General features: G+C 45.8%; 70 protein-coding genes and 1 pseudogene. 39 read left to right on the plus strand and 32 right to left on the minus strand.

Features of this window, described 5'->3' with window-relative positions; genetic code table 11:
• The 5 genes from gnd to pgm form a co-directional block, all read left to right on the plus strand.
• Positions 1-949: phosphogluconate dehydrogenase (NAD(+)-dependent, decarboxylating) (gene gnd / locus AAKU61_RS10540; protein WP_354332005.1), on the plus strand; the 949-nt coding region annotated here is incomplete at its 5' end.
• A gap of 85 nt (positions 950-1,034) precedes the next feature.
• On the plus strand, positions 1,035-1,730 hold the full coding sequence (locus tag AAKU61_RS10545) for an HAD family hydrolase (RefSeq protein ID WP_354332007.1): 696 nt from the start codon (positions 1,035-1,037) through the stop codon (positions 1,728-1,730).
• Positions 1,731-1,766: 36 nt separating this feature from the next.
• Positions 1,767-2,855: a transaldolase gene (gene tal / locus AAKU61_RS10550; RefSeq protein WP_354332009.1), complete on the plus strand. Its 1,089-nt coding sequence runs from the start codon at positions 1,767-1,769 to the stop codon at positions 2,853-2,855.
• Between the two features lie 110 nt (positions 2,856-2,965).
• Entirely contained in the window at positions 2,966-5,140 is a 2,175-nt protein-coding gene (gene tkt / locus AAKU61_RS10555) for a transketolase (RefSeq protein WP_354332011.1), read from the plus strand.
• 168 nt (positions 5,141-5,308) lie between these two features.
• On the plus strand, positions 5,309-6,973 hold the full coding sequence (gene pgm / locus AAKU61_RS10560; RefSeq protein ID WP_354332013.1) for a phosphoglucomutase (alpha-D-glucose-1,6-bisphosphate-dependent): 1,665 nt from the start codon (positions 5,309-5,311) through the stop codon (positions 6,971-6,973).
• Here pgm and AAKU61_RS10565 read toward each other — a convergent pair.
• Positions 6,945-7,484, minus strand: a complete 540-nt coding sequence (locus AAKU61_RS10565) for an ABC-type transport auxiliary lipoprotein family protein (RefSeq protein WP_354332015.1) — start codon at positions 7,482-7,484, stop codon at positions 6,945-6,947. The two genes, pgm and AAKU61_RS10565, sit on opposite strands and share 29 nt — an antisense overlap.
• Positions 7,485-7,503: 19 nt before the next feature.
• On the opposite strand from AAKU61_RS10565, the gene AAKU61_RS10570 reads away from it, so the two are divergent.
• Positions 7,504-7,704: a hypothetical protein gene (locus AAKU61_RS10570; protein ID WP_354332017.1), complete on the plus strand. Its 201-nt coding sequence runs from the start codon at positions 7,504-7,506 to the stop codon at positions 7,702-7,704.
• A gap of 40 nt (positions 7,705-7,744) precedes the next feature.
• Here AAKU61_RS10570 and AAKU61_RS10575 read toward each other — a convergent pair whose 3' ends face one another.
• From AAKU61_RS10575 to AAKU61_RS10610, 8 genes are all read right to left on the minus strand, one after another.
• On the minus strand, positions 7,745-8,755 hold the full coding sequence (locus AAKU61_RS10575) for an MlaD family protein (RefSeq protein WP_354332019.1): 1,011 nt from the start codon (positions 8,753-8,755) through the stop codon (positions 7,745-7,747).
• Positions 8,755-9,693: an ABC transporter ATP-binding protein gene (locus AAKU61_RS10580; protein ID WP_354332021.1), complete on the minus strand. Its 939-nt coding sequence runs from the start codon at positions 9,691-9,693 to the stop codon at positions 8,755-8,757. The genes AAKU61_RS10575 and AAKU61_RS10580 overlap by 1 nt, the downstream gene beginning before the upstream one ends.
• The gene (locus AAKU61_RS10585) at positions 9,693-10,862 is read right to left on the minus strand and encodes an ABC transporter permease (RefSeq protein ID WP_354332023.1); all 1,170 of its coding nucleotides are present in this window, start codon (positions 10,860-10,862) and stop codon (positions 9,693-9,695) included. The genes AAKU61_RS10580 and AAKU61_RS10585 overlap by 1 nt, the downstream gene beginning before the upstream one ends.
• Before the next feature lie 153 nt (positions 10,863-11,015).
• The gene (locus AAKU61_RS10590) at positions 11,016-11,603 is read right to left on the minus strand and encodes an NADPH-dependent F420 reductase (RefSeq protein WP_354332025.1); all 588 of its coding nucleotides are present in this window, start codon (positions 11,601-11,603) and stop codon (positions 11,016-11,018) included.
• 133 nt (positions 11,604-11,736) lie between these two features.
• Positions 11,737-12,108: a pirin-like C-terminal cupin domain-containing protein gene (locus AAKU61_RS10595; protein WP_354332027.1), complete on the minus strand. Its 372-nt coding sequence runs from the start codon at positions 12,106-12,108 to the stop codon at positions 11,737-11,739.
• A complete protein-coding gene (locus AAKU61_RS10600; RefSeq protein WP_354332029.1) occupies positions 12,050-12,409 on the minus strand; it encodes an NAD(P)-binding domain-containing protein in 360 nt (119 codons plus the stop codon). Before AAKU61_RS10600 ends, AAKU61_RS10595 begins: the two co-directional genes overlap by 59 nt.
• Positions 12,409-12,552 (minus strand): NAD(P)-binding domain-containing protein, encoded by a 144-nt coding sequence (locus tag AAKU61_RS10605; RefSeq protein ID WP_354332030.1) that lies wholly within the window; start codon positions 12,550-12,552, stop codon positions 12,409-12,411. The genes AAKU61_RS10600 and AAKU61_RS10605 overlap by 1 nt, the downstream gene beginning before the upstream one ends.
• A gap of 8 nt (positions 12,553-12,560) precedes the next feature.
• Entirely contained in the window at positions 12,561-13,172 is a 612-nt protein-coding gene (locus tag AAKU61_RS10610; RefSeq protein WP_354332032.1) for an FMN-dependent NADH-azoreductase, read from the minus strand.
• A 126-nt stretch (positions 13,173-13,298) separates the two neighbouring features.
• Between AAKU61_RS10610 and AAKU61_RS10615 the strand changes: the two genes are divergently transcribed.
• Complete coding sequence (locus AAKU61_RS10615) at positions 13,299-14,231, plus strand: LysR family transcriptional regulator (protein WP_354332034.1); 933 nt, start codon at positions 13,299-13,301, stop codon at positions 14,229-14,231.
• A 323-nt stretch (positions 14,232-14,554) separates the two neighbouring features.
• Here AAKU61_RS10615 and AAKU61_RS10620 read toward each other — a convergent pair whose 3' ends face one another.
• Both AAKU61_RS10620 and AAKU61_RS10625 read right to left on the minus strand, forming a co-directional pair.
• A complete protein-coding gene (locus tag AAKU61_RS10620) occupies positions 14,555-16,951 on the minus strand; it encodes a phosphoketolase family protein (protein ID WP_354332036.1) in 2,397 nt (798 codons plus the stop codon).
• Entirely contained in the window at positions 16,938-18,212 is a 1,275-nt protein-coding gene (locus tag AAKU61_RS10625; protein WP_354332038.1) for an acetate/propionate family kinase, read from the minus strand. The genes AAKU61_RS10620 and AAKU61_RS10625 overlap by 14 nt, the downstream gene beginning before the upstream one ends.
• A 209-nt stretch (positions 18,213-18,421) precedes the next feature.
• Here AAKU61_RS10625 and AAKU61_RS10630 point away from each other — a divergent pair, with 209 nt between their 5' ends.
• The 7 genes from AAKU61_RS10630 to egtB all read left to right on the plus strand — a co-directional run bounded on the left by AAKU61_RS10630 (position 18,422) and on the right by egtB (position 28,002).
• Positions 18,422-18,970 carry a sterol desaturase family protein gene (locus AAKU61_RS10630; RefSeq protein ID WP_354332040.1) on the plus strand — a complete coding sequence of 183 codons (549 nt, stop codon included), beginning with the start codon at positions 18,422-18,424 and terminating at the stop codon, positions 18,968-18,970.
• A gap of 400 nt (positions 18,971-19,370) precedes the next feature.
• Complete coding sequence (locus AAKU61_RS10635) at positions 19,371-20,102, plus strand: hypothetical protein (protein WP_354332042.1); 732 nt, start codon at positions 19,371-19,373, stop codon at positions 20,100-20,102.
• 660 nt (positions 20,103-20,762) lie between these two features.
• Complete coding sequence (locus AAKU61_RS10640; RefSeq protein ID WP_354332044.1) at positions 20,763-23,354, plus strand: cation-translocating P-type ATPase; 2,592 nt, start codon at positions 20,763-20,765, stop codon at positions 23,352-23,354.
• Between the two features lie 54 nt (positions 23,355-23,408).
• Positions 23,409-23,957 (plus strand): cytochrome b, encoded by a 549-nt coding sequence (locus AAKU61_RS10645; protein ID WP_354332046.1) that lies wholly within the window; start codon positions 23,409-23,411, stop codon positions 23,955-23,957.
• A 288-nt stretch (positions 23,958-24,245) separates the two neighbouring features.
• A complete protein-coding gene (gene gor, locus AAKU61_RS10650; RefSeq protein WP_354332048.1) occupies positions 24,246-25,628 on the plus strand; it encodes a glutathione-disulfide reductase in 1,383 nt (460 codons plus the stop codon).
• Between the two features lie 18 nt (positions 25,629-25,646).
• On the plus strand, positions 25,647-26,591 hold the full coding sequence (egtD, locus tag AAKU61_RS10655; protein WP_354332049.1) for an L-histidine N(alpha)-methyltransferase: 945 nt from the start codon (positions 25,647-25,649) through the stop codon (positions 26,589-26,591).
• A gap of 106 nt (positions 26,592-26,697) precedes the next feature.
• Positions 26,698-28,002, plus strand: coding sequence for an ergothioneine biosynthesis protein EgtB (egtB, locus tag AAKU61_RS10660; protein ID WP_354332051.1), 1,305 nt, complete (start codon positions 26,698-26,700; stop codon positions 28,000-28,002).
• Between the two features lie 17 nt (positions 28,003-28,019).
• On the opposite strand, the gene AAKU61_RS10665 is transcribed toward egtB, so the two are convergent.
• Positions 28,020-28,589: a BON domain-containing protein gene (locus AAKU61_RS10665; RefSeq protein ID WP_354332053.1), complete on the minus strand. Its 570-nt coding sequence runs from the start codon at positions 28,587-28,589 to the stop codon at positions 28,020-28,022.
• A 340-nt stretch (positions 28,590-28,929) separates the two neighbouring features.
• On the opposite strand from AAKU61_RS10665, the gene AAKU61_RS10670 reads away from it, so the two are divergent.
• The gene (locus AAKU61_RS10670) at positions 28,930-29,802 is read left to right on the plus strand and encodes a YihY/virulence factor BrkB family protein (protein WP_354332121.1); all 873 of its coding nucleotides are present in this window, start codon (positions 28,930-28,932) and stop codon (positions 29,800-29,802) included.
• 124 nt (positions 29,803-29,926) lie between these two features.
• On the opposite strand, the gene AAKU61_RS10675 is transcribed toward AAKU61_RS10670, so the two are convergent.
• Positions 29,927-30,979, minus strand: a complete 1,053-nt coding sequence (locus tag AAKU61_RS10675) for an OmpA family protein (protein ID WP_354332054.1) — start codon at positions 30,977-30,979, stop codon at positions 29,927-29,929.
• Positions 30,980-31,689: 710 nt separating this feature from the next.
• On the minus strand, positions 31,690-40,707 hold the full coding sequence (locus AAKU61_RS10680) for a glycoside hydrolase family 94 protein (protein WP_354332056.1): 9,018 nt from the start codon (positions 40,705-40,707) through the stop codon (positions 31,690-31,692).
• A 475-nt stretch (positions 40,708-41,182) separates the two neighbouring features.
• On the opposite strand from AAKU61_RS10680, the gene AAKU61_RS10685 reads away from it, so the two are divergent.
• The 4 genes from AAKU61_RS10685 to AAKU61_RS10700 all read left to right on the plus strand — a co-directional run bounded on the left by AAKU61_RS10685 (position 41,183) and on the right by AAKU61_RS10700 (position 43,726).
• Positions 41,183-41,365: a CsbD family protein gene (locus AAKU61_RS10685; protein WP_354332058.1), complete on the plus strand. Its 183-nt coding sequence runs from the start codon at positions 41,183-41,185 to the stop codon at positions 41,363-41,365.
• A gap of 498 nt (positions 41,366-41,863) precedes the next feature.
• Complete coding sequence (locus AAKU61_RS10690) at positions 41,864-42,139, plus strand: metal/formaldehyde-sensitive transcriptional repressor (protein WP_322118451.1); 276 nt, start codon at positions 41,864-41,866, stop codon at positions 42,137-42,139.
• A gap of 55 nt (positions 42,140-42,194) precedes the next feature.
• Positions 42,195-43,526: a CDF family Co(II)/Ni(II) efflux transporter DmeF gene (gene dmeF / locus AAKU61_RS10695; protein WP_354332061.1), complete on the plus strand. Its 1,332-nt coding sequence runs from the start codon at positions 42,195-42,197 to the stop codon at positions 43,524-43,526.
• Between the two features lie 26 nt (positions 43,527-43,552).
• Entirely contained in the window at positions 43,553-43,726 is a 174-nt protein-coding gene (locus tag AAKU61_RS10700; RefSeq protein ID WP_354332063.1) for a DUF1289 domain-containing protein, read from the plus strand.
• A gap of 78 nt (positions 43,727-43,804) precedes the next feature.
• Here AAKU61_RS10700 and AAKU61_RS10705 read toward each other — a convergent pair whose 3' ends face one another.
• Complete coding sequence (locus AAKU61_RS10705; RefSeq protein ID WP_354332064.1) at positions 43,805-44,548, minus strand: Crp/Fnr family transcriptional regulator; 744 nt, start codon at positions 44,546-44,548, stop codon at positions 43,805-43,807.
• A gap of 152 nt (positions 44,549-44,700) precedes the next feature.
• Entirely contained in the window at positions 44,701-46,833 is a 2,133-nt protein-coding gene (locus AAKU61_RS10710; RefSeq protein WP_354332066.1) for a GGDEF/EAL domain-containing response regulator, read from the minus strand.
• A 477-nt stretch (positions 46,834-47,310) separates the two neighbouring features.
• Here AAKU61_RS10710 and AAKU61_RS10715 point away from each other — a divergent pair, with 477 nt between their 5' ends.
• Positions 47,311-48,045, plus strand: coding sequence for a Crp/Fnr family transcriptional regulator (locus AAKU61_RS10715; RefSeq protein WP_354332068.1), 735 nt, complete (start codon positions 47,311-47,313; stop codon positions 48,043-48,045).
• Between the two features lie 582 nt (positions 48,046-48,627).
• Positions 48,628-49,437, plus strand: coding sequence for a Crp/Fnr family transcriptional regulator (locus tag AAKU61_RS10720; RefSeq protein ID WP_354332070.1), 810 nt, complete (start codon positions 48,628-48,630; stop codon positions 49,435-49,437).
• A gap of 43 nt (positions 49,438-49,480) precedes the next feature.
• On the opposite strand, the gene AAKU61_RS10725 is transcribed toward AAKU61_RS10720, so the two are convergent.
• Positions 49,481-50,518: a zinc-dependent alcohol dehydrogenase family protein gene (locus AAKU61_RS10725; RefSeq protein ID WP_354332072.1), complete on the minus strand. Its 1,038-nt coding sequence runs from the start codon at positions 50,516-50,518 to the stop codon at positions 49,481-49,483.
• 163 nt (positions 50,519-50,681) lie between these two features.
• Positions 50,682-52,067 (minus strand): class II fumarate hydratase, encoded by a 1,386-nt coding sequence (gene fumC / locus AAKU61_RS10730; protein WP_354332074.1) that lies wholly within the window; start codon positions 52,065-52,067, stop codon positions 50,682-50,684.
• 341 nt (positions 52,068-52,408) lie between these two features.
• Here fumC and AAKU61_RS10735 point away from each other — a divergent pair, with 341 nt between their 5' ends.
• Both AAKU61_RS10735 and AAKU61_RS10740 read left to right on the plus strand, forming a co-directional pair.
• Positions 52,409-54,103: a DUF1800 domain-containing protein gene (locus AAKU61_RS10735; RefSeq protein ID WP_354332076.1), complete on the plus strand. Its 1,695-nt coding sequence runs from the start codon at positions 52,409-52,411 to the stop codon at positions 54,101-54,103.
• A 436-nt stretch (positions 54,104-54,539) separates the two neighbouring features.
• Positions 54,540-55,787: a DUF1501 domain-containing protein gene (locus tag AAKU61_RS10740; protein WP_354332078.1), complete on the plus strand. Its 1,248-nt coding sequence runs from the start codon at positions 54,540-54,542 to the stop codon at positions 55,785-55,787.
• Positions 55,788-55,850: 63 nt separating this feature from the next.
• On the opposite strand, the gene AAKU61_RS10745 is transcribed toward AAKU61_RS10740, so the two are convergent.
• Complete coding sequence (locus AAKU61_RS10745) at positions 55,851-56,852, minus strand: YncE family protein (protein ID WP_354332079.1); 1,002 nt, start codon at positions 56,850-56,852, stop codon at positions 55,851-55,853.
• 353 nt (positions 56,853-57,205) lie between these two features.
• On the opposite strand from AAKU61_RS10745, the gene AAKU61_RS10750 reads away from it, so the two are divergent.
• From AAKU61_RS10750 to AAKU61_RS10760, 3 genes are all read left to right on the plus strand, one after another.
• A complete protein-coding gene (locus AAKU61_RS10750) occupies positions 57,206-57,586 on the plus strand; it encodes a YXWGXW repeat-containing protein (protein WP_322118438.1) in 381 nt (126 codons plus the stop codon).
• A gap of 229 nt (positions 57,587-57,815) precedes the next feature.
• On the plus strand, positions 57,816-59,966 hold the full coding sequence (locus AAKU61_RS10755; RefSeq protein WP_354332081.1) for a bifunctional 2',3'-cyclic-nucleotide 2'-phosphodiesterase/3'-nucleotidase: 2,151 nt from the start codon (positions 57,816-57,818) through the stop codon (positions 59,964-59,966).
• 218 nt (positions 59,967-60,184) lie between these two features.
• The gene (locus tag AAKU61_RS10760) at positions 60,185-60,976 is read left to right on the plus strand and encodes a tetratricopeptide repeat protein (protein ID WP_354332083.1); all 792 of its coding nucleotides are present in this window, start codon (positions 60,185-60,187) and stop codon (positions 60,974-60,976) included.
• A 75-nt stretch (positions 60,977-61,051) separates the two neighbouring features.
• On the opposite strand, the gene AAKU61_RS10765 is transcribed toward AAKU61_RS10760, so the two are convergent.
• Positions 61,052-61,294 carry a hypothetical protein gene (locus AAKU61_RS10765; RefSeq protein ID WP_322118435.1) on the minus strand — a complete coding sequence of 81 codons (243 nt, stop codon included), beginning with the start codon at positions 61,292-61,294 and terminating at the stop codon, positions 61,052-61,054.
• Between the two features lie 337 nt (positions 61,295-61,631).
• On the opposite strand from AAKU61_RS10765, the gene AAKU61_RS10770 reads away from it, so the two are divergent.
• On the plus strand, positions 61,632-63,743 hold the full coding sequence (locus AAKU61_RS10770; protein WP_354332085.1) for a methyl-accepting chemotaxis protein: 2,112 nt from the start codon (positions 61,632-61,634) through the stop codon (positions 63,741-63,743).
• Positions 63,744-64,029: 286 nt separating this feature from the next.
• Here AAKU61_RS10770 and AAKU61_RS10775 read toward each other — a convergent pair whose 3' ends face one another.
• Complete coding sequence (locus AAKU61_RS10775; protein WP_354332087.1) at positions 64,030-64,266, minus strand: hypothetical protein; 237 nt, start codon at positions 64,264-64,266, stop codon at positions 64,030-64,032.
• A 447-nt stretch (positions 64,267-64,713) separates the two neighbouring features.
• Between AAKU61_RS10775 and AAKU61_RS10780 the strand changes: the two genes are divergently transcribed.
• The gene (locus AAKU61_RS10780) at positions 64,714-66,333 is read left to right on the plus strand and encodes a sensor histidine kinase (protein WP_354332089.1); all 1,620 of its coding nucleotides are present in this window, start codon (positions 64,714-64,716) and stop codon (positions 66,331-66,333) included.
• A gap of 158 nt (positions 66,334-66,491) precedes the next feature.
• Here AAKU61_RS10780 and AAKU61_RS10785 read toward each other — a convergent pair whose 3' ends face one another.
• The 5 genes from AAKU61_RS10785 to AAKU61_RS10805 form a co-directional block, all read right to left on the minus strand.
• Positions 66,492-67,670: a hypothetical protein gene (locus tag AAKU61_RS10785; RefSeq protein ID WP_354332091.1), complete on the minus strand. Its 1,179-nt coding sequence runs from the start codon at positions 67,668-67,670 to the stop codon at positions 66,492-66,494.
• A gap of 37 nt (positions 67,671-67,707) precedes the next feature.
• Complete coding sequence (locus tag AAKU61_RS10790) at positions 67,708-68,130, minus strand: hypothetical protein (RefSeq protein WP_354332093.1); 423 nt, start codon at positions 68,128-68,130, stop codon at positions 67,708-67,710.
• A 274-nt stretch (positions 68,131-68,404) separates the two neighbouring features.
• Entirely contained in the window at positions 68,405-69,043 is a 639-nt protein-coding gene (locus tag AAKU61_RS10795) for a DUF938 domain-containing protein (RefSeq protein WP_354332094.1), read from the minus strand.
• A gap of 11 nt (positions 69,044-69,054) precedes the next feature.
• Positions 69,055-69,303, minus strand: a complete 249-nt coding sequence (locus tag AAKU61_RS10800; RefSeq protein ID WP_322118428.1) for a GIY-YIG nuclease family protein — start codon at positions 69,301-69,303, stop codon at positions 69,055-69,057.
• Positions 69,304-69,449: 146 nt separating this feature from the next.
• Positions 69,450-70,022, minus strand: coding sequence for a ProQ/FINO family protein (locus tag AAKU61_RS10805; protein ID WP_354332096.1), 573 nt, complete (start codon positions 70,020-70,022; stop codon positions 69,450-69,452).
• 236 nt (positions 70,023-70,258) lie between these two features.
• Between AAKU61_RS10805 and AAKU61_RS10810 the strand changes: the two genes are divergently transcribed.
• The 5 genes from AAKU61_RS10810 to bamE all read left to right on the plus strand — a co-directional run bounded on the left by AAKU61_RS10810 (position 70,259) and on the right by bamE (position 78,504).
• Positions 70,259-70,906, plus strand: a complete 648-nt coding sequence (locus AAKU61_RS10810) for a DsbA family oxidoreductase (protein ID WP_354332098.1) — start codon at positions 70,259-70,261, stop codon at positions 70,904-70,906.
• Between the two features lie 149 nt (positions 70,907-71,055).
• A complete protein-coding gene (gene chrA / locus AAKU61_RS10815; RefSeq protein ID WP_503012600.1) occupies positions 71,056-72,423 on the plus strand; it encodes a chromate efflux transporter in 1,368 nt (455 codons plus the stop codon).
• Positions 72,424-72,763: 340 nt separating this feature from the next.
• Complete coding sequence (locus AAKU61_RS10820) at positions 72,764-76,834, plus strand: Pls/PosA family non-ribosomal peptide synthetase (RefSeq protein ID WP_354332100.1); 4,071 nt, start codon at positions 72,764-72,766, stop codon at positions 76,832-76,834.
• Positions 76,835-76,838: 4 nt separating this feature from the next.
• Positions 76,839-77,516, plus strand: coding sequence for a 4'-phosphopantetheinyl transferase family protein (locus tag AAKU61_RS10825; RefSeq protein WP_354332102.1), 678 nt, complete (start codon positions 76,839-76,841; stop codon positions 77,514-77,516).
• 475 nt (positions 77,517-77,991) lie between these two features.
• Positions 77,992-78,504 carry an outer membrane protein assembly factor BamE domain-containing protein gene (gene bamE, locus AAKU61_RS10830; RefSeq protein WP_354332103.1) on the plus strand — a complete coding sequence of 171 codons (513 nt, stop codon included), beginning with the start codon at positions 77,992-77,994 and terminating at the stop codon, positions 78,502-78,504.
• 294 nt (positions 78,505-78,798) lie between these two features.
• On the opposite strand, the gene AAKU61_RS10835 is transcribed toward bamE, so the two are convergent.
• Positions 78,799-79,026, minus strand: coding sequence for a hypothetical protein (locus tag AAKU61_RS10835; RefSeq protein WP_322118420.1), 228 nt, complete (start codon positions 79,024-79,026; stop codon positions 78,799-78,801).
• A 340-nt stretch (positions 79,027-79,366) separates the two neighbouring features.
• Here AAKU61_RS10835 and imuA point away from each other — a divergent pair, with 340 nt between their 5' ends.
• From imuA to AAKU61_RS10855, 4 genes are all read left to right on the plus strand, one after another.
• On the plus strand, positions 79,367-80,119 hold the full coding sequence (gene imuA / locus AAKU61_RS10840; RefSeq protein ID WP_354332105.1) for a translesion DNA synthesis-associated protein ImuA: 753 nt from the start codon (positions 79,367-79,369) through the stop codon (positions 80,117-80,119).
• A complete protein-coding gene (locus AAKU61_RS10845; RefSeq protein ID WP_354332107.1) occupies positions 80,046-81,599 on the plus strand; it encodes a Y-family DNA polymerase in 1,554 nt (517 codons plus the stop codon). The genes imuA and AAKU61_RS10845 overlap by 74 nt, the downstream gene beginning before the upstream one ends.
• A 6-nt stretch (positions 81,600-81,605) precedes the next feature.
• Positions 81,606-84,893, plus strand: a complete 3,288-nt coding sequence (locus AAKU61_RS10850) for an error-prone DNA polymerase (RefSeq protein WP_354332108.1) — start codon at positions 81,606-81,608, stop codon at positions 84,891-84,893.
• A 352-nt stretch (positions 84,894-85,245) separates the two neighbouring features.
• Positions 85,246-86,598 (plus strand): DUF3422 family protein, encoded by a 1,353-nt coding sequence (locus AAKU61_RS10855; protein ID WP_354332110.1) that lies wholly within the window; start codon positions 85,246-85,248, stop codon positions 86,596-86,598.
• Positions 86,599-86,761: 163 nt separating this feature from the next.
• Here the strand turns inward: AAKU61_RS10855 and AAKU61_RS10860 are convergent, their stop codons facing one another.
• Genes AAKU61_RS10860 through AAKU61_RS10875 form a run of 4 tightly spaced genes read right to left on the minus strand, consistent with a single transcriptional unit; the run spans position 86,762 to position 89,847 of the window.
• Positions 86,762-87,298 (minus strand): hypothetical protein, encoded by a 537-nt coding sequence (locus tag AAKU61_RS10860; RefSeq protein WP_354332112.1) that lies wholly within the window; start codon positions 87,296-87,298, stop codon positions 86,762-86,764.
• Positions 87,282-87,896, minus strand: coding sequence for a hypothetical protein (locus tag AAKU61_RS10865; RefSeq protein WP_354332114.1), 615 nt, complete (start codon positions 87,894-87,896; stop codon positions 87,282-87,284). The genes AAKU61_RS10860 and AAKU61_RS10865 overlap by 17 nt, the downstream gene beginning before the upstream one ends.
• Entirely contained in the window at positions 87,893-88,807 is a 915-nt protein-coding gene (locus AAKU61_RS10870) for a hypothetical protein (protein WP_354332116.1), read from the minus strand. Before AAKU61_RS10870 ends, AAKU61_RS10865 begins: the two co-directional genes overlap by 4 nt.
• Positions 88,807-89,847, minus strand: coding sequence for a type VI secretion system Vgr family protein (locus AAKU61_RS10875; RefSeq protein WP_354332117.1), 1,041 nt, complete (start codon positions 89,845-89,847; stop codon positions 88,807-88,809). The genes AAKU61_RS10870 and AAKU61_RS10875 overlap by 1 nt, the downstream gene beginning before the upstream one ends.
• 3 nt (positions 89,848-89,850) lie before the next feature.
• Between AAKU61_RS10875 and AAKU61_RS10880 the strand changes: the two genes are divergently transcribed.
• A complete protein-coding gene (locus AAKU61_RS10880; protein WP_354332119.1) occupies positions 89,851-89,985 on the plus strand; it encodes a hypothetical protein in 135 nt (44 codons plus the stop codon).
• A 273-nt stretch (positions 89,986-90,258) separates the two neighbouring features.
• On the opposite strand, the pseudogene AAKU61_RS10885 reads toward AAKU61_RS10880, so the two are convergent.
• Positions 90,259-90,336, minus strand: a pseudogene (locus AAKU61_RS10885) (hypothetical protein); the annotation flags it as partial.
• Between the two features lie 125 nt (positions 90,337-90,461).
• On the opposite strand from AAKU61_RS10885, the gene tnpA reads away from it, so the two are divergent.
• Positions 90,462-90,617: IS66 family insertion sequence element accessory protein TnpA (gene tnpA / locus AAKU61_RS10890; protein ID WP_354332125.1), on the plus strand; the 156-nt coding region annotated here is incomplete at its 3' end.

Genomic DNA, 90,617 nt, shown 5'->3' on the forward strand with positions numbered 1-90,617 from the left:
CGCCGACTCGATTGCAACTCTGGTATCGCAATTAGAACAACCCAGAGTGATCTGGTTGATGCTGCCCGCTGGACTGGTTGATCAAGAGCTGGCGACTCTGACACCATTACTCGACATTGGCGACATTATCATTGATGGCGGCAATTCATATTACCGTGACGATATTCAACGCAGCACTGCCTTGAGTTCACGCGGCATTCATTATGTTGATGTAGGAACTAGTGGCGGTGTGTTTGGCCTAAAGCGTGGCTATTGTCTGATGATCGGAGGCCAGTCTGGCATCGTAAATTATCTCTCCCCTATTTTTGAGTCACTCGCGCCAGGCGCGGCATCACACGACACTGCGAATGACCGGACAAAAAGTGGGATGTCCGAAGAAGCAGCGATCAGTGATAAAAAAAACAAAAGTACAGCTCAATATGGCTACCTGCATTGTGGATCGCATGGCGCTGGCCACTTCGTAAAAATGGTGCACAACGGTATTGAATACGGTTTGATGGCGGCTTATGCAGAAGGCCTAAATATTCTACATAACGCCAATATAGGTGCAGTGAACAATACCTCTGGCGGTCACTCAAAAACTGCGACAGATGCGGAAACCACACCATTACGCAATCCAGAATTTTATCAATACCCATTTGATTTGGCTGAGATCACTGAGGTCTGGCGACGTGGCAGTGTCATTAGTTCCTGGCTCCTCGATTTAACTGCGAAGGCGCTACAAAAAGATCCCTCCTTAAGTACATTTGAAGGGCATGTGTCAGATTCTGGCGAAGGACGCTGGACGATGATTGCTGCAATTGATGAAGCTGTCCCCGCTCCTGTACTGAACGCAGCTCTATCTGAGCGTTTTAGCTCTCGGGGGAATGCTGGTTTCGCCAATCAATTATTGTCCGCGATGCGGCATCAATTTGGTGGACATGTTGAGAAATTGGATACAGATTCCTGATCAATATAGCTAATGATCTTTTTTACTATTTTGCGCTGACCTCGACTTTTTAGTGAACCTATTTTTGTTCGATGAAAGATGACTAATGGCAGAACCCGACGAGATTATTTTTCTATTGGACGTAGACAATACGTTGCTGGATAACGATCGCCTGCGTAGTGATCTGCGATGCCATCTTTCTCAAGAATTTGGCCCTGAAAATGAGGATCGCTACAACACTATTCTGGAAGAGCTGCGTGAAGAATTAGGCTATGTGGATTATTTGGGGGCATTACAGCGGTATCGAGTACAAGATATGAGTGATCCGCGGCTATTACTAATGTCGGCATATCTAATGGATTTCCCCTTCTCCGACTTGCTGTACCCCAACGTAAAAGCGGCGATTTCACATCTATCTTCTTGGGGAAAAACTGTAATTTTATCGGATGGTGATGTAGTTTTTCAGCCGAGAAAAATACAACGCTCTGGGCTGTGGAATGCGGTTGAAGGACGAGTACTGGTCTACGTCCACAAAGAAGACATGCTGGATGTAGTGGAGGCGCAGTACCCCGCGAAACATTATGTAATGGTCGACGATAAATTACGTATTTTGTCTACGATGAAAAGTCATTGGGGTGATCGACTGACGACAATCTTTGTTCGTCAAGGGCACTACGCACTTGATCCGGAAAATATCGCCAATTTTCCAGCTGCTGATATCACGATTGATCATATAGCAGATTTAATCCATGTTAATTTTCTTGAGGTCATCCATGCGCCGACATCATCTGATCCTCCATAACGACCACTCAACCCACCTCTTCTCATTCAGGCGATCATGAAACCAACAATACAACTACATCAGCTAGGACAAAGTCTCTGGTTAGATAACATCACAAGAGACCTGTTAAGCAGCGGTACCTTAGCAAAATATCTTGCAGAATTTTCTATCACGGGGCTGACATCCAATCCCACCATTTTTGAGCAGGCAATCCGAAACACCAATGCTTACGATGCAGATATCCATCAAAAATTGGAAGAAGGAAAATCTGCTGAGGCTGTATTTTTTGAATTGGCGATCAGCGATTTAACCCAAGCGGCAGCCTTGCTTCTTCCTATTTTCAAGGTTACAGACAGCTTAGATGGCTGGGTATCGCTCGAGGTGTCACCATTATTAGCGAATGACGCCGAGGGTACGATAGCAGAGGCAAAGCGGCTTTATCGTGCAGCAAATTGTCCTAATTTATTCATCAAAATCCCGGGAACGCCCGCAGGTCTGAAGGCGATCGAAGAATCAATTTTTGCCGGAGTGCCGGTGAATGTGACCTTATTATTTTCAAGCCAGCAGTATCTTGCAGCGGCAGAAGCTTATTTGTGCGGCATCGAGCGGCGCATCGCCGCCGGGTTGGATGCCAAAGTATTTTCTGTTGCATCGATTTTTGTCAGTCGTTGGGATACAGCAGTCAAACAGGAAATATCACCGGAGTACCACAATCGGCTTGGCATTTTGATGGCAATGCTGATTTATAAGACTTATCAAACATTGATGGTCTCCGCACGCTGGCAAAAAATTCTGCAGTCTGGTGCTTGTCCTCAGCGAATTTTATGGGCCAGCACAGGTACCAAAGATCCTCTTGCGTCAGATACCTTGTATGTGGATGCCTTAATCGCTCCTGGCAGTATTGATACCGTTCCTGAAAAGACCTTATTAGCTTTTGCAGATCACGGCAAGCCCGACGGCGTGTTACCTACCGATGGTGGCTTCGCCCCAGCGGTGCTGGAGGAATTCAGGCGCGAAGGCGTCGATGATGAGGCTTTGGCAGAAAGACTTCAAACTGAAGGCGTTGCATCGTTTGCAAAATCATGGGAAGCCCTGATCTTACTAATCGCTGAAAAGGGACGGCAACTTGCTCATGTCGATATGTAGGAAGAAATAGTTGACAGCAATCCCTTTGAATAAGGAAGCAATCCTTTGTAAAGATGGGTTGTCAAAATTGTCGCCAAATTATTGTATTGCGTTTTTAACCGGAGTCTTTTGTGAACGAGCCAGAACAATTTGCCGAGCTAGAAATCGATGAGCGATGTATTAACACCTTACGTACGCTGTCTATCGATGCTGTACAAAAAGCGCAATCAGGTCACCCCGGCACTCCGATGGGCGCGGCTCCAACCGCGTATTGCTTGTGGCAAGGCTTCTTGAGATACGATCCGGATAATCCCGAATGGATCAATCGTGACCGGTTTGTTTTGTCGGCTGGTCACGCCTGCGCTTTGCTTTATAGCCTGCTTTTTCTGACAGGCGTAAAAGCGAAATCGTCGAGCTATCCACCCGGCGATCGTCTGGCAGTGACTTTAGAGGATCTGAAAAATTTTAGGCAAGCAGGAAGTCGCTGCACCGGACATCCTGAATTTGGCTGGACGTCTGGAGTAGAAACGACAACCGGACCGTTAGGACAAGGACTGGCAAACAGCGTCGGCATGGCGATCTCAGAGCGCTGGCTGGCAGCGACCTATAACCGCCCTGGTTACGAGTTATTCAGCCATCATGTCTATGCTTTGTGCGGTGACGGCGACATGATGGAAGGCGTTAGCAGCGAGGCTGCATCGCTGGCAGGACATTTAAAACTAGCCAATCTATGCTGGATTTATGACGATAATCACATCAGTATTGAAGGTGCGACGTCAATCACTTTTACCGAAGATGTTGCAGCGCGTTTCCTCCCTTATGGTTGGCAGGTATTGAGGGTCAAGAATGCCAATAATCTGACAGCATTGACCAAGGCGTACCAGATTTTTGCCGATCTAGACGAGCGCGGTGACCGTCAGCAGCAAATGCATGATGCGAATGAGGATAGACCAACTCTCATTATCGTGGAAAGCCATATTGGTTATGGTGCGCCACACAAACAAGATACACGTGAAGCGCATGGCGAACCGCTCGGAGTCGAGGAAGTCCGTCTGACAAAACAATTCTATGGCTGCAATCCTGATCTACAGTTTGATGTACCAGATGGGGTTATTGATCATTTTAAGAGGCGATTTGGATTGCGTGGGGCAATTGCATATGCGACGTGGAACGCTTTATATCTGGCATATCGCAACGAATATCCAGATCAGGCTTCAGAGATTGACAAGATACAAGTACGTAATTTGCCTGAAAACTGGGAGACAGTCTTACCGGTTTTCGATCAGGATGAAAAAGGAATGGCAACGCGTGATTCCTCAGGTATCGTGTTAAATGCGCTGGCATTCAAAATACCTTGGCTAATGGGCGGTGCTGCGGATCTTTCGCCATCGACCAAAACGCAACTGAACTTATTGGGACCGAGTAATTTTCAAGCGATTGGACAAGCGGCGGAAGGCAATTATGCAGGCCGTAATTTTCATTTTGGCGTGCGTGAACATGCGATGTGCGCCATTGCAAATGGAATGAGTTTGTCTGGTCTGCGTCCGTTCGTGTCCAGTTTTTTAATCTTTACCGACTATTGTCGTGCCGCGCTCCGGCTGAGCGCCATGATGGAGTTGCCACTGATTTCTGTCTGGACGCATGATTCAATTGGCATGGGAGAAGATGGCCCCACCCATCAGCCGATAGAACAATTGGCATCACTACGCGCAATGCCCGGCATAGTGGTGTTGCGACCGGCAGATGCGAATGAGGTAGTAGAGGCCTGGCGAGTGATGATGCAATTTAAACAGACCCCAGTCTGCCTAGTGTTGACGCGACAAGCGGTACCAACTTTAGATCGATCGATTTATGCCAGCGCCAGCGGCCTTGCTTTTGGTGCTTACATCTTGGCCGAGACCACGGACAATCAAGTTGACGTCTTACTAATCGCTTCCGGCAGCGAAATGGGAATTTGCATCAAGGCATACGAGCAGCTGAAAACGGAGGGCATCCACGCCCGAGTCATCAGTATGCCCTCATGGGAAATATTTGAAAGTCAGACTCAAGCCTATAAAGACAAAATACTGCCACCTTCAATCAAGGCGCGTGTCGTGGTAGAGGCAGCCTCTACTTTTGGATGGGAACGCTATGCTGGTGTAGATGGCAGCATTTTAGGGATGCACACTTTTGGTATGTCGGCACCGATCAAAGTTCTACTAAGACAATTCGGATTTGAGCCCGAACATGTAGTGGCATCGGCTAAAGTACAAATGATCCTGCATCCGACACCACATCGCATTGAAGCCCCAGCACTGAAGGGGTAATGATAGGACAGATTTAATACTGAGCGGATGTATATATTAATTGTCCATACAATCATTGATCAATATAGAGCTTTTTTTAAATTATTTAGGGAGTATATAAGAATTCTCATTTCTACTCCTTTGTATGTTCCATTTTTTTCGTCAATTCAACTCAACACAACATAGCTTATGATAATCAGCCCTCTAGCTGGCAAACCAGCCCCCCCAGAATTACTCATCAATGTCGCTAAACTCGTGACGGCGTATTACACAGAAAGACCCGATGCATCTATCGCGTCGCAACGAGTGTTGTTTGGTACATCAGGTCATCGCGGTTCAGCATTTAATCGTAGTTTTAACGAGATGCACGTGCTGGCGATTAGTCAGGCAATTTGTCTCTATCGCAAGCAACAAGGTATTACCGGGCCATGTTTTATCGGAATTGATACCCACGCTTTGTCCGAACCCGCATTCGCCAGCGTATTAGAAGTCTTGGCTGCAAATGGGGTTGAGGTGATGATGGCAGCCAAAGGGGAATACACGCCGACACCGGCCGTATCGCATGCAATTTTGACGTATAACCGTGGACGGCAGCTTGGTCTGGCAGACGGCATCATCATCACACCTTCACACAATCCGCCAGAGCATGGCGGTATCAAGTACAACACCACCAACGGCGGACCAGCGGATACGATCATCACTGGCTGGATAGAAAAACAGGCAAACGATTTTTTGCAGAAAAGTACTCAAGGTGGTTTGGGTGATTCGCCCGGCATTTTACGCATGCCGTTTGAAAAAGCCCTGCGGGCGTCGACCACGCACTACTACGATTTTCTAAACGCCTACATCAACGATCTGGAGAATGTGATCGACATGACCTCCATTCGCGAGGCGAATATCCATATGGGTGTTGATCCACTCGGCGGTGCCGGTGTGCATTACTGGCCGGCGATTGCGGATCATTACAAACTCAATTTAAGCGTCGTGAATCCATTGGTAGACACTACATTCCGCTTTGTCACAGTTGACTGGGATGGGCAAATACGCATGGATCCGTCCTCGCCTTATGCCATGCATAACCTGACTGCCTTAAAGGATTGCTTTGATATTGCCTTTGCCTGTGACACCGATCACGACAGACATGGAATCGTCACGCCCAAAGTGGGACTATTGCCGACCAATCATTATTTATCGGTAGCTATCTATTACTTGTTTCAACACCGACCTCAGTGGAGTAAAAACTCTGCTGTAGGAAAAACAGTCGTCAGTAGCCAGATGATTGATCGTGTGTCAGCCAAACTGGGGCGACAATTAATTGAAGTGCCCGCTGGCTTTAAATGGTTTTCTGCAGGATTAGCCGATGGTAGTCTGGCTTTTGCGGGGGAAGAAAGCGCTGGCGCCAGCTTTGCCCGGCGTGATGGCAGCGCCTGGACGACGGATAAAGACGGTATGGTTTTAGCCTTGCTCGCAGCCGAAATCACTGCAAAAATGGGACATGATCTTGGCGATGTGTATAGCGATTTAACCCATGAGTTTGGTGAGCCTGTGGCTGACCGTAAGCAGGCGTATGCTAGCTTCGAGCAAAAAGCCAAGTTATCTAAACTGTCGCCAGAACAAGTGCAATCAACCAGCTTAGCCGGCGAAACCATACAGGCCATTTTGACCCGCGCACCTGGTAACGATGCCGCCATTGGCGGATTAAAAGTGATTACAGCAAATGGTTGGTTTGCTGCCCGCCCTTCAGGTACAGAAGATATTTATAAAATCTACGCCGAGAGTTTTCTCGGCGATGTGCATCTGCAAAAAATACTGGACGAGGCACAAGTTATCGTCGATCAGGCGCTGGCCGCTTAAAAGCTGATCCAGCAGCTGATTGTGTAGCTGGTACTGTCGCTGATTCAGCCGACGATTCGGATGAGTTTTTAAGCGTATCAGCACAAAAACTGGCAAGCTCAATCAGCGTCGTACGTATCGCCTGATTTGCGGCCACTACGCCACCATAGGAATTATCGCTCTCCGCATTGACGTTGGTATCAAACTCACGCCAGGCGATGATTTTATGGCTTGCGGTATCGGACAAATGCGCACGTAAAGTGAAGTGAACACGGCTTGGTTGGCTGAAAAATTCTTGCTGTAGCCGTACCACTTCTAAATCTAGCCGATACTGACTGACGATGGTGGTAGGCGATTGCATTACCGCACCAAATCGCCCGCTCTGCTCTATCGCATTGACCGCTAGTGGAAACAACATAGCAGCAGGCATATCTACCCATTGGCTTTCACGAAAATATTCCAGTAGATGCGGCTGGCGCATATACATCATTTGCTGCGTATCAAAACCGGCGGCCGCACGCGGGATACTCACAGTTAATGTTGGTCCACTTATGGCATTAGCAGATTTCGCTGGTAGCGACACTATTGGTTTGGTGTTTACATTCGTTTGTACCGCATCAAAAGAGTACAGCATCGGTGGTGGCACATTGGCTGGCAATAGGGAGGAACAGGCGCTCAATGTCACTATTGCCACTACAGCCAAACTTATGCTTAAGCCAATAGCCTTATGCGAAGCGGGTTTGCTGAATTGATATTGCAATGACGTACCTGTTTTTGGTTTAGCTAAATTGATCATGGTGTTTTCTTCTCTCCCGTTTTTTTGCCAAAACTCTCGCCAGAGCCATCTTTAGTACTGCCTAGTGATCTATCACCCAGTCCTTCACCTGGACCATAAGGAACTGGTTGGCGACCACGTATCAAGCTGCTTGGATTTTGTTTGGTCTGCTCACTTAAACTTTTTAGTGAGCTTGATAAGTCCCCTAATTCTGTCAGCAATCGATTTAACTCTGGGACCGTGTCATTGCTGATCTGGCGTACTGCAGAACCGGCATCGTCCACTGTTTTTTTAGTGCTGATACTGGCCGATGTCGCCTCTTTCGCCAATTTTTCTATTGCCTCTGCGCTGCTGGAAATACGTTGTAACAGCGGATCAAGCTGTGCCGATGCGCGTGCTGCATTGTCAGCCGTCTTAGACGCATTAGCGATACCACTGCTCATCGCATTTTTTTGCGCTGCCAAAGTACCGGTGACAGCTGATGTATCCGCCAGAATTTTGGTAAACGCAGCGCGATTCTCATCGTTTAACACCGCATTGATATTGGCGGCAGTACGATCAAGATTAGCCAGTACCGAGCTGAGCACATTTTCTAGTCGGGCACCCAATGACGGTTTAGTGCGGATCACCGGCAACTCATCTGGCCCGGTAGCGACCAAAACTGGCGCATTGGGCGAACCACCGCTTAACTCAACATAGGCGATACCCGTCAATCCTTGCGTCTTCAGTACCGCTAAGGTATCGATTTTGATCGGCGTGCCTTGCTCAATCGCAAATTGCAATAGTACTTGCTGCGGGTTGGCCGGATCAAGTTTGATATCTTTCACTTTTCCGATATCGACTCCCAGATATTTAACAGGGGCATCAACGTTCAGTCCGGCAACCGATTCATTCACAATCGCAAGATATTTTTCATAGTGTTTTTGCTTGCCTAAACCGACCGACAACCACAAAATACCCGCAATAAATGCCGCACCAAGCGCCAAGACAAATGTACCTACTGCTGCGTAATTGACTTTTGTTTCCATCATGTTTCCTTTTTACTTTCTTCAATTACGGTTTGCATTGTTTTTGATACTCGCTGCTGTTTTTTTTGCTCCTGGCCTGTCTGTTGCTGTGCCGCACGTCCACGTGCACCATCAAAGTATTGGCGAATAATCGGATGATCCATTTTGGACAATTCACTCATAGAGCCAACAGCAAGCACTCTGCCCTCACCCAATACAGCGACCCGGTCAGTGACTTGCCACAACAAATCCAGATCGTGCGTGATCATCACAATGGTTAAGTTATATAAAGCGTGTAAGTCTCGAACTAGGCTGTCAATACCCGCTGCACCAGCTGGGTCTAGCCCTGCGGTAGGTTCATCTAGGAACAGCAATTCAGGATCAAGCGCCAGAGCACGCGCAAGTGCCGCGCGCTTGAGCATACCGCCGCTTAATTCAGAGGGATACCGCGAGCCAGAGTCTGGCTCCAGCCCGCTAAGAGATAATTTCCACGCGGCGACTTCATCAATGATTTGATCGTCTAATACGGTGTGCTCACGTAAAGGCAGGCCAATATTTTCAATCACGTTGAGCGTGCTAAATAAGCCGCCTTTTTGGAACATAACACCCCAACGCTGGCGTAATAGATTGGCCTCTTCGTCCGATGTAGTGGCAAGGTCGGTTCCAAAAATTTTGATTGATCCGGAGTCTGGCTTATGCAACAAAATCATTTCGCGCAGCAAGGTTGATTTGCCCGATCCACTACCGCCGACAATTGCAAAAATCTCACCTCGCCGGATATCCAGATCAAGATCTGTGTGTACTGTCTTGTTGCCAAATCGGGTGCATACCTTGCGCATCTCGATGATGTTATCGGGCTTGGCGTTGTTATTGACGTTGTTATTGACGTTTGTGTCAGGCTTGCTATCAGCCTTATCCTCATTAGCGCTAAGAATTTTTGAGAAATTTTGTGCTTCCATCACAAATCCAATAAATTAAAAATGACGGAAAACAGCGCATCCAACACAATCACCACAAAAATCGCCTGCACTACACTACGTGTAGTCTGGCGGCCAACACTATCGGCATTGCCTTTTGTGCGGAAGCCCTGAAAACAGCCGATCACTGCAATCGCAATTGAAAACATAGCAGCTTTACCAACTCCAATTAATAAGGTCTTTAGCGGAATTTCTGTGCCAAATCGTTCTGCAAATTCATGAAAACCGACACCCAGCTGTAAGCTTGCCATTACCATGCCGCCCAAGACCCCAATCACATCGGCGAAAATGGTGAGCAAAGGTAGTGCGATTAATAAGGCAATCACTTTGGGTATGACCAGCAAATCAATCGGCACGATGCCGATGGTACGCATTGCGTCTACTTCTTCGGTCACAACCATAGTGCCGATTTGCGCGGCATAAGAAGAGCCTGAACGTCCGGCAATAATGATGGCCGTGATTAAAGGCGCAAATTCACGCAGCATGGAATAGCCGACCAGTTCGACCACAAAGATATTGGCACCGTAATGTTTGAGTTGGTCCGCGCCTTGATAAGCGACTACGATGCCCAATAAAAAAGAGGTAATGCCAACAATTGGCAATGCCTCAAATCCGGCAAGCTGAATATTGTGCAGCACCGGTCGCCAGCGCCAGCGTTGAGGGTGCGGCAATAGTCGTGCAAAGGTCATCGCGATTTCGCCGACAAAGCTGAGCAATGCCAAACTATCTTGCAATACGCTCTCGGCTTTTTCCCCAATATGTTCAACAAAAGAAGAATTTACCGAGACTGGTAGCGCAGCATGTTTTTGCTGGCTGACGATGTCCCACATTTTTTGATATTGCGGCGACCATCCTGATAACTGGATGACGCCCCCTTGATCACGGAAGCTTTGCAAGCGCCTCTGTAAGACCCAAATGCCGATGCTATCAATACTAATTAATTGCGAACCATCGATTTGAATTGTGGGCTGAGCAGCAGGCTTACCGGACGATTGATCCAATACGGCATCAGATAATAGCAAGGCCGCTAAATGCGGGTCGATATCGCCAATGGCGCGTGCGGTCCAACTACCAGAAAGAACAAGTTGGCCAGGCGCAGGCTGAGCAATTGCGGCAACGAGTGTCTCAGTAGTTGGCATAAAACGCGACATCTCTCAGGATTAAATAATTATCCTCAGATTGCCTTAAGGAAGACACCTCATCTGTTCGGCAGCGTACGTAGTTCACGAGACGATACTGCTATTGACGCTGATAAATCAATAGCAGCTAGCCATGTATCCGGTACGCATGTAGATTAACTAAGCTTAACCAAGCTTGATCAGATTTTGTAGCAGTAATGGTCCAGTCAATTGCAAAAGACGTCCACCTTCTGCCACCTTACCTAACAAAATTGGAGCAAAGCCAAGCTGTGCGGCAAGTCGTCCAACAGTCGCGCTAGCGTCATCGTCATTGCCCGATACAAATACAACCCGGCGACCCTCATGTTGAGATGGATTGCTTGCCAGAAGCGCCGCAGGCAATTGATTGAAAGCCTTAACTACCTTAGCACCTGGCAACGCCGCTGCCAACACATCAGAAGACGCAAGTCCGCCCAACTCCTCCATCGGCACGCCATAAGGATTCATCGTATCGATGACGATCTTACCGTCCCAGTCAGTCACTTCGCGTGCAATTTGGCGATGTGCCAGAAATGGAATCGCAAAAATAACGATGTCCGCTTTAAGCGCGTCTTGTACTGTTGCTGGCGTCACTTTTTCGCCAAGTTCTTTTGCTAATGACTGAAGTGTGTCTGGGCCACGGGTATTCGCGATAACGACGTCGATGCCAGTGCGGGCGAAGTGACGAGCAAGTGCGGTACCAACTTTGCCTGAACCGATGATGGAATAAGTCATGATAATTTCCTTGTAGTTTAAAAAAGATACTTAAATCGCAGAGCGCGAAACAAGCTGATGTAATCGTACTGCTCGCAAATAGATCTGAGAAGCCGGGATATTGCGATACAAACCATCTATTTTTGAGATATATCTAATTGCAAATCCGGTTGTAAAACAAGCTCAACACGCCCATTAGCGTGACGAGCGAATCTCTCTGCTCAGATCCGTGAACGGGAGCATTGCTTGGCCAGGGCCAACCACCAAACTGCGTACGGCGGTAGTCAGCGTAGGCCTGTCGGAGCTCTTCATCGGAATTCATCACAAAGAGGCCATGCTGCGCAACTGGCTCACCAATCGGAGTGCCTTGCAGCATTAATATTTCGCTTGGTTCTGAGCCGTTAATCAGCTCGACGGTGCTGGTACCGCGCACTTCAATCGCGGATTGTTGTGGAACGATCTGACCATCAATATTCAGACTCGCGCCCTTGAAGAAAAATAGTTTTCGGCGGGTGTTCGCATTCAATGCAGCGGGAAGCGACCAGATTGCGCCGAGCACTTGGTTGGAACGGGTCACTACCCAACAACGCAGCAGGAAGTTGATTGAAAGTTTTGACCACCTTTGCTCCCGGCAATGCCAGCGCAAGGATATCGCTGGATTCTCTCCCGCTTAACTCTTCCGGCGTAAGATCGCGCGCATTCATCGCATCGATCACAATCTTGCCGCTCCAGTCCACCATAACACTGGCAATTTTTCTATAGGCGCGAAAAGGGACAGCGAAGATCACAACCTCGGCCTTGAGTGCGTCTTGTAAGGTCGTTGGCATCACCTTTTCCCCAACTCATTTGTGAGGGCAGTAAGTGAGTCGGAGCCGCGCGCGTTTGCGATACAAACCTCAATATCGCTGCGCACAAACTGACGGGCAAGAGCAACGCCGACGTTGCCAGAGCCGATGATGGAATAGGTCATGGTCGTTCTTAGTCAGCAATAGCAGCAATATCTTTCAGAGCATGACTAATAGCAGCTTCTTTGGCTTCGGGACTAAATGCCAAGCCTTCAGCGCGAATGACCTTGAGATTAGTAATACCCAGGAAGGAAAGTAGTCCGGCCAGGTAACTGTCGTGATGTTCTAGGGCCGCGGCAGGACTGCCTGCAGCATAAACACTCCCGCGGGATGATGCGATAAACACTTTCTTATCTTTGGATAACAAGCCTTCTGGACCATTAGCGCCATAACGAAATGTTTTGCCTGCGACCGCTACCCTATCTATCCAGGCCTTCAGTTGGGTCGGGATAGAAAAGTTATACATCGGTGCGCCGATTACGATGATGTCTGCTTCGAGCAGTTCTTCTATATAAGCACTCCCTTTGGCTAAATCAGCGACAAGGGAAGCATCTTCGACCGCGCCGCCCTGCCAGACTGCCAGATGTGCTCCCGATAAATGCAAAGTGGGGTCCAAAGCAAGGTCGTGATAAATAACTTGGATATCTGGATGCAAAGCGACTTCGCGCGCGACGATGGCGGAAGACAACTGACGGCTAACTGAATATGCGCCGAGAATACTGGAATCAAGATGTAAGAGTTTCATGATTAAACCTTTAGTGTTTTTGGGGTTGATAGGACATGTTCCGCATCATCTGCTTTTTGTGAATAGCTGAGAAGATGATATATTGAGATGGATACCATCTATATTTGAGATACATTAGGAGGATATATGCTAGACGGCGTGTCGCTAGACCAACTCAGAACCTTTGTTGCCGCTGTCGATGAAGGCAGTTTTTCTGCTGCGGCGCGCAAGCTCAACCGGGTTCAATCCGCCGTCAGCGGCTGGGTAAATAGTCTGGAAGAGCAAATCGGCGTGGTTCTTTTTGATCGCTCGGGCAGATATCCCAAGCTCACAGCAGAAGGCATGCTGCTATTGGCCGACGCACGCAATATCGTCGCTGGTGTAGATACACTGAAAGCGCGCGCCAAGCTGATGGCATCTGGGCTAGAACCCGAACTATCGGTGGTAGTAGATGTTTTTTTTCCTACGGTGATGATCGCCGAGGTCGCTAAGGATTTCTCCAGGCAATTCCCTTATACCCCTTTGCGGCTGTATGTTGAGGGTCTGGGCGCTGCTTACCAGCCTGTTATGGACGAACGCTGTAGCTTAGGTATTTTGGCCTCCTTGCCTATCACTTTTCCGTCATTGACAAGCACACGTCTGGCGGAAATGTCTTTATTGATGGTCGCAGCGCCGACTCATCCCTTGGCCTTGTTGGGTAAAACAATGAGCGGACCTATTCCTAAGAAAGCGTTGGAAAAACATATCCAGCTGGTTCTGACCGATCGTTCCGATTTAATGGCTGGACATGATTATGGCGTGATATCTCCACAGACCTGGCGTTTGGCAGACCTGTCCGCCAAACATGCCTTTCTCCTCAACAGCGTTGGATGGGGCAGCATGCCGCTACATATGATTGAGCAGGATCTGGCATCTGGCGCTTTGCTTGTTTTGAATATGGAAGATACGCCGCAAGATGGCTTTAAGCTGCCGATGTCAGCGGTCTATCCGACTGCCGCACCACCGGGACCAGCGGGACAATGGTTTATTGAACGTTTAAAGCTTTGTATAGAGCAAAGAGAACTGCTTAAAGCAAAGTGAGCTATTTCACTCGCCTATTTTTTTAGGAATGAAGCAAAACCGCCTCAGTTGCGCTGCAATCTCTATTGGAACATCGGGTATTAAAGTATTGTTCTCCTATACGCCTTGCGGAGGCAATTCCACTCAAGTCCTATTCAATAAAAAACATATACTCCCCAATATTGTTTAAAAAATTGACCTATTACCCAGTGATTCTATGGACAACTTAAATATACTATTTAGGAGTATATATTTAGCTAAACTATGCTTAGCGTCGAAATGTAGCCTTTGGCACTACCGTTCGATACCGGATAACAAACGCGGTAGCAAACGCAAAAGCCTGTTTATGTACTGACCTCCATCCAGCGCCAATGTCTAATCTCGGGTAAGTCCTCACCGTGCACATCTATGTATTGCTTATGCGCGGTCAGTTTGTCACGCACAAACTGTTTGGCCCCGGCGATCTTTGAGGTCAGTTGTGGTAGCCGCATAATTGCCAGCTCAAATAAATGAAATCTATCCATCTCATTTAACACCACCATATCAAATGGCGTCGTGGTTGTGCCCTCCTCTTTGAAACCGCGTACATGCAAATTGTGATGATTAGTGCGGCGATAAGTCAGACGATGGATTAAGGTCGGATAGCCGTGATAAGCAAAAACAATCGGTTTATCCGACGTGAATAAGGCGTCAAAATCCTGATCGCTTAATCCATGTGGATGCTCGCTGTCTGGCTGTAACTTCATCAAGTCCACCACGTTGATGGTTCTGATTTTTATTTCTGGAAAAAATTCCCATAGCAATTTAACGGCAGCCAAGGTTTCTATAGTCGGTACATCCCCTGCGCAAGCCATGACCAAATCCGGCTCTTGATCGGTATGGTTGCTGGCCCAATCCCAAATGCCGATCCCTGCATTGCAATGCAAAATTGCAGCCTCCATCGTCAGCCATTGCGGTTCTGGCTGTTTGCCCGCAACGATCACATTCACATAATTACGGCTACGCAGACAGTGATCAGTAACGGACAACAAGGTATTGGCGTCTGGCGGCAAATAGACTCGGATCACTTCGGCTTTTTTATTCATTACATGGTCGATAAACCCCGGGTCTTGGTGACTACCGCCGTTATGATCTTGCCGCCATACGTGAGACGACAACAGGTAATTAAGTGATGCGATTGGTTTTCGCCAAGTGATATGATTTGCCGTTTTAAGCCATTTTGCATGTTGATTAAACATAGAATCAACGATGTGGATAAAGGCTTCATAACAAGAAAAAAATCCATGCCGCCCCGTCAGCAGATAGCCCTCCAACCACCCCTCACATTGATGTTCACTTAACATTTCCATCACCCGGCCATCGGCGGCGACATGATCGTCAATCGCAATGACCTCGGCGGTAGAGCAACGATTAGTCACATCAAATATGGCAGCCCAGCGATTAGAGGCAGTTTCGTCCGGGCTAAATACCCGGAAATTAGTCGGATTACTTTTGATAATATCGCGGATAAATTTGCCCTGTACCGCAGTAGACTCAACATCAATAGCACCGGGATAAAGTAGATCAACCGCATAGTCCCTAAAGTCTGGCATCTGCAAATCGCGTAAGAGTATGCCTCCATTCGCATGCAGATTGGCACTCATGCGCTGGTTACCGCTGGGCGCCAGCTGAGCTAAATCGGCGCGTAGTTTTCCACTTGCATCAAACAACTCTTCGGGTTGATAGCTCTGCATCCATTTTTCTAAAATCGCTACATGATCAGCATGACTCATATCGCCAATCGGTACTTGATGCGAGCGAAAAGTCCCTTCTACTTGTTTGCCGTCTACAAACTTAGGGCCAGTCCAACCTTTGGGGGAGCGCAAAATAATCATCGGCCAGCGCTGGCGCTGTGTAAAACCATTAGTACGCGCATCCAATTGAATTGCTTTGATGCTGGCGATTACCGTATCTAACGTGGCTGCCATCAATTGATGCATGGTTTCTGGATCATCGCCCTCGACAAAATACGGAGTGTAACCATAGCCTTGGAATAAGGCCTGCAACTCATCCTGCGGAATCCGTGCAAGTACCGTTGGCCCTGCAATTTTGTATCCATTTAAATGCAAGATCGGCAGCACGGCTCCATCACATACAGGATTTAAAAATTTATTCGAATGCCAGCTAGTTGCCAACGCACCAGTCTCTGCCTCGCCATCGCCGACCACACAAGTAACAATCAAATCAGGATTATCGAACGCAGCGCCATACGCATGTGAGAGTGAATAGCCCAACTCGCCTCCCTCATGAATCGACCCCGGTGTTTCTGGCGCGACATGGCTAGGTATACCGCCAGGAAAAGAGAATTGTTTAAAGAGCCGTTTTAAGCCATCTTCATCTTGTGTAATGACGGGATATACCTCGCTATACGTTCCCTCTAAATAGGCATTCGCAACTAAGCCCGGGCCTCCGTGCCCGGGACCGGTGACGTAAATCATATTCAAATCATCTTGTTTAATCACACGATTTAAATGCACATAAATAAAATTAAGTCCCGGCGTCGTACCCCAGTGCCCCAACAATCGCGGCTTAATATGTCCAAGCTCTAAAGGCAACTTGAGCAAAGGATTATCGTAGAGATAAATTTGTCCGACAGAGAGATAATTAGCCGCCGCCCAGTATTCCTGCATCTTTTTTAAAAGCACTGGCTCTAAGGGCTGATTTTTTGTACCTTGAACTTGTTCAGACTCAATTGGTTTCATTGTTATCTTTAGTAAAAGTAACTGGAGGGGCGCCGGTGGAAATGCTATGAGGAGTTTTAGCAGTATTTTGATGCTTATCTAACATTCGAAAAACAGTTTTGGCGATCATTAATTCTTCATCTGTTTTAATCACACGCACCGTGATTGCGCTACTCTCAGAAGAGATAACTTCGTTGTTGGCGGCATTTTTGATAGGATCAATTTCTATGCCTAAAAAGCCTAATCCGCTACAAATTCTGGCCCGGATTTCTGCTGAATTTTCACCAATACCGCCTGAAAAAACCAAAGTATCCAATCCTTCCAGTACACCGATTAAGCCGCAGAGTGTTTTTTTAGTTTGGTAGCAAAATAGGCCAATAGCCTCAGCGGCACGAACATCATTTAGTTCTTTAGAAATCAAAACCTGCATGTCGGAACTGATTTCTGATACACCCAGCAGACCTGATTCGTGCGTCACCATATGATAAAAATCTTTGATCGCCATTTTTTCTGTGCGCACTAGGTACCACACTAATGCAGGGTCAAGATCACCAGAACGTGTGCCCATCGGCAAACCAGAACTTGGTGTAAATCCCATGCTGGTATCGATACTTTTACCGCCTTGTACCGCAGTCACACTAGCGCCGTTACCAAGATGCGCTAGCACTATCCGGCCTTGTGCTGTGGCGTGGTCAGTAAGTCGTGCTAATTCCTCCATCAAAAAAGCACAAGATAATCCATGAAAGCCATAACGCTGCACACCTTTGTCCTGATACCGCCGCGGAATCGGCAACAGATGCGCCATACGTGGCATATCGTGATGGAACGCCGTATCAAAGCACGCGATCTGGGGCAATTGAGGGAAGCGACGATGGAAGGCCTCTGCCAGTAAAATTTCTTCTGGCAAATGTTCAGTATCAAACGGACTCATATGCAACAAGGTTTTAATCATCGTTAAGTTGATGATTTGTGGCTCCCAATAGTCAGATCCACCATGCACAATGCGATGCCCTACTGCGGTCAAACTTGCGGGATCAATCCGTTTTTGCGGCCACGCCATGAGTAAGCTAATTGCGTTGGTATAGTCAGGGAGATGGGCCGTATGAGTGAAGTTATCCTCGGGTGCCAGACCTTTGGATATAAAGCGGCCAGTTGCCTGCCCTATCCCTTCTAACTGTCCATAGAAAACTCTACGCAAATCTGATCCAGATTCAAATAAAGCGAACTTGATGCTGGAAGACCCGCCGTTAATCGTTAACACGCTTGACTTAGGTGGATTCATATCAAGAACCTTCCGCGATGGACTAAAAACCTGGAGTGGCAATGACTTGGCTGAAATATGCCAAAACGCTTTTGACCTAGCAGGATACAAAATAACAATTCAAGCTAAGCCTATACCTGATCTTGCTTATTGTATGTTCGACAACGTACAGACCCGTCGTATAATCGCGATCATTATTGATAACTATTTAGTCAATAATTAGGATCAACATGCAAATTTTTAGCCTGGAACAAAGCAAGCTAGCGTACCGCGTTGATTTTATTTTCTACAGCATTACATCTATCTTGATGGCGACTTTTCTGATTACATTAAGTCCATCAGAACAATTTTTAAAAACAATCACCTTTATACTCACTGGTTTACTAAGCTGGACTTTTATCGAATACGTATTGCATCGTTTTGTGCTGCATGGTTTACGCCCTTTTAGTACATGGCATCAAGAACACCATCAACGTCCGACAGCCTTAATTTGTACACCGACGATCTTGAGTGCCATGCTTATATTTGGATTGGTTTTTTTACCGACTTTAGTGATAGCTGATTTATGGCGAGCATCGTCTCTTACCTTTGGCCTGCTGACTGGCTATCTTTTATACACAATCACACATCATGCAACACACCATTGGCGAGCGAATTATGCTTGGTTACTTCGACGTAAACGTTGGCACGCAGTGCATCATCATCCATCAAAAAAAATCAGCCACTTTGGTGTAACAAACGCTTTCTGGGATAAGATTTTTGGAAGCGATTCAAATTAATTGAACTTGAACTCCCGATTGTCAGCGTTTAGTCCGACATCACTAAATGCTCCTGAAGAATTTTTTGAAAATCTGCTCCAAGTGGTGACGAAGATCGTTATGCTACAAAGCGAATTTCCAACACGAAGTGTTTGAAAGACTTCACAGATGTTTCAATAAAAAATTAAATCCAAACGGAATTTATCTTAAAACAGTACATTGTTACACTTACTTGAAAACGTAACTAAATCCCTACTTAGAGATACAAATCAATTGAAAAATCCCCCTTATTCTTCGATTTAAATCACCGTAAAAATCGATATACATACAAGATGCCCCAGGGTCTTCTTGGTGCTGTATTAAACGGCGTGCTTAGCGATGTATTTACTCACGTATAAATTATTGAATAAAGGAAAAGATCATGTCTATATCGTCAATTGGTGGAAACATATCGCCTCTTTCAGCTTTACAAACATCCAATGTCTCAGCAATCAACTCCGCAACGCCTACCGTCGATCGTGACGGAGACGGTGGACGAGTTCGCGGTGGTGGCGGTGGCAAATTTGCATCCGCCCTGACTCAAGCGCTAGCGCAGCTTGGCATCAGCGGTACCGCTACTACGGATAGCACAGGCACATCTGGTACATCAGCTACTTCGTCAACTTCTGGTAACTCTAGTACTTCTAGCACCTCGGACGCAACATCGGCACAAGATCCACAGCAGGCATTAGCTGCATTTGCACAGAGTTTATTTGCGGCGCTTCAATCACAATCTAGCTCAGGAAGCTCAAGCACATCGTCCTCAAGCTCGGACTCAGGCACAGATCCCAGCAGCGCAATATCAGGTTCTGGTAGCGGTGGACATCATCATCATGGCGGCGGCGGGATCAGCAAGCTTGAAGGCGGCATACAAAATCTGATACAACAACTATCCTCCTCAAGTACTGACACCTCGGACTCTACCAGCACAGGAACAAGCACATCAGGATCATCTAATTCTGCTATCGACGCACTTAAACAAAGCTTCACAAATTTACTGGCGGCAGATGGTCAATCAGGTAGCAGCGCAACTCTGAGCAGTTTTCTAACCAATATAGAAAAAAATCTGCAAGGTGTGACACCAACCGGCAATGTAGTTAGCACAAAAGTTTAAATCGCTGGTACTTCTAATTTAAAATTAGGAACTGTTAACATTGAAATAAAGATTATGTGTAACTTAAAACGGGTGTTTTGAAGTCAGTGTTAGCAGTGCCTACTACTGTGTAACTGAGTTTTAATTTTTTAAATTGACTTTATTGAATTGCGAAACAGATGAATGACACCGCGTATTTTGTCTAAATCATAGTTCGACCTATTCCAACATCACATTCGCCTTCCAAACACAATTCAGCCTTAGACTTTACCTTAGACCAATTGTCCTAGGATGCCAATTCCTAACACTAGGTTACTTGAGCTAGATCAAGCGTTACTCAGATTTTTTATGACACGATTATCTTCGCAATGAAGATTCATAATGCAGACTCATCAATCAAGCTTGTTCGGTACCGAGCAAACCAAAATATAGCCCAACACTATATTGAATCTGGATTTTCGGCTGGATCGCTATCGCCTCATAGAGTCCCTAAAAGCGTACGATGTTGAGAGCAATAACACCATCGTGATTTGCGTGCCGACGCTATAAAGACAATTGTAGATGTACTACTAGAAAATCTGGGTTCGAGCCGGTCTTACCTAAAGATGTGTTTTCATTCGCATTTTTTATATCAAGAATGCTCTCTCTTATGCGGTGCATCAATGTTAGGAAAGAAAACTCATGGCTATCGCAACCAATTCGACTAGCGGCCTAAGTACCGATGATGTAGTAAAAAAATTGCGCACAAATGGATGGAACGATTTACCGTCAGCTAAGCCGCGCTCGTTTCAAGCGATCGCGTGGACAATCGTTAGCGAGCCCATGTTTGTTTTATTGATTGCCTGTGGAGCTATCTATTTGGTCTTGGGTAATATAGAAGATGCCGCGATCTTGCTTGGATCCGTCTTCATCATTATAGGAATGAGCTTTTCTCAAGAGAAAAAAAGTGAACGTGCTCTTGAGGCGTTGCGAGATCTTTCTAGTCCACAGGCACTTGTTTTACGCAACTCTACACAACAGAGAGTTCCAGGACGAGATGTTGTTCCGGGAGACATCATCTTACTAGTTGAAGGTGACCGTATTCCGGCAGATGCCTTTCTTATCGAAAGTCAAGGTCTGACCGTTGATGAGTCTCTGTTAAGTGGCGAATCTATTCCCGTTAGAAAATTGGCGAGCGAGCCGTTCAGCGAAGACGTGCTGGCGCCTGGTGGCGATGATCACCCCTCTATCTACTCAGGAACTTTGGTGGTGCAGGGTACCGGCAAGGCACAAGTAGTGGCAACTGCTGGCAATACCGCGCTTGGACGTGTGGGCAATGCCTTATTTACATTGGAAACTGAGCCAAGTCGAATCCAAACTGAGACTCAGCACGCTGTCAAAGTCATCGCATTATCGAGCATCGCTCTGGTTCTCTTTTTGATGGCATGGTATGGCATCTCCCGCAACGACTGGATGACCGGAATTTTAGCGGGATTGACCTTAGCAATGTCATTATTGCCCGCAGAATTACCTTTGATTCTGACGATTTTTCTAGGGATCGGCTCTTGGCGTATCGCAAAGAAGCGTGTCTTAGCACGACGTATTTCTGCAATTGAGATGCTAGGTGCGACGACTGTTCTGTGCGTCGATAAAACTGGCACCTTGACTGAAAATCGCATGGCTTTGTCCCAGATCATTCTTCCTGCACAAGGGACTGACGAACAAGATCTAGTACAGCAATTTAATGACATACAGTCCTTGAAACCAGAACAGTTTCCAGAGAAGTTCCATGAAACTTTGGAATTTGCCATCCTATCGAGTCATAGAAATCCATTTGATCCGATGGAGAAAGCTATTAACGAAGCTGGAAAAATCGCTCTGCGTGGAACCGAACATCTACACGCAAATTGGAGCTTAATTGAGGACTATCCTCTGTCACCTGAATTGCTTGCAATGTCACGCGTGTGGCAATCCCCTGATCTTGTGGATTATGTGATCGCAGCAAAAGGTGCCCCTGAAGCAATCATTGATTTATGCCATCTATCGGAAAGCGCGACGCAACAGATTAACATTCAGGTTAATCAGGTTGCAAAGCAAGGACTACGCGTACTCGCCGTGGCCAAAGCAAGCTTCCGGCGTGGCGACCTGCCCGAAATTCAACATGATTTTAAATTTCAGCTAACCGGATTAATCGCTCTGGCTGATCCCCTGCGACCTAGCGTCAGGAAGGCTGTTACGGAATGTCATGCTGCTGACATTCGTGTGATTATGATTACCGGTGACTATCCAGCGACAGCACTTAGTATAGCAATGCAAAGTGGACTGGACGTTACGTCGGGCGCCATTACAGGATCAGAATTAGAGACGATGAGCGATATTGACTTAGAGCAGTGCTTACAAAGCGAATCATCGAATTCAATCAACGTGTTTTGTCGAATACAACCAGAACAAAAATTAAGGCTCGTCGTCGCATTAAAAAATATCGGAGAAATTGTAGCCATGACGGGTGATGGCGTGAACGATGCACCCGCGCTAAAGGCAGCTCATATCGGTATCGCCATGGGCGGACGAGGCACGGATGTCGCGCGAGAGGCATCCGCCTTGGTGTTACTCGATGACGATTTCAGTTCTATTGTGGCGGCGATTTCTTTAGGGCGCCGGATTTTTGATAATGTACGGAAAGCCGTCGTATTTGTCATTGCCGCACATATCCCGATAGCAGGCATGTCGATACTGGCCGTAATGATGGGATGGCCCTTGATCTGGTTGCCGGTACATATCGTTTTTTTTGAATTGATGATTAATCCAACCTGTTCGATTGTATTTGAGGCGGAGCAAGAGGAAGCGAATGTAATGAACCGCCCTCCACGCTCTACAAAGGCGAAAATATTCGATAGGCCGTTGTTCATGATGGGGCTACAGCAAGGCGTTTTTTTGTTACTTATCTTAGTAGCAGTTTATATGGGATCTACGCAATTAGGACTTCATACTGAGCAAGCCAGAGCTTTAACTTTTTCAGCAATGATTGTTGGTGACATTTGGTTGATCTTGATCAACCGATCCTCATCATTACCTTTTTTCGCCTCATTAAAGTTACCCAATCCTGCATTATGGTGGGTGATCGCCTCAGGAGTAACCATGCTGGGACTAGCCCTATTTGTACCCTTTATGAGTCAGTTATTCCATTTTTTGTCCCCACCATCCAGTGTTTTATTGCTGATGCTGATCAGTGTCAATATGCTGTTGACCTTGTTCGTCGTTGCAACCAAATTTCTCTCTCCCAGAGGAGTTTGATTCAAAAATCAAATTTATCTTTGAATATTTTTAACCTACTAAAAAAGAGTATGTATGAAATTACGCAATAACAATTCGAACTACGGTTCGCTGTCGATTGGACTGCACTGGTTTATGTTGATCTTGATTGTGGCCGTGTACGCCTGTATGGAACTGCGCGATATATTCCCGAAAGGAAGTCAAGAGCGGGACGCGATGAAGACCTGGCACTATATGCTAGGTATGTCGGTCTTGTTGTTTGCATTGGTGCGCGTCATAATTCAAGCGATTCAGACAGCACCGATAATTACTCCTGAGCCAGCCAATTGGCAAAAAATGCTCGCCAAATTAATGAAGATTGCGCTCTACGTCCTAATGATAGGCATGCCAATCGCAGGATGGCTGATACTCAGTGCGAAAGGGAAAACAGTCCCATTTTTCGGTTTGCAAATACCAATGTTAATTGGAGAAAATAAATCGACAGCAGGGTTAATCAAGGAAGTGCATGAAACAGCCGCAACAATAGGATATTTTTTGATTGGACTACATGCCTTAGCTGCCCTATTTCATCATTATATTATTAAGGATAATACTCTGATCAGGATGCTGCCACGCCGTGATTGATTGACGACAATCTATTCAACACTCCTCAAAAATATTCTCGATCTCTTCGAGAATATTCTCTTGTCATGTGACATTAATCTAAGCCGTTTATAATCATCCCGGAATAAGCATATGCAAATAAACGCTCACAGGTTGTTTGCTGGATGTGACGTGCGCATTTTCCGTTTTAAAAATAGACTTCCTTGTTATTGCCAAGATTTTCTCCTGACTGATCCAAGAATAATGGCTGATAGTGAAATCAACTACTGTATGGATCGTTCAAATCCGTTTTAAGACGAAAGGAATTCCATGAGCAATGTTGATTTTGACTTTGACTTTTTTGTGATTGGTGGCGGTTCCGGCGGTGTTCGGGCCGCACGTGTCGCAGCAAGTCATGGCGTGAAAGTCGCAATTGCAGAAAGCGACCGTTACGGTGGCACCTGCGTTATCCGAGGTTGCGTTCCCAAGAAACTCTTAGTTTATGCCTCACATTTCGCTGATGATTTCTCCGATGCAGAGGGCTACGGCTGGACAATTTCTAAGCCAACTTTTTCCTGGAAAAAATTAATTACCGCTAAGGACAAAGAAATTGATCGTCTTAGTCGGATTTATCAGGACTTGTTAAATAATTCTGGTGTGAGTGTGCTAAACGGTCGTGCGCATTTTGTTGACGATCATACTGTTGAGGTGAATGGTCAGCGTATCCGTGCAAAATATATTTTGATCGCAACTGGTGGCAGACCTTACCGTCCATCAATCCCTGGAATTGAATATGCCATTACCTCGGACGAAGCTTTTGAACTGGCCGAGCTACCAAAGAAAGTTTTAATTGTCGGCGGAGGTTATATCGCGGTCGAATTTGCAGGTATTTTTAACGCGCTTGGTGCAGAGGTGACTCTGTCTTATCGAGGCGAGCAGATACTACGTGGTTTTGATCCCGATCTTGGCTTACATCTGCAAGAGGAAATGCGTAAAAAGGGAATCACGATTGTACTTAATAGCACAGTAAGCGAATTGATTAAGCAAGACGATGGACTAATCAAGGTCAATATGGACAAAGGTGATCACGGCCATCTTATGTTCGATACTGTCATGTATGCGACTGGCCGAATTCCACAAATTGACAATCTGCATTTAGAGAAGATTGGTGTCGATGTCATAGCGGGCGGCGTGCGCGTTGATCATACGTCGCGTACCAGCGTCCCACATATTTTTGCAGTTGGCGACGTGACCAATGGCATTGCCCTTACTCCTGTGGCAATTCGCGAGGGCGCTGCGTTGGCGAACTCGTTGTTTGGCCCGACTCCAAGCTTACCCGATTTCAGTATTGTTCCTTCTGCCGTATTCAGTCAGCCTCCTGTGGGAACTGTTGGCCTAGGTGAATTAGACGCGCTCGATCAATATGAAGAAATCGATGTCTACAGTAGTAACTTCAAACCACTAAAAAATACCTTATCCGGTAATCATGAGCGAACATTGATGAAGCTTATTGTCGATACCAATACCCAAAAAATACTGGGCGCACACATGATCGGTCCCGATGCGCCAGAAATTATCCAGGGACTCGCAGTCGCAATCCGCATGGGAGCAACCAAAGCAGACTTTGATAAAACAATCGGCATTCACCCGACAGCGGCTGAAGAATTTATGACGATGCGTGAGAAAAAAACGAAGCTAAAATGTGGCTCTTAAAACAGGGTTCTAAAAAACATGAATCTTAAAACCGCCATGTCTGATATAGAAAATCTGCAACGTATCGAAATCATAGAGGGGCTAAGTCAGCCATCTGCACAGATTTCACCAAAATATTTTTATGACACAAAAGGCTGCGAACTGTTTGAAGCGATTACGCGTTTGCCTGAATATTATCTGACGAGAACAGAGCAATCCATCATGGCCAGCTGTAGCGAACAAATCGCACAAGCCGTTGGAAAAGACCGGACTATTATTGAATTAGGTGCCGGCAGTTGCGAAAAAGTTCGTCATTTGTTCCGATCTATTCATCCTGCCAGATTTATTGCCGTTGATATTGCATCCGATTTCTTGGTCGACTCAGTCCGTAATTTGCGACAAGAGTTCCCAGAAATTGATATCCGTCCAGTAGTAGCTGATCTTACCTCTGACGTAGCATTACCAGACGATTTACCTATGGGAAAACGCTTAGTATTTTATCCAGGATCGTCTATTGGCAATTTTGATCGACCAGACGCATTGGCTTTGCTAACCCGTATCCGAACATTGATTGATGTCGACGGCGCATTATTGATTGGTGTCGATTTAAGAAAAAATAGTGCAATTCTGGAAGCTGCCTATGACGATGCAGCAGGCATTACGGTGGCATTTAATCTCAATGTGTTAAATCATATCAATCGTCTTATCGCAAGTGATTTCAAGCTGAATCAATGGCGACATCTTGCACTTTTCAATATGGACGAGTCACGTATTGAAATGCATCTGGAGGCAATCGAGGACACTCAAGTATCGTGGCGTGGCGGTAACCGTCATTTTAAAACCGGTGAGAAAATCCATACAGAGAACAGCTACAAATATACACCCGAAGCATTTATAGATCTTTTGGCGCAAGGCGGATTTAAACATTCTCAGATGTGGACTGATGAGAATAATTTATTCGCCGTGATGCTGGCCAGACCTTAAAATTTTCATCAAAAATCACTGTAAAAAAATTTAAAATTTCTGCTAATTCGTCAATACAATTTATATTCCATCAATTCAATCAGTTCAACCACTAATCGTCCGGCCAATGATATCTACCAATTCACATCATAATTACACCTCAATCCGTAATCAAACGATGTCTCTGGCTGCACCACTCTCAGCAGAAGATTGTTGCGTGCAGCCTATGCCGGACGCTAGTCCAATTAAATGGCATCTGGCGCATACCACCTGGTTTTTTGAAACCTTTGTGTTAGAGCCTTGGGAGCTAAAATTTACGCCCTATCATCCAGCCTTTCGTGTTCTGTTTAATTCCTATTACAACGCCATCGGTGACAAGCATCCTCGTTCGCAACGCGGTATGCTAACTCGCCCCAGCTTGGATGAAGTCATCGATTATCGCGCTAATGTCGATCAACGGATTCAAGCATTATTAGTGTCCAATATCGATAACCAAGCCCTATTGCAAATGATAGAACTGGGACTGCATCATGAGCAACAACATCAAGAATTGATGCTAACCGATATTAAATATTTACTCTCACTCAACCCTTTATTCCCTGGTTATAAAAATACCTCCAAGTCAGCTGAACTACCGAATAAATTACCGACTAAATTGCCAAAAGCCACACAGGATTTAGTATGGTGTAATTTTGATGCTGGACTTGTTGAAATAGGTCGTAATAGCTCAGAAAATAAGTTAGAAAATACGGAATTTTTCTTTGATAACGAGACACCACGACATCAGGTTTATTTACAAGCGTATCAACTGGCTTCACGTTTAGTGACCAATAGCGAATACGCTCAATTTATTGCTGAGGGTGGTTATCAGCAAGCGCAATATTGGTTATCAGAAGGATGGGATTGGCTTAAAGCACAAGATCGCCATCACCCTTTATATTGGGTGCAAGAAAGTAATGCTTGGAATGAATTCACCTTGAACGGACTAGTTCCACTTAATCCTGATCAACCCGTCGTACATATATCTTATTTTGAAGCCGATGCGTATGCTCGTTGGGCAGACGCACGACTACCGACGGAGGCTGAATGGGAGAATGCCGCTGAGAACTTGCCGTTAAAAGGCTATTTTTCTGACAGCGGATTATTTCATCCTATGCCCGATCAGGATCTTCACAATCCGTTGTCTGCGCATGAGCTAAAGCAGATGTTTGGTGATGTATGGGAATGGACACAATCAAGTTATGCTCCCTACCCTGGCTTTCGCGCAAAAACAGATGCCGTTGGTGAGTACAACGGTAAATTTATGGTCAATCAATATGTATTGCGAGGTGGCTCATGTGCTACACCAATAAACCACCTCAGAGCTAGTTATCGTAATTTTTTCCCTGCGCATACTTGTTGGCAGTTCTCTGGCATCCGCCTGGCACGATAACTGATTACCTAATCAAATTACTTTTTTATACTCATCTGATTAGTTACTTTTTGTACGCCTTCAATCGTTTTGGCTACTTCGGTTGCACGCACAATTTGTGTATCGCTATCGACAAAACCACTGAGTTGAACGTCACCTTTGCTAGTGATCACGGCAATATCTAAACTTTTAATAGAGGCATCAGCGATCAAGGCAGATTTCACTTTTGCGGTGATAACGCCATCGTCAATTTTATTGCCGATGGTTCTTGATTCTTTCAGCATTAATTTATTATCGACAGACTTAACACCTTCTACATTTTTCGCAATCGCAACGCTGTGATCAATCTGACTTTGACTATCAACAAAGCCGCTTAACATTGTCTCGCCTTTACGAGTAGCTACTTTAATGTCATACGCTTTTACCTCATTGTCAGCTAATAAAGCAGAAGACACTTTGGCGCTGACAACAGTATCGTCAACTTGCGTACCGACAGAGATATCCGGTGCTGAACTACCGGCAACATCGGTTGGCTTATTGCACCCAGCCAGTAAGATTAACAGTGCGCCGGTTGCACCCCAATATAGTCCTGTGGATAATTTTTTCATGACATGTCCTTTGATTTTATGAGTACGTAAATCGATCAGCACAATGGAGCACTATCTATAAATGACGTCCATCCGTGCTTTAGAGAGGCTGGTCTTGTTAATGGTTTTGATCTTATTCAGATCATTAAAATTCAGCCCCACTGGTGACTTAATCATGCCTTTAGCCATGTTGATACTCTGTTCGCTAACGCACACAAATTTTTAATTTTTTTATGAAAATAAACATATTCCAACTAAATTAAAGCATCATCAAAAAATCCAAAAAATGAAACAATTTGAGAACATGTCCGAGCAAACTTATAATCAATTAGTAAATCCCAATTCCTCCTTGATCAAAAAAATGATTAAAGTCATTTTTCTTTCTATAAAAGAATGGATAAACCATAGAGCGGCAAGTAAAGGTGCCGCCTTGGCGTTTTACACCTTGTTTTCTATGGCGCCGATTTTGGTATTGGTGTTGGCAATTGCAGGCTTCTTTTATGGCAAACAAGCGGCTCAGGGCGAGATATTTAGTCAGCTGCAAGGCCTGGTAGGTCACAATAGTGCCGAGACGATTCAGATGCTGTTGGCTGGTGCACGTAACCCGGAGGATGGGCGTATGGCGACCATCATTGCCAGCGTATTGTTATTGATTGGTGCGACCAGCGTTTTTGCAGAATTGAAAGAAAGTCTGGACGAAATTTGGCAAGTACCAAAAACACGTCAATCTAGTATTTGGGTAGTGATACGTACGCGCTTATTATCGTTTGGTCTGATATTAGTGCTGGCATTTTTGATGCTGGTATCGCTGGTTGTCAGTGCGGTGCTGGTATTTTTAGAGCATTATTGGGATGCCTTGCAAATCGATGTTGCGGTAGTTTTAATGCCATTGTCCTCATTAATTGGGTTTGGTGTTATTGCCTCACTTTTTGCAGTGATTTTTAAAATGCTGCCGCAGGTAAAATTATCCTGGCGCGATGTCTGGATTGGTGCCGCTGGTACCGCAGGATTATTCACTATCGGCAAATATGGCATCGGTGTGTATATCGGGAACAGCGGCATAGCAAATAGTTTTGGTGCTGCCGGATCGATGATTGCATTATTGCTGTGGGTTTATTATTCAGCGCAAATATTTTTATTAGGTGCAGAATTTACCCGTCAGTATGCGCTGTGTTTTGGTAGCTTGCGTGACCTGAGTTTAGATACAGTCATAACTAAAATTACAAAACCATAAAAATTTTTACAAAGTAAAACGGCTAGAACAATGTTTTGTTCTAGCCGTTTTACCTATCTGAAATAAATCAGAAATAATCTAACTATATTCTCACCGCATATTTTATATATGGGCTAGCAAAACATTACTGAACGCGACGTTCAACAGTAATTTGCTCTACTTCTACGCGGCGATTTGGTTCCAGGCAAGTAATTAAAGCGGCCTTATTCTTTTCAGTACACTGCACGACTGGATTTGTTTCGCCCTTACCTTGCGCTGTTAAACGTGTAGCAGCAACACCTTTATCGATCAAATAGGCTTTGACGACATCTGCACGACGTTGTGACAATTTCAGATTGTATTTAGGCGAACCGATACGATCGCTATACCCGCTGACGACGACATCATTGATTTGCGTATTGTTGTTTAACACGTTAGCAATTTCATCTAATTTCGGTTGTGGCATACCTAGTTTTGCGCTGTCAAAACCGAATAATTCTGTTGCAGACAATGTGACTTTTTCAAAACGTGGTGGCGGTGGCGCAGGTGTTGGCGGCACTGGTGCTGGCATTGTTTCTGTAATTGGCATTGGCTCCGGAGCGGGCTCTACACGGGCAGCACGCTGCACTGGCTTGTCAAATGTATAGACCAGACCGACATTCAAATAATTATTATTCGAATGACTAAATCCTAAATCATCACCACGGATAAAACCATGTACACGACGGATATCAGCTTGCATTGCTAACTGGTCGGTAAAGCCATATTGAAAACCAGCACCTGCGTTGATGTAAGGAGAAGTCGCATCACGTTCGCCAAGTGGCGTGTTGATTTTGTCATATTGAGCGCCGCCGCCGATCAAGACAAATGGGCGGAAACTCTTACGCGAAAACATATACATCGCATCGACGCCTAATGTATTTTGTTGATAACGTGTACCGTTTTCACGCTTACGTCCGTAGCTAGTACCAAATTGCAAATCCCAATCTTGGGAGATCGCTTTACCAAAACGTATTGCAGCAGCTTGACCATGTCCTGTCACGCCATAGTGCGTATCTGCGTCTAATACACCCAAACTAGGTGCGACATACCAAGATGGATTGTAGTCATAATTTTCTGGCGCACGCTGTGCCATGCTGCTGGATACTACTCCGCACAATAAGCTGGCTGCGAGCGCGATTTTATTAAATTTATGCATATAAGACCCTGAGTATAAAGTAGTTAGAAAACGAATTAGAAAACATTGAAAAAATAAAGATATTGATGACGGAGAAATTTAAAAATTCTTCCTATAAACAACCAGAGAAAATTTCACGGCAACGCATGAGAACGGAGCTTACGGAGTTGTACATATGGCTTCTGTGCGCTAACCAACATAGAAATTAAAAAATTAAATTTTTTAAAAATACGCAATACCGCATGCATATACAGCGCGTACATGAGGTAGCGCGCACTGACTTGCTAAAGGTAATTTGTGGGGAGGTTAAAACGGAGTTAATGCAGCCAAGACCTCTGAAAAATTGAAGTCGACACCGAATTTATTGAGAAATATTTTGAATAATTTTTATTTATCTATGTCGTCCGCTACAGAAAAAATCTGTACATGAGCAATCAGACCAATAGGGAATTATGTTTTTATAGAATAAATTAAAATGATTTCTAACTGTTAGTCGTTTTACCTATACTCCCCATCTATTTTATTAAAAATACCATACTGGCCAGATAATTCATGGACGACTAATAAATACTCGTTATCAGTATATAAAAAAGCCAGAGTAAAAATCCTAACGACGTTGTACACAATGGCGTAAAAAATGCGGTATTTTATGCATCTTCTACGCATTAAGTATCGGATATTTTCTCTGCTTACTATATTACGTTGCGTGTTGCTTTACCTGAGTCATCCACTTAAGTTTCAACACCACCATCAGCCAACGCAAGCGGTTTCAGGTTGACTAACATAATCTCGACAATATGCTCTTGCTGATCATTGATCAGCGGTATAAATGCGGAGTCTTGCATGACGCCATCCACTGAAATTCCTTTACTGACTTCGCTACCGAGTTGTTGTGTCACGTTGATCTTGTAGCTGGTTTCTTTGTATCGATAGCGTAATTTAAATTCTGTCCAATCGACAGGCATACAAGGTGTGCAATATAGTTTTTCTCCATCGAGTGTCAAACCTAATAATGACTCCGTGATAAAGCGGTACATCCATCCAGATGATCCTGTATACCAGGTCCAGCCACCGCGTCCGATATGTGGTGATACTGCGTAGACATCGGCTGCGATCACATACGGTTCTACTTTGTAAGTGGTAACTGCTGCGGGAGTGAGTGCATGATTAATTGGATTAATCATAGTCATTAATTCCCAGGCTTTTTCGCTATCACCTAGTTTGGCAAATGCCATCGCAGTCCAGATTGCAGCATGAGTATATTGCCCTCCGTTTTCACGTACACCAGGTAGATATCCTCTGATATAGCCAGGATTTTGATCAGATTTATCAAATGGCGGATCGAGTAATTGGACTAAATCGTGGTCACGACGAACCAGATGTTGATTGACTGCTTGCATAGCAGTATGGGCACGGACAGGATCGCCAGCCTCCGACAAAATAGACCAGCTTTGTGAGATTGAATCAATCTGGCACTCAGCGTTGCTGGCAGAACCTAAAGGTGTGCCGTCATCAAAATAAGCACGACGATACCAACCTCCATCCCAAGCGTGCTGCTCGATATTAGTTTGTAATTTTTGAGCCTCTAGCTGGCATCGGTAAGAGAAACTTTGATCACCTCGTTGCTGTGCGATAGCAGAAAATTGCATCAAGACTTCGTACAAGAAAAATCCTAGCCAGACACTTTCGCCCTTGCCTGCGGCGCCGACTTTATCCATGCCATCATTCCAATCGCATGAACCTATCAACGGTAATCCATGTGCGCCAAATCGTAAGCCATGTAAGATCGAGCGAACACAATGGTCGTACAGCGAGGCGGATTGATTAGATTGTCCAGGTAAGTCGTAATAAGAATCTTCATCTGCATTCAACTGACGACCCTCAATAAAAATAACCGACTCATCTAGTATCCGATGATCATGGGTACTTGTCAGGTAACGGCAAGTCGCTAGCGGCAGCCACAAATAATCATCAGAGCAATGGGTGCGTACCCCGCGATTCATAGGCGGATGCCACCAATGCTGTACGTCACCCTCAATAAATTGATGCGCGGCGCAGACCAAAATATGTTCGCGAGCCATTTCCGGACGGGTATGCATGATCGCCATCACATCTTGCAACTGATCGCGGTAACCGAATGCGCCACCGGACTGATAGAAGCCACTCCGTGCCCATAAGCGACAAGCGATGGTCTGGTACATCAACCATCCGTTGGTCAACATATTGAGGGCAATGTCTGGCGTCTCTACTTGCACTGCGCCCAAAGTATGTTGCCAATAATTTTTGACTTTAGTGAGTGTCTCCTGGGTCGCTAATTTACTGCGGAAGCGTTGTATTAAATTGCTGACGTCCGCACTACGTTGTCCCGCAACACCGAGCATAAAAATAATCTCATGCTGTTCACCGTCACCTAACTCAAATGGCACTTGTATCGCGGCACAAGGGTCAAGACCGGCACCTAATTTTCCTGATAACCGAGATCGGCTCATTGCGGCAGGATTTTGTAGACTACCGTTGCGTCCAATAAATTCTGTCCGGTCGCCACTCATCGTCAATTTCATCGCATCGACATAGAAGAAACTGGTGCGATCACAAAATTCTGAGTTATAGAAGTTTCGGGCAAATATGGCGCCTGTGGCAGGATCGGCTTCAGTCACGATATGCATGACGGATTTTTGGCGAACATCACCCAAGACCCATTCTACATAACCGGTTGCGGATAAGCGTCTTGTCTCACCAGTATCATTGCGTATTTTAAGTACCGAAAATTTAACCGCATCATCCGGCGCAACAAAGACCGACAATTCGGATGTAATACCTGCCTCAGTATGTTCAAACACGCTATAGCCAAAACCGTGGCGCGTTACATAGTCGCCTTGACCACGGCGTGGTAAGGGGCTTGGCGACCAGAAGTGTCCGGTATCTTCATCACGCAAATAAAATGCCTCGCCTCCATTGTCAGAAACTGGATCATTAGACCAAGGTGTCAGTCGGAATTCATGCGCGTTCTCACCCCAGGTATAAGACTGGCCACTCTCTGAAATGACGGTTCCAAAATGTGGATTGGCTAATACATTGACCCACGGTGCGGGAGTCAGATTGGACTCATTGGTACGGATAATATACTCACGACCATCTTTACTAAAACCACCTAAGCCGTTCGGCAAAATCAAGTCTGCCAGATCAGTCAGTCTGCTAGAAACCGGTGAATGAATAGTGTTTGACGATACTGAAGTTGCTTGCCAAGCTGCAGGTAACTGTCGGGTCACTGTCAGTTGTGGCGGACGTACTTCCACTTGTCCACGTCGGTTGATTTGCTCTGCCAGAGTACCGCGACTATCAGACAAAATAGCGCGTGCAACAGATTGCAATAAGATCCTGTCATCATTTGGTATCTGATCAGCAAGACGTACAAAAATACCGCCCGGACGCTCCATCGCATGCGCCTCAATACCTGAGGCAACTAAACCCATGATTTGCTCTTGTAATATCTGGCGATAACCAGCACGATCTTCATTCCAGATCACTAAATCGACGGCTAAACCTTTCATACGCCAATAGGCATGTGCCTGCACCATCTGGCGTACTAATTCAATATTTTCTGCATCACCGATATGTACTAAAACAATAGGTAAATCACCGGAGATTGCATAACTCCACAGACCAGATTGACCACGACGGTTTTTTACTAAAATACTGGCATCGGCACGTAACAAAGCATTAGGATAAATGATCGAACTGGCTAGCCGCTCATATAATTGAGCATCAGCTTCGCTAGCATTAAGCTGGCGCAATACCACCTGACTATGCGTCCAGGCCAATTCAAATACACGGTCAGCCAAATGCATATCTTGATATTTTTCAATCATGCTGAGGACTACGTCACGTGTCTCTGCAACGCCGGTCACAATATCAATAATCGCAGTTTGTTCTGGCGCTAAGGTGATCTGATGACGAATCGCCACAATCGGATCAAGCACTGATCCCTGGCTGCCAGATAATGTCTTTGTCGTCATTGCAACAGGCGCTGCGACGGTATTGCCGCGTCCGATAAATGCCATGCGATCTGTCTCGTAAGAGACCGCATCACTGGTCGCGCCATGCACCACCATCTGATGGAACATGGTAGGCGTAAAGTCATTCTCAGAACGCGGACGACGTACACACAAAATCGCCTGCTGCTGAGACAGGATTTCTGTTTGTACAAACAGATTACTAAAAGCAGGATGCATCGTATCTGCGGCAGCAGGTGCCAACACCACTTCTGCATAACTGGTCAGGTCAATTGTTTTTGTGAACCGGGTCCGGTTGGTGATACGGGTGCGGCGCAATTCGATATCGTCCTCCGGCGACACGACGATTTCGGTATGCATGTCAAAGCCATTATCGTGACGTCGAATTTCTGCCCGACCTTCTGAAAAAATCACTTCATACGTTTTAGGTAATTTTAAAGTCGGGTGATATGAGGTGGACCAATAACTAGAGTCGGACTGATCGCGCACATAGCAGAACGTGCCCCAATTATCGCAAGTACTATCTTCACGCCAGCGTGTAATCGCCAAATCACGCCAGCGACTGTAGCTGCCGCCGGTATTGGTGACCATGACGTTATATCTGCCGTTGGACAATAATTGAATTTCAGGCAAACGCGTATCGACTCTATTGATAATGCGCATAGGCATTTGCTGCTCGCTGGCAGTAGAGCGGATATCCGCCAGTTCTGTGGTGTTTGAATAGTGACTACTTGGTTTTGGAATCCGCTCTTTCAGCAATAACAGCGTTGCCTGGAACAGAGGATCAGATTCAAAACGTTTTTGCATAGGCCGATCCAGCAGCACATACGCAAGCGATAACAAACTCATGCCTTGGTGATGTGCCATATATGACCGGATCAATGCTTGCGTTTGTCCGCGCGGCAGACGGGATGGTGTGTAATCGATCGCCTCAAACATACCCAAACGTCCTTCGGCACCCTCCTCCACTAATCGCTGGAGGTTGGTGCAGGCCTGATCTGGCGCCACCATAAGTGCCATTGCAGAGGCATAAGGTGCAACCACAAGGTCATCACCCAAGCCCCGCTTCAATCCCAGGCCAGGTACGCCAAACGCGCGATATTGATAATTAAGACTGGCATCAAAAGCGTGATAACCCGATTCAGAAATACCCCAAGGCACGGCGCGCTGCGCACCGTATTCAATTTGTCGCTCTACAACAGATTTATAAGTTTGATCGAGTAAAGTATTCTGATAATTTGGCATCACCAATAATGGCATCAAATACTCAAACATCGATCCGCTCCACGACAAGAGAATCGGTTCGCCACCGGCAATCGTTAACTGTCGCCCTAGCGCAAACCAGGTTTCTTGCGGCAACTGGCCTTGCGCCACAGCGACAAAACTACATAGCCTTGCTTCTGATGCCAATAAATCATAAGACCCGGTATCACGCCTACGTTCTGTCACGTTATAACCAATCGCTAACAGATGGGTCGCTGCGTCATATAAAAAGCCGTACTCCATACGCGCAAACTCTGTGGCCTGTAAAGCTAAGCGTGTAATTGTGCCCATACGCTCAGTTGCGCGCCGACTGCCTTCTGCTACGAAATCCATCACATTATTCCAATGCGTTTGCTGATCCAAAGCTAACGCTGATGATGACTCTTCTATGCTAGAGACCAATGTCTGTATTTGTGCCCGCATTTTTGCGTCTAGTCTTGCCAGATCACTCAGATTTAAAAGACTATTTAATTCGGGCAAATACTGAATTAAATTTCCTACATTCGGCATCGCGAGCCAAGGTGCTAACAATAATAAATCCTGCTGCGCCTCATGGGATTGCTTTATCAAAGCATTTGCCCACCAGAGCATCTCGGCTTTTTTATCATTACTGAGACCGGGGTCAGACGCGATCGCAGCAGTTAAATCACTGGCCTTACTCAGGAATATTGCTAGCAATTCATATGCTTCAGATAAGGTCGCTGGTGGCGTCGCTGATGTCGTGGCTAATTGCTTCTTGAACTCAAGCATGCTATCGCTAACAGCAGCGGCAATATAATTAATATTAGTCGCAGAAGCGTCTGTTTTATTTTGCTTTGCCAAGTCGAGTAACACGCTAAATGTGTGGCCCAAGCCAGTGAATATGCTTGGTGACAAAATACTTTGGTCCGGCAGCAATAATAATCCGGCACGCATTGTTAACAAGTGTCCCGCCAGGTTGCCACTATCAACGGTCGATACGTAGACAGGATTTAAAGGCTTTAGACTTAGTGTGTCATACCAATTATAGAAATGACCTTGATAACGTTCTAACTGCCCCATGCTGCGCATCGTATTCTCAGTACGTATCAGCAGTTGCCCCATGTCGATATAGGCAAAGTCGTAGGCAGAAAAATTCGCCAGCAGCGCCAATCCAATATTCGTGGGCGAGGTCCGGTGAGCGACGACGGCAACTGGGTGTTCTTGCATATTATCAGGCGGAAGCCAGTTGTCCTCAGGCCCGACATAGGTTTCAAAAAATGCCCAGGTTTTACGTGACAGACGATGCAAAAACACTAGCTGATTCGCCTCTAAAGCAGAGTGCCGTTCAGGAATAGGCAAACTAATGCGCCAAGCAATCACAGGCGAAATCATCCACAACAACAAGAATGGCAATGCAAGGGATAAGGCGCCTGGACGTAAGCTAATAATTGCCACTAAAACCAGAATGGCAAATACGGGTGCGCTCCACATAGTGCGGATTGATGCAAACAGCGTTGTACCGGCTTTTTGATTTGATTCGCTAGAGGGATTCCACTCCAGCAAGCGGCGATGTGAAATCCATTTTCGCCATACCGTTCTGAATATCGCATCCAAACTATAAAAAGCTTCATAAGGAAGGAAGGCGAGGTTTAATAGTGCATTCGTCGTGTGTTGCTCCATAGACCGGAAGCTGGCGACCAGATGCTGACGGACTAATACTTCACGCGGTTTTCTGAGTAACTCCAATACAGATGCTGCCAACGAAGGTAAAAATAAAACGGCAAGAACAGAAACACTCCACAACCACGACGATGGTAATTTTATCCAGCCCAGTACCAATAGTGTTAGCAAGACCGGCGACGTCAAACTACGTCGTAAATTATCTAAAATTTTCCAGCGTGACAAGGTAGATAGCGGATTTGGTTTGCGGATGATGTTACTTATTTTAACTGGCGCAATTGAGGAGCTAGCTTCAAACTTCGCATTTTGATCAACGATAGATCCACTTTGAGCAGCGGACGATTTCTTAGAAGTTGATGCAGCACCCAAGCCATCAGGACTACTTAATACTACAGGGACTTTTGGCATGAGCCAAGATATTAGTTGCCAGTCACCACGAATCCACCGATGGCGGCGACTGACATCTGCGCTATAGCGTGACGGATATTCTTCATGTAATTGCAGATCACTGATTAACCCGGCGCGGGCATAGCAACCTTCTAGCAGATCATGACTGAGAATACGATTTTCTGGCAATTGCTGATGCAATGCCTGCTCGAACGCATCCACATCATAAATACCTTTACCAATGAATGATCCCTCTTGGAATAAATCCTGATACACATCAGACACCGAGCGCGTGTAGGGATCAATCCCGGCCTCCCCACCACATAATTTTTCATATATTGAGGCGTTGGCACTAGGCAGACTAGCCACCACGCGCGGTTGTAATATGCCGTAGCCTTCCACCACACGTTGCTTAACTTCGTCATAACGTGCCTGGTTTAGTGGATGCGCCATCGTTGCAATAAACTGGCGTGCTGAATCGCGTGGTAATTGTGTATCGGAATCTAAGGTAATGACATACTTAACGCTGGTCAAAGCGAGTACATCGCCGACAATACGCTCAAACAAAGCATCCCGTTGCTCACATCCTTCGCCAGTTAATATATCGCAAGAGCCATTGCGTAAAAACGCATTTAAGTTAGATAATTTGCCGCGTTTGCGCTCATATCCCATCCACATTTTTTCTTGAGGATTCCAGCGACGAGCCCTGTGTAACAATAGAAATGGACTACTCTTGTTTGAGGCGGTGATTGTAGTGTAGCGTTCATTTAATGCGGTAATTAATGCCACTGCTTGCTCTACCAAAGCCTCATCGGCTGGCGTCGTTTCAGTCTTGGCATCCGGCAAATCTGTCAATAAGCAAAATCGTAGATTGTCGTCCCGATTAGCGAGATAACGCACCTCTAAGGCTTCGCATAAAAACTCAATATTCTGTACATGAAACAACATCGTCGGCACCACTACTAAAGTACGTGCCGAAGGCGGAATACTTTTAGAAAAATCCATCCGCGGCAAAGCCTGCGGAGTTGCCAATACAGTGACCAGCCAATTGATTAAAGCGATCGCTAACTGACTGCTGGCGATAACGACAATCACGCCCAGCAATACGAGCATGCCGTCACGTACACCATCGTCGTAAGAATGATTCAGCAGAATAGATGTGAAAATGATTGTCAGTAAAGCGATGGAACCGAGATAAAGGTGTAAAGGAATTTTTTTACACTTTTGTGCCACGTTCTGGAATAAACCATACCGGACATTAATGCGTTTTTCTAACGCCGATAGGCCATTTCCAATCAGGTAATAACCGATGTGTGCAGTACGAATATCAACACTTTCCTCATCACCATTAAGTTTAGCGGCCAGCTCAGACAATAACAGGGCTTGCTGTGCGACTTCGACTTCCGTCAATGATGAACGTTTCGCAAGATTTTCTATCACATGTCGATAAGAATCGCGGGTAGAAAAATCCATCTTGTTATAGATGTCTGCATGATCAAGGCTAAGCACATACTCAACATGGCTCATGGTTTCTACAAACTCACGCCAGTCCATCATTCCCAAAAAGCGCAAACTGCAAATGCTATTACTGATGGATACTTGGTCCGCCGCCTGCCGCTGGCTCTCTAATTGAACCAAATGCTCTATCGTGGTACCGGATTCCGCTAAGCGCTGCGATATCCAGGTCAAGGGCAGCGTCAACGCAGGACTTTGTCCTTGCAGACGACGCGCCACCTCGGCGACAAATGCACTGTTCAAAGTCGGTTCTGAGCGCGCCATATCGGCGACTAATAAAATTAATTTACTCGGATCTTTTTCTGCAGCCTCGATCATCTGATCGGCCCAACTACCAGCCAAATTTCTATCGACCCGACTAGATGCAATACGGGTCGCTACACGACGTAAATTTTCAATCAACGCTAAGCGCAGCATGATGGGAATAGCCCATAGCTCACCTAATTTGAGCACAGTCACTTGTTGATATGCGGCGACAAATCGACTTAAGCCTTCAGGATCTATCCTGCCGTCACCATGTGAAATAGTCTCTAGCGCAATGTCGTATACCCTTGGGCGATTGCTATATGTGCCTTTAATCAAGCGAGGTAACTCTTTGCTGTACCCTTTTGGAAGATGCTGCTTTGCCGTGCGAATCTGCTCTTCAATCAAATAAAAATTATCCAATAACCATTCAGCTGCAGGCGTAATTTGACGATTATCTTTTAATGCGGAAGTCAGTGCGGCACAGGCATTGATCAATGCTTCTTCATTATCAGCCAGGCGAGATAAAAGCTGATCTGGCTTTTTGTCATGATGTACTTTATGGGATTTTGCCAGGACGCCACCATGATGTTCCATCTGAGCGGCACTAAACAACTCTGACTTTAGTGGCGGCAATGAGTTTTCTTCGTCTGAGTCAAGGCTTAAAACAGTAATTTCTTTTAACATGGGAGTCGGACTTTACGATGATGGTTCCTGCACTCGAGGTGTCTAGATTATTAAAACAAGACATACAAGTTATGCAGAATTGACCATGAGTGAATGCAACGCATAAGTAAATAAATTACAAATAGATAGTGCTTTCTTATAGGCTTTAACTTTTAAAAACTCGGTACGCCAACGTACATAGCGACAATCTTGATCAAAACGAGCTACTACGTTGATTTGCAGAAATATCCTTAAATATGTCAGCGTCGCGCTCAAGTAAGAGCAAAGTTTGAGGAGATTTTTAAAGCAACTGTGCGTTATCGTACAGATCATTTAATCAACATTCTTTAATCTGTAATTACTGAATTTGAGAGAGCTTTAAAAATAGTCTGTGCAAACACTTTTAACGTTTCGCACACGAGCTCCCCCCATCAGTTGTTTAATTCATTGCGAAGTAAGTTGATGGAATTGTCCATTATTTAAAGGAGAAACAATCATGAATAAAGACCAAGTCAAAGGCGTAGCAAAAGAAATTTCTGGCAAAGCACAAGAAGGTGCCGGCAAATTAGTTGGTAGTAAAGAACAACAAGCTAAAGGTTTGTTGAAGCAGGCTGAAGGCAAAGCTGAGAAAAATATTGGCAACGCCAAAGAAGCAATTAAAGATTCACTCAAAAAGTAATTTGGATAAAACGAGTGACGTAATAAGCTAAGAAGCCAAGTTACGTTGAAGGGGGCATTGATTGAATGATCGATGCCCCTTAATTTTTTTCGTCTGGTTTTATCGAGAAACTACATATAAATCCACGTATACAACTCGCTGCAAAAAAATATAAGTAATTAGATCTTAAAGATGAAGTCGACATCTACTTAATATTGATCAGATACATATACTCCCCTCTATTTATAATAAATATCAACGATAGACCATAAAATATATGGACAATATAAATATACACACCACCAGTATATACATTAGTAACATAGAGAATAACGCTGAGGCCAAGTAAAACCCAGTGTAAAAATATAAGAACCTCAAACTATTTCTGTGTTTTTTTATCTTCAACGCGAGGCATCTTCACTCAGTTCCTCTTCATTTTTTACTCCAAATAAATTCTGCTGACTTAAGGCTTTATTCAAACTATAATATAGTCCCCTACCCTATATTTAGAGATCAAACATGGGTCATACTGTCCGCAATAAACAGAAGCTTCTTAACCGTGTACGCCGTATCCGTGGACAAATCGATGCGATTGAGCGTACTTTGCTTGAAGAAAGTAGCTGTATCACCGTACTGCAGCAGCTCACGAGTTGCAGAGGCGCGATGAACGGCTTGCTTGCTGTTGTATTGGAAGATCACATCCGCACTCATCTGGTCGATGCTGAGCCGCATGATGGCGAAGAGAGTGACGGCAAAGAACAATTGGTAGAAATCATTCACAGCTATTTTAAGTAGGCTGAAGCTTAGAGATTATTAAAAATTAGTAGAAATAATTATTAAAGGTAACGCTATGAGCAGTTTGTACGAAACACCCTTCTCGCTTGGTCATGACCATGTTTTTCTGGGTGAAAGTCACGACAAAAATGGCCGTAAAACCTGGGCTGTAATTGTGCTGTGCAGCGCCATGATGATTGCAGAGATCATCGGTGGTAGCTTATTTGGCTCTTTGGCGCTGGTAGCAGATGGCATGCACATGTCAACCCATGCAGGTGCGATGTTAATTGCGGCGCTTGCTTATACCTATGCCCGCAAACACGCGAACAATCCACGCTTTGTCTTTGGTACAGGCAAGTTAGGTGATCTGGCAGGTTTTACCAGTGCGATTATCTTAGCGATGATTGCACTATTGATTGGATATGAGGCGATTTCTCGCCTGCTGTCGCCGGTGCCAATTCATTTTGATGAGGCAATTCCCATCGCTGTCGTGGGCTTATTGGTCAATATTGTCAGTGCCTGGTTATTAAGTGGCGATCACCACGGACATAGCCATGGGCACTCTCATGGCCATACTCATGCGCAGCATGAAAAACACGAAGACAATCACGATCATGCCGAAGAAGTCCAGCAGATTAAGACCTCCGCTGGTGTTATTGCACTCTCGATTTTTGAAGATGGTATCCCACCGGTATTTCGTATCGCCTTACACAATTTAAAAGTCGCATTATTACCGCAGGATGTAACGGTAACGACGATCCGTCCTGATGGCACACGCCAAGTTTTTGGGTTTACTCAAAAATCTGATTATCTTGAATCAACGGTAGCAATTCCTGAGCCGCACGAATTTAAAGTACTTCTTGCGCTACCTAATGACGAATATAGCGCTACGTTTGAAGAACATGCGCATGGTGACGAAGATAACCACGGACATGCAGAACACGACGATCATGGTGTCGATACGCGCGACCATAATATGCGAGCAGCTTACGTACACGTCATCGCGGACGCTGCCGTATCCGTGCTAGCTATCATCGGCTTAGTTTTAGCGAAAATATATGGCTGGTTATGGATGGACCCATTGGCAGGTATTATCGGCGCTCTCGTCATCGCCAACTGGTCTTATGGCCTGATCCGTGACACTGGCGCAATTTTGATGGATGTTAGCCCAAGTGATGCGCTTGCAAATAAAGTGCGCATCGCGGTAGAAACTGCTGGTGATAAATTAGTCGATCTACATGTATGGCGTCTTGGCCCCGGGCACTTTGGTGCAGTAGTATCAGTCGTCACTAAAGTCGCAGAGCGCAACCCAGCTTTTTATCATACCGAATTAAAGCAAGTAAAAGGACTGTCACACATTACGGTTGAAGTCCATTCCGAAGCGCTTGTTGGACCAACGGCAATTTAAAATCCCAGCAGATAAAAATATAGCCGATGAGTGCCAAATCACCTTGTATTGAGGTCTGTAAGTTTGATGGTAAGACCGGATATTGCGTCGCGTGTCTGAGGACACGAGACGAATGTAAAGATTGGAAAAAAATGAAAGATAATCGACGCCATCAGATACTGCAAGACCGTCCAAGACGCGAAATTAAATTGCAAAAATAAGGTGGCTCAAACACCTTAAAAATATTTAAACTTCCATTTCAATCAACCTTAATTGATCTGAACTAATCTGAACTGATCTCAATGTATGTCATTAATATCCTTGATGATCTGATAGCACTCACAAGATACCGAGGCTAAGCCTGCTTCATCAAGAATTTTTATTTGTCCTCTGCTATAACCAATTAGATTGCGTCTTTGCAGCGCACTTGCTGCTTTGGTGACGCCGACTCTTCTTACACCGAGTGAATGAGCGATAAATTCATGGGTTAAATGAAATTCTGACGATTGTAAATGGTCCTTGGTCGTCAACAGCGATCGCGCCAGACGAGCTTCTAGCATATGGAATGTACTACAGACAGCAATTTGAGTTGTCTGCGCTAAAAACCGGTTAACGTAGTTAAATAAAATCAATTGCAATTGAGGATTTTTTTTACATTCAACGATCAGATTTTCCGAAGAAATTTTAATCGCTCTGCCCGCTTTTTGGACAACGGCCCTGGTTTGCACTTTGAAAGTCACCACCCTATTTTCAGCATTTTCTGTGCTGTCTTGAGGAGCTGGCGTAATCAAATTCGGTGACATCCCAACGACACCCTCATTACCGACCAATCCTACCTCAAGGCTGGTTCGCATATTTAATATGCCAAGAAGAGAAATCAGACAATCCTCTGGAAAATAAACGTCCTCAATCTGCTGCCCAGGTTCAAATAATACCTGTCCATATTCCAGATGAACGACATCGCAATGCTTACCCAAGTGCTCTTGTTCGTCGCTGGATAAACCAGCGAGCAAACGATTGGCCAGAGGAGTGTAAAACTTCATCTATTAGTCCTCAGTAGTGTTCGACAATTGACGGTCGGAGTATGTTTTGTAGAATACATAAGCCATCTGATACCGTATGTACGTTAACGAACAGAACAGAGAATCTATCTTAGGATTGTTATCCAGGGTCTGTTTTGAAGAGCAAATTTTTCTTACTCTGCATTGAGATTAATATTAGTATTAGCAGCTTTTAATATGGGTAGTCCATTAGCAAGCAAGGTAGCAAAAGCCTGTGCTGGAAGTGGTCGGCTAAAAAAATAACCCTGACCTTCTTCACACAAATTTTCTTTTAAAAAGTTCAGTTGAATTTGTTCCTCAACACCTTCAGCAACCACTTTTTGTTTGAGACTATTACCCATTGCAATCACCGCATTCACAATAAAACCATTATTTTTTGTGTTGTCGATATCTTGCACAAATGAGCGATCAATTTTAAGTACATCTATCGGAAAACGGTTCAGATAACTTAAGCTCGAATACCCCGTACCAAAGTCATCTACTGCCAGCTGTATCCCCATTTTTTTTAATTCTTGCAAAATACTGGTGCTGCATTCCGCATCACGCATCAAGACACTTTCAGTGATTTCCAGTTGCAGATAACGCGCCTCTAAGCCAGTATCTTTTAGAATCGCAGCGACACCCTCGACGAAATCGTGGAATCGAAATTCTACTGCAGAGATATTGACTGCAATTGAGTCAAGTTTTAGTCCTTCCTTTTGCCATTTTTTCAGTTGAGAGCAGGCTTCCTGCAACACCCAGCGACCGATCGGTACGATTAGGCCACACTCCTCAGCTATCGCGACAAAACGCCCTGGAGACACCAAGCCCCATACTGGATGCATCCAACGCAGTAACGCCTCAGCACCCGTAATTTCGTCAGTAGCCAGATTGATTTTTACCTGGTAATAAAGCAAAAATTCTTGTCTCTCAATCGCGTGCCGTAAGTTGGTTTCGATCAATTGCCTTTCAACTGCACGGATATTCATTTCGTTTTTAAAAAACTGAAAATTATTCCGGCCTTTTTCTTTGGCTTGGTACATTGCAGTGTCGGCATTTTTAATCAGCGTCTCTGCATCTTGCCCATCCGCAGGATAAACACTAATGCCAATGCTTGTTGTCACATGCAACTCATTTTTAGTAATGGCATGAGATTCTGCCATTGCAACTAATATTTTTTCAGCGGTGATAGAAGCATATTCCGCACCCTGGTCTTCCGATACCAAAATAACGAATTCATCACCGCCCTGTCGGCTCACTGTATCCGAGCCTCTTACACATGCGGACAAACGACCTGCAACCGACTGCAATAGTTTGTCGCCTGTGGAGTGACCCAAAGAATCGTTGATATGCTTAAAATTATCCAGATCCAAAAACAAGATCGCCAGATGGGTACCGCGCCGCTTTGCTAAATTAATCGCTTGGGCAATACGATCGTTAAGCAATACGCGGTTAGGCAAATTAGTAAGAAAATCATGTTGCGCCAGATGCGCCATCTTCATCGCCATCGCTCGCGCTGCCGTAATATCGTGAAACACGATCACAGCTCCTGCAATTTTCCTATTGGAATCATGGATCGGCGAGGTCGAATCCTCAATCGCAATCTCGACACCGTCGCGTCGGATCAATACAGTGTCAGGCGTCAGTACGGTGGCTTTATCTTCATGCAAAACCAGAGTCACCGGATTAGGTTTAGGCTCACGCGTTTGCCCATTGATGATGGGCATAATATCGCTGATAGGGTGACCACGTGCCTCCTCTCTGGACCAGAGCGTCATATGTTCAGCAGCGATATTCAGATAATCGACGTTACCTAACATATCTGTACCGATCACCGCATCACTAATCGAATTAAGTGTAATTTCTGCGCGCGCTTTTTCAAGATAAATATTTTCTTCTACGGCTTTACGCTGAATAATATTCCGTAAGGATTGAGGCACCAGATAACTACCAAAATGACCTTTTGTCAGGTAGCCTTGAGCGCCTTTTTGCACCGCTTCAGCCGCCATTGCCTCACAATCCTCATCGCCGTCATCACATAAGGTCAAAATGGGAATATGAGGTACAAGCGCAAACAGACGATCAAACGTAGCGATGCCATCGCAGTCGGGCAAACTTAAATCAACCAAAATCGCGTCTGTTTTATCTTCTTTAAGATGGTCCAGTGCATCACAAAGCTGTGTGACAGTTTTTATCTCAAAGGGTCCATCACTAGCTCGCGACAAAACATCATTAAGTATTTGGGCATCGGCACGATCATTTGTGATCACTAAAATTCGATTCCCCATATCAGTCAGCTCCAACTATAAAAGGGGACGTATTAAACCAATTGAACTTATAGAGAGCATACTGATTCAAATGCATATTCATGATTGTTTTCCAGGCTCGTAGATGGTAGGAATCTTTGGTCGCCGCCGTAAAGGATGGATACCCAATTTGGTCTTAGTTTAGTTTTCTATTGCCTGTATGGGAGACATTAAACCTGCATACATTTAGTCAACTATCCTCATCTATTAGAACCTACGCATCGCCCAAACGCACGTCTGTACGATAGCGAACATAGTTAAAAATGTTGTCGTCAAAGTCGGTCTAAACTGGCCGCAAGTACAACAAATAAACCATTAAATTCGATTTTTTTAAAATCATTTATTCATGTGTGCTGTACCGCGCATAATTTTTTTATCGTTCGTGATAGCCTTTAAAAAATTTCTAATTAGAATTTTATTTCCGTATTCAGCAAGACCAAAAAATTTCACAAATCGTTAATGCAAATTTCTTACAGTCCAACCCAAAATCATCTGCTTGCAGCATTGTCTGTTGCCGAATTTGAGCGTCTGTCCGCTCACTTAGAGTTAGTCTCTTTTGAGCAGGGAGAAGCCCTGTATGAATCGGGAGTACAGCTACAATATGTGTACTTCCCTGTCTCATGTATCGTATCGCTGCTCTATGTCCTGGAAAATGGCGAGTCAGCCGAAGTTGCCGTGGTCGGCAAAGAAGGCATCGTTGGAATATCGTTATTCATGGGTGGGGACACGACACCGGATCGGGCTACGGCACAAAGCAGTGGTTTTGCCTATCGCTTAAAAGGTCAAATACTGAAGGAAGAATTTGATCGTGCCGGGCCGTTATTGAGACTGCTTTTGCGCTACACCCAGGCACTGATTATACAAATGACACAGACATCGGTATGCCACCGGCATCACTCTGTGGAGCAGCAGTTATGTCGCTGGTTACTGCTCAGTCTGGACAGGACATCAACCAACCAACTCACCATGACCCAGCAAATGATAGCGAATATGCTCGGTCTGCGAAGAGAAAGAGTCGCCGAGGCAGCCGGCAATCTGCAACGTAATGGCATCATTCAATACAGCCGTGGCAGTATTGACGTACTAAACCGCCCTGCTTTGGAGGGAGCAGCTTGTGAATGTTATTCCGTAATTACACAAGAATTTGATCGTCTGATGACCGATATACCGCGCTTAGATCCAGTTGCAGCCTAAGTCATTTGCGACTGATTATCTGTTTGAAATCGTAAGAGCAGGACTTAAGCAAAATTGTCCCAGCGGTGTAGTATCAACTAGTCGTATTAAAGTACCGCCTTCGTTGCTACTTCTTGCCGGGACAATTCTGCCTAAGTTCTGAAAAAATAATATCAGCGATTTTTCGTCGTCGCTGTTCAGCGTTGTTTGCTCGCCGTGCTCCAAATCTAAACCTGCGTCCAGTTAATTAAGCCGTAACCTTAACCAGGTATCAAATCTCTGATCACCGACCTTCAGTGTCTTTTAGCAAGCGTTGAATAAAAAGCGGGTAGAGTTGATTATCTTTTTAGTTCGACTTTTACCCCATTACAGAATAAATCATTCATAGTCTGGCTGAGGCTAAGAATTGGGGAAATATGCTCGCATCATCGGCTCTAAATTTTCACCTTTTTGTCTAAAATTTCTTCCAAAGCAGCTACTATTTGACATATGTTTGATAACGCACATACAAAGCGTCACCTAATTGGTATTCTGCAAATAGATAATCCAGTCTAAATAATCCATGTGATCTTGAAACGATGATTGCAGCACTCTACTTATCCCATGTCAACATCCGATAGTCCAATGCAAAATCTTCTGCTCGCAGCTTTACCTCGAGCCGAATTTGACCGTTTGTCTGTGCATTTAGAATTAGTCAAAATGTCTTTGGGCGAAGTACTGTACGAGGCAGGTGGATTACTCAAGTATGTCTATTTTCCGACCACCTCTATCATTTCTATGTTGTACGTTTTAGAAAATGGCGCATCGGCAGAGATAGCAATTGTCGGCAACGAAGGCATACTAGGCATTTCTCTCTTCATGGGTGGTGAGACGACCCCCAGTCGCGCTGTGGTACAAAGCCAAGGCTATAGTTACCGGCTTAAATCAGAACATCTGAAGGATGAGTTTAATCGTGCCGGTCCAGTGCTGCGCCTATTACTGCGTTATACCCAGGCATTGATCACACAAATGACACAAACAGCGGTATGCAACCGCCATCATTCTATTGAGCAGCAATTGTGTCGGTGGTTATTGTTAAGTCTGGATCGCTTACCATCAGATAATTTAAAAATGACGCAAGAACTAATCGCTAATATGCTGGGTGTAAGACGTGAAGGCGTAACCGAGGCCGCGGGTAAACTACAAAAAATGGGATTAATCAAATACACTCGTGGCAACATCGAAGTTATTGATCGTCCTCGCTTAGAAAAAACCGTTTGCGAATGTTATGCCGTCGTTAAAGCAGAATTTGACAGGTTACTCAAAAATATTCCACAAGGTGATCCTAAGCATATATTGGGAGCCTCCGACAGAAGGAGTAATCCTAAACGGTCCGATAAAGTAGATACCAACAACCGGCAAAACGACAACTAAAACTACAAGCAAAACCCGCAAGCAGATTAAATTAGTTAAGTAACTACATGGTAATAATCACCTTCAACGCCTGAGTCTCTGCCGCATGCTGAAAAGTATCATAGGCTTTCATGATGTCGTTGAGTTTGAACCGATGGGTAATCAATAATTTGGGGTCGATCTTTTTTGACTGCACTACGTTCATCAACATTGGCGTACTAACCGTATCAACCAGTCGCGTGGTGATGGTGATGTTCCGATCCCAGAGATTTTCCAGAAATAAATCCACCTTAGTGCCATGCACGCCCACATTGGCGATGGTGCCACCTGCTGCGATTATTTTTTCGCATAGTTCAAATGTGGCAGGAATACCGACGGCTTCTATCGCGGTATCCGCCCCGCGCTGATCGGTTATCTGCATCAGGGATTCGACCGCTTTGCCATTCTTGCTGTTAATCGTATCGGTCGCACCAAACCGTTTTGCCACTTCCAGACGATGATCGTCCAGATCAATCATGATGATTTTTGCGGGAGAATAAAATTGTGCTGTCAGCAAAGCAGCTAGCCCGATGGGACCAGAGCCGACAATCGCGACGATTGATCCGGGGGCGACTTTGCCATTGAGGACGCCGCATTCAAACCCGGTTGGCAAAATATCGCTGAGCATCACTAAAGCTTCTTCATCTGCGCCAGCCGGTATTGGGTAGAGACTGGTGTCTGCATGCGGAATACGCACATATTCTGCCTGCGTTCCATCGATCTTATTCCCTAAAATCCAGCCGCCTGTTGTGCAATGCGAATACATACCACGACGGCAGTATTCACATTTACCACAAGAGGATATACATGAAATCAAGACATGATCGCCAACCCGAAAAGCGGTAACACCTGCGCCGACACTATCGATTACGCCTACGCCCTCGTGCCCCAGAATGCGTCCTGGTGTGCAGCTTGCTACATCGCCTTTGAGAATATGTAAATCAGTACCGCAGATAGTTGTCTTTAGCATCCTGACGATGGCATCACCAGCCACTTGTATGACCGGTCTAGGCCGCTCTTCAAGCGCCTTCAGTCCTGAACCACGGTATACAAATGCTTTCATCATCGTCTCCTATTGTTCTTACAATCTGTTCTGCAATGGAGGCGACAATGCGCTGTTGGTATCTGGTGTGTCTGTTCGGTGTCTAACTTATGGAATCGGTTGATTTATGTGTCTTTTCTTAAGTATCTTTTTAAAAAGCAGTTAGCTGTGAAGGAAAATAATTTCACACCATATTTTCTGGTCGTACCCACTCGTCAAATTGTTCTGGCGTCACATAAGCCAGTGCCAATGCCGCCTCCCTTAAAGAGCTACCGTTTGCATGGGCGTGCTTGGCAATTTCTGCAGAGCGGTCGTAGCCTATGTGAGGATTTAGCGCCGTTACCAGCATCAAGGAGTTGCCCAGCAGTTCGGCGATGCGTATGCGGTCTGGCTCCATGCCGCGTGCGCAATGCAGATCAAGACTCATCATGGCATCGGTCAGCAAGCGTACGCTTTGTAAAAAGTTGTGCGCGATCATGGGTTTAAATACATTCAACTCAAAATTACCCGATGCGCCACCAATACTTAAGGCGACATCATTGCCCATCACCTGACAACAGACCATCGTCACGGCTTCGCATTGGGTTGGATTGACTTTGCCTGGCATGATAGAGCTGCCTGGCTCATTTTCCGGGATATGTAGTTCGCCCAAACCACAACGCGGGCCAGATGCTAACCAGCGAATATCATTGGCGATTTTCATCAAAGCGACCGCCAGAGTTTTGAGTGCACCATGCGCGCTGACCAAGGCATCATGGGATGCGAGCGCGGCAAAGCGATTGTTGGCACAACGGAATCCCTGCCCGGTTTCGGCCCCCAATTCTGTCGCAACGCGATCGCCAAATTCTGGATGGGTATTCAAACCAGTGCCCACCGCTGTACCGCCAACCGCTAGATCAACCAGCGAACTTAAACTGTTGGTAATCACTTGATCGGCGTGATCTAACTGCGCCACCCAGCCCGACATTTCTTGCCCTAAAGTCAGCGGCGTTGCGTCTTGCAAATGGGTGCGGCCGATTTTGACGATATCTACAAATGCCACCGCCTTGTTATGTAAAGTGGTACGCAAATTACCCAGCACAGGTAGTAAATCATGAACAATGCTCAGGCTCGCCGCCACATGCATGGCTGTCGGAAAAATATCATTCGATGATTGTCCCAGGTTGACATGGTCGTTAGGGTGAACCAGACGCGCGGTACCACGGCTGCCGCCCAAGATTTCAGAAGCGCGATTGGCCAGTACTTCATTCATATTCATATTGGTTTGGGTACCCGATCCGGTCTGCCATATCGATAAGGGAAAAGCCTCAGGATGCATGCCTGCCAGCACCTCGTCCGCTGCCCGGATAATCGCCGACGCCAAGCTGGCATCTAGCAAACCCAAATCGTCATTGACCACCGCGCAGCTACGCTTAACACGCGCCAAAGCCATTAGTAAGGCAGTCGGCATACGCTCGGTAGAAATCGCAAAGTGATGCAGCGAGCGCTGTGTCTGTGCGCCCCACAAAGCATCAGCAGGGACTTCAATGTCGCCGAATGAATCGTGTTCTATTCTTATTTCTTCGTTCATGGTCTTGTCCTTTTTTATCTACTCTTGATCTGCTTGCCTCTGGTATCCAGAGTCTAGTATAGGCAATTACATCAATATTTCTATCGGCATTCAATCAGCAGTCATGTGGATAGTTTTTCGGCGGCGGATTGAGCATATCCTCTCTTACACTCGTAACACTCTTTTACGACTTTTTATTGGCATTTTTTTGCGCCAACTTCCATGATGCAACTATGTAGCAATGATCAGGTAATGCATCAGCCAATACATCAGCTAACACCGGTCTGAAAAAAAGCAAATTGCCTTAGCTAATCAAGTAACTATAATAATTATTCGTCCTCACCCTTTATTTGGAGTCCTCTATGTACTTTGCGAGCTGGTCAACTAAATTAGTACGACAGTTGCTAACGACCAGTTTAAGCCTGGCCTTCAGTATTCCTGCCGCTGCGGCTACAGCTAGCTCAGTGACGACCGATATGCTGCCCACCAAGAGCGACGTCGGTGTCATCCCCAATACCGAGGACGCCGCACTGCATGTGCTTAACCGTCTAGGCTACGGACCCAAACCAGGCGACATCAATAAAGTCCTGCAAACGGGGGTAAAAAATTACATTCAAACCCAGCTTCATCCAGAAACGATTCCCCTGCCTGACACATTGGTCAGACGACTAGACTCCTTAAGCACAGAAGAAAGCACTACCGGCCAAATGCTGGGCGACTACCTGATGGCACGTAAAGAAGTAAAGGAAGCTAAGAGCGACAAAGACGGCAAGGAAAGTGCGGACAACAATAAAGATGACAAGCAAAAAGGCCGTGAAATCCTGGTCCGTATGGCAGAAAATACCGCAGAATCCCGATTGGCACGCGCTACAGAAAGCCCGCGGCAATTAGAAGAAGTGATGGTCGACTTTTGGTTTAATCACTTCAATATTTTCGCTGGCAAGGGTTTAGATCGCGCCCTCATCCTCAGCTATGAGCGCGATGCAATTCGCCCCAACGTATTTGGTAATTTCCGCACTTTATTAGGTGCAACTGCTAAGCATCCGGCGATGTTATTTTACTTAGACAACTGGATGTCAACCTCGGCTGACTACCAGCCTCGCCGTGGCCGAGGTGGCAAATTCGGCCAGCTTAGTCCGGCTAAAAATAAGCCCACAGGTTTGAATGAAAACTATGCTCGCGAGTTAATGGAGCTACATACTTTGGGTGTGGACGGCGGGTATAGCCAGAAAGATGTAACAGAATTAGCGCGCATGCTCACTGGATGGACTTTTAACCAACGTGATTTAGTCCGCAGCGGGGTCCAGTTCACCTTTAACCCTGATGCGCACGACAATGGCCACAAAGTATGGATGGGGAAAGACATCAACCCACGCGGTCAGCAAGAAGGCGAATTCGCGCTCGACACCCTGGCGATGCACCCGAATACCGCGCATCACATCGCGTTTGAACTGGCACAATATTTTGTCAGCGACAATCCGCCAGAGGCCTTAGTCAACAGAATGGCACAACGCTATTTAGACACCAGAGGAGAAATTCGCCCTGTGCTGGAAGTCTTATTTTATAGCCCAGAGTTTTTCGATAAAACTGCCATCGGCAATAAGTTTAAAACACCGTACCAGTTTGTCTTGTCCTCCGCCCGTGCCAGCGCATTGCCGATCAATAATATCCGTCCTCTGTTAGGCGTTTTATCGCAATTAGGGATGCCTTTATATGGCAGCGTAACACCCGATGGCTATAAAAATACTGAGGCAGCTTGGCTCAATCCCGATGCCATTACCCGCAGAATTAATTTTGCGACAGCCTTAGCATCTGGACGTTTACCGCTGGATAAAAAGCTGGATGAGACTAGTCAGACGATGGGCAAAAAGCAATTAGAGAAACAAGCCGACGGCAATCAGAAAAATCGTCCCGACCTGCAAGCCTTGGATGCAAACGCTTTATTGGCGACCTTAGGCAGTTCAATCTCGGCACCGACGCGTGAGCTGATTAATGGCAACAAAGAGCAATTACGAGGTGCGTTGGTGTTGGGTAGCCCTGATTTTATGCATCATTAATTTAGATCATCTGTTTGGATAAGCCAATTAAAAATCAGCGAGACTGTTTCAAGTACAGCATAAGTTTAGTGAGTCATTGAAATTATCTTTAATCGACCACCCTCACCCTGACCTCTCTCGAAAGCGGGAGAGGAGTTTGTTGTACGGTATGCGCGCTGTACGACATTAAGGAGATACTGGATTGCAGCCTGCGCTGGAATGACAACCGATAATTTTTGTAGTGATTATCTGGATGATTAAACATACTCCCAACATGTATATTTTAATTGTCCATACGATATCTGGACAATACGGCAATTTAAGTAAAAATAATGGGGAGTATATACTTATATTGACGTGCGTTCATCTATCAACGTATCTCCCTACCCATTTAATCCGTACTGAATCTGTACCGAAGCACCACTGACCCGTTTGCGAAAAAACTGAAGGAAATTCCATGTTACGTCGACACTTTTTAAAAACACTGGCGCTATCGTCAGGCATTATGTTGCCGCTGTCACGTAGCGCTTTTGCGCTGCAATCTTCGGACGGTGATGTCGCCCAGAAAAAGCTGATTGTGATTATGTTGCGCGGTGCAGTGGATGGTTTAAACGTGGTGGCGCCAGTGGGTGATGCCAACTACCGCCGCTTACGCCCAAGTATAGGATTGGCTAAACCGGGAACAGAATTTGGCGCGATCAATCTGGACGGTTATTTTGGACTGAATCCCGCCTTGGCAGATTTGACGGATTTATGGAATGAGAAAAAACTCGCCTTCGTCCATTCCAGCGGATCACCGGACACGACGCGTTCGCACTTTGATGCGCAAGACTATTTAGAGACGGGCACACCTGGCAGAAAAAGCACACAAGATGGCTGGATGAATCGCCTCTTGTCTACTTTGCCTGGTGACAAATACCCTACCCGCTCGCTCGCCATTGGTCCGGTAATGCCGCGGATTTTAAGCGGCAATGCCGTAGTCACCAATATCGCCAACGGTGCCGCAGGCAGCAAAGCGACCTTGCTGGACAATCCGGCTATCGGCAACGCGTTTGACAAAATGTACCAAGGCAAAGCGGCCTATTCGCAGCAATATCAGGACGCCAAATCCGCGCATAAAGACATAATGACGGCATCGATGGATAAAATGGACAAAGTAGAGATGGCGGCCAGCAATGGCGCCCCGCTACCGAATGGATTCCCCGGTGACGCCTCGCGCCTCGCTACATTAATGAAGAATGATCCAAAAATCCAGATGGCATTCTTTGCCTTAGGTGGCTGGGATACGCACGTCAATCAAGGGTCCGATAAAGGCAAACTGGCAAACTTGCTGAGTCCTTTAGGAAAAGGATTAGCTACGCTATCCAAACAACTGGGCCCTTTATTTGACGACACTACGATCGTAGTGATGTCAGAATTTGGCCGCACCGCGCATGAAAATGGCACCGGCGGTACAGATCACGGGCATGGCAATGTGATGTGGGTATTAGGCGGCAAAGTCGCTGGAGGCAAAGTCCACGGACGCTGGAGCGGCTTAGATGAAAACAGTTTGTACGAAGGCCGCGATCTGGCAATTACAACGGACTTCCGCAGTGTGTTGTCGCAAGTTGCAGAACGCCATCTGCAACTCAGCGACAAACAACTCGCTACGGTCTTCCCCTTAATGCCACGTGTTGATGGAGGTTTGGCCTTGTTTACCTCCTAAGTTGTACCGTAAGTTGTAGTCTAAGTTAAAGCGTAAATTAAAACGTAAACCAAGCTCGCACACTTATTTTTTGCTGACGACCAATACCGTAAACATATTATTCATTATCGTTGGCAAATAAATCGTATTGGACGAATGGTCCATCGCCATGGTTCTGGCACCTTTGTTGGTCGGTACGTTGGCTACTACGGAATAGTGATTTGCGTCATCCTGATGGATCACCGTTAGCGTTCCGGTTCCGCCGCCATTGGATGTAAATATGGTCGCTGTTTCTGCATCAAAGATCGCGGCGTCCGGGTGTTCTCCAATCGCTACATCGGCTACGCGCTTACCTGTCTTGGCATCGGTCACTGCCATGATTTTATTTTGGCAGGTTGAGAATAAACGTGCATTCACAGTATCAATCGCCATGCCAGTCGGCTCTTCACAACCGCTTAATGGCCATTTAGAGACTAGCGTATTAGACGCCACATCAATCACATTAATGCCCGCGTTATCTTCAATATTAAGATAAATTTTTCCTGCGCCATCACTCACTGCAAACTCTGGCTTGCCCGTGACTTTGATGCTGGCAATCTCTGTCAGCTTGATTGCATCAATCACGCTAACGTCTTTACTCTTTCCGTTAAAGGTAAATAATTTATGTGACGCAGGTTCGTAAAAAATAGCATCTGGATTGATGCCCGATAACTTAATTTCTGCTTTTGTCTGCATGGTGTCCAGATCAAACACGGTAACGCTATTGCTCGCACCATTACTCGTAAACCCCAACTTCAAGTCTTGCGCAAATGCGATGCCGTGGACACCTTTGGTATTGGCAATATTAGCGACTTGCTGTCCAGAGGGAAGATCAAGTACCTGCACATGATCACCACGGCTAAGGTACAGCCGATGTCGCACGCTATCGATATCGGCATAGTCCCATTTAGTCGGAGCACCCAAAGAAAACTGCTGTTGCAGAACGTAGCTAGACAATCCAGCTGGCGCAGCTATTGCAGAGTTAAGTGTTAGTGCGGCAGCAGAACTGAAGATAGTTACAGCGACTAAGGCAGTTTTAGTGATCATGATTTTAAGAGGTGAGTTTGAGAGGTGAGTTTGAGGTTAAAGAAGGGAACGAAGAACCTGATAAACAAATCGCTGGTAACAATAGCAGATTTTTAAATTCGATATTTTTTAGTGCGTATTAGAAACCTATTAGAAACGTATTAGAAACGCATTAACACGTATCTGGCACATCGCTACCGCCAAAGAAACAATTGCTTACTTCCGAAACAATTTGAATGTAATACAGTTTAGGCTCAATAACGTTGAGTAATCAGTGAGGCAAAATTCACTTATTTTCAAATCAAAATGATTGCACGATGATTGAAATAGCCGAGTTGATAATTGAATTAAGAAATAAGGAGCAAGGACAAAAAATGAATAACAAACTGAATAAAATTTTATTCGCGCTGGCCGTAGTTTCATTGGCTGGTTGTGCCACTACAGTCAGAGAACGTGTCGTCGTCAGAGAGCAGCCACCACAAGTCATCGTCAGGCAAATGCCAGCGCCGATTACCGAAGTGATCGATGTGCAGCCAGGTCCTGGTTATGCATGGGTGCAAGGACATTGGGCCTGGCATGGCAATGCATGGGTATGGCAACGTGGCCACTGGTACCAAGGTGCGGTTCGTCCTATGCCAGCGTTGATTGTCGAACAAATGTATGCAGCACCTAGCCCTCGTCATTATTGGGTACCAGGTCATTGGCACTGGCGCGGTAATGACTGGGCTTGGGAAAAAGGCCGTTGGGTAGAGTGATTTGATGAAGGTTTGAGCTGTAGTCGAGCTGTAGTCGACTCAAACTCAATTCAAACTCAAGTAACATTTAGGTACCATAGCGAATTACTATAGATAATCTATTTTTCGCTATGGCATCTCAGGGGCTTAATAAAACCAGTTAGCGAGTTAGCACGCTAATGTTGGTCACATGCTTGTAATGAATACCCCGTAGAGTTCGCCATTCTTAATTATTGATGTTGAGGATGTGATGACTTTTAAATTTGCAACGAACTTAACTTTGAATGTAACGCCGAAGTTAACTCGCTTAACTCCCGTCGCTGCAGCGATTGCTACACTGACGATCGGTCTGGCTGGTTGTGGTAGCACTACCCCATCCTTACCAAGCGTTGCAGAAGGTACGACCTTGCAAATTGGTTTGCTGGAAACGACCGATATTCATTCTAACGTTCTCAGCTATAACTATTATTCCTTAGCCGCTGATACCAGCCTTGGCTTAGAGCGCACATCCACTTTAATTCAATCTGCTCGTGCAGAAAATCCAAACAATGTTTTATTGGATGACGGCGATGTTATTCAAGGCACCTTGTTAGGCGACTATCAAGCAGTAGCCGCACCGATCACTTGCAGCTCTACGCTGGCCGTACATAAAGTCATGAATGGCTTACAGTTTGACGGTGGCGGTATGGGCAATCATGAGTTTAATTATGGTCTAGGCTTCTTAAGTCAAATCACGAATACTGATTTTGGAGTGACCGGCGTGTCTAAACCTGCTGGCACTTGCGGCGCACCCAACTTCCCGGTTGTTCTGACTAACGTGAATAGCGTCTCCAGCCAAAAACCGATTTTTCAACCGTACGCGGTATTGCCGAAGCAATTCACCGCGACAGCGCCGGATGGCAGTAAAGTCAGCGTCAAACTTAACATCGGCATCATGAGTTTTGTCCCGCCACAAATTATGGATTGGGATCAAAAAAATCTGGCTGGAAAAGTCTATGTCAATGGCGTACAAGAATCCGCCAAACAATACGTGCCTGAATTGCGTAGTAAAGGTGCTGATTTAGTCGTTGCACTCTCGCACGGTGGCTTAGACGCTACTGCCTACAGTCCAAAAATGGAAAACGGTAGTCTGTACTTAGCCAATACCGGGATTGATGCATTGATGATAGGTCATGCTCACTTAATCTTCCCAAAAGGGAAAGAAATTGGAGCCGCAGCGCTCGATCCTTCTTTTGCTGCATTCCCTGCCAGCGCCAACGTGGATGCAGTCAATGGTTTCGTCAATGGCGTACCAACGGTGATGGCGCAAAGCTGGGGCCGTCGCTTAGGCATCATCAAAATGACCTTGATTTACCAAAGTGGTAAATGGGTAGTTCAGCCAGCTAAAACAACCGTTGAATCACGTGGCTTTAAATATCTCGACGGTACTAACATCGTTGCTGCTGACGCTAAGATTGCACCATTGGTCGCTACCGAACACGCAGCTACCATTGCCTATGCCAAACAACCGCTCGGCGTAAGCACTGATTTTGAAATGTCGTCTTATTTCTCTCTCGTAGGTGACGTCAGTGCAATTCAACTGGTAAATCAGGCGCAGCTAGACTATGTGAAAAACTTTATCGCCAGCAGCACTGATGCAACTCTGGCTAGCTACAAAAATATCCCGGTGATTTCTTGCAGTGCACCGTTTAAAGCAGGACGCAACGGACCAACCGACTTTACTGACGTAGCGCCGGGTGCAGCGCCTGCTTCAACATTTGCTTTGCAAGTGCGTAATCCTGGTGATCTGTATTTGTATAGCAATAATAATTTGCAGGCAGTCAAAATCAAGGGTGCTGATCTTAAAAATTGGCTAGAAACGTCGGCTAAACAATTTGCGCAAATTGACATCACAAAAACTGCAGAACAAGATCTGGTTCCGTCCTACTCTACGATTTATAACTATGACGTGTTCTATGCTGAGAACAATGCACTGCAATATCAAATTGATGTCACTAAGCCCGTCGGAAGCCGCATTGCTAATTTAACTTATCTGGGTAAAACAGTCGCAGACACCGATGATTTTATCGTCGCAACCAACGATTACCGTGCAGGTGGCGGTGGTAATTTCCCTGGCATTGACGGCAGTAAAACGATCATTAAATCGCCAGATGCCAATCAAACTGTGGTCAGCAATTATTTACAAAAGCTGGGCGCACAAACGGGCAAAGTCAGTTTGGTCAGCAATGGTAGTGCGAAAAGTTGGAGCTTCGTCAAAACCGCTACTGTGGGTCCAGTGATACTGCGCTCCTCACCAGGACATTTGGCATTGGCAAAAAATGCCGGTCTCAATCTGGTGACCGTTGAAGGTGGATTGGATGCCAGTGGTTTTAGTAAATATGCGATTGATCTGAGTAAGTAAGTTCAACTACGTAAATTTAACTACCTAAGTTTAAATACATGAGTTTAAATCCCGTTTAAAGACTTTTAAACACAGACGCGTCAAAACAGGAGGAAATCAAGGAAAGCTCATTTTAGTTTAATAGCTTTCTCTTGATTTTCTCTGCGTCTTTGTAGCGGAGTCTTTTACAATTTACGTCTTACGATTCAAACTCGCTTCACCCTTATTTCTACGTCTTTATGCCCTCACCTATTCACCACTTCCGGCTCGCATCGTCGCTTTTAGTTTTAGCTACGGGCTTTAGCTTATCTGCCTGCCAGATCGAGTCGAATAATCCCTTCAATAATCAGGCTAACACGCAAATAAGCAAGCAAGTCAATTCGGCAGAGATAGAATCGACCGGTATGCTAGCCATGCATGGCAGACAAGCCAAAGCAGAAACGCAGTTACGGCTTTGGGCAGAAGCAGGTATGCCTGTCGCCCAACGAGAATTAGCTTTGCTGTATATGACACGCCCCGCACAACGCTCAGCAGCAATGGCATTATTTGAGCAAGCGGCAAATGGTGGTGATGCCGAGGCGGCATTTCAGTTAGGTGAGTTATATCGCCTGCCGCATGTAGATCATCCCAGCGATTTTTCTAAGGCATGGTCCTGGTACCAAAAAGCAGCAGAAAGTAACAGCCCCAACGCCGCGCTGATGCTGGCACGTATGGCAAAAAATGGTGAAGGCGTTGTACGCGATGATGTCTTAGCCGTAAAGTGGCTGACGATTGCGAGCGATCTTGGCAGTCCGCAAGCGATGTTTTTATTATCGAATGCCTACCTCGCAGGTCAAGGCGTCAAAGCCAATCCAGGCAAAGCCCGCGAGCTATTAGAAATGTCGGCAAAACTGGATTACCCGGTTGCGATTCACGCCCTAGCGATGGCCTTACAAGGCGGCGACATGCAAATCCCCAAGGATGATATTCGTGCTGGTCACTTACTCAAAGAAGCGAATGAAGAAAGACATAACAACTGGAATAATCTTTAAAGAATTACTCCCTCCTATTAATATCAATCCACCATCGCTCTCCATTTAAGCGCTTGTTTGGTACGCATGCCAAAGTCAGTCATAAAAATATAAGGCAGCACATAAAGCTATGCCAACGATATAGAGCAACCAGGTGTCTGATACCGCATAGGGATACAGCATTAAACCAACGGCGATCCATTTAGTTTTTGTGCGAGAAGTTTTTTTGCCGTATCGGTATGCGGCAATCCCGATGATACTGAACAGTATCATGCCGATGAGATAAGCCGGTGTGGGAAGAGTTAAGCCCAAACTGCTCAGGGTGTTTAGATCATCCATTTTGTATAAAAATCTGCTGCGCAAATTTGTTGTTCAATATCGAAAAGAGCTTAGCCTAGATTATCGTTCCCGATCAGGCGATTCTGTAACAGATTGTCTTTTTCAATATTAGTGTCCAGCACCGCATGCGATGTGACACCACCCTGCTCGCAATAATTAAATGCATACCGGCTCAGCGCCCCGCTTTGTTCCGCCGCATATAAAACAAGTTCATCCTCACGTCATAATTCTAGCGCATCATCTCCGCAGTGCAACAAATAACTTATTACAAGTTATTTGCCGTGATTTGTTTGCAGTCTTCTATTTGCAATCCTGTTCTGAAGTGTGGAGGCCTTATATGGATTTTTTTCTAAAACCGTCAATTGCACTAATGCAGCGATTACGTCTATTCCCTAAATTTGTCTTGGTGGCCGTGTTATTTGCTGTTCCAGTTATCCTCGTCACCGGATTGCTGATCAATGAATTAGATAGATCCATTTCGTTCACCGAGCAAGAGCGCTTGGGCTTGCAGCAAATACGAAAAATTCATGAACTAAGCAAACTAGCCCAACAACATCGTGCGCTACGCCGTCTGGCGCTCGCAGGCAATGCGGCAGCTAGTGATAATGCCTCTAAAATCCAAAATGCGTTGAGCGCAAAGTTAAACACTAATTTAGAACCAATAAGCATATCGCAACTGACAAGTGGGCAACTGAAAACCACAGCGTCTGAATCAGAAAATACTGTTAGCAAAATTAAACAATCATGGCTTGATATAGTGCGCAAGCTGACGTCCTCAAAGGCTAGCGAGAGTTATGCTGACCATACCGTATTGATTGATCAGTTAAATAAGTTATCGACCACGATTGCCAATCACTCCAAACTGAGCCTGGATCCAGAGGTCGATACTTATTATTTAATTGGATTATTTGCCAAAACCTTCCCTGAGTTAGCTGAAGGAATTTTTGACATTGCTAGCAGAGGTGCACCATATATTGATACTGGTTTATTAGAAGCGAATGAGGATGTTTTACTCAATGCCGACGTGATGCTAGCTAAGCGTGATATCGCTCGCATCCCTGCGCAATTTGAGGCGATGTTCCAGGAAAATCCTACTTTTAAAACACAGTTAAAAAATCCACAAGAGCTACTGGCAAATAATCTTGCGTTTTTGGAGCGTGCAAAAAATGAAATTTTAAATACGCTAAATCAAACTTCTGGCACCGAGTTTTTAGCTGCGGGAAGCAAAAGTGCAGAAGGCTTGTATGACTATGCTGACGCGGCGGCAGATTTGTTAGATGTGACGCTGACGGCACGTATTGACCGAGCCATTTTTCATCGCAATATATTGTTGGGGCTAAGCCTCATTGGATTATTAGTATCTGCCTATTTATTGGCGGGATTCTATGCCTCGTTCTCGCAAGAAGTCAGAAAACTCAGCGCCTCAGTCGCCAGTGTTGCAGGTGGTGACTTGACGACCTCGATTGATTCCCAAGGCAAGGACGAAGTCGCGCAATTACTGCACGCATTTGATCTGATGCGCATCAATTTAGCGACACTAGTTAACAATATCCGGCATGGCACTGAAGCAATCGCCAGCGCCTCCAGCGAGATTGCACTTGGCAATGCCGATCTCTCTACGCGTACCGAGCAGCAAGCCGGATCATTGGAAGAAACTTCAGCCTCAATGGAAGAATTAACCAATGCCGTTAAACAAAACGCCGCCAGTGCAGAACATGCAAACCAAAACGCAGTCACGGCAAGCGCTGTCGCTAAAGATGGCGGAATAGCGGTAGCAGAAGTCATCAATACGATGGCAGCAATTCAGCAATCATCCAAACGTATTAACGACATCATCGGGGTAATTGACGGTATCGCTTTTCAAACTAATATTTTGGCTTTAAATGCCGCAGTCGAAGCAGCACGTGCCGGAGAACAAGGGCGCGGATTTGCGGTAGTCGCAAGCGAGGTGCGCAACCTGGCACAACGCTCTGCCAGTGCAGCTAAAGAAATCAAGGTGTTGATCACGACGTCGGTAGAACAAGTCGGGGTCGGTAGTCGACAAGTGACAGCGGCAGAACATACGATGGCGCATATCGTAACTGCTATCCACAGCATGGCCGATAACATGAGCGAGATCACTACCGCCAGTGTGGAGCAGCGTTCAGGCATTGAACAAGTTAATCAGGCGCTAGGGCAAATGGACGATATTACCCAGCAAAATGCAGCCTTGGTCGAGCAAGCCGCAGCGGCGGCACAAAGCATGCACGACCAAGCTTTGCATCTAGCCAAAGCCGTCTCTGCATTTAAAACTGCAGATATGATGGAGAAAGAATCTCATGATGATTTTGCAAAAACTGACCAACACCCACACACCGCCAATAGCCCGGTGAGACTACGTCAAAAAAATATTTCCGCACCAAGCTCAATGTCAATTAGGGTAAGTGCAAGAGATCAAAAAACAGCCTAGACGAAAAATATTATGAAATACAAAGAATCACTTATTTGAATTTTATTGAGATTTTGCCAGAAGCTAGCAAGAAAAATCAGCTTAAAAAGATACCCAATCACCGTCTTTGCCATCACAAAAAGCCATATAAATTTTATGCCAATGAGAATTACTCGTAGTGAGTATATTTTAACCGTCCAGGTAATCACTGGAGAATAAGGCATTTATGATGAAAAATAGGGGGAGTATATTAAAATCCATGGACATTGCCTGATGAATGTCTGGATTGACTACTCAAACTCAGTAATCAGGATCGCAAACGCCGTTGCGCCGGCTGTGACAATACGCGCTGAGTCACGCTACCTGGTACGCCTTCTGATTTCATGTATTCAATCGCACACAAAGTACCTAGAGAACTTTGTAGCGAGATACCGCTGTCTACCGTTTTTTCGGTAATAAAATCGCGACGCTGAGCGTGGCCAATGCTGTTTGAATTGTTCGAATCGGTATTAACTTGCTTGAGGTTGTGCTGTAAGCCTGGCATGAAAATCTCCTTGATAAACAAAGATACAAGTGATTCAACTGAGGATGCGATTAAGGATATGAAAGAAGATAAAAATGAGACGAATAACAACGTAGAGCGAATAAATTACTGGGACAATTCAGCGACAATAAAACGATAATTAACACAGCGCAATATATTCAGTTAAGATCAAATTGTGCATGAATTATGAACGGTTGATGAACAATTTGTGCACGTATAGTAGCCATAATTATAGGCAAAAGCGAGAGCTAAGAATTCATTGAATCTACAGAATTAATAGCTAGTTTGATGTTGTAAATATCAAATCGACACATGTCTTTTTAGTAAAAATACGTATTAAATGACTACGCAAATTAATCCCTGAACGATCAATAAAAAATCTTGCTAGTGCAGTGATTAGCGCTGGTGTAGTTACTACGTTACTACAGAAAATGTACGAGGCCTGCCATGAAAGCCAGTTTGAAAAGCCTCACTTCTTCAATTATTGGTCAATTCACTTTGGCGACCATTATGTCGTCCTGTCTTTTACTCGGTGGTGTTTTATACGATAGTAGTCGCACCTTGAAAGTCGCCGTACTTGAAAACGTCAAATCCAGTATTGATCAGACATCCCAAATTCTTAACCTCACCGTATCGACTTACGCGAGTGCAAATGATTTAGAAACAGTACGCATTTTTTTCCATGAAATGCTAGATCAAAACTCACAAAATGGATTGACCTATCTGATTGTTGGCAATGCAGAAGGCCGGGTTTTACTCACCACCTCAGAGTCCATCGATACCATCCCCACACCCGACACCATAAGTAATTTAGATGTAGCAGCACTGCGCGGATTTATTCATATACGAAGCCCGCTACTATTACCTGGCAGAGAAGTCGGCTTTTTACAATATGGTCTGTCCACCAAAAATCTAGTTGATGCAACGACCAAAGAAAAAACCAATTCGCTCCTCCGAACAGGTTTGGTCATGTTCAGCACAATGATTGTGATTTTGTTGCTAGGGCGACGTATCGCTAAACGCTTAAATGATTTGATACGAGCCAGTAAAGAAATCGTATCGGGAGGTTATGAACGCAATGTCAAAGTATCCGGTACCGATGAGCTGGCGATCATGGCAAATAACTTCAATCTTATGGCCGAGGCAGTACAAACAAAAATTCGGGAGATCACAGAATTAAACCGGACATTAGAAAGTCGCGTCTCACAACGGACTAAAGAACTGGAGGAAGCCAATCGTCTGCTGGGGAAGAATTTTGATCAACTGAAAGAGGCTCAGACTCAGTTGATCAAATCAGAAAAATTAGCCAGCCTCGGTGCTCTGGTGGCGGGTGTATCACATGAGCTAAATACTCCGATTGGTAACGCTTTAACAGTCTCAACAACCTTGCTACATAAAACCGGAGAGGTAAAACAAGTTTATCGACATGGGCAAATAAAAAAATCAACCTTAGATGAATTTTTAATGGCAGCCGAAGAAGCTGGGGATTTATTAAGCAAAAATTTACTCCGCGCATCGGAATTAATCATCAGTTTTAAAACAGTAGCAGTCGATCAGACGAGCGAACAGCGCAGGCGATTCAATTTGCTGCAAACGATGAGCGAACTCGCCGTTACCCTAAGACCAACACTGAAAAAAACTAAACTGATTTATGAGATTCAGATTAGTGAGGATATTTTATTGGATAGCTATCCTGGGCCTTTAATTCAGGTGATTACCAACCTGTTTAATAATGCGATTGTCCATGCGTTTGAAGGAAGAGACATTGGCATGATGAGCTTAAGCGGCAGACAAGATCCGACCGATCCCTCATTTGTAGTGTTAACTTTTAAAGACGATGGAATCGGTATCCAGCAAAATAATCTGGAGAAGATTTTTGACCCGTTTTATACCACCAAATTAGGACAGGGAGGATCGGGGCTTGGTTTAAATATTTGCTATAACATTGTTGAGGGTTTGTTGGGCGGACATATTTCAGTAAGCTCAGAAATGGGTATTGGAACGCAGTTCAAAATTCGTATACCGACCAGCGCACCGTATAAAACAATCATTGCTGAACTGAGCTAATCAGAGCTTACACAAATCTTTTTCTTCCTTATTCATCTTTTCGATTCTTATCAGACAATCTGAGACGATCTAACATAAAAATAAAGCGACCTGATCAGTCGCTTTATTTTTTCACTCACAAAATCAGGCTGAGAGCTGATTTGTTTTATAAGCCAAGCTTAAAAAGTACCCTGCAATGACACTGACAGTAACTTAGAATCGCCAAAGAACGGATAAGCATAATTCGACTTATCTTTACTAATGTCGTATTGCACTTTAAGCGCCATATTTTTGCGAAAATCCCAACGCAGTGAAACATTTTGAGTATCCCGTCCCTCAATCGGTTCTGTGATCGTGCGATACCGTGACACGGTGTACATCGGTAGCCATGCGCCGTATTGATACCCTACTCCCACCAAGGCATATTTATAGACATTATTCAGCCCCTTAGAAGCATCAATCTGTTCGTAACGATCAACCTCCGCTTTGACCAGCCAATTTTTATAATCCATATTGGCAGAGACGCCCATAATGCGCGTGGCCTGACTATCAATAAAAGTATTTCTGGTGCCATCAGGATTGTCTTCCCAGAGCGAATCCTTGTACCACATCATCATCCCGCGTACATCAAAGATGCCATTATTTGCCGTTACCGATGCACCATAAATATTTTTCCAGGACTCATGCGTTGGCGTTGTGTAATAGATTTTAGTATCGTAGGCATCATTTTTTTGAGTGTAACTACCGGTCCACGCAAGCACCGTGGCAGCCCAATCCGACGCGCCCAGTTGGGTGCGATAACTGACATTGGCACCGTTGTAGGAATAGATGGGCCAGCCATAGACATCTGGCGCTGGTCTTACCCAAGGATAGGCGTAACCTATGTACAGAAAATCGCTGTAGTAATACAGAGGAATACGGAATTTCCCCGCCTGAAATGTCCAGCTAGAATCTGCCGATGGTTGCCAGGTCAAATATGCCCAATCAATCGTCGGACGTGATCCGTCGTTGGGATTAAGCGCACGACTGACTAATTGTGCCGTAGCGGAAAGGGTTTGTGAAAAATCCTTTTTGATTTGAAAACCAATCAATGACTCTTGATCGAACTGAAAACCTTTATCTTTTTCATACACCGCACCGTATTCCCAACCTTGGATAGTGCAAGGACATTTCCATTGCTGATACGTCCATGGCGCACTGCTGCCTAAAGCAGATCCACTCAACACTTTAGCGCCGGTCAGGCTATAGAAACCTGTTAATCTGAGTGAGCCGTCTTCAGTCAAATCAATCGCTGAAGCACTGCCAGCAAACAGTAACGGAACGAGTGGTACAAGTGATGCAAGGAATATTTTTTTCATCAAGCAATCTCCTTAAAACGAAGAAAAGAGGACGGCATTAGGGAACTATGGCGATGACCTTTACGGTGTCATCAACCGCCGATTTTTCTATATAGCCGATTACATTGACATTCTCACTTACTGCTTTTTTTACTTGATCGCTGGACTTATATTCTTTGGGCGGCTTACCTTTGCCAGTAAACACAATTCGTGACCAAATTGCTTGTACTTGTGCAGGTTCTTTTTCCAGCACTTTTTTATAAAACTCAGCACGAATAGGAGAGTTTTCAGCTTGATCTACCGGAGTAAATAAGACTGAACCTCCAAGGAAAAACTGGGCGGCTTGCGCCGGGAACATTTTGGTCGCCGGGTTTTGAGGATTGACCACAATGACGAGCTCTGCGAAGGTAGGTGAAGCGATTCCCAACAACAGTAAGACTTGGGCAGTCAGGAAAAATCGCAGGAAAATTTTTCGTTTCATCTGAATTCCTATAATCCAAATAGACGCCGTCATATAACGGACGTCCTTCGTTAAGAACTATTGAGGTAAAGCTACCAGGTTCTGTTAAAAAACCTTATGCAACCAAAAATCAGAAAACGGTTTTACTGTTGCTGTATTTATTGTTGTGTTTATTGTTTTGTATTTAAAATGTGATTTTAACTAATCACTTTGATGATTGAGATTACCTGCTGCCATTTGTGTTTGTCACTGATTTTTTGCAGGTCTGTCGCATTAAATGCACATTGGTAATTAGCTATCGTTTTAAATTTATCTTTTGCAAAACTAAAAGGCGATTATTGGCTGGCATTGCAAAATCTTCTTGCAGTTGTAGCTGGTGTTGATTTGCCAGCGCGACGATATCTTCGATCGCGCGGATGCCCATATGCGGGGCTTGTGATTTTAACGAAGCATCAAATTGCGCATTGCTGGCGCTGGTGAATTGTCCGTCATAATTAAACGGACCGTAGATGAAAAAATAGCCCCGCTCCACCAAGATAGATGCCACACCTTCAAACATGATTTGCACCTCTTGCCATGACAAGATATGGCAAGTATTAGAGGTATAAACTGCATCAAATTTGTTCTCTGGCCAAGCTGAATGGCCGATGTCTAAACATAATGGTGCTAACACGTTAGAGAGTTTTGCCTCTTCTTGCCAGGCGCTGATGCTGGGATGGTTTTGTATCCGGTCACTGCATTGCCACGTGATATGCGGCAAACGCGCTCCAAAATAGACTGCATGCTGACCTGTGCCACTACCGATCTCAAACACCGTTTTGCTGTTATTTAAAAACGGAGTAATCGCTAGTAAGATTGGATCAGCATTACGCTCACAGGCGGCAGAAAACAACTTATTCATCATGTTGGTAGTCATATCAATGATGGATTTCAAACCGATGGTTTTCAAATTAATGAGTTTGACAACGCGCGCTTCTGTTGGGCGCTCAGTTTTTTGGTAGCGTGTTCTGCTTTTGATGCGGATGACCGGTCATCGTATTCAAAGACAGCAAGTATTTTTTGTGGCGGGTGTGAGCGGGTATAACGTGCGCCTTTACCGCTGACATGGGTGGCGTATCGTTTCTCTACATTGGTCGTAATGCCAGTGTAGATACTGCCATCATTACATTCCAACAGATAGAGAAACCATGACATCGTTAAATAGGAGTTTCAGCTAATGTGGCTGGAAATATAGTTTTAATGATGGAGAAGCAAGAAGACTTGCTGTTCACAAAATAAAACGTCATTTCGTTATATCTATCCATGAACAGCATTAAAACAAAGACTGGGCTATACAGTAATTAAGTACGGGCAAATTTAGCCGCCAGTTGATTTAGCTTATCCTGACGTTGGCGTTCTGCCTCGGCTTCTTGCTTTTGTATTCTCTCTGCATTGGCTTTGAGTTTGCGTGCATCTGCATTTTTCTTGGAACGCTCGCGCAGAATACCTGACGCATGAGTGCGATGCTCTTCTGTGATGGCATCAACTTCTTTGCCTTCCAGATCCACACGTTTTTGTGCTTTGGCAGCATTAAACAAATAGCGTACAGAATTAGTATGAATGCCCAGGGCGATTCGCAGCACTTTGCGATCCAGCTCTGGCATTTTTTTCTGTAACTGTTTATCAATACCAATTGCCAAAGGCAGATGTTCATCAAACACGGAGAACTCGGTTTGCAGTTTTTTCAACAATTTACGAGCAAGCTGGTTTGGCGTAGCAGTTGGCGCGGTCGACGTTGTTGCTGGTTGATCTGACGTTGCAACTGCTGTTGTCGTTGCTACCGCAACTACGTCTGCTACTTCCGTTGCTGTATGTGCTGGGTTAACTGCGTCTGACGCGGTTACTTCTGTTACTGCTGATGTCGATGTGGTCATGAAAATAATCTGATATGGTTACTATTGCAGGACGCAGAATATCATGCGTTAGAGTCAAAGGGTATTTTGGCTGCTGTAAATCAACATACATCGTTGTTTGAGCAACGTTTTAGTCCTACCGGAGCTATCAATTAAGGCCAATAAAGTGGAGATAGCACAAGTATAGAATACGAATTTTGCATAGAGCTTCGCTCTTGGCGACCTGTATTTAATAACCAACTTATTTTATTAAAACCATGAAAAATCACATCAAAATTGACTTTGTTTCTGACGTATCTTGTCCTTGGTGCATCATCGGACTGAAATCATTAGAGACCGCAATTGCAACTTTGGGTAGCGAGGTCACGACTGATATCCACTTTCAGCCGTTTGAATTAAATCCGCGCATGGCGGCGGAAGGTCAAGACATCAATGAACATCTGGCGGAAAAATATGGCGCCACACCAGAACAATCCGCCAGTAACCGGGAGGCTATCCGTGCCCGCGGTGCGGCGGAAGGATTTGTTTTTGGGATGGATAAAAGAAGCCGTATCTACAACACCTTTGATGCGCATCGCTTGCTGCACTGGGCCGAGATTGAGGGCAAGCAACTGGCGTTGAAACATGCCTTATTTGCTGCCTACTTTACGGATGGCGACAATCCTAGCGATCACGAAACCTTGATCCGTATCGCAGAAAGTGTCGGATTAGATAAGATCGCAGCGCGTGCGATTTTAACCTCTGAATTGTATGCTGATGATGTCAGAGCGTTAGAGAAATTATATTTAAGCCGTGGCATTAACTCGGTTCCGGCAGTCATCATCAATGATAAACATTTGATTTCGGGCGGACAAACCTCCGATGTATTTGAGCGCGCGTTAAAACAAATTGTAGCGATGGCCTAATAGCGACAATTATTAATTTGATTTAACCGTATTTTAGGGCTCAGGCAAAATCATCCCAGCAAGTCGCAGCGATGAAGACAGTGCTTTAGCTTGTCGATTTAACGTAGCTGGGGCAGTTTTGGGTAGGTCCTATATTTATCAAAACACTTATGCCACCGGTCAATCCCATTCTCCGCACCGATACTCCTCCAATGTCGGTGAGTTTTTGGGTGGCTTTCCGGTTTTGGTTAAAACTGGGCTTCATCAGTTTTGGCGGCCCGGCAGGCCAGATCGCGATCATGCATCAGGAACTGGTAGAAAACCGGCGATGGATTAGCGAGAAGCGGTTTTTGCATGCACTCAATTTCTGCATGGTGCTACCTGGTCCGGAGGCACAGCAGCTCGCCACGTATATCGGCTGGTTGATGCATCGTACTTGGGGCGGCGTGATCGCCGGCGTGTTGTTTGTGTTGCCATCGCTATTTATTCTGATTTTTTTATCCTGGATTTATATCGCTTTTGGCAGCATGCCGCTGGTGGCTGGTTTGTTTTATGGGATTAAACCTGCTGTAACTGCCATCGTCGTACAGGCTGCGCATCGCATTGGCTCGCGTGCCTTAAAAAATCCTGTGTTGTGGGCAATCGCCGCAGCGTCTTTCGTCGCCATTTTTGCGCTTGATATGCCCTTCCCTTTGATTGTATTGATTGCCGCTGTTATTGGCTTTCTAGGCGGACGCTTTATGCCGCAGTATTTTCAAACCGGTGGCGGTCATGGCGCAGCGCAAAAACATGTTGGTGCTGCATTGATTGACGACGATACTGCGACACCTGCGCATGCTTTATTCAGCTGGAGGAGTTTGTGTAAAGTTGCTGTCTCAGGTTTGGTGCTGTGGAGTGTGCCAATGGCCTTATTGTGGACGCTGTTCGGTTGGGAGCATCCCTATACCCAGATGGCATGGTTTTTTACTAAAGCGGCTTTGCTCACTTTTGGTGGTGCTTATGCGGTGCTGCCTTATGTGTACCAGGGTGCGGTCGGGCATTATGGCTGGCTGAGTGCGTCACAAATGGTCGACGGGCTGGCGCTGGGAGAAACTACGCCGGGACCCTTGATCATGGTGGTAGCCTTTGTGGCCTTTGTCGGTGGATATGTGAGAGCTCTGTTAGGAACTGAGCATCTGTTTCTCGCAGGTGCAGTGGCAGCGAGTCTGGTGACCTGGTTCACTTTTTTGCCATCATTTATCTTTATTCTGGCAGGTGGCCCTTTTATTGAATCAAGCCACAATCAATTGAAGCTGACGGCACCGTTGACGGCCATTACCGCCGCAGTGGTTGGTGTGATTATCAATCTGGCGTTGTTCTTTGCTTACCATGTGCTGTGGCCTGATGGGTTCAGTGGCAAATTAGATATGATATCGGCGCTGATCGGGCTTGGGGCTGCAATTGCCTTACTGAGATTTAAACGTAATGTGATTCACGTGATTATCGGTTGTGCGTTGCTTGGCTTGGCGCTGCAATATATTCCAACGCTCATAAAATAAAAATTCATAAATTATGGGGGTATATGCCAAAATACCCATTGATGTCCATACATTCATTGGACATTTAAATATACTACCACCAAGTATAAATTATTACTTATAGATAGATTGAGCCATGTAAGCCTTCGGTTGAGTCAATTATGTTGAGACATTGCTCACCCTAGATCTGATTAAGTGGCGTGATCTGTCAATGTTTTTTTAAGGCGACAGCACATCATTCTTTATATTATTTTTTTGCATCGCTCTGCATCGTGGGTGATAAACTTCGCATAGAAGAAGTTAGTCTAATTTTAACTTCGCATTTACCTATTTTGCATTGCGATTTATGTCTCAACACCGTATGTCTGACGTGCCAGCGATTGATAACACCTCCCCTATTCTTTACGGTGCTTTTGCACCAGAACTGATACGCCAAGAAACATTGGCAGACCTGCTAGAAGCCACCGCTCTCGCCCACCCCGATAAGACTGCTCTGATTTTTGCGAAGGTGGCACTGAGTTATCGCGCTTTAAACGAGCGAGCCGATCTGGTTGCGTCGCACCTGATCACGGCAGGCGTCCGGCCGGGACACATTCTTGGCTTATGGCTACCACGCGGCATTGATTTATTAGTCATGCAAGCAGGCATCGCCAAAGCCGGAGCTGCCTGGCTGCCATTTGATGCCGATGTGCCAGTCGACAGGATTGCTGTTTGTCTGGATGACGCGCAGGCATTTGGAATACTGACGACAGATGCTCTCGCATCTCAGCTACGTTCGACTACCTCAACTACCTCAACTACCTCAACTACATCAACAGCACACCAGCTACCACCTGCTTGCCATATCTGGACTGCAACGCAGTTGATGACGGCCATCGACGTACCTCTTCTGCGACGCCAAGCGACTGCTCCAACCGATCCGGCCTATGTGATCTACACTTCGGGTTCTACAGGTAAGCCAAAAGGGATTGCGATTACCCAAGGCAGCATTTGTCATTTCTTACGGAGTGAAAATCAAGTTTTGGGTATTACCAGCGCAGACAAGGTGTATCAAGGATTTTCAGTCGCGTTTGATATGTCATTTGAAGAAATCTGGATCAGCTATCTGGTCGGTGCGACTTTATGGATAGCCCCGAAAGAAATCGCAGTCGATCCGGATACACTACCAATGGCCTTGATCGCAAATCAGGTCACTGTTTTGCATGCAGTACCGACTTTGCTGGCACTGTTTAATGAGGATGTGCCTAGCCTACGTCTGATCAATCTGGGTGGTGAAATGTGTCCGGAAAGCCTGGTTGCCAAGTGGAGCAAGCCCGGCCGCCAGATGTTTAACACCTATGGCCCGACAGAAGCAACGGTATCCGCCAGTCTGGCAGTATTACAGCCAGATATGCCAGTGACGATTGGTCACCCGCTACCCAATTACGGTCTGCTGGTGATTGATGCGGATGTGGAAAAAGGCTTGCGGCTATTAGCCCGAGGCGAAACCGGGGAGCTGTGTATTTTTGGCCCGGGCGTATCTGATGGTTATCTGGGGCGACCTGATTTGACGGCAGAAAAATTCATCGCCAATCCTTGGTCTGCTCCATCGAACAGTCTCAATGATCAGCGGCTATACCGAACGGGGGATCTGGCACGTATTGCGGAAGATGGCTCGATCCAATGTCTGGGACGTGCCGATGATCAGGTCAAAATTCGTGGTTTTCGGGTTGAGTTGGGTGAGATAGAAGCCGTACTGGCGCAGCAAGCGGGTGTTGGTACCGTCGCGGTTATTTTGCGATCAGAGCAAGGCGTTGATCAGCTGATCGCTTTTATTGTGAGCGAATCTTCCCATGTCATCAAACCAAGCGACTTACGACAAGCCCTGTTGACAAGTTTACCTGCTTATATGGTGCCAAGCCGCTATGAATTTTTGAGCGAAATGCCAAGGCTCACTTCAGGCAAGATCGACAGAAAGACACTGAAAGCACAGGCGCTTTCAGAAACGGTGAGCACGGAAGAATCCGATCTTCCAGAAACTCCGGCGGAAGAAATTTTATTTGCGGCCTTAAACAAACTTTTGCCCGGACAAGCAATCCGCAGAAGCGCCGATTTTTTCTCCGATCTGGGTGGTCACTCCTTGCTGGCAGCACGTCTGGTGTCGATGCTGCGAGCAGACGCCCGATATGCCTATTTCAAAATCAGTGACATCTATCAATCACGGCTGGTCGGGACAATTGCTGGCGTCATGACTGCCGGCGCGATTACCTCAGAAAGTATTCACACAACGTGGGAGCAGCCACCTGACGTCAAGCGTTGGATATGTGGTGCTGCTCAGGCGGTCATGATTCCCTTTTTGGTGGCCATGCGCATGATGCAGTGGTTAGCGCCTTTCTTCGCTTATCACTTTTTTACTGGCGATCCCGACGACTCAATTATTCGTGCAACCTTTTTATCGGTTGGTGTTTTTTTATTGCTGACCCTGTTTGAGTTTGTAATCGCGATCGCAGGCAAATGGCTGATCGTGGGGCGACTTAAAGCAGGCAATTATCCGTTGTGGGGTGTGACATATTATCGCTGGTGGCTCGCAGATAGGCTGGTAGAAGCAGCACCGACCTATATGCTGAGTGGATCGTCGATGTATGCCTGGTGGTTGCGGGCCTTAGGTGCAAAGATCGGTAAGGATGTGAACATCGGCTCGATCACCTTACGCTCACCTGATTTATTGGAGATTGGCGATGGCGCTAGTATTGGCAATGCCTGTAATTTTGAAAATGCCCGTGTTGAACGCGGCCTGCTGCGCTTAGGTAAGATCACGCTGGGCAACGAAGCCTATGTCGGCTCATATTCGGTTCTGGAAGGCGGTACTGCGCTTGGCAATTTCGCCCATCTGGAAGGTCAGTCTGCACTGAGCGAAGGTCAATCTATTCCAGATGACAGAATCTGGCGCGGATCGCCTGCATCCGATGTAGGCGTATTTGATCCTGCATCGCGTCCGGCACGACCAGTTGTATCTGAATTACGATTTTTTACCGAGGCGGTATTTTTTATCTTTGGTAGCTTGTTGATTACCGCGCTCTTTTTCTTACCGGTGTTCCCTAGCTTTATTACGATCGACTGGTTTGACAATCTGGATAGTTTGCCTTGGTTGCAAAGTAATAATATGTTTTTCCAGCTGACCAAGTATTTCATCCTCGCCTTCCCCGCTACGGCGATCTTGATTGTCTGTACCGCGCTGTTATCGGCAGGCATACGCTGGAGTATTTTGCCGAAATTAAAAGCGGGTAGCTACCAGGTGCATGGCAATACCTATTGCGGCAAATGGCTGGTCAATCAGATTCAGGAATCAAGTCTGAATGTTTTGCACGGCGTATATGCTACGGTGTATGCACCTTACTGGTACCGGCTATTGGGCGCAAAAGTGGGACGTGGCGCAGAGATTTCAACCGCCTTAGGCGTAGTCCCGGATATGCTGACACTGGGGGACGACACCTTTATTGCTGATGCAGTTTTATTAGGTGATGAAGAAATTGATGGCGGCTGGATGAGCATGCAGCCAACAGTAATTTCCCGCCGCAGCTTTGTCGGTAATGGTGCGTATATTCCTGATGGCACGATCTTGCCTGAAAACGTTCTGATCGGTGTCCACACCAGCGCGCCGCGCAATGATCAAATGCATGAGGGTGATACCTGGTTAGGTTCGCCGCCGATGCATTTGCCGGCGCGGGAAGAAGTCAAAGGGTTTCCCGAAGAACTCACCTTCCGCCCATCAGCAATGCGTCGTCTTGGTCGCGGTCTGATTGAAGCATTCCGGATTATTTCGCCTCATGCCATGGTGATTTCTGTTGGCTACACCATTGTGCTCAATCTGATGCCATTGGCCGGTGATGACCGCTGGGGCGATGTCGCCTATTATTTATCGATTGCCGGACTTTGGTATGGCGTAGGCAGTTTTGCCTTTGTCATGGCCTTGAAATGGCTGTTCATTTTCCGCTACAAAAAAAGCAGTATGCCAATGTGGACCTCGTTTGTCTGGCTGTCAGAAGGCATTACCAATTTGTACGAGGGGATTGCTGTCCCCAACTTCATGCGCTATTTGCGCGGCACGCCTTGGTTGCCACTGGCGTTTAATTTGTTGGGTGCCAGAATTGGTCGAGGCGTATATCTGGATACGACGGATATTACCGAGTTTGATTGCGTCAGCATCGGTGCATATAGCGAGATTAATGCACTGGCCTGCCCACAAACTCATTTGTTTGAAGACCGTGTGATGAAGATTGATGAAGTCATCATCGGTGAACGCGTCTACATGGGTGCCCGCAGCTCGGTGTTATATAGCGCCGTCGTGGGTGACGAAGCAAAACTCGGCGCGCTGACTCTGGTAATGAAGGGCGAATTTATCCCCGCCAAATCCAGCTGGCGCGGTTGCCCAGCAGCGATTGCGCAATCCTGACGAGATGAGGGCTGACGCAGACTCGGCCAATCTGATGCCGACGGCATTGGTAACTGTTGCTACAGCATCCAAGTTCGCTGTATATTCCTGGCCTGATTTATTGCCAGAAGCGGTAGAAGCATTCCATCAACACAAAAGCGTAGTTATTTCTGTAGTTACAGAGATAACTACGCTGCGTAATCAAGCCAGACTGCAAATACGCCACGCCTTGCGGGATCTGCTCTCGCAAGCCTTCTCTATCCCACAGGAACAAGTGCAAATTGCAGGATCGGCAGGACAAGCTTTAAGTATCCGTATTAATTCCAGCGACACAGACAAATATGCCCATGAACAAGAGATCGCGCTAGGCGTGTCGATCAGTCATGAGCCGGGTTTATCTATTGCGGCGATCAGTTTTCAAAAAAATATCGGCATTGATCTGATGCGGGTCGATTTGTCCCTGGATTGGCGGGATGTAACACAACTTTATTTAGGCAATGAGGTCTATAAGAAAATTGCAGGACAAACAGCTCAGCATCATCTGCTGATGTTTGCACAAGAATGGACTATGCAAGAGGCTAGACTGAAGTCCCAAGGATTGGCTTTATCAGAATGGCATCCTGATCTGGCAGCACGTTTAAAAAAATGCAGAACGATATTATTAGATTTGCCATCCGGCTATGTGGGTGCCATCGCCTTTTAAAAACGGTAAAAATAGTTAAACCCAGATTTTCCATTAGACCGCTACCACTTCGCAAAAAACGCGGACGGCGTGCGGTCTTCAGAGGGATAGCACCACCGCGATTCGAGTGGGAACGCTACAGCGACAATTGCACCTTTGGCGAACTGCCTGGCGTTGTTCCAATGGAAAATCTGGGTTAAAGCCTGAAATCGTTCAGACGCACATCAGAACTTAAAAATGGCTACAACTTATTGACCAGATATCGTCTGGATAAGAACTGGAATTTATTGGGTAAGAGATCTAAGCTTAACGCTAAGTGACCTATGCAGCATCAAAACACATGTTGCAATATGAATGGCTTGGCAGAATTAATATACTCCCCTATTAATTCTTTAAAATATAGCTTAACGTCCAATAATTTATTGGACGTTAAAAACATACTCACCATCAGTATAAATAATAGCTTGGCTTGATAAAAGCCAGAATGGAGATCATGATGATAGCCCCACGCTTATTAAAGATGCTTGGCCTACTACTCGCCGTACTCAGTTTATCTTCCTGTGTAAGCTGGGGCGTTGGAACAATTAAGACCGGTCAAACCGAGGCAGAAGTCATCGCACAATTGGGTCAGCCAACACATATCTACCAGGATGGTGATCAGCATTTACTGGAATACATGCGCGGTAGGATGGCACAGGCAACACACATGGCGCGTATCGGCTCTGATGGTAAGCTGATCTCTTATGAGCAGGTATTAAGTCTGCAAAAATTTGCTCAAATCAAAGTAGGACAATCCGACAAAGCCAGCGTACTAAAAATCATCGGAGCACCGAGCGAAACTGGCTTTTTCCCACGAGTACAACTAGAAACCTGGTCATATCCCTACAAAGAAAGCGGTGTGTGGGATTCGCTAATGTCTGTGTATTTTGATCAAGCCGGGATTGTGAGCAAGTTGGAAAACGGACCCGATCCCTTGCGCGACCCTAGCGAACGTCGATCCCGCCATTAACCTGGAAACGGTCGTTGACCGCTTGTCAGTATAAATAAGTAGTTGATTCAATTGACTCATGTCAGTGTTTTCACCGTCACCGTTCTGATAAGAGCGCTACCAATCTGATTGCATACTTTTTCGGCTTCCCAACTGCATTGCTCCTAGTTGAAACATGAAGGTTGCGTCTCGCCTTGCTGGGAAAAACCGAAAAAAATGCACACTCAGACTCGCCCAACTGCCGTTTCTAGGTTTAATCCAACGATCAGAAGCAAGGGCAGAAACATACACCCGTGACTTGTGATCACCTGCCGACTACCATCTTGCTTTAGAGAAGATGATCAACCACTTGCGGAACAACAATAGTTCCAGATGTCCCGCCTCTATCCCTGTCGAAAAATCCATCAACGGATTGACGTGGTAATAACGTTTGCGGAAATCACGACAGACAAAAATTTCACGGCTACCCAATCGCATCAAAAATGATGTTGGGGCGAGTTGCAAGCTAAATTGTCCGTCAAAGGAATTATCAAGGTGTGCCATATTGAACCGTCTCCAAATCAGTAAATGAATAAAAAGTGGTAATAAGTTTGTTGAATAAAAAAAGCGATAGAGCTAAAGCGATACGACAAAACATACTTTAGCACAAAATACTGTATATGCAATCAGTATTTTATTTATTTCCTTATTTCGCTAAGTGATTGAAAAATAGATGATTTAAATATTATACTGAATATACGTACAGTATTTATTTGGACTTATAAAAAATTATCCCGGCAAGACGCAGCGACGAAAGCAGTACTTTAAGTACGCTTAAGCGCGGCAACACAACTGAGGCAGTTTTGCGTAAGTCCTATCTATTAAAGTGTTTATTTCAATATCTATGTCTTCCCTCACCCCAGATCAAATTCATCCCTCTTTGTGGCGTGCATCGCAGTTGGCGCGTAGCCATGTCGCTTGTGTAGAAAGCAGTTTTCCAGCGCTGTCGGCAGAATTACCCGGTGGTGGATGGCCGCGAAGTTGTTTGATTGAGTTACTGCTCCAGCATCACGGTAGTGCTGAATTGAGCTTATTGCATCCTGTTTTGTCCAGACTTGCCAGACAAGATGGAGGCTCGATTGTATTCATACAGCCGCCTTATGCGCCGCAATTGTTAGCCTTAAATGCATTTGGCATACCGCTTTCACAATGTGTATGGATACGGAGTAAAAAACAAGCCGATGCTCTGTGGGCGGCAGAACAGGTTTTACGTAGTGGCAGTTGCGCTGCCTTGTTATTGTGGCAAACGCAGATCCGTTCAGAAGCCTTACGTCGTCTGCATCTTGCGGCTCAAGGTGGGGAAACAGTTTTTTTCATGATGCGACCAAGCACTTGTGCCGACTCACCCTCACCTGCGCCATTACGCCTGCAAGTCGCCCCTACCTTAGAAGGCGTACAAATTCAATTGATCAAAAGACGCGGCATCCGGCGAGAACAGCCGTTGTTTCTGACGATGCCTTCATTTTTATTGCCTAACTTAGCAAGCCCCTCTCATTCACCTGTTTTGTCTACCGGATTGATCAATGACACGCCTTTGGATCGCCCTGCACTTGCCACTGTTGCAGCTAGAAATTTTTCGTCCGAACTGGTTAACTGAGCAGGCTACAGTCGTGCTGGAGCAAAACCGGATCACCTGCGCATCCGCTCTGGCACGCCAGTCCGGTGCACAGATTGGCATGCGTAAAGCAGGTTTGCAAATGTTGCTGCCATCCGCGTTGTTCTATCAGCGCCAGCCAGCACTGGAAACACGCACCCTACAACAAGTGGCGATGGCATTATTAAACTACACGCCGCAAGTAGCTTATGCCGGACATGATTGTTTGTTGATGGATATCGGAGCGAGCTTGCGGCTGTTTGGTGGCATCCGCGCCTTATGTCGCCGGATTAAAGAAACCATGCGCGTGATGGGAATGACCATCACACTCAGTTGCGCACCAACCGCGATGGGTGCATGGCTGCTTGCACGTAATGCTGCTAGCACTGCCGACAAGCTCAACAAGCATTCCAGTAAAAGTAGACGGCAACGACCTCCGGCAACAAGAATTTTAAAATTGAACAAGCTAGTGCAAAGTCTGGATAGTCTGCCTGTGCATCTGCTCCCCGCTGCGACTCCTTGGCTGGACTGGCTGCGCGGCATTGCCTGTGATCACTTGGGGACGCTACAAAAACTGCCGCGCGCCGGATTGAAACGTCGTTGCGGCAAACAGATTCTCGATGTACTAGACCAAGCCTATGGTGAACAAGTCGAGCTATTCGAGTGGATCGCAATTCCGCCTCAGTTCAAAGTCCGTATTGACATGCCCGACCGGATAGAACATGCAGAAATGGTCCTGGCTTTTATTCGTAGTCTGCTAACACAATTGATGGGATGGCTGACGGCAAAGCAACTCGCAGTATCGCAAGTCGATTTACAACTAGAACATGAACGTGGCCGGCAAGCTATTGCGCCCACTCTGTTAAGTATTCTGTTAGCCGAACCAGTCTGGCGCGAAGATCACCTGGTACGCTTACTCAAAGAACGTCTGGCACAAGTGAAGCTTGAGGCGCCCGTCATCGCCGTCAGCTTGGATGCCAGCCAGGTTCAAGCAATGCATGTCCCCAATGCGACACTGTTCCCGGAACCCAAAGCCTACGCCGAAAATCACCATCGCTTACTGGAATTGCTGGTAGCACGTTTGGGTGACAATCAGGTTTTGCAGGCCGCACCACAAGCCGATCACCGGCCTGAAATAGCAAATCACTGGACATCGGTGATTCACCAGCAGGCAACAGAAAAGCAATGTCAACAACAGCAACCACCCCTACAGGCATCCCGCCCTATGTGGCTATTAGAAAAAGCGATCGCTATCGAAATACGGCAACACAGACCTTATTACCAGGCGCCACTCAAACTACTGACAAGTGCAGAAAGAATAGAAGCTGGCTGGTGGAATGGGCAGTTAGTAACACGTGATTACTTCGTAGCAGAAAATCCAGCGCATGTACGCTATTGGATTTATCGAGAACGGCTGGGTGAACGGCAAAATGAGCAAACTGATACCAATGCCAGCTGGTTTGTACATGGTGTCTTTGGCTGATCCATCATGACAAATCCACCCTTATTGCCGCCAACATCACCTCCAGTGTCTACGCAATTATCACTGCCTTATGCACTACCGGAATATGCCGAGCTGTTTTGTCAGTCCAACTTCAGTTTTCTACAGGGTGCTTCCCATGCAGAAGAGTTGGCAACACGCGCTGCACAACTCAATTATTCCGCTTTAGCAGTCACGGATGAATGCTCATTAGCCGGTGTTGTACGCGCACATGTCGCGGCGAAAAAAACCACGCTGCCTCTGATTGTCGGTAGTTATTTCAAACTCTCTGGCACGGTTGAGCTTCCTGATTTTTTGATGAAAAGCGCTGCTAACAATCCTACGACGATTCAGGCTGAGTTCCAAACGGACACTCAAACGCACAAGCAGGAATCTATGCCACCGCCTTCCCTGATAGCTCTGGCAAAAAATCGGCAAGGTTATGGCAATTTATCTGAACTCATCACACTGGCAAGAACGCGTACTACCAAGGGCAGTTATCTGATAACCCCAGAGGATTTTAGTCATCCTCCGATCGACTATGCACATCTGAAAGGTCTCCCCGATTGTCTGCTGATTCTGGTTCCAGACTATCCCGCCGACTCAGCTATTCTGACAAAACAACTGCTCTGGATGAAGACACATTTCCCTCAACGCGCCTGGATTAGTCTGACTTTGCTCTATCATGCGATGGACGAGCAACATCGTAAAACAATCGTCGCTCTCGCCAATCAATATGGCGTCCCTGTAGTAGCAACTGGCAATATCTGTATGCATGTGCGCTCACGTAAGCCACTGCAAGATGTGCTAACCGCGATCCGGCTTAAACGCTCGGTTGCAGAATGTGGTTATGATCTGGCGCCCAACGCAGAACAGCATTTACGTTCACGACTACGTCTGGCAAATATTTATCCAGCAACGGCATTAGCAGAAACGATCCAAATCGCCTCACTCTGCCAATTCTCCTTAGATGAATTGCGTTATGAATATCCCGATGAATTAGTCCCCAAAGGCTACACACCTGCGGCCTATCTAAAACAAGAAGTAGCGTATGGAGCAGCACAGCGCTTTCCCAACGGGATCTCAAAAAAGGTCGCAGATCGTATCGACTATGAGCTTCATCTGATTAACGACCTCGCCTATGAGCCTTATTTTTTAACTGTCTACGATATCGTTAAATATGCGCGCTCAATTGGCATCTTATGCCAGGGTCGTGGTTCAGCAGCAAATTCTGTCGTCTGCTATTGCCTGCATATTACGGAAGTCGATCCTGAAAGCAGCACCATGTTGTTTGAGCGTTTTCTTTCAAAGGAAAGAAATGAACCGCCTGATATTGATGTCGATTTTGAGCATCAGCGACGTGAAGAGGTGATCCAATACATCTATAACAAATATGGTAGAAACCGCGCCGCTTTAGCTGCAGCAGTACATACATTTCGATCCCGTGGTGCACTGCGCGATGTTGGTAAGGCTTTAGGAGTAGATTTGGAGCTAGTAGATACCGTCGCCAAATCACATCGCTGGTTTGATAGCAAACAGGATCTGCTCTTACGTTTTGCTGAAAGCGGACTTGATCCTGAAGGCGCACTGGCACAGCAATGGGCAAGCCTGGCCAGCCAACTACGTGGCTTTCCACGCCATCTATCGCAGCATACCGGTGGCTTCGTCATTGCACGTGACAAATTATCGCGGCTAGTTCCTATAGAAAACGCCTCCATGAAAGACCGTTGCGTGATTGAATGGGATAAAGATGATTTGGAATCTTTAGGTCTGCTCAAAGTGGATGTATTAGCTTTAGGCATGCTCTCTGCATTAAAAAGAGCGTTGGCTTTAATGGCGACATTACCCGGCAGACCATCACGCTTGCAGGATATTCCACGTGAAGATCCGCTCACATATCAAATGATTTGTAAGGCCGATACGATAGGCGTATTCCAAATTGAGTCGCGGGCACAAATGAGCATGCTGCCGCGTCTGCGGCCCAAAGAATTTTACGATCTTGTGGTGCAAGTCGCGATTGTGCGACCCGGTCCGATTCAAGGCGGCATGGTACATCCCTATTTGCAACGCCGACAAAATAAAGAAGCAGTCACTTATCCCAATGAAGAAATCCGAGAGGCATTAGGACGTACTTTAGGCATCCCGATTTTTCAGGAACAAGTCATGCAAATCGCCGTGATCGCGGCTGAATTTTCTCCAGGTGAGGCTGATGAATTACGCCGTGCCATGGCAGCATGGAAGCGTAAAGGGGGGTTGGATCATTATCACGATCGTATCGTCAACACGATGATCAGGCGCGGTTATAAAGCGGAGTTTGCGGAGGGTATTTTTCAACAAATGTTGGGTTTTGGTGAATACGGCTTTCCAGAAAGTCACTCCACAAGCTTCGCCTTATTAGCCTATGCCAGTAGCTGGATAAAGTGTCATGAGCCAGCGGTATTTTTATGCGCCTTGTTAAACTCCCAGCCTATGGGATTTTATTCTCCATCACAATTAATCCAGGATGCTAAGCGACATCAAGTCGTCGTGTTGAACATCGATATTCGCTTCAGCGAATGGAACTCCAGCTTAGAAAAAAATGATGGCAAGCATCCAGCAGTAAGGCTGGGTATGTCACTACTATCGGGCTTATCGGAGCAAACAGCAGAGCGCATTACACAAGCACGTAAGCAACTCGCTTTTAGTGATATTAACGACCTGGCACGCCGCGCTCAATTATCTCGCCATGATCTGCAAGTCCTGGCAGCAGGCAATACCTTAGTTGCCTTGGCAGGCCACAGACGTCAGGCGCTATGGCAAGCCATAGGTGCCGTAGCGGATAAAGATTTACTTCGTGTCGTCAGCGTACAAGAACAAATACCTATCCTGACAACGCCAACAGAAGGACAAGAAATCGCCAGTGATTATCACGCCATGGGTTTGACATTACAACGCCATCCAGTTGCCCTCATCCGCCCACAATTACTAGCCAAACGATTTTTGCCAGCAGAGATGCTTAATACATTTCAGCAAGGTCAATTTGCCCGTGGTTGCGGTATCGTCACAGTACGTCAACGTCCCGGCACTGCCAATGGCGTGTTATTTATCACGATAGAAGATGAGACCGGCCCAGTGAATGTCATCATCTGGCCAAGTCTGGTAGAGCAACAGCGGCAAGAAGTCTTAAATGCGCCATTACTTGGCGTGTATGGCATCTGGCAATGCGAAGGTGATGTACGTCATCTGATCGCAAAACGTTTGGTGGATATGTCGTATCTATTAGGTACTTTACAAACTGGCAGCAGAGATTTTTGTTAAAGAGCTTACGCAAAAATACCCCAGCTATGTTGCTGCGCCTAGCCGTACTAGAGTACTGTCGTCGTCGCTACACCCTGCTTGAACATTTTTGCGTAAGTCCTTGTTTATTATCACGATGATAAAAATACCAACACCGGCATTATTCATCAAGTACATGATGTTCATACATTTTATTTATTGGAGTTATGTGTAGCGACACCTATACTGCACTGCAGCATATTCTTACCTGTACGTCATCCTAAACATGCTTTTATGCGTACGTCTACTCGTATAAATTAGTTTTAAGTTCCATCCCAGAGTTCCATCAGATCAAAGTAACTGGAGGTCGTATGCCTGACACTTACCTCACATGGTGGACTACTCCAAACTCAACCATCCTTTGCGCGTTCCACTTTCAGCAGAAATCCATTCCCGCCCTTTTCTGCAATTAGAAACACCAGAAAACTTAACGCATTTTGCTCTCTACATCGAACCTGCACATGCGACCAATCTCAACCCTCGCGCACAGCAACATCGAATCTTGCAAGAGCTTTGTCTGCACTACGGCGTGCCCGGTCCCCATTCACAAGCGAGGTATTTCTTTCATGACTTCGGACGCTTTCGATTGAAATGGGAATTTCATACCGAATTTGCCACTTATACCTTTGTCGAACGACGAACCGACCGGATTGATTGGCAACAAGCGTTTCAACATTTACCACTGCGGCATGTGCCGCAAGAATGGCTGGCCGGACTACAAGGAAAAATCATCGTCGCAGCGCATGTCGTCCTGAATAAAAGCTTACTGCGTGCCGCAACAGAAATAAGCGATATGCGCTATGTCTTTGAAGGTGATATGTTAGTCGGCAGCCACGCAGGCAACGGCGGCGTAGTCTGGACAGATTTTCTGATTCAACCAGATGGCTTCAGTCGTTTTGTCGTCCACGATATTGACCTGAAAGAATTTCAGGCCGGACGCTTAATCGGACGTTTACTGGAAATTGAAACCTATCGCACTATGGCACTGCTGGCACTGCCACAAGCAGAAGCCACACAACCCCAACTCACCGCGATAGAAAAAGATCTAGCTACACTCATCGTCGCTATGGAACAAAGTGATCAGGATATAAACAGTAACCGATCACCAGACGACAATGGCTATGCAGAAGAAAATCTCTTACGCAGAATAACCGGCATCGCCGCACGAATAGAAAAGTTATCCGTCAATAATGGCTACCGCTTTTCTGCCTCACAAGCGTATTTCAACCTGGTGCAATCACGCATACAAGAGCTACGGGAGGGACGCATAGAAGGCATCCCTATGCTCGCCGAATTTATGGGAAGGCGCCTGACCCCAGCGATGAATACCTGCACCTCAGTCACCCAACGCCAGGAAACCTTAGCAACACGCATTGCACGCAGTAACGACCTGCTACGCACCCGCGTCAGCATAGAACAAGAAAGACAAAACTCGCAAATCCTGAACTCACTCAATGCCCGCTCAGCTCAACAATTACGAGTACAACAAGCGGTAGAAGGATTATCAGTCGTCGCCCTCAGCTATTATCTTATCGGCTTAATCGGCTACATCAGCAAAGCACTCAAAGCCGCCAATCTACCAATCAACCCCGACATCCTCAACGGCGTCATGGCACCAGTAGTCGCCTTCGGCGTCTGGCACGGCATCAGTAAGCTTCACAAAAAATTAAAGTCATCTAATAACTAATCGTCGACTCCATTCAACTTTGTATTTTTACGGAACCTTAGTTCTTTGGGGAGAAGTTATTATTTTTAAATTGATTGAAGTCAAGTCTTGTCTATTGTGTTCAATCTAAAGCGATACATATGGAAAAAGAGGAACTTTCAGCTAATCAAATGACAACACTAATTTAGTCGGAAAAATCTTGTTTTTCCAATAGAAATGTCGCTAGTAGTTTAAGCTCTTCTTTGCTCCAAAGATAATAAAACTTACCTTCCTTTTTATCATTTTTACTACCAGTGATAACAAATAGTCGGCTATTTTCTTTGTATTCCAAACGCTCTTCATCATTACCCATCACTCCAGCAACATACTCAACCCCAGGTAAAGTATAGGTTTTTCCTGTGAGCTTATTAATGATCGCAAAACCTCTGCAATCAGTACCACAACCCCAAGTAACAACACGATAATACCCTGCAAAGTTAACAGGCTGCTCCATCGCTGTTGTAATAGCAGTCTTGTATTGTTTTGCAAGTCTCGTAGATAGGATCGGCTTTTTAACTACGCTAACTTGTTCAACACTAACGGGATAATCTTCAAATCTAAATACTTGCTTGGTACCTGAGATAGCCGTCTCAGTTTCCTGAGCGACCGCTAGGGTATTTATATCTATGATCGGCAAAATAATTAATATCAAGGCAGTCAGGAATTTATTCATCTTTTTCATACATTTTCTTTCCTTCATCTGATAACCAAAATCTAGTCAATCCAATTGTTTTTCCATGCGACCCTTTACCCCCTCGAAAATTATCGTAAATATATTCAGAATTAGGGCCGGATGAAATAAATTGTTTTACGGCTTGAATAGCCTCGGCTAAATCGGCACATTCTGGTTTTTTTAAATTAGGATAAGTCGCTGTCTCTGATCCGGAAAATTTGTTAGAAGATGCATATACAGATTCAAATTGGTTGGGTGCTTTACAAACTTCAGTAAACGTTTTTGCTTTTATTCTATTGGGATAACCTGCTCTATTTAATCGAAAATGTTTAACATTAAGAATTGCTTCCTTTTCTTTGGAGCGCTCAGCCTTATCTTGGACTTGAGCGGATCCCGACGATTCGGCATAAAGTACGCGGGCAACAAAATTTAAATCCTCACCAAACAAGTCCAAAGATGATGTTCTTGTCGGAGCATTTGTAATTTTAAAGCTCTGTTTTTTATCAAACCATCCAGGATCACAAATAAAAATTTCGATTCCCTTTTTATCTGATACCGGAGTAAGGTCTGCTGTTTTTTTCAATACAGGTTTACTGGTAGTCGTCATTTAGTTAACTCCTCTATCGCACCACCCAACCTTGAAAATACTAAAATGGAAATCAAGCTTTCAGAATTTTTTCTCATACCTTGAAAGTTTAAATTGTCTCCAACTTTTTCAGATACTCCACAAGTAAGGGAAATCATCGGATAGGCGCCTAACCAATTTTGCTTAGGCTGAGAGATATCAATTGAAATTTGACGATCCTTGAAAAACTTAAGTGGTATCTCAAACTGCTCAAACATTAGTTCATCTGAAGAACCGTTAAGTTGTCGTAGATATTTCCTCATATCGTCAGGATTACCACAATGTTGTAATACATGTCTGTTGAATCGATCGGACGTAATATCATCCCGACCAAATTGTGGTAATGCCTGATATTCGACAACAGAAACCATATTCGATTTTGGAAGCAAGTTATTGGCCCAAGAGTAGGACACATATCCCTGCCATGCCTTTAGCCGAAAACCTTGCTGGTTAGTCACTAAAGCTAATTTTTTTTCACTAACGTCTAAGTCAGGCAATGGACTTATTCCAGCTCTAGACAATTCATTAGTGATATCTTTTCCAAGAAAAAATCCACGCCTATAAGCTATTGGGGTAATTGCTTTCCCGTCTGAGATGATTTTGATGTCACTAAAAGTCTTATCTGCATGTTCCTCAGCAACTCCAAGTTGCTCAAAAAATGGTGTGTATGCGAAAAATCCAAGTCTTTTTTTTATACTCGTCTCATTTACTAAAGTAGTTTTGATCTCTACATGTCTTCCATTTACTTTGAGTGCCACTTTTTGAATACTTCCATCATCAGCATATACAGCGACCGTGATTGGGACAGCATCCTCTTCTTCATAAGCGTATGTAGAATTAAACACGTTTGAAAAAAGTACTATAAAAAATGGAGCGAATCTAAAAATTTTCATTATTTGCAGTCTCCAGCGCTTGGCAAAACAAAGTATCTATAAACACGATAAGGATCTCCACGAAACGTTTCAATATTGTACGGACCATATGGGGTGCCAGCGGGGCTGCTGAGTTGCAGGTGGGGTTCGCTGTAGGCGGTGACTTTGCCTTGGCCGCCGTTGTTTGCGTTACTATCGCTACTGCCCTCCGTCGCTTGAAGAACTTTGAGGGTGTTGGCTTGTTGTTGGATGGCGGGGAGTTTTTCCGGTGCGGGTTCGTCTTGTTGTTTGTCATCCTTGAGCTTGGCGTTGTGCTGCTGCGCGGTCTGGGCGAGGCTTTGTTGCAGGGTGTGGCTGCTATCTAGCTGAGCTTGGGCTTCTTTGCAGTCGAGCTGGCTGCCGCTGGCGTTGGTTCTGGCGTCGGCGCTGATCAGCAGACCTTGCCCTGCTCTGACGGCTACGCTGTGCTGGGTCTTGAGCTCTGCTCCGAAGCCGACTTTGCCTAGCCGTTGGTTGTCGGTCTGGTGACGCAGATGTCCGAGGTTGAGTTCGCTGCTGCCTTCATGAGGATTGGCGTGACTTTGCAGGCTGGTTCTGCTCTCATTGGGGCTGTCGTCGAAGACGAGCTGGTTATAGCTGCCTGTGCCTTGTTGGCTGGCGCTCATGGCTTGGGTTTTAATGCCGGAGAGTGCTGCCGGGTGGGCGTGACCATTACTACCGTCGTCAGTTTGTCCAGGGAACCAGGCGGGGGCGTTGCCGGTGGCGCTGCCTGTGCCTTGGGCTTGTTGGTTGTATTGGGCGTCGGCCTGGCCTTGGCCGTTATAAAGCGTGCCGATCACTAGTGGGCGGTCAATATCGCCTTCAATAAAATCAATCAGGACTTCTTGTCCAATCCGGGGGATGGTGTGACTGCCCCAGTTGGCGCCAGCGACGGGGGCGAGCGTGGCGGCGACTCTGACCCAGGTACCTGAGTGGTCATTGGCGGGGGCGCCGGTGTGTCCGTCGGGATTGGGGTGCTGGAGTCGGCTGTGACTGTTGCTTCCATTACTACCGCCACGCATCCAGTGAAACTGGACTTTGATGCGATGGTCACGGTCGGTATGGATAACCTCGCCTTGGGGGCCTACGACAATGGCGGTTTGCTGGCCTTGTACGGTGGGCTTGGGGTGCAGGCGTTTGCCATGGGCGTCGGTGCCTAGCGGGCGGTACGGTATTTTGCTGCGGATGGCGTCAAACCGGTTGCGGTAGAGAGCACGCTCGCCTTTTTGCTGATCTGCGTTGGTGAGATTATGGAAGAGACTTAGGGTATGGATATGGGTGTCAGTATCAGCATCTACATCGGTGTCGATATCAATATCCTGGTGTGGCAAGCCGAGACTTTGGGCGACATGGGCTTGCAGGTCGGCGCTGAGGTTGTTGTGGGCTTGGTGGACGACTCTGAGGATGACGAAGTTGCGGTCATCGTCGCTTTGGTCCCATTCAGCGGCGCTTTGTCCATTGAGGGTGAAGCGGGTTCCTGGCGATAAGGTGCGCACGGTGCCGGCGCCGATAAATAATTTGTTGTGGGCTTCTAGGGCTTGTAGCTGGTTATTGGTAAGCGCTCCATAAACCCCAGACTATCAAGTCAAATCTAAATCCTTCAAGCTCACGATTTCAATAATGAGATGGAGTGGAAATGGAAAAGCAATACTGGGTAAGGCATGTCGAAAGATTGGCGCTTGAAGGTGGTTCAGTGCCGGCCTATGCAAGAGCGCATGGGATATCAGCCGATTGCCTCTATTACTGGCGACGCAAGCTAAACAAAAAAAGGTCGCAGCTCCCATCAAAAGCG

The organism is Undibacterium sp. GrIS 1.2 (assembly GCF_040544435.1).
Lineage (GTDB): Bacteria > Pseudomonadota > Gammaproteobacteria > Burkholderiales > Burkholderiaceae_D > Undibacterium.

What these genes read in the sequence shown, in the direction of transcription:
- AAKU61_RS10545 (WP_354332007.1), top strand. Translation starts at nt 1,035, where the DNA reads ATGGCAGAACCCGACGAGATTATTTTTCTATTGGACGTAGACAATACG.
- tal (WP_354332009.1), top strand. Translation starts at nt 1,767, where the DNA reads ATGAAACCAACAATACAACTACATCAGCTAGGACAAAGTCTCTGGTTA.
- pgm (WP_354332013.1), top strand. Translation starts at nt 5,309, where the DNA reads ATGATAATCAGCCCTCTAGCTGGCAAACCAGCCCCCCCAGAATTACTC.
- AAKU61_RS10570 (WP_354332017.1), top strand. Translation starts at nt 7,504, where the DNA reads ATGGCATTAGCAGATTTCGCTGGTAGCGACACTATTGGTTTGGTGTTT.
- AAKU61_RS10575 (WP_354332019.1), bottom strand. Translation starts at nt 8,755, where the DNA reads ATGGAAACAAAAGTCAATTACGCAGCAGTAGGTACATTTGTCTTGGCG.
- AAKU61_RS10580 (WP_354332021.1), bottom strand. Translation starts at nt 9,693, where the DNA reads ATGGAAGCACAAAATTTCTCAAAAATTCTTAGCGCTAATGAGGATAAG.
- AAKU61_RS10585 (WP_354332023.1), bottom strand. Translation starts at nt 10,862, where the DNA reads ATGTCGCGTTTTATGCCAACTACTGAGACACTCGTTGCCGCAATTGCT.
- AAKU61_RS10590 (WP_354332025.1), bottom strand. Translation starts at nt 11,603, where the DNA reads ATGACTTATTCCATCATCGGTTCAGGCAAAGTTGGTACCGCACTTGCT.
- AAKU61_RS10600 (WP_354332029.1), bottom strand. Translation starts at nt 12,409, where the DNA reads ATGCCAACGACCTTACAAGACGCACTCAAGGCCGAGGTTGTGATCTTC.
- AAKU61_RS10605 (WP_354332030.1), bottom strand. Translation starts at nt 12,552, where the DNA reads ATGACCTATTCCATCATCGGCTCTGGCAACGTCGGCGTTGCTCTTGCC.
- AAKU61_RS10610 (WP_354332032.1), bottom strand. Translation starts at nt 13,172, where the DNA reads ATGAAACTCTTACATCTTGATTCCAGTATTCTCGGCGCATATTCAGTT.
- AAKU61_RS10615 (WP_354332034.1), top strand. Translation starts at nt 13,299, where the DNA reads ATGCTAGACGGCGTGTCGCTAGACCAACTCAGAACCTTTGTTGCCGCT.
- AAKU61_RS10620 (WP_354332036.1), bottom strand. Translation starts at nt 16,951, where the DNA reads ATGAAACCAATTGAGTCTGAACAAGTTCAAGGTACAAAAAATCAGCCC.
- AAKU61_RS10625 (WP_354332038.1), bottom strand. Translation starts at nt 18,212, where the DNA reads ATGAATCCACCTAAGTCAAGCGTGTTAACGATTAACGGCGGGTCTTCC.
- AAKU61_RS10630 (WP_354332040.1), top strand. Translation starts at nt 18,422, where the DNA reads ATGCAAATTTTTAGCCTGGAACAAAGCAAGCTAGCGTACCGCGTTGAT.
- AAKU61_RS10635 (WP_354332042.1), top strand. Translation starts at nt 19,371, where the DNA reads ATGTCTATATCGTCAATTGGTGGAAACATATCGCCTCTTTCAGCTTTA.
- AAKU61_RS10640 (WP_354332044.1), top strand. Translation starts at nt 20,763, where the DNA reads ATGGCTATCGCAACCAATTCGACTAGCGGCCTAAGTACCGATGATGTA.
- AAKU61_RS10645 (WP_354332046.1), top strand. Translation starts at nt 23,409, where the DNA reads ATGAAATTACGCAATAACAATTCGAACTACGGTTCGCTGTCGATTGGA.
- gor (WP_354332048.1), top strand. Translation starts at nt 24,246, where the DNA reads ATGAGCAATGTTGATTTTGACTTTGACTTTTTTGTGATTGGTGGCGGT.
- egtD (WP_354332049.1), top strand. Translation starts at nt 25,647, where the DNA reads ATGAATCTTAAAACCGCCATGTCTGATATAGAAAATCTGCAACGTATC.
- egtB (WP_354332051.1), top strand. Translation starts at nt 26,698, where the DNA reads ATGATATCTACCAATTCACATCATAATTACACCTCAATCCGTAATCAA.
- AAKU61_RS10665 (WP_354332053.1), bottom strand. Translation starts at nt 28,589, where the DNA reads ATGAAAAAATTATCCACAGGACTATATTGGGGTGCAACCGGCGCACTG.
- AAKU61_RS10670 (WP_354332121.1), top strand. Translation starts at nt 28,930, where the DNA reads ATGATTAAAGTCATTTTTCTTTCTATAAAAGAATGGATAAACCATAGA.
- AAKU61_RS10675 (WP_354332054.1), bottom strand. Translation starts at nt 30,979, where the DNA reads ATGCATAAATTTAATAAAATCGCGCTCGCAGCCAGCTTATTGTGCGGA.
- AAKU61_RS10680 (WP_354332056.1), bottom strand. Translation starts at nt 40,707, where the DNA reads ATGTTAAAAGAAATTACTGTTTTAAGCCTTGACTCAGACGAAGAAAAC.
- AAKU61_RS10685 (WP_354332058.1), top strand. Translation starts at nt 41,183, where the DNA reads ATGAATAAAGACCAAGTCAAAGGCGTAGCAAAAGAAATTTCTGGCAAA.
- AAKU61_RS10690 (WP_322118451.1), top strand. Translation starts at nt 41,864, where the DNA reads ATGGGTCATACTGTCCGCAATAAACAGAAGCTTCTTAACCGTGTACGC.
- dmeF (WP_354332061.1), top strand. Translation starts at nt 42,195, where the DNA reads ATGAGCAGTTTGTACGAAACACCCTTCTCGCTTGGTCATGACCATGTT.
- AAKU61_RS10700 (WP_354332063.1), top strand. Translation starts at nt 43,553, where the DNA reads ATGAGTGCCAAATCACCTTGTATTGAGGTCTGTAAGTTTGATGGTAAG.
- AAKU61_RS10705 (WP_354332064.1), bottom strand. Translation starts at nt 44,548, where the DNA reads ATGAAGTTTTACACTCCTCTGGCCAATCGTTTGCTCGCTGGTTTATCC.
- AAKU61_RS10710 (WP_354332066.1), bottom strand. Translation starts at nt 46,833, where the DNA reads ATGGGGAATCGAATTTTAGTGATCACAAATGATCGTGCCGATGCCCAA.
- AAKU61_RS10715 (WP_354332068.1), top strand. Translation starts at nt 47,311, where the DNA reads ATGCAAATTTCTTACAGTCCAACCCAAAATCATCTGCTTGCAGCATTG.
- AAKU61_RS10720 (WP_354332070.1), top strand. Translation starts at nt 48,628, where the DNA reads ATGTCAACATCCGATAGTCCAATGCAAAATCTTCTGCTCGCAGCTTTA.
- AAKU61_RS10725 (WP_354332072.1), bottom strand. Translation starts at nt 50,518, where the DNA reads ATGAAAGCATTTGTATACCGTGGTTCAGGACTGAAGGCGCTTGAAGAG.
- fumC (WP_354332074.1), bottom strand. Translation starts at nt 52,067, where the DNA reads ATGAACGAAGAAATAAGAATAGAACACGATTCATTCGGCGACATTGAA.
- AAKU61_RS10735 (WP_354332076.1), top strand. Translation starts at nt 52,409, where the DNA reads ATGTACTTTGCGAGCTGGTCAACTAAATTAGTACGACAGTTGCTAACG.
- AAKU61_RS10740 (WP_354332078.1), top strand. Translation starts at nt 54,540, where the DNA reads ATGTTACGTCGACACTTTTTAAAAACACTGGCGCTATCGTCAGGCATT.
- AAKU61_RS10745 (WP_354332079.1), bottom strand. Translation starts at nt 56,852, where the DNA reads ATGATCACTAAAACTGCCTTAGTCGCTGTAACTATCTTCAGTTCTGCT.
- AAKU61_RS10750 (WP_322118438.1), top strand. Translation starts at nt 57,206, where the DNA reads ATGAATAACAAACTGAATAAAATTTTATTCGCGCTGGCCGTAGTTTCA.
- AAKU61_RS10755 (WP_354332081.1), top strand. Translation starts at nt 57,816, where the DNA reads ATGACTTTTAAATTTGCAACGAACTTAACTTTGAATGTAACGCCGAAG.
- AAKU61_RS10760 (WP_354332083.1), top strand. Translation starts at nt 60,185, where the DNA reads ATGCCCTCACCTATTCACCACTTCCGGCTCGCATCGTCGCTTTTAGTT.
- AAKU61_RS10765 (WP_322118435.1), bottom strand. Translation starts at nt 61,294, where the DNA reads ATGGATGATCTAAACACCCTGAGCAGTTTGGGCTTAACTCTTCCCACA.
- AAKU61_RS10770 (WP_354332085.1), top strand. Translation starts at nt 61,632, where the DNA reads ATGGATTTTTTTCTAAAACCGTCAATTGCACTAATGCAGCGATTACGT.
- AAKU61_RS10775 (WP_354332087.1), bottom strand. Translation starts at nt 64,266, where the DNA reads ATGCCAGGCTTACAGCACAACCTCAAGCAAGTTAATACCGATTCGAAC.
- AAKU61_RS10780 (WP_354332089.1), top strand. Translation starts at nt 64,714, where the DNA reads ATGAAAGCCAGTTTGAAAAGCCTCACTTCTTCAATTATTGGTCAATTC.
- AAKU61_RS10785 (WP_354332091.1), bottom strand. Translation starts at nt 67,670, where the DNA reads ATGAAAAAAATATTCCTTGCATCACTTGTACCACTCGTTCCGTTACTG.
- AAKU61_RS10790 (WP_354332093.1), bottom strand. Translation starts at nt 68,130, where the DNA reads ATGAAACGAAAAATTTTCCTGCGATTTTTCCTGACTGCCCAAGTCTTA.
- AAKU61_RS10800 (WP_322118428.1), bottom strand. Translation starts at nt 69,303, where the DNA reads ATGTCATGGTTTCTCTATCTGTTGGAATGTAATGATGGCAGTATCTAC.
- AAKU61_RS10805 (WP_354332096.1), bottom strand. Translation starts at nt 70,022, where the DNA reads ATGACCACATCGACATCAGCAGTAACAGAAGTAACCGCGTCAGACGCA.
- AAKU61_RS10810 (WP_354332098.1), top strand. Translation starts at nt 70,259, where the DNA reads ATGAAAAATCACATCAAAATTGACTTTGTTTCTGACGTATCTTGTCCT.
- chrA (WP_503012600.1), top strand. Translation starts at nt 71,056, where the DNA reads ATGCCACCGGTCAATCCCATTCTCCGCACCGATACTCCTCCAATGTCG.
- AAKU61_RS10820 (WP_354332100.1), top strand. Translation starts at nt 72,764, where the DNA reads ATGTCTGACGTGCCAGCGATTGATAACACCTCCCCTATTCTTTACGGT.
- AAKU61_RS10825 (WP_354332102.1), top strand. Translation starts at nt 76,839, where the DNA reads ATGAGGGCTGACGCAGACTCGGCCAATCTGATGCCGACGGCATTGGTA.
- bamE (WP_354332103.1), top strand. Translation starts at nt 77,992, where the DNA reads ATGATAGCCCCACGCTTATTAAAGATGCTTGGCCTACTACTCGCCGTA.
- AAKU61_RS10835 (WP_322118420.1), bottom strand. Translation starts at nt 79,026, where the DNA reads ATGGCACACCTTGATAATTCCTTTGACGGACAATTTAGCTTGCAACTC.
- imuA (WP_354332105.1), top strand. Translation starts at nt 79,367, where the DNA reads ATGTCTTCCCTCACCCCAGATCAAATTCATCCCTCTTTGTGGCGTGCA.
- AAKU61_RS10845 (WP_354332107.1), top strand. Translation starts at nt 80,046, where the DNA reads ATGACACGCCTTTGGATCGCCCTGCACTTGCCACTGTTGCAGCTAGAA.
- AAKU61_RS10850 (WP_354332108.1), top strand. Translation starts at nt 81,606, where the DNA reads ATGACAAATCCACCCTTATTGCCGCCAACATCACCTCCAGTGTCTACG.
- AAKU61_RS10860 (WP_354332112.1), bottom strand. Translation starts at nt 87,298, where the DNA reads ATGAAAAAGATGAATAAATTCCTGACTGCCTTGATATTAATTATTTTG.
- AAKU61_RS10865 (WP_354332114.1), bottom strand. Translation starts at nt 87,896, where the DNA reads ATGACGACTACCAGTAAACCTGTATTGAAAAAAACAGCAGACCTTACT.
- AAKU61_RS10870 (WP_354332116.1), bottom strand. Translation starts at nt 88,807, where the DNA reads ATGAAAATTTTTAGATTCGCTCCATTTTTTATAGTACTTTTTTCAAAC.
- AAKU61_RS10875 (WP_354332117.1), bottom strand. Translation starts at nt 89,847, where the DNA reads ATGCGTGGCGGTAGTAATGGAAGCAACAGTCACAGCCGACTCCAGCAC.